At 48.5% G+C, this 86414-nt stretch carries 76 protein-coding genes and 5 riboswitches (1 of these 81 only partly in view); of the genes, 57 read left to right on the forward strand and 19 right to left on the reverse strand.

Annotated elements, in window-relative coordinates:
• The 5 genes from F3H20_RS07905 to F3H20_RS07925 form a co-directional block, all read left to right on the forward strand.
• Positions 1-708, forward strand: the 3' portion of a protein-coding gene (locus tag F3H20_RS07905) for an MFS transporter (RefSeq protein WP_223191679.1). It extends 531 nt beyond the left edge of the window; only the last 708 of its 1239 coding nucleotides appear in the window; its start codon lies off the left edge, out of view; the stop codon is at positions 706-708.
• A gap of 967 nt (positions 709-1675) precedes the next feature.
• Positions 1676-2071, forward strand: coding sequence for a pyridoxamine 5'-phosphate oxidase family protein (locus F3H20_RS07910; protein ID WP_149734400.1), 396 nt, complete (start codon positions 1676-1678; stop codon positions 2069-2071).
• A gap of 314 nt (positions 2072-2385) precedes the next feature.
• The gene (gene hsp18, locus F3H20_RS07915) at positions 2386-2829 is read left to right on the forward strand and encodes a heat shock protein Hsp18 (protein ID WP_149734401.1); all 444 of its coding nucleotides are present in this window, start codon (positions 2386-2388) and stop codon (positions 2827-2829) included.
• A 182-nt stretch (positions 2830-3011) separates the two neighbouring features.
• Complete coding sequence (locus F3H20_RS07920; RefSeq protein WP_262501604.1) at positions 3012-5234, forward strand: glycosyltransferase; 2223 nt, start codon at positions 3012-3014, stop codon at positions 5232-5234.
• A gap of 60 nt (positions 5235-5294) precedes the next feature.
• Positions 5295-7334 (forward strand): glycosyltransferase, encoded by a 2040-nt coding sequence (locus tag F3H20_RS07925; RefSeq protein WP_188128238.1) that lies wholly within the window; start codon positions 5295-5297, stop codon positions 7332-7334.
• A 50-nt stretch (positions 7335-7384) separates the two neighbouring features.
• Here F3H20_RS07925 and F3H20_RS07930 read toward each other — a convergent pair whose 3' ends face one another.
• Both F3H20_RS07930 and F3H20_RS07935 read right to left on the reverse strand, forming a co-directional pair.
• Positions 7385-7921: a CatB-related O-acetyltransferase gene (locus F3H20_RS07930; protein WP_223191680.1), complete on the reverse strand. Its 537-nt coding sequence runs from the start codon at positions 7919-7921 to the stop codon at positions 7385-7387.
• A 188-nt stretch (positions 7922-8109) separates the two neighbouring features.
• Complete coding sequence (locus tag F3H20_RS07935) at positions 8110-9102, reverse strand: YeiH family protein (RefSeq protein ID WP_149734403.1); 993 nt, start codon at positions 9100-9102, stop codon at positions 8110-8112.
• Between the two features lie 107 nt (positions 9103-9209).
• On the opposite strand from F3H20_RS07935, the gene F3H20_RS07940 reads away from it, so the two are divergent.
• The 3 genes from F3H20_RS07940 (at position 9210) to F3H20_RS07950 (ending at position 12227) form a co-directional block, all read left to right on the forward strand.
• On the forward strand, positions 9210-10082 hold the full coding sequence (locus tag F3H20_RS07940; protein WP_149734404.1) for a LysR family transcriptional regulator: 873 nt from the start codon (positions 9210-9212) through the stop codon (positions 10080-10082).
• Positions 10083-10425: 343 nt separating this feature from the next.
• Positions 10426-11448: a GDP-mannose 4,6-dehydratase gene (gene gmd / locus F3H20_RS07945; RefSeq protein WP_149734405.1), complete on the forward strand. Its 1023-nt coding sequence runs from the start codon at positions 10426-10428 to the stop codon at positions 11446-11448.
• Positions 11449-11459: 11 nt separating this feature from the next.
• On the forward strand, positions 11460-12227 hold the full coding sequence (locus tag F3H20_RS07950) for a glycosyltransferase family 2 protein (RefSeq protein ID WP_149734406.1): 768 nt from the start codon (positions 11460-11462) through the stop codon (positions 12225-12227).
• 51 nt (positions 12228-12278) lie between these two features.
• Here F3H20_RS07950 and F3H20_RS07955 read toward each other — a convergent pair whose 3' ends face one another.
• Positions 12279-13511: an EAL and HDOD domain-containing protein gene (locus F3H20_RS07955; RefSeq protein ID WP_223191681.1), complete on the reverse strand. Its 1233-nt coding sequence runs from the start codon at positions 13509-13511 to the stop codon at positions 12279-12281.
• A gap of 198 nt (positions 13512-13709) precedes the next feature.
• Complete coding sequence (locus F3H20_RS07960; protein WP_149734407.1) at positions 13710-14621, reverse strand: GGDEF domain-containing protein; 912 nt, start codon at positions 14619-14621, stop codon at positions 13710-13712.
• A gap of 346 nt (positions 14622-14967) precedes the next feature.
• Between F3H20_RS07960 and F3H20_RS07965 the strand changes: the two genes are divergently transcribed.
• Together F3H20_RS07965 and F3H20_RS07970 are read left to right on the forward strand one after the other, a co-directional pair.
• Complete coding sequence (locus F3H20_RS07965) at positions 14968-15606, forward strand: hypothetical protein (RefSeq protein ID WP_149734408.1); 639 nt, start codon at positions 14968-14970, stop codon at positions 15604-15606.
• A gap of 105 nt (positions 15607-15711) precedes the next feature.
• Positions 15712-16902, forward strand: a complete 1191-nt coding sequence (locus tag F3H20_RS07970; RefSeq protein WP_149734409.1) for an MFS transporter — start codon at positions 15712-15714, stop codon at positions 16900-16902.
• A 120-nt stretch (positions 16903-17022) separates the two neighbouring features.
• Here the strand turns inward: F3H20_RS07970 and bioB (F3H20_RS07975) are convergent, their stop codons facing one another.
• Positions 17023-18015, reverse strand: a complete 993-nt coding sequence (gene bioB / locus F3H20_RS07975; protein ID WP_149734410.1) for a biotin synthase BioB — start codon at positions 18013-18015, stop codon at positions 17023-17025.
• The gene (bioB, locus tag F3H20_RS07980; RefSeq protein WP_149734411.1) at positions 18015-19013 is read right to left on the reverse strand and encodes a biotin synthase BioB; all 999 of its coding nucleotides are present in this window, start codon (positions 19011-19013) and stop codon (positions 18015-18017) included. The genes bioB (F3H20_RS07975) and bioB (F3H20_RS07980) overlap by 1 nt, the downstream gene beginning before the upstream one ends.
• A 180-nt stretch (positions 19014-19193) precedes the next feature.
• On the opposite strand from bioB (F3H20_RS07980), the gene elbB reads away from it, so the two are divergent.
• The gene (gene elbB / locus F3H20_RS07985; protein ID WP_149734412.1) at positions 19194-19853 is read left to right on the forward strand and encodes an isoprenoid biosynthesis glyoxalase ElbB; all 660 of its coding nucleotides are present in this window, start codon (positions 19194-19196) and stop codon (positions 19851-19853) included.
• 92 nt (positions 19854-19945) lie between these two features.
• Here the strand turns inward: elbB and F3H20_RS07990 are convergent, their stop codons facing one another.
• A complete protein-coding gene (locus F3H20_RS07990) occupies positions 19946-20515 on the reverse strand; it encodes a biotin transporter BioY (RefSeq protein ID WP_149734413.1) in 570 nt (189 codons plus the stop codon).
• Between the two features lie 464 nt (positions 20516-20979).
• Between F3H20_RS07990 and nspC the strand changes: the two genes are divergently transcribed.
• The 5 genes from nspC (at position 20980) to F3H20_RS08015 (ending at position 27755) form a co-directional block, all read left to right on the forward strand.
• The gene (gene nspC / locus F3H20_RS07995) at positions 20980-22086 is read left to right on the forward strand and encodes a carboxynorspermidine decarboxylase (RefSeq protein ID WP_223191682.1); all 1107 of its coding nucleotides are present in this window, start codon (positions 20980-20982) and stop codon (positions 22084-22086) included.
• A gap of 31 nt (positions 22087-22117) precedes the next feature.
• Entirely contained in the window at positions 22118-23377 is a 1260-nt protein-coding gene (locus F3H20_RS08000; RefSeq protein WP_149734414.1) for a saccharopine dehydrogenase family protein, read from the forward strand.
• Between the two features lie 183 nt (positions 23378-23560).
• Positions 23561-23926, forward strand: a complete 366-nt coding sequence (locus F3H20_RS08005) for an ArsR/SmtB family transcription factor (protein WP_223191683.1) — start codon at positions 23561-23563, stop codon at positions 23924-23926.
• Positions 23927-23937: 11 nt separating this feature from the next.
• Positions 23938-26439, forward strand: a complete 2502-nt coding sequence (locus F3H20_RS08010; protein WP_223191684.1) for a heavy metal translocating P-type ATPase — start codon at positions 23938-23940, stop codon at positions 26437-26439.
• Between the two features lie 92 nt (positions 26440-26531).
• The gene (locus F3H20_RS08015; protein ID WP_149734416.1) at positions 26532-27755 is read left to right on the forward strand and encodes a multidrug effflux MFS transporter; all 1224 of its coding nucleotides are present in this window, start codon (positions 26532-26534) and stop codon (positions 27753-27755) included.
• Positions 27756-27834: 79 nt separating this feature from the next.
• Here the strand turns inward: F3H20_RS08015 and F3H20_RS08020 are convergent, their stop codons facing one another.
• Complete coding sequence (locus F3H20_RS08020) at positions 27835-28893, reverse strand: HD-GYP domain-containing protein (protein ID WP_188128239.1); 1059 nt, start codon at positions 28891-28893, stop codon at positions 27835-27837.
• Between the two features lie 255 nt (positions 28894-29148).
• Here F3H20_RS08020 and dcuS point away from each other — a divergent pair, with 255 nt between their 5' ends.
• The 4 genes from dcuS to F3H20_RS08040 all read left to right on the forward strand — a co-directional run bounded on the left by dcuS (position 29149) and on the right by F3H20_RS08040 (position 35071).
• Positions 29149-30747 carry a DcuS/MalK family sensor histidine kinase gene (gene dcuS / locus F3H20_RS08025; protein ID WP_149734418.1) on the forward strand — a complete coding sequence of 533 codons (1599 nt, stop codon included), beginning with the start codon at positions 29149-29151 and terminating at the stop codon, positions 30745-30747.
• On the forward strand, positions 30741-31433 hold the full coding sequence (locus F3H20_RS08030) for a response regulator (RefSeq protein ID WP_149734419.1): 693 nt from the start codon (positions 30741-30743) through the stop codon (positions 31431-31433). The genes dcuS and F3H20_RS08030 overlap by 7 nt, the downstream gene beginning before the upstream one ends.
• A gap of 133 nt (positions 31434-31566) precedes the next feature.
• A complete protein-coding gene (locus F3H20_RS08035; RefSeq protein ID WP_149734468.1) occupies positions 31567-32913 on the forward strand; it encodes an anaerobic C4-dicarboxylate transporter in 1347 nt (448 codons plus the stop codon).
• A gap of 121 nt (positions 32914-33034) precedes the next feature.
• Positions 33035-33125: riboswitch (cyclic di-GMP riboswitch) on the forward strand.
• Positions 33126-33379: 254 nt separating this feature from the next.
• Entirely contained in the window at positions 33380-35071 is a 1692-nt protein-coding gene (locus F3H20_RS08040) for a methyl-accepting chemotaxis protein (RefSeq protein ID WP_149734420.1), read from the forward strand.
• Between the two features lie 74 nt (positions 35072-35145).
• On the opposite strand, the gene F3H20_RS08045 is transcribed toward F3H20_RS08040, so the two are convergent.
• From F3H20_RS08045 to F3H20_RS19865, 3 genes are all read right to left on the reverse strand, one after another.
• Positions 35146-35475, reverse strand: a complete 330-nt coding sequence (locus F3H20_RS08045; RefSeq protein ID WP_091746419.1) for a GrlR family regulatory protein — start codon at positions 35473-35475, stop codon at positions 35146-35148.
• 212 nt (positions 35476-35687) lie between these two features.
• The gene (locus F3H20_RS19860) at positions 35688-35828 is read right to left on the reverse strand and encodes a hypothetical protein (protein ID WP_188128241.1); all 141 of its coding nucleotides are present in this window, start codon (positions 35826-35828) and stop codon (positions 35688-35690) included.
• Between the two features lie 304 nt (positions 35829-36132).
• Positions 36133-36309 (reverse strand): hypothetical protein, encoded by a 177-nt coding sequence (locus F3H20_RS19865; protein ID WP_188128242.1) that lies wholly within the window; start codon positions 36307-36309, stop codon positions 36133-36135.
• Positions 36310-36503: 194 nt separating this feature from the next.
• Between F3H20_RS19865 and F3H20_RS08050 the strand changes: the two genes are divergently transcribed.
• Positions 36504-36686: a hypothetical protein gene (locus F3H20_RS08050; RefSeq protein WP_149734421.1), complete on the forward strand. Its 183-nt coding sequence runs from the start codon at positions 36504-36506 to the stop codon at positions 36684-36686.
• A gap of 73 nt (positions 36687-36759) precedes the next feature.
• On the opposite strand, the gene F3H20_RS19870 is transcribed toward F3H20_RS08050, so the two are convergent.
• A complete protein-coding gene (locus F3H20_RS19870) occupies positions 36760-36918 on the reverse strand; it encodes a hypothetical protein (RefSeq protein ID WP_188128243.1) in 159 nt (52 codons plus the stop codon).
• Positions 36919-37169: 251 nt separating this feature from the next.
• Between F3H20_RS19870 and F3H20_RS08055 the strand changes: the two genes are divergently transcribed.
• Positions 37170-38555: an aminotransferase class V-fold PLP-dependent enzyme gene (locus F3H20_RS08055; RefSeq protein ID WP_149734422.1), complete on the forward strand. Its 1386-nt coding sequence runs from the start codon at positions 37170-37172 to the stop codon at positions 38553-38555.
• Positions 38556-38672: 117 nt separating this feature from the next.
• On the opposite strand, the gene F3H20_RS08060 is transcribed toward F3H20_RS08055, so the two are convergent.
• The 3 genes from F3H20_RS08060 to F3H20_RS08070 all read right to left on the reverse strand — a co-directional run bounded on the left by F3H20_RS08060 (position 38673) and on the right by F3H20_RS08070 (position 41734).
• Positions 38673-39458 (reverse strand): hypothetical protein, encoded by a 786-nt coding sequence (locus F3H20_RS08060; RefSeq protein WP_149734423.1) that lies wholly within the window; start codon positions 39456-39458, stop codon positions 38673-38675.
• A gap of 90 nt (positions 39459-39548) precedes the next feature.
• Complete coding sequence (locus F3H20_RS08065; protein ID WP_149734424.1) at positions 39549-41072, reverse strand: HAMP domain-containing sensor histidine kinase; 1524 nt, start codon at positions 41070-41072, stop codon at positions 39549-39551.
• Positions 41069-41734: a response regulator transcription factor gene (locus F3H20_RS08070; RefSeq protein WP_149734425.1), complete on the reverse strand. Its 666-nt coding sequence runs from the start codon at positions 41732-41734 to the stop codon at positions 41069-41071. The genes F3H20_RS08065 and F3H20_RS08070 overlap by 4 nt, the downstream gene beginning before the upstream one ends.
• Before the next feature lie 436 nt (positions 41735-42170).
• On the opposite strand from F3H20_RS08070, the gene F3H20_RS19875 reads away from it, so the two are divergent.
• The 5 genes from F3H20_RS19875 to F3H20_RS08090 all read left to right on the forward strand — a co-directional run bounded on the left by F3H20_RS19875 (position 42171) and on the right by F3H20_RS08090 (position 43789).
• The gene (locus F3H20_RS19875) at positions 42171-42308 is read left to right on the forward strand and encodes a hypothetical protein (RefSeq protein ID WP_188128244.1); all 138 of its coding nucleotides are present in this window, start codon (positions 42171-42173) and stop codon (positions 42306-42308) included.
• Between the two features lie 56 nt (positions 42309-42364).
• On the forward strand, positions 42365-42697 hold the full coding sequence (locus F3H20_RS08075; protein ID WP_149734426.1) for a L,D-transpeptidase: 333 nt from the start codon (positions 42365-42367) through the stop codon (positions 42695-42697).
• A 65-nt stretch (positions 42698-42762) separates the two neighbouring features.
• Positions 42763-43002 (forward strand): hypothetical protein, encoded by a 240-nt coding sequence (locus F3H20_RS08080; protein WP_149734427.1) that lies wholly within the window; start codon positions 42763-42765, stop codon positions 43000-43002.
• On the forward strand, positions 42999-43469 hold the full coding sequence (locus tag F3H20_RS08085; protein WP_188128245.1) for a PD-(D/E)XK nuclease family protein: 471 nt from the start codon (positions 42999-43001) through the stop codon (positions 43467-43469). The genes F3H20_RS08080 and F3H20_RS08085 overlap by 4 nt, the downstream gene beginning before the upstream one ends.
• 113 nt (positions 43470-43582) lie before the next feature.
• Positions 43583-43789 carry a hypothetical protein gene (locus tag F3H20_RS08090; protein WP_149734429.1) on the forward strand — a complete coding sequence of 69 codons (207 nt, stop codon included), beginning with the start codon at positions 43583-43585 and terminating at the stop codon, positions 43787-43789.
• 77 nt (positions 43790-43866) lie between these two features.
• Here the strand turns inward: F3H20_RS08090 and F3H20_RS08095 are convergent, their stop codons facing one another.
• Positions 43867-45252, reverse strand: coding sequence for a hemolysin family protein (locus F3H20_RS08095; protein WP_149734430.1), 1386 nt, complete (start codon positions 45250-45252; stop codon positions 43867-43869).
• A gap of 95 nt (positions 45253-45347) precedes the next feature.
• Between F3H20_RS08095 and F3H20_RS08100 the strand changes: the two genes are divergently transcribed.
• From F3H20_RS08100 to F3H20_RS08120, 6 genes are all read left to right on the forward strand, one after another.
• Complete coding sequence (locus F3H20_RS08100) at positions 45348-45545, forward strand: YwbE family protein (RefSeq protein WP_149734431.1); 198 nt, start codon at positions 45348-45350, stop codon at positions 45543-45545.
• 80 nt (positions 45546-45625) lie between these two features.
• Positions 45626-46447 carry an HAD family hydrolase gene (locus F3H20_RS08105; RefSeq protein WP_149734432.1) on the forward strand — a complete coding sequence of 274 codons (822 nt, stop codon included), beginning with the start codon at positions 45626-45628 and terminating at the stop codon, positions 46445-46447.
• A gap of 238 nt (positions 46448-46685) precedes the next feature.
• Positions 46686-46985: an anaerobic ribonucleoside-triphosphate reductase gene (nrdD, locus tag F3H20_RS08110; RefSeq protein ID WP_149734433.1), complete on the forward strand. Its 300-nt coding sequence runs from the start codon at positions 46686-46688 to the stop codon at positions 46983-46985.
• Positions 46986-47008: 23 nt separating this feature from the next.
• Positions 47009-47182: a hypothetical protein gene (locus F3H20_RS19880; protein ID WP_188128246.1), complete on the forward strand. Its 174-nt coding sequence runs from the start codon at positions 47009-47011 to the stop codon at positions 47180-47182.
• Between the two features lie 126 nt (positions 47183-47308).
• A riboswitch (cyclic di-GMP riboswitch) is annotated at positions 47309-47395 on the forward strand.
• 105 nt (positions 47396-47500) lie between these two features.
• Positions 47501-49729 (forward strand): bifunctional diguanylate cyclase/phosphodiesterase, encoded by a 2229-nt coding sequence (locus F3H20_RS08115; RefSeq protein ID WP_149734434.1) that lies wholly within the window; start codon positions 47501-47503, stop codon positions 49727-49729.
• Positions 49730-49803: 74 nt separating this feature from the next.
• Positions 49804-50064 carry a hypothetical protein gene (locus tag F3H20_RS08120; RefSeq protein ID WP_149734435.1) on the forward strand — a complete coding sequence of 87 codons (261 nt, stop codon included), beginning with the start codon at positions 49804-49806 and terminating at the stop codon, positions 50062-50064.
• A 114-nt stretch (positions 50065-50178) separates the two neighbouring features.
• On the opposite strand, the gene htpG is transcribed toward F3H20_RS08120, so the two are convergent.
• Positions 50179-52131 (reverse strand): molecular chaperone HtpG, encoded by a 1953-nt coding sequence (gene htpG, locus F3H20_RS08125; protein WP_149734436.1) that lies wholly within the window; start codon positions 52129-52131, stop codon positions 50179-50181.
• 590 nt (positions 52132-52721) lie between these two features.
• On the opposite strand from htpG, the gene F3H20_RS08130 reads away from it, so the two are divergent.
• From F3H20_RS08130 to pgaD, 10 genes are all read left to right on the forward strand, one after another.
• A complete protein-coding gene (locus F3H20_RS08130; RefSeq protein WP_188128247.1) occupies positions 52722-53204 on the forward strand; it encodes a PTS sugar transporter subunit IIA in 483 nt (160 codons plus the stop codon).
• Positions 53205-53416: 212 nt separating this feature from the next.
• On the forward strand, positions 53417-54247 hold the full coding sequence (locus F3H20_RS08135) for a PRD domain-containing protein (RefSeq protein WP_149734438.1): 831 nt from the start codon (positions 53417-53419) through the stop codon (positions 54245-54247).
• Between the two features lie 179 nt (positions 54248-54426).
• The gene (locus F3H20_RS08140) at positions 54427-55824 is read left to right on the forward strand and encodes a sucrose-specific PTS transporter subunit IIBC (RefSeq protein ID WP_149734439.1); all 1398 of its coding nucleotides are present in this window, start codon (positions 54427-54429) and stop codon (positions 55822-55824) included.
• Between the two features lie 89 nt (positions 55825-55913).
• Complete coding sequence (locus tag F3H20_RS08145) at positions 55914-57284, forward strand: PTS transporter subunit EIIC (RefSeq protein WP_149734469.1); 1371 nt, start codon at positions 55914-55916, stop codon at positions 57282-57284.
• Positions 57285-57286: 2 nt separating this feature from the next.
• Positions 57287-58294 carry a glycoside hydrolase family 68 protein gene (locus F3H20_RS08150; protein WP_149734440.1) on the forward strand — a complete coding sequence of 336 codons (1008 nt, stop codon included), beginning with the start codon at positions 57287-57289 and terminating at the stop codon, positions 58292-58294.
• A gap of 175 nt (positions 58295-58469) precedes the next feature.
• Positions 58470-58916 (forward strand): QueT transporter family protein, encoded by a 447-nt coding sequence (locus tag F3H20_RS08155; RefSeq protein WP_149734441.1) that lies wholly within the window; start codon positions 58470-58472, stop codon positions 58914-58916.
• A 100-nt stretch (positions 58917-59016) separates the two neighbouring features.
• Positions 59017-59102: riboswitch (cyclic di-GMP riboswitch) on the forward strand.
• A gap of 176 nt (positions 59103-59278) precedes the next feature.
• Positions 59279-59363: riboswitch (cyclic di-GMP riboswitch) on the forward strand.
• A gap of 132 nt (positions 59364-59495) precedes the next feature.
• Complete coding sequence (locus F3H20_RS08160; RefSeq protein WP_149734442.1) at positions 59496-61799, forward strand: tetratricopeptide repeat protein; 2304 nt, start codon at positions 59496-59498, stop codon at positions 61797-61799.
• 21 nt (positions 61800-61820) lie between these two features.
• A complete protein-coding gene (gene pgaB, locus F3H20_RS08165) occupies positions 61821-63677 on the forward strand; it encodes a poly-beta-1,6-N-acetyl-D-glucosamine N-deacetylase PgaB (RefSeq protein ID WP_188128248.1) in 1857 nt (618 codons plus the stop codon).
• Positions 63678-63797: 120 nt separating this feature from the next.
• Positions 63798-65048 (forward strand): poly-beta-1,6-N-acetyl-D-glucosamine synthase, encoded by a 1251-nt coding sequence (gene pgaC, locus F3H20_RS08170; protein WP_149734444.1) that lies wholly within the window; start codon positions 63798-63800, stop codon positions 65046-65048.
• A 30-nt stretch (positions 65049-65078) separates the two neighbouring features.
• Positions 65079-65783 carry a poly-beta-1,6-N-acetyl-D-glucosamine biosynthesis protein PgaD gene (pgaD, locus tag F3H20_RS08175; protein WP_149734445.1) on the forward strand — a complete coding sequence of 235 codons (705 nt, stop codon included), beginning with the start codon at positions 65079-65081 and terminating at the stop codon, positions 65781-65783.
• A 23-nt stretch (positions 65784-65806) separates the two neighbouring features.
• On the opposite strand, the gene F3H20_RS08180 is transcribed toward pgaD, so the two are convergent.
• Positions 65807-66682, reverse strand: coding sequence for an SDR family oxidoreductase (locus F3H20_RS08180; protein ID WP_149734446.1), 876 nt, complete (start codon positions 66680-66682; stop codon positions 65807-65809).
• A gap of 280 nt (positions 66683-66962) precedes the next feature.
• Between F3H20_RS08180 and lpdD the strand changes: the two genes are divergently transcribed.
• Positions 66963-67331: a prenylated flavin chaperone LpdD gene (lpdD, locus tag F3H20_RS08185; protein ID WP_149734447.1), complete on the forward strand. Its 369-nt coding sequence runs from the start codon at positions 66963-66965 to the stop codon at positions 67329-67331.
• Positions 67332-67554: 223 nt separating this feature from the next.
• On the opposite strand, the gene F3H20_RS08190 is transcribed toward lpdD, so the two are convergent.
• The gene (locus tag F3H20_RS08190; protein ID WP_149734448.1) at positions 67555-69000 is read right to left on the reverse strand and encodes an aminotransferase-like domain-containing protein; all 1446 of its coding nucleotides are present in this window, start codon (positions 68998-69000) and stop codon (positions 67555-67557) included.
• 141 nt (positions 69001-69141) lie between these two features.
• Between F3H20_RS08190 and F3H20_RS08195 the strand changes: the two genes are divergently transcribed.
• From F3H20_RS08195 to F3H20_RS08255, 13 genes are all read left to right on the forward strand, one after another.
• On the forward strand, positions 69142-69780 hold the full coding sequence (locus F3H20_RS08195) for a LysE/ArgO family amino acid transporter (RefSeq protein WP_149734449.1): 639 nt from the start codon (positions 69142-69144) through the stop codon (positions 69778-69780).
• Positions 69781-70137: 357 nt separating this feature from the next.
• Positions 70138-70407 (forward strand): metal-sensitive transcriptional regulator, encoded by a 270-nt coding sequence (locus F3H20_RS08200; RefSeq protein WP_149734450.1) that lies wholly within the window; start codon positions 70138-70140, stop codon positions 70405-70407.
• Between the two features lie 51 nt (positions 70408-70458).
• A complete protein-coding gene (locus tag F3H20_RS08205) occupies positions 70459-72909 on the forward strand; it encodes a heavy metal translocating P-type ATPase (protein WP_316842911.1) in 2451 nt (816 codons plus the stop codon).
• 227 nt (positions 72910-73136) lie between these two features.
• Positions 73137-73223, forward strand: a riboswitch (cyclic di-GMP riboswitch).
• 260 nt (positions 73224-73483) lie between these two features.
• Positions 73484-74500 carry an endo alpha-1,4 polygalactosaminidase gene (locus F3H20_RS08210; RefSeq protein ID WP_149734451.1) on the forward strand — a complete coding sequence of 339 codons (1017 nt, stop codon included), beginning with the start codon at positions 73484-73486 and terminating at the stop codon, positions 74498-74500.
• Positions 74501-74574: 74 nt separating this feature from the next.
• Positions 74575-76761 carry an NAD-dependent epimerase/dehydratase family protein gene (locus F3H20_RS08215; protein ID WP_149734452.1) on the forward strand — a complete coding sequence of 729 codons (2187 nt, stop codon included), beginning with the start codon at positions 74575-74577 and terminating at the stop codon, positions 76759-76761.
• Positions 76751-77641, forward strand: coding sequence for a hypothetical protein (locus F3H20_RS08220; protein WP_223191685.1), 891 nt, complete (start codon positions 76751-76753; stop codon positions 77639-77641). Before F3H20_RS08215 ends, F3H20_RS08220 begins: the two co-directional genes overlap by 11 nt.
• Positions 77631-79457, forward strand: coding sequence for a DUF2194 domain-containing protein (locus F3H20_RS08225; RefSeq protein ID WP_149734454.1), 1827 nt, complete (start codon positions 77631-77633; stop codon positions 79455-79457). The genes F3H20_RS08220 and F3H20_RS08225 overlap by 11 nt, the downstream gene beginning before the upstream one ends.
• Positions 79454-80896, forward strand: a complete 1443-nt coding sequence (pelF, locus tag F3H20_RS08230; protein WP_149734455.1) for a GT4 family glycosyltransferase PelF — start codon at positions 79454-79456, stop codon at positions 80894-80896. Before F3H20_RS08225 ends, pelF begins: the two co-directional genes overlap by 4 nt.
• A complete protein-coding gene (gene pelG / locus F3H20_RS08235) occupies positions 80872-82326 on the forward strand; it encodes an exopolysaccharide Pel transporter PelG (protein ID WP_188128249.1) in 1455 nt (484 codons plus the stop codon). The genes pelF and pelG overlap by 25 nt, the downstream gene beginning before the upstream one ends.
• A gap of 10 nt (positions 82327-82336) precedes the next feature.
• Positions 82337-84220: a coiled-coil domain-containing protein gene (locus F3H20_RS08240; RefSeq protein ID WP_149734457.1), complete on the forward strand. Its 1884-nt coding sequence runs from the start codon at positions 82337-82339 to the stop codon at positions 84218-84220.
• A gap of 132 nt (positions 84221-84352) precedes the next feature.
• Positions 84353-85399, forward strand: a complete 1047-nt coding sequence (locus F3H20_RS08245; protein ID WP_223191686.1) for a glycosyltransferase family 9 protein — start codon at positions 84353-84355, stop codon at positions 85397-85399.
• A 374-nt stretch (positions 85400-85773) separates the two neighbouring features.
• A complete protein-coding gene (locus tag F3H20_RS08250) occupies positions 85774-86016 on the forward strand; it encodes a hypothetical protein (RefSeq protein ID WP_149734458.1) in 243 nt (80 codons plus the stop codon).
• Positions 86017-86158: 142 nt separating this feature from the next.
• Positions 86159-86414: transposase (locus F3H20_RS08255; protein WP_149734459.1), on the forward strand; the 256-nt coding region annotated here is incomplete at its 3' end.

Below are 86414 nucleotides of genomic sequence, written 5' to 3' on the forward strand. Positions count from 1 at the left end.
CTGGTAATTGCCAGCTCCCATGATTTTTCCCGGCTGTTTACCTATTCGCTGATAATTGCCGGCCTGGCCTGTACAGCCGTGATGTTTGTCGATGAATTGAAACCCGAAGGGACGCAGGTGCAAAAGGTAAGCCTAAAACAAGTGGCAAAACAGCCGGCTGTGCTGGTGGCCTCGTTTACCTTTCTCACTGCTTCCACCGTGTATGGCACGGTCATCACTTTCTTGCCTGTCTATGCGCCACAACAGGGTATTGCGAACTTTGGCATTTTTTTTACCACCTACGCCTGCTTTACGCTGGTCAGCCGGGTAGTGGCCGGCAAGCTGTCCGACCGCTACGGGCGGAAGGCCGTCATTCTGCCTTTCTTGGTACTCTTGGCTTTGGCTACCGGTCTTTTGCCCTTTTTAAGCAGCGAACGGCTGCTTATCGTTATCGGCGGTTGTTTCGGCCTGGGCTTCGGCGCTTTCATGCCCGCCTTGAACGCCTTTGTGGTAGACCGGACTTTGCCGCATGAGCGGGCCAGCGCCCTTGCCTTTTTTACGGCTTTTATGGACATCGGCATTACTACCGGGGCAGTCGGGTTAGGCATTGTCGGCGAACATTGGGGCTACGGCACGATGTACGGACTGGGTAGCCTGCTGGTCTGTCTGGGCATGCTGCTGTTTGCTTTAGGATCGGAGAAAACGCGTTTGCCAGACGCCGGTGAATGAAAAACTTAGTGGTCTGTCTACTTTGAAGTCATAATTATTTTACGGTCCTTTGGCCGCAATGCTTTGTTGTCGTCAGCTTACATATATTTGATATGTGCGCTTCCTTCGCCTCGCCTTGCGAAAAAATTCCCGCAAATTCTTTTATGCTTTCAAAGTAGACAGACCACTAACGGGGCAGCGGTGTATTTTACGTATTGGGATGGTTTGGCTTGTCCATGTATTTGTCGTAGTCCTGCAGATTTTTGTTTTGTTTCTGGTTTTGTGCGTTCTTTTGCTGTTTTTGCTTATTGTCCTGCTGTGCCATGTGATCACCTCCTGCTTTTGGGGAATCACTGATTTATTCACACCGCGCATCCTAGTGGTCCACTAACTCTGAAAATACAATTCCTTTACGGTCCTTTTTCCGTAAGGCATCGTTGTCGTCGACTTACCTATGTTCGATAGGTGCGTCTCCTCCGCCTTGCCTTACGAAAAAATTCCCGCAAATTAATTTGCACTTTCAAAGTTGGCGAACCACTAACGGATCTTTTTCCGCCTGGCTACGTCAGCAAAACCTTGAAATAGGGGCCGCTATTCCTGCGGTTTTACTTCCTTGCCAGCCGAAAAAATCTCTCGCCAGGCTGGCAGGCTCATTAAATCAGCGGTTCCCTTAGTATTTGCGTCGTCCCCAAGGGCTATGCAGCAGGTGGCGGATTTGGCCGGTATTTAGCGCTCCCAAGAGCTTTTGAGGCGGAAAAGTTTTTATGACTGACAGACAGCAAGTTTCGTTTTGGCCATAATAATCGCCGCCTGTTCCGTCCGGGCAGGCAGGTTGGTTGGCACATAGTTAAAAGAGGTGGTGCCCATACTAAGCTGGATATATGAAATTTCCTGCCGGCAGCCAGCCGATCCAGGGAATAAAGGAGAAGAAGACCAATCCAAATAGGCAAGACGGTTAAGATACTATGAAAAAGAGAGGGTGTAAGGCATGGATGAGGTTTTAGCGTTTTTATTGGACAATCGTGTGTTTTATCTGGCCACGGTGGAGGGAAATGTTCCGAAGGTGCGTCCCTTCGGTTTTGCCATGGTATTTGAGGGAAAGCTCTATTTTGGCACCAATAATCAAAAGCCCGTATACCGGCAGCTAAAGGACAATCCCCTGTTTGAAATCAGCACAACTTCGCAGAGCGGCGAGTGGCTGCGACTCAGTGGCAAGGCCGTATTCGACACCACACTCCAAACCAAGCAGGCAGCTTTGGAAGCTATGCCCACACTAAAGAAAATGTATAGCGTGGATGATACGGTTTTTGAACTTTTTTACGTTGCCGAAGGCGAAGCGACTTTCCGGGATATGAAGGGATCATCCAGAACGGTTGCATTATAACAACAAGCGGTTGTCACAGTCTGTTGACTGTGACAACCGCTTGTTTTGTATTATGGTTACCAGGCTTTATAGGTAAGGTCGACATTTGCTGCAATGGTTGCCGTGCTAGCGGAAAGCAGCCGATAAAAAAATAAGCTATTAAGAGAAAATCATTTGAATTTTGTGTGTTGCCCACCTATTTCCATATAATGACGCAGCTTAAGGCATTATAGAAAATAATTTGACCTTTTGACTTTTTAATCTTTTTCATCCTTTTGTTATAATAAAGACAAGCCGATAAACGGTTTCTTAAATAGCGGAAGGAGTGAGTAAATATGTTCAATCTGGTTCCTTTCAACCGAAAGAATGAGGTGGCGCCAAGGGAGGATTTTTTTAATCATCTATTTGATCAATTCTTCCGGGAAGATTTCTTTGCTCCTTTTATGGCGGCAGGCAACAGTTTTCGGGTAGATCTTCGGGAAAATCGGGATGCCTATCTTATCAGTGCCGACTTACCGGGAATGAGAAAAGAAGATATTACCATTCAATTTGCCAATGATTACCTGACTATTTCCGCCAAACGGCAGGAAGAAGTGACGAATCAGGAAGAAAATTACTTACGCCGTGAACGGCACCAGGGAGAGTACAGCCGGAGTTTTTATATTAAAAATGTCCGGGATGAGGCCATTGATGCCGAATTTAAAGACGGTGTGCTGACCGTAACGCTGCCGAAACGTGAGCCGGAAGCGAACAACAATAGAACCATTACCATTCGTTGAGGAACAGGTGGTTGAAGAAAAGACCCGGCAGCCAGTGCTAATAAAAAGTACTGGCTGTCGGGTCTTTTTTTTGCAGTCATATTATTAAGCCGGCAGTTACTAAAACCAATATCCGGCATATGATACAGCATGGTGCTATAACAAAATGCCCGAAAATGGGCGGCAGGGAAAGAGGAATGCCTATGATCAGCATGATTATCGTAACTTTTAATAAACTGGATTATACCAAGCTTTGCATTGACAGTATCAGGCAGCACACTGCGGCAAATTCTTATGAGCTGATTGTCGTTGACAATGGCTCTACCGATGGTACGGTGGACTGGTTACGGGAGCAGCCGGATCTGCGTGTTATTTGCAACCAGGACAACGCGGGATTTCCGGCGGCTTGTAATCAAGGCATCAGGGCGGCGGAAGGTAATCATATTTTACTGCTCAATAATGACACGATTGTCACACCAGGCTGGTTAAGCAATTTATCAGCCTGTTTGTTTAGCGCCGCCGATATTGGCGCTGTAAGTGCTGTGACCAATTCGTGCTCCAATTTTCAAAATGTTCCCTGCGAATACAGTTGCATGGAAGAATTAATTGCCTTCGCCAGGCAGATGAATCATGCCGACCCCTCATTATGGGAAGAACGGGAGCGCCTGGTCGGCTATTGCCTGCTTGTCAAAGCGGAGGTTGTGGCGGCGGTCGGTCTGTTGGATGAAATATTTTCACCGGGAAATTTTGAGGACGACGATTATAGTGTGCGTATCCGGCAGGCAGGCTACCGGATGATTTTGTGCCGAGATGTCTTTATTCACCATTTCGGCAGTGTTTCGTTTAAAGAGCCGTCGATAAAGTTTACTACGCTGCTGCAAACCAACAAACAGAAATTTATCGAAAAGTGGGGCTACGATCCCCACAGCCGGCCTTCTTCCCAGGCGGTAGAGGACCCGGTTTTAAAAGGATGGTTTGCTTATCAACATGATGTAAATCATTTCCGGCAGGTGATCCAGGCGGCGTACCGGAAGTTTTCCTGCCTGGTCAGCCAGGCGGAATTTTCCCTGCTGACCGGCAATTATGAAAAAGCGCTGACCCTGGTTATGCAAGCCGCCGATTACGCCCATCACTGCCATCCGGGACTGTTTGCTTCCCACAGGCTGGAAGCTGTTTTGCGGAAAATTGCCGGTAACAGCGAACTGCGGCCGGCCACTCCTTTGGCGTTGCTGCAGCACCGGACCTCCGGCAAACGCCAGGTGCTGCATGTTTTGAGCCAGGGTTATGCCGCGGTGGGACATACGAAGGTGCTGGAACGCTGGATGACGGCGGATGCCGGTTCGGTCCATTCGGTATTGGTCACTTTAAACAGTGATACCAATCCTCCCGTCCTGGCTGCAGCGGCGCAGCGTTCCGGCGGCTGGTACGTGGCTTTGGACAAGATGAATGCATCCCTGTGTCAGAGAGCACTTTTGCTGCGGGACCTGGCTGCTATGTGGGCCGACCTGGTTGTCCTGCATATTCATCCCCATGATCCGCTGCCCGCCGTTGCGTTCGGTGCAGCAGGCAAGGTACCGGTAATTTTTGTGAATCATGCCGATCAGGGTTTTACAATTGGCATGAGTACAGCCGATCTGGTTGCCGAACATTGGACTTCCGGGCAGTTGATCAGTCAGAACAGGAGAATTTTTCCCCGTTCCTGTATGCTGCCGCTCCCCTTGGGAGAATTGCCGGAACCCGGCGATAAGCAGGCGGCCAAAAGGGGGTTGGGGATTACTGACAGTCAGTTGGTTTGCCTGACGGTAACCCAGCCTTATCGCGTGACTGCTTGCGGTGAATATGACTTTATAAAACTATTGAGGAAAATTCATGGCCGGCAACCGGAAACTGTTATGCTGGTCATCGGTATAGCTGAATCGGAAGAATGGAAACGGCTGCGGGAAGAAAGCAATCAGTGCATCCGCTGTGCCGGTATTCCGGCCGATGCAGCCCTTTATTATAATGCCGCCGACATTTATTTGGATTCCATACCGCTAGGTGCCCCGGAGGAAGCGCTGGCGGCCGGCGCCAGGGGAATCCCGGTTATCGGGCTGGCCAACTGCATTGCGGAGCAGTTTGACGGTATTCTGGCAGCGGATGGTATTAAAACACATGTCAATACGGAGGAAGAACTTTTGGCCGGTTTGGACACTTTGCTTACTGACGAGGAATACCGTTTCACGGTAAGCCGTAGTTTGCAAAATTCTGTGCGGAACCATTGCTGCCATGGCTGGAACGATCATCTGGAAACATTGTATTCGCTGCTTCCCGCTAAGCATACTCCGGTCGAGCTTGCTCCAACTGAAACGGTAACTACGGAAAAGCAGGATATTATTTGGTCCTATTTTCAGCACCGGTCCGGTTTGGTTCATTCCCGCTTTAGCTAATTGGGCAAAACGGAAAGCGGTACAGGCGGGTAGAAGAAGATGAAAACAAGAGAGGTATGTATGAAAACAAGTATTATTATTTGGGCTTGCAACCAACTGCAATATCTAACGCAAACTATCGCGAGTATTCGAACTTATACCGAACAGGAAAGCTATGAACTTATTGTTGTGGATGATCATTCGACGGACGGAACCACGGGATGGCTTAGCCAGCAGACGGATATAAAAATAATAACCAATGAACCAGACAAGGGTTATGCTGAGGGGTGCAACCAGGCAATTGCCAAGGCCGCAGGGGAAACCATCGTTCTGCTGGAGAGTGATGTAATCGTAACGCATCACTGGCTGGATAACCTTACCGCTTGCCTGTACAGTGAGCCAGGTATAGGTGCGGTAGCTCCTGTTACCAATTATGGAGGATATGCGCAGGCCGTACCGGTCAGCTATCAGAGCATCGATGAAATGCACAGCTATACTCAAAAATATAATCTGTCTAATTCAAGCTGTTGGGAAGAGCGAATTAAGCTTGCAGGGTATTGCCTGGCGGTCAGAAAGACCGTTATCGATTCGGTGGGACTGCTTGACGGAACGTTTAGTTCAGGCTATCTGCTGGACGATGATTATAGCTTCCGGATCAGAGCAGGAGGCTATAAGCTCATGCTGTGCCGGGATACCTTTGTACACCATGCGGGCGCGCCGCCGGCAGAGCCGGTTGATTACCGTGATATGCTTAACAAGTTTGCCGCTAAGTGGGGCTTTAATCCGGTATACTCGACTATCATCAGACAGGATATCGTTAATTTGATTGAAAATCCTAAAACACAGGCTATTGTCGTTTTGGAGATTGGCTGCGCCTGCGGCGCTACACTGATGAAGATTAAAGACGGCTACCATAAAGCAAGATTATATGGGATTGAACTCAATGAAAAAGCCGCATTAAGTGCTAAGTTATTTGCCGAGGTAATAGCTGCAGATATTGAAAATACAATATTGCCGTATCCTAAGGAATATTTTGATTATATAATTTTGGCTGACGTGCTGGAGCATTTGGAAAATCCCTGGCGGGCATTGGAAAACATTAAGGCTTATATTAAGCCAGGTGGCCAAATACTGGCAAGTATTCCTAATATTATGCATTTCAGCGTACTGCGCAATCTGTTGCAGGGCTTTTGGAGTTATGAAGAGGCCGGTATTTTAGATAAAACGCATCTGCGCTTTTTCACAATATATGAGATTGAGAAAATGTTTCAGAGTACCGGCTACAAAATGAACGCCTGTCACCCTAATTTTATACATGAAACGGCAGAGGACCGGCAATTTATCCTGGCATTAACCAGTGTTGCCGGCAATAACCGGCTCATGGATCAATGCCGGGCATATCAGTATATTGTGAGAGCTTGTAAGCCTGTTGACACTTTACCGGCAGGTCGCCCGGCAGAGGATTTAAGGAGAAATAAGCTTTGCTTTATTACCTGCGAGAATGATGATCCGATTTGCCTTTCTCACATCAGGGACTTGGAAATACCTGACGGTTATGAGATTGAGATCTTGTCCGTTAAGGGCAGTGTTTCCAGAGCTAACGCCTATAATCAAGCTATTGGTGAATCTGATGCAAAATATAAAATTTATCTACATGAAAATGTAGTTATCATTAATAAAAATTTTATTCGGGATATTTTACAGGTTTTTGAAGATTCCGTAGTCGGTCTGATCGGTGTGGCCGGGAGCACGCAAGTTCCTGCCAATGGAATCTGGTGGGAAGCAAATTGTACTTATGGCAAAGTATTCGACAGTCATAGAGGATATATGGAGCTGGTTGCTTTTCAAAATGTAGAGAATGAATATCAGGAAGTTCAGTGTATCGATGGCTTGATTATGATTACGCAATATGACCTGCCCTGGCGGGAAGACCTTTTTAATGGCTGGCATTTTTATGATTGTTCGCAGAGCATGGAGTTTATCAAAGCAGGCTATAAAGTGGTTGTTCCCCGCCAGCAGCAGCCGTGGTGTATCCATGACTGCGGTATAATCGGTTTGACCAATGGGTACCACGATTATCGCCGGGTCTTTGTTGATACTTATCTGAAGACAGACGTTTAGAGCGGTTCGCAATATAAATGCAGGTTAAGACAGTGATACGAAAGGAAATGTCAGCCGTAGGTTTGTATAAAATCAGCTATGTTTCCTGACAATAATAAGGGCCAGGCTTCCTCGATTTTTTCAAGGGGCCAGTGCCACCAGGCTATTCGCAAGAGATCTTTGACTGCTTCTTCTTTAAACCGTAGTCTGTAAAATTTAGCGGGGTTACCCGCGACAATCGAATAGGGTGCGACGTGTTTTGTCACAACGCTATGGGCGCCAATGACAGCTCCGTCGCCAATAGTAACGCCCGAAAGAATGAGGACCTTTCGTCCAATCCAGACATCGTTGCCGATGACGACATCGCCTTTTGATTTTGGATGGCCGGTAAATCCCTGGGCTTTTTCACAAAGAACATTAAATGGATAGGTAGTGATCCAGTCGTAACGGTGTTCGCCGCCTAACATAATTTCCACTCCGTCGGCAATAGCGCAAAATTTACCTATTTTTAATCTGGCTCCTTCGCCCCAGGAAAAAATATCGGGAGTTCCGTACGTCCAGTCGCCAATGTCATAATTCTGGTAATATTGGTTTTGGTTTAAAAACATAATTGCGTTTTCTCTCCTTTCTATTAAGGATGACTTATTTTCCGTTTTTATTACTTGTGCCGTGATTGGCCAAATAAATATTAGAGATGAATATGTGAGAATAGGCATGTCTTATGACAGTATTCAGGCATACGAAAAGACGGGTTAATAAAAAGCTAACCCGTCTTTTCGTATGCCTTCATGGGGTATTACCAAATTTGCAGGTAGTACTGTACGGCCAATGAAACAGAGGCTACGGCGAACCAGCAGGCTAATCCCAGTAAAACCGGCCGTATGCCGTTAGTTATAAGTTGGGGCAGGCTGGTTTTCAAACCGATGCCGACCATAGCGACAATAATGAGAAATTTTCCGGTTTGGGCTAGTAAAAGGCAAATTGCTGGAGGCAGTATTCCCCATGTATTGATGAACGAAGCGAAAACAAAGCCAATAATGAACCAGGGGAAGGTTTTAATGAAATTAAAAGTGCTGTCAGTTTTTTGCCTTTTTGCGGTAATCAGGGAGAGAACAAGCGTGGTGGGAATAATCATTAAAGTGCGGGTTAATTTTACAATGGTGGAGTAGTTGCCGGCAGCCTGACTATAGGAATAACCTGCGGCTACCACGGAGGATGTATCGTTAATGGCCGTGCCTGCCCACATACCAAACCCTGTATCGTTCAGCAGCAGGGCATGCCCTAAAAAGGGGAAGAGGAAGACGGCTGCAATGTTAAATAAGAATATAGTGGATATGGAATAGGCAATGTCCTTTTCACTGGCTCTAATGGCCGGTGCGGCCGCAGCAATGGCCGATCCGCCACATATAGCTGTGCCGACGCCAATCAAAATGCTGGATGTACCGGATACATTTAAATATTTGCCGGCGAGCCAGGCGGTAAGAAAAGCCGCACCAAGAGTAAATACAATGACATATAAGGACTGGCTGCCGGTAACAAGAATATGTTGCAGGTTCATTTCAAAGCCGAGCAAGATAATAGAGTATTGCAATACATTTTTGGCAACAAAATTAATGCCTGCATGATTGCTGACAGGTTTTTTCCAGTAAGCCCAAAGCATTCCCAGTAAGATACCCCATACTGGACCGCCGATCACCGGAAAATATCTACCCAGAAGCCAGGCCGGTACGGCAAAAGCAAGCGCCATACCCAGCCCGGTTATCCCTGGGGTGTTTGCAAATTGTTTCATGGTAAATACCTCCTTGTTACATGAGCATAACACTGGACTGGAAATAAGTAAAATACTATAATTATTTATATATCATAGGTTTTTACCTATAATTAAGGAGGGGGATCATGACATTAAGACATTTAACTATTTTTTTAGCTGTTTATGATGAAAAAAATATGACGGCCGCCGCGGAGAAACTGCATATTGCTCAGCCGTCGATCAGTCAGGCTGTTGCCGAACTGGAGTCTCATTATAATGTAAAGTTGTTTGAACGGTTGGGGCGTAAACTGTATATTACCCAAGCCGGGCAGAAGCTGGCAGGCTATGCCCGGCATATCCTGCATTTACACCGGGAAGCCGAAATTGCCATGAATGAAATAACCGACAAAGGATTGCTGCGGATCGGCGCCAGTGTAACGGTCGGCACTTGCTTGCTGCATCGTTTAATCAGACAGTTTATGGCGATAAATACCAATACCAGGATTTATCCGGTGGTAAACAATACAAAAATCATTGAGGACATGCTGCTGCTGGATCAATTAGACCTTGGTTTGGTGGAGGGGAACGTGCATTCACCGCTTTTAACGGTTACTCCGTTTATGAAGGATGAGCTTGTTTTGATTACGGCGCCAACCCATCCATTGGCGGAAAAGAAAAAAGTAAATATTGCAGAACTAAATGGGTTTGAATTTTTGGTCAGAGAAGAAGGCAGCGGAACCCGTGAGCTGTTTGAATCGGTTATGGCCAGCCAGGGAATAGGCTGGACTGCAGCCGGAGTTTATAATAATGCAGAAGCCATTAAAGAGGCTGTGGCGGAAGGAATCGCAGTTACCGTCATATCCAGAATGTCCGTGCAAAACGAAGCGAAGAGGAAGGATCTTGCTATTATCGAAGTGCAAGGAGCGAGTTTCCAGAGACAGTTTAGTGTGGTGTACCATAAGAATAAATTTATCTCTCCTCCGTTAGAGCGCTTCCTGCAAACCTGCTTTTCCCTGTAGGCGGTACGGCGGAACCTCCGGTATTTTATCTGCATACAATATTTCATACGGATATTCCGAAGTCGGACACTTATCCTAAGGGATCACTGACTAAATTACGACAGGTGTCACCAGCTTTGTCAGAGAATCTGAAAAGAACCTCAATTTTTGCTGTTTCTCTTCTTTGTCATGTGAAGAGTATTTCTTCATGTCAATGTACCTGCTAAGCAGTGGCTCCTGGGTAAGCACTGATTAATTCACGCTGCGTGTTCAGGCCGATCTTTTTCTGCCAGGCCGGCGGTTCATTTAATCAGCGGGGTACCTGGAAAATGGATAAGAAGTCATGCCGTATGGAGGTGTTTAGGTGAAATCGGCAGTCATTACTGGGATTACAGGGCAAGACGGAGCGTATCTGGCTAAGCTGCTGCTGGATAAGGGGTACAAGGTATATGGACTGATAGCGCGCCGGGCGACGGCAACGACCTGGCGGCTCGGATGGTTGGGAATTGAGTCGGAGGTGGAAATGATCAGCGGTGATCTAACCGATGTATCATCCCTGATCCGGCTTATCCGCATGGCAAAACCGGTGGAAGTGTATAATTTAGGGGCCCAAAGTTTTGTCGGAGCCTCCTGGCAACAACCCATATTGACGGCGCAAACAACCGGACTGGGGGTGTTGAATGTTCTGGAAGCCATCCGCCAGACCGATCCGTCCATACGCTTTTATCAGGCGTCGAGCAGCGAAATGTTCGGTCAGATTAAGGAGCCGGTGCAGTGCGAGACTACTCCCTTTTATCCGCGCAGTCCCTATGGGGTCGCCAAACTGTTTGGACACTGGATGACGGTGAATTACCGGGAAAGTTTCGGCCTGTTTGGCTGCAGCGGTATTCTGTTCAATCACGAGTCTCCCCTAAGAGGGCTGGAGTTTGTGACCAGAAAGGTAAGCGACGCCGTGGCAAGAATTAAGCTGGGAATGCAAAAGGAACTGCGGCTGGGCAATATTGATGCCAAGCGGGACTGGGGCTTTGCCGGAGATTATGTGAAAGCTATGTGGCTGATGCTGCAGCAGGAGCAGCCTGATGATTATGTGGTAGCCACCGGCTGTACGACCACTGTCCGGGAGATGTGCCGCATTGCTTTTTCTTATGTAGGGCTGAATTATGAGGACTACGTGGTGATTGATCCCCTGTTTTACCGTCCGGCGGAGGTTGAAGTGCTGCTGGGCAATCCGGGCAAGGCTGAACGCATTCTGGGCTGGAAGGCGGCGGTGGATGTCCGGCGGTTGATTGAGATGATGGTCGAGGCTGATCTCAAGCGGGTGACGGCGGAAAAACAACTCAAGGCGGAAACTAACGCCTATCAGCCGGAACCGCTTTATAAAGCGTAAGGAGTGAAGCTATGGAAGCTCAAGAGTTTGTTACGGTTGCCATTTTAGCCAAGGATAAAGCGCATGTACTGCCGCTATATCTTGAACTGATTGAGAAGCAAACCTATCCTGCCTCCCAGATAAAGCTCTATATCCGGACTAATAACAATAATGATAATACTGCGCAGTTGCTGCACCAATGGGTCGAAAAAGTAAAGGACAGGTATTCGGAAATTTACTTTGATGCCAGCGATGTGGCGGAACCGGTGCAAGAGTACAGCCCTCATGACTGGAATGCCTTGAAGTTGAAGGTACTGATCGATCTGCGCCAGCAATCGGTCGAATGGGCCAAGGCGCGGGGAACGCATTATTTTGTAGTCGATTGTGATAATTTTATTTCACCGGATACACTGGAGGAACTGTTGGCTACCGGGTTGCCGGTAGTAGGACCGCTGCTGCGCAATGGCGATGATCCGTTAAGCCTGTACGCCAATTATCACTTCGTTACGGATGACAACGGGTATTACCGGCATTCGCCTTTATATCATGAAATCCTGAATCAGACAATAAAAGGACTCATTCAGGTGGAAGTCATTCACTGCACCTATCTTGTCCGCCGCGAGGTATTACCTGTCGTGAATTATAACGACGGGAGCGGCCGGTATGACTACGTCATTTTCAGCGATACGCTGCGCAAGGCCAATGTACCGCAGTATATCGACAACCGCCGTGTTTACGGTCTGCTTACCTTTAGTGATACCGCCGAGGAATTTAAGGCTAAACAAATAAAAATCGTTTAATATAAAAATAAAAATCACCGCAGCCTGCTGTTGCGGTGATTTTTTTATTGATCAATTGGTATTAATAAATTCGTGGGCCCAGATCAGCGCTTTCTGGTAGGATTGTGATACCTGATATTCCTGAATAGACATGGCCCGGGTGAACCGGGAAATTGTTTCCCACTCGCCCCGCTCATAGGCCTGCATAAGCTTATAGATTAACCCAAGCCGGTTGGGTTTGATGCTGAGCAGGGCATCCTTGATTTCCTCGTCCAATGCTATTTCTTTCAATATTTCCGGCAGGGGGCGGTCCAGCAGGGCATCCAGGTGGGAAAGCATGCCCATCAGAAAGGCATTGGAGGTCTGCTGTTTGGACAGGTTGATGCCGGCAAGATTTTCAGCAAACCGGGCTCTGACCAGGGAATTGAGGATTAATTCGCCGGGCTTATGATTGCCCATTCCCTTAAGTGCCATAAGCGAGGCCCATTTGCTAAGTTCTTTCTGTCCCAGCAGCGTTAGTGCCTGGCGCAGTGATTGGATTTTATTGCTTAAGCCAAAAAAAGCTGAATTGATGAATTTAAGAAGGTTGTAGGAAAGCGATACATCCCGTTTTATAATAGCCTCCAGTTGGGCGAACTCTAAATAGGGCTGGTTGATTTCCCGCAGAATGCTAAGATAGTTGATCTTATAGCTGGGAATGTCTTTGCTGGACAGTACAACGGGCTTGCAGAAAAAGTATCCCTGAAAATAAGAGTAGCCCATCTGGAGAGCAGCCTGAAAATCGGCGTGGGTTTCGACTTTTTCCGCCAGAAATTTGATGGGATAGTTCCTGCATCGGTCCAGCAAAGCTTTTCTTTCTTCCGGAGGTGTGAGCCGGAAATCTACTTTTATAATGTCGGCCAGCTCAACAAAAGGTATAAACTTCGGCTTGAACACGAAATCGTCCAGCACCAGGCAGTAGCCGTCCTGCTTGAGTTTTCGACAGGCAGCAATCACCGCTTGGTCGGGTTCGATGTTTTCCAGGATTTCAACCGCAATCAGTTCTTTCGGCAGCATGGAGGGAATTTCATTTTTTAAAGAGTTAGCTGTAAAGTTAATAAAGGCCTTCTTACCGTTGGTCAGGTTCTCCATGCCGATTAGCAAAAAGCTGTTGACCACAACACTGTTGGTGGCCTGATCGCCGTCAGTGCCGTCGTAGGCATTGGCTACCTTGCTGCGAAACAGCAGCTCGTATCCAAAGACGTTCTGATTGCAGTCAAAAATAGGCTGCCGGGCTACATGTACTTCTGTTTCCTGGGCCATCATAAAAAAGACTCCTTTCCTATTAGTCTGGTACCGCTCTAGTATCTTTATAGCCTTAATCCAATGAATCTTGATGGTCTATTTTCCGTATCTCTCCGCTGCTGTCGGGCAGCATACTACGGTATAACGCCTTACCGCGCTTTGCGCTAAGACACAGAGCCTCAACATCATCCTGTGTTATAAGGTTTCCACAGTTCAAAGTCAGATTGGCCGGGTGGCTACCGTACAATTGCGTCCCGCCTGCTTGGCCTGGTATAAGCGCTTGTCGACCTGGTCGACAAGTTGATGAAAATCCGTTTCCTGGCCGGTGAACATGTAGACTCCGAAGCTGGCTGTGATGCACAGTTCTCCGGCCGAAGTTGGAATGGAGGTCTGTTCAATGGTTTTACGAAGGGTTTCCGTAATATGATAAGCCTGCGCTTCCGAACAATCACTTAAAGCCAATAAGAATTCTTCGCCGCCATAACGAGCGACCCAGTTTTCCTGTTTATGCCGCACATGCTCGTGCAACTTCTGGGCGAAAAACTTCAATACTTCGTCGCCGACGGCGTGCCCATATCTGTCGTTTACCTGTTTAAAATAGTCAATATCGGTCATGATCAGGGAAAAAGGCTGCTTATTCTGCCTCACCCGGGCAATTTCCAGCGGCAACTGCTTGTCGATGTAACGCCGGTTGTACATGGTGGTCAGGGCGTCGCGAAATACCAGATGGTAAAGATTATTCACAAAGTGATAGGTGAGGGAGTTGGTTTCTTTGGGGGCGGTCAACGCCTGCTCCAGTGCCTTGTCTTCTATACAGGCAATGAGCTCTAAGGTCTGAAGCTGTCCTGATATTTCCAGCGGGATAGCGGTGATGAGAAAGAATTTTCCATCCACGGCTTCAATCCGGACAAGAATTTGCCGGCAGCGGGCGGCCTCCAGACACATGCAATTCTGGCAGAACGACTCGGCAGTTCCGCAGCGGGAAAAAATGGCATGATGAGGAGAATTCCCGGGGGACTGGCAGGAAATAAGCGGTTGATGGGGTGCTGTCGGTGAAGGGGAGATAATTCTTGCTATATCGTAATATTTGGCTAATACCTTCAAATCGGTGGGAAGAAAGTCGCGAATCAATGGGATTGCCTCCTAGCAATAAGCCGGCGGACTTACGGCACGGAACCGAGGTCGGTTACCGAAGGCCGTTTGATGTAAGGGTGGTTGTTCCGGCACATCTGTGGTACTATATAATAAGGACAATTGTCCAATATTGTTGAAAAATGTTTATAAAGCGCACAAAAAATCTATTATATTCATTATGACAGCTTATCGGGCCGCTTACAATCTCTCCTATGTACAATCATTTAAGGAAAAAAGGGGAAAATACTATCCCCTGGAGATAGTAAAGAGTAGATAAAGGGGCATGACTTATGTCCTTTTTTGACAGGACGGCCTTTTGTCGATAAGAGAGGGGGCAGAAATAATGCAGATCAAACATCCGGACTGGTTGCAGATTCACCGGCAGCAGGGCGGTGTTCTGTATGGATATAATCAGGGCTGGTACAGGACTTCTTTTCAACGAACCAGAGGCTGCGGGCCGACGGCGGCGGCGATGCTGCTGGTATACCTAAACCGGCGTCAGCCCGGTTCGCTGCCTTATGAAGCCGGTAACCTAACCGAAATTGCCGATATACTGGAAGAGGTTTGGTCGTTTATTACTCCTGACCGGCTGCTGGGCCTTAACAGCACCGGTAAGTTTTGTGAAGGCGCCGGCAGATTGCTCAGCCATTATGGGCTGCCCTGGCGCTGCCAACGGCTGGGTATTAGCGCTTTGCACAAGAGAAGACCTTCGTTACAGGAAATCGTGCTATTTTTGGAGACAGCCCTGGCTGCCGATTATCCAGTTGCTTTTTTGAATTTGCACAAAGGAAAGGTGATGGAACTGGAAAGCTGGCATTGGCTGGTGATTACCGGTTTGCGCTATGAGGCCGAGCAAGACCGGTATAAGATCACTTGCTACGACAACGGACGCTGTTTGACAGTCGATCTGGGACTATGGCTGCAGACTACCCGCTTTGGCGGCGGTTTTGTCTATATTGAGCTGCCGGAAAATCATGAATAGAAAGGAAGCTTGCAAAAGGTCTGGGGCGTGTTCTCAAACTAACCGATAGTTTGAGAACACGCCCTAGACCGGACTCCCGGTGTTTGCAAACGTATAAGGTGTAATATGAATAATCAGGTATTATGGACGTTGGAATTTTTAGGCATGAGTGCCAGCAGTTTTTTTCAGTATATGACACACTATGCCCTGATTGCCGCTTTGCCAGTGGTGGTCATTGGCCAGTTGGGCGGCAATGAATGGCAGGCCGGTTTGGCGATGACCTTTTTTCAAATCGGCGCCGTGCTGTTCCGGCCCCTGGCAGGTAAATGGATTGATCAGTTTGATAAAAAAAGGATGCTGTTTGCCGTGCTGGCGGTGTTCTTCGCGGTGAGCGTAATGTATTTGGGTGTAACCGGGCTCGGTTTATCTTTCTTATTGTTAATTCGCTTTCTTCATGGCGGCGTGTTTGCCGTAGGCAGTACGGCGGTGGCGGCAACGGCCGCGCTGATTGTGCCGGAACAGCGAAAAGGGGAAGGCATCGGTTATTTTGCCATGTTTTCCACGCTGGCCATGGTGGTGGGGCCTTTTTTTAGTTTGACGCTGATTTCCCACTATACGCCGGAGGTTCTTTTTGCCAGTGTTGTTGTACTAGCCGCCCTCGCTTTTTGGACGGCCAATCGGAATACGTTGGATGGATTGGCCGGCAAGGGAAAAAAGCCGGGCGGCCGTTCGCTGCGCTGGCATGATTTTATCGAGGCCCGTGCTTTGCCGGTTGCTTTCATCGGCGGATTGCTGTTTTTTGCCTATGCCGGTGTGTTGGTATTTGTGCCGATTTATGCCCGTTTGCTTGAACTGACGCAATATACCAGCCTGTTTTTTGCGGTATACGCGCTATCCATCGTAATCACCCGCCCGCTGGTAGGCCGAGTGTTTGACCGGGCCGGCATGCATATGGTGGTATATCCGGGAATTATGCTGTTTGTGCTTGGCCTGGTCTGCCTGAGTCGGGTACAGGGAGCTGCCGGTTTTTTAATCGCCGCCGCAATCATTGGTGTGGGTTTCGGTGCCCTGAGTCCGACTTTTCAGGCACTGTCCGTTCAGGTTTCGCCCAGCCGGCGGGCCGGTGTGGCTACATCCACTTATTTTTTGGCGTTGGATGTCAGCGTGGGAATGGGATCTTTTTTTCTTAGTTTTCTGGCTGCCGGCGTCGGTTACCGCAGCATGTATTTATTTACCGCCTTGGTTGTCGGCCTGGCTGCCGTTGCCTACTATAATCTGCGACGGCGGCTTGTCAGCCGCGGCGGTTCTGCTGCTTAAGGTTGTGCTTGCCTGTTGCGGACCATAACAGGTCTGCCGTAAGGCAGAAGCTTTTGACATAGACATAAAAAACGCGCCGGTATGCTTGGCTGCTGCCAAGCATACCGGCGCGTTTTGCCGTTAGAGGGACAATCCAATCGGTGATAGCCCTAGCTGGGTAATGGTCTGTAAATCGGTGTCGGCGCCGCGGCCGCTGGTGGTCAGGTAATTGCCCAGCAGCATGCCGTTGATTCCCGATAAAAAACCTAAAGGTACAAGCTCACCCAAATTGCGTTCCCGGCCGCCGGCGTACCGGATAATTTTGTCCGGCAGGATAAAACGGAAAATCGCAAAGGTCTGTAAAATTTCCAGCGGATGCAGACGGGCGACATTTTCTACCGGTGTTCCTTTAATCGGATTCAAGACATTGATCGGGACCGAATCCACGTTAAGTTCCTTGAGGGCAAAGGCCAATTCAATCCGCTGCCGCCAGGATTCGCCTAAGCCGATAATGCCGCCGGAGCAGACTTCCAGACCGGCCGCTTTGACTTTTTTGATGGTGGCTACCCGGTCATTATAGCTATGGGTGGAACAAATTTGGCTAAAAAAGCTTTTGCTGCTTTCCAGGTTGTGGTGATAACGGGTAATGCCTGCCTGTTTTAAGGCAGCTACGTGTTCATCGGACAGGATGCCGAGCGAACAGCAGCGTTGTAAGGTGGTTTCGCGGCCGATGCGTTGAATGGCCTGGGTGATATTGGGGAAATCGGCATCGTTTTTCATGCCGCAGCCGGAGGTAACAATACAAAAACGGTAGGCGCCGTGAGCTTCCGCCTGTTTGGCCGCCGTTACCAGGGCTTGTTCGCTAAGCAGGGGATAGCTTTCTATTTGTGTGCGATGATGGGCCGACTGGGCGCAAAAACTGCAATTCTCCGAGCAGTTGCCGGAACGGGCGTTGACGATTTCGCAGGTGTCGATGGTTGAGCCGGTAAAGTAAACGCGTATTTTATTGGCCAAACTTAGCAAAACGGGAATATCATCCTCCGCCAGCTCGGTTAAGGCCAGGGCGTCGTCAAAAGAAAGGGCGGAGCCGCTTAATACTGTCTGAGCCAGATCAAATAAGTCTTGAAGTTTCATTATAAAATCTCCTTTGTATAATCGGCCGGAAGCAGGCCGGCATCGTGAATCATAGTAAAGTCATCGGCCGCCTGGCGGCCTTTAAACGTTAAGTAATTGCCGATAATCAGTCCGTTGGCCCCGGCCAGCATGAGCAGGCCCTGCATATCGCGCAGGTTGATTTCCCGCCCGCCGGCGGGGCGGATGATGCGGTCCGGCAGGAGAAAACGAAACATGGCAAAGGCTTTTATGATAGCAAGGGCCGGCAGGGGAGCTGTTTTTTCCAGAGCGGTTCCTTTTATCGGATTTAAAATATTGATGGGAACCGAAGCGACCTGAAGCTCCCGCAGGGTGAGTGCCAGGCTGATCCGATCCTCCCAGCTTTCGCCAAGGCCGATGATGCCGCCGGTACAAAGCTCCAGCCCGGCGTTCCTGGCGGCCTGAACGGTTGCCAGCCGGTCCTGGTAAGAATGGGTGGTGCAAATTTCGGAATAAAATTGCCGGCTGGTTTCGAGGTTGTGGGCGTAGCGTCTGACGCCGGCAGCGGCCAGTCGCCGGGCCTGGGGGCCGGAAATGGTGCCCAGGTTGGCACAGACAGCCAGACCGGTGACGGTGGTGATGCCCCGGATTATTTCCAGAATCCGTTCAAAATCGGGATCGCCCTCCATTCCTCTGCCACTGGTGACCAGACTGATGCGGGTAGCTCCGCTGCGCTGGGCTTCCTGCGCTTTTTTCAGCAGTTCATCGAAAGATAGCAGAGGATAGACCGGAGCGTCAGTTTGATGATAAGCTGATTGGGCGCAGAACTTACAGTCTTCTGAACAAGTGCCGGATCGGGCATTGATGATGCCGCACATGTCGACAGCCGGTCCTTTATAGTGTTCACGGATTTTGTTGGCGTAGGCTGCCAGCAGCAAGATATCCGAGCCCTCGGCGTCGGTTAACTGCAGGGCTTCGCTACCGGTTAAAGTAGCGCCGTCAAGTACTTTTTCGGCCAAGTCTTTAATTAAATCGAGCATAAGGAACTCCTTTACTGGCAAAATGCTAACTTTGTTGTATAGTCGGTTTACGATTCGGATATACATTGACTAAGTAGGGTAAAAGAAAAGCCTTGCGGAAGAATTTGCCGGTGGCAGGAACCGACCGGCTTAACGAGAAATATTTATATAATTTATCATTTGCGGTGAAGGGGTGTTGGCATGAAAAAAGTAGGCGTGGTTTTAGCGGGATGTGGCGTGTTTGACGGTTCCGAAATTCATGAGGCAGTATTGACCTTGCTGTTTCTCAGTGAGGTGCAGGCTGAAGCGCAGGTCTTTGCTCCCGATAAGAAGCAGCTTCAGGTCATTAATCATGCTACGCAGCAGGAGACGACGGAAAGCCGGAATGTGCTGGTCGAGTCCGCCCGCATCGCTCGCGGCAATGCTATGCCGCTTGAAAAACTGGACATGGCGGTGCTTGACGCCGTGATTTTTCCCGGTGGGTTCGGTGCGGCAAAAAATCTGTGTAGCTTTGCAATTGACGGTCCGGACAGCGTAATTGATCCGGCAGTGGCCCGGGTGATTCGCGAAGCCCACCGGCAGGAAAAACCGATTGGCGCCATGTGCATCGCGCCGGTGCTGGTGGCGCTGGCCTTTAAGGAAACTACGGTGCGGCCCCGCTTATCGGTCGGCTCCGACCAAGAGGTTCATTCCGTCCTGAAAGCCTGGCGGGCAAATACAGTCTGCGCCGGGGTGACTGATGTCGTAGTGGATGAAAAGAATAAAATCGTGACAACGCCTGCGTATATGCTTGGGCAAAATATCGCCGAAGTGGCCGCAGGCATAGAAAAGCTGGTCCAAGAAGTGTTAAGGCTGGCTTAAGACCAACAATGATAGCGAAGGTGAAAAATTGGACTTGGAACTTTAAAAGAATTCCGGGTCCAACTTGTGCCAGCCCCCTGCGTTTTTTAAAATCAGGCCGAATTTTTGATGAAACCGATACGGCGCAAAATGGCAAGAACTTTTACCCCCGTGGCGGCAATCAGGACCGATAAAATCATATCGGGTATAATATAGGGGGTAAAGCCTACGGCCAATGCCTTGCTCAAGGCCATACTTTTGCCCAGATATAGGTTGACGATTAAATACAAATAGGGAACTCCTATCAGATAAATCAAAAACAAGCCAAGCAGTACGGCGCCGAGTAATTTGGCAAAAGTGACGGCAGCGCCGAAGCGTTCCATACATTTGCCGATGACATAGGCACAAAGGGCAAAGCCCAGTAAATAACCAAAGGTGGGCTGTAATATGTAGGCGGGCCCGCCGCCGTTAACAAACACCGGAATGCCGATCAGTCCGAGCAAAATGTACAAGGCCTGTGAATACAGCCCCTGTCGGGAGCCTAGCAGGATACCGGCATAGGCACAGAATAAAAACTGTAAGGTGTAGGGAACGATAGGCGTCGGAATTTTAATAAAGGCGCCTACAGCCGTCAAAGCGGCAAAGATGGCGATTAACAGCATGTCGCGCAGGGAAAGCTTCATAGAGATACCTCCAGGGTTATAGTGTTTTGGGGCAAACGGAAAAATAAATACCATTGTTAACTTATTATTTATTATTGGTTAACAATGGTATCATACACTGAAACAGGTTAAAAGTAAAGGCTGTAGAATAACCGGAGGCTTCCGGGTTATGGTTAAAAATAACAAGAGATAAATATATCGCATATTATTTTAAGGATAAACGACTTTTTAGCTTATTTTTCGATTATTTTCAAAGAATATCGACAGATGAGCAAGTTTTTGATATGATTAGATTCATGAATTGATACCATAGCCAGTCCAATCTGTTGAAAAGTGACCGGATGGGTTCCGTAACACGTGTTGTCGCTAAGCGGCATACTTCGGTATGTTCCGTTTCGCCGCCCTTTTTACGAAACCTGTTCTTTTCATGTGCTTGCTGCTGGCAATTGGTCAGGTTTTATTATCTTTTTAATAGCAGGAGTTTGATGATGAAGATAGCCACGCCTTATTATTTAATTGATGAAAATAAATTGCTGCGCAATATGGAAATTATTCGTCAGGTACGTCAGCTTTCCGGTGCCAAATCGGTATTGGCCCTTAAATGCTTTTCCACCTGGTCGGTCTTTGAATTAATGCGCCGGTATATGGATGGAACGACATCCAGCTCGTTGTTCGAAGCCCGGCTGGGTTATGAGAAGTTCGGCAAGGAGACGCATGCTTACTGTGTCGGTTATTCGGCGGAAGATATCCGGGCGGTAACGGCGTTTGCCGACAAGGTGATTTTTAATTCCGCTTCGCAGCTGGAGCGATACTATGAACTGGTAAAGACAAAAAAAGTCGGCCTGCGGGTCAATCCGGGTATCAGCCATTCTCATTTTGATCTGGCCGACCCGGCCCGGCGCCATTCTCGGCTGGGTGTAACTGATAAGGCGGTGCTGGCGGCGCAGTTGCCGCGGCTTAGCGGCTTCATGTTTCATTATAACTGTGAAAATGATGACTATCCTGCCTTTGTCCGCCAGCTTGACTATATCGGTGAACAGTACGGGGATATGCTAAAGGAACTGGAGTGGATAAGCCTGGGTGGCGGCATCTACTTTACCAAGGAAGGTTATCCGGTGGAGGCATTTAGCCGGACGCTGGCCGACTTCGCCAGGACCTACGGGGTGCAGATTTATCTGGAACCGGGAGAAAGCGCCATAACCGGTGCCGCCGAGCTGGTGACCCGTGTCGTCGATATTGTACAGAACGAGGTCGATATTGCCATTGTCGATGCCTCGGTGGAAGGGCATATGCTGGATTTATTAATCTACCGTCTGGCGGCCAAAATAGAGGCGGAACAAGCCACAGGGCACTCTTATATGGTAGCCGGCTGTTCCTGCCTGGCCGGTGATGTCTTTGGCACCTTTCGCTTTGCTGACAGACTGGAGGTTGGCAGTGAAATCCGTTTTGCCGATGCTGCCGGCTATACCATGGTGAAGAAAAACTGGTTCAACGGTCTCGCCATGCCGGCCATTGCCGTAAAGCGGCTGGACGGTACACTGGAGGTTGTCCGAACCTTTGATTATGCAGATTTCCTAACTAGTTTATCATAAATATCTTTTTTTAAAATTTAGGAGGAGAGAAATGAGAAAAAATGTTTTAATTGTAGGTGCTGGGGGAGTAGCGCATGTCGTAGCCCACAAATGCGCTATGAACAACGATGTATTGGGGGATATCTGCATTGCATCGCGTACCCAGCAAAAATGTGAGGCTATCATTGAAAGCGTATTGCGTAAGAATCATCTGAAAGATCCTGCCCGAAAATTATACGCGAGGCAAGTGGATGCCCTAAATGTTCCCGAGTTAGTCAACCTGATTAAAGAAACCAAATCTGAAATGGTCATCAATGTGGGGCAGTCGTACATTAATATGTCCGTTTTGGAAGCTTGTATAGAGACAGGTGCGGTATACATGGATACTGCCATCCATGAAGAGCCCGACAAGGTTTGTGAAAATCCGCCCTGGTATGCCAACTATGAATGGAAACGCAGGGAGCGCTGTGCCGCTCAGGGAGTTACCGCTATTTTGGGTATCGGTTTTGATCCCGGGGTGGTAAACGCCTGGTGTGCGCTGGCCCGCGATGAATATTTCGATACCATTGACACTATCGACATTCTGGATGTTAACGCCGGCAGTCACGGCAAATATTTTGCCACTAACTTCGATCCGGAGATCAACTTTAGAGAATTCAAAAAGGTGTGGACCTGGGTGGATCGCCAATGGGTGCAACAGAAGGTTCATTCCATCCGGGTCGATTATGATTTCCCCGTGGTGGGGAGCTGCCCGGTTTATCTGACCGGACATGATGAACTGCATTCGCTTTCCAAAAATATAGATGCCAATTCCATCCGTTTCTGGATGGGTTTTGGCGATCACTATCTGAATGTGTTCTCTGTGCTGACAAATATCGGTCTTACCTCGGAGAAACCGATCAAAGTGGCCGAAGGTGTGGAAATTGCCCCGTTGAAAGTGTTGAAGGCCTTGCTGCCCGATCCCTCCTCCCTGGCACCTGGCTATACCGGCAAGACCTGCATCGGTAACTTTATCCGCGGCACAAAAGATGGTAAACCGCGCGAAATTTTTATTTACAATACCTGTGATCATGCGGAATGCTATAAAGAACTGGAGTCCCAGGCCATCAGCTATACGGCGGGAGTTCCGGCCGCGGCTGCGGCGATTCTGGTTGCCCGCGGTGACTGGGATGTGAAGACAATGGTCAATGTGGAGGAACTGCCCCCCAGACCGCTATTGGACCTGCTGGATAGCATGGGCTTGCCGACCGAGGTCAGCGAAACCCCGGTGACCTTTACGGCACCTGTCATTGAGCATGTAGCTTCAGTATAAATGAATGTATAAAAGTCCCCTATGTTTACGGAAAGCGTAAACATAGGGGACTTTTATTTCCTTTACGGCTATGTGTTTATAAAATTTTCCTTATCTTTTTTCGCAACGGGCAGTATACTTTTGCTGTTGTCTGTAATATAATACGATATATGAACATGTATTCATATATCGGAGGTGTTGGCGATGACGTCTGATTGTACAATGGATACCTGCGAGGAATTGTGCGAACATCCCCAGGTAGTATGTCTGGCCAGAAAGGACGCTTTGCCGGAAACGGAAGCGCAGCAGGTGGCCGAAACTTTTAAATTATTAGGGGATGCCACGAGGATAAAGATGCTGCATGCCTTAGCAAAACGGGAGCTATGCGTGTGTGATCTGGCCGCCGTGGTGGAGATGGGCCAATCGGCTGTTTCGCATCAACTGCGGCTATTGCGCAGTGCCCGTTTAGTCAAATATCGTAAGGAAGGAAAGATGGCCTGGTATTCGCTTGACGATACACACATTGAGTCATTACTGGCTCAATGTGTGGAACATACCAGACATCGCTAAGGAGGCGAACAATGAGCCATTCACATAGTAAAAGTCATGATATTTCCTGCCAGCGGGGCTGCTGTGACGGGACGGTGGCACCAGTCGCCGCCATTTGCAGCTGCTCTGCTGAAAGCGTGGCTGTGGAACCGGATACGGTGGACTGCCATCGGGCGGACTGTGGTCCGGCGGTGCCGGCAAACCAGGCTATTGCCCGATTCGAGCTGGAAGGGCTGGATTGTGGTGATTGTGCCGCTAAGCTGGAAAAAGCCTTAAACCGGCTGCCGGGTATCAGCCGGGCCAGCGTGTCTTTCGCAACGGCTAAGCTTCAAGTGACGTATGATCCGGAGCTGACGGGTACGGCCGCTATTCTCGCCGCCGTGCGGGGCTTTGGTTATACGGGGCGTCTACTCGCCGGGCCAGGACCGGTAACAGACAGAAAAAGCATGGTGTTTGTTATTTCCGGCATGGATTGTGCCGATTGCGCCAAGGGACTGGAAAAGCGGATTAGTAAACTGACCGGCGTATACGCGGCACAGGTGAACTTTGCCACCGGCAAGCTACTGGTGGAGCACAGTCTGCCGGTGGAAGCCATTTATCAGGCGGTGGAGCAGGCCGGTTATAAGGCAAGGCTTGAACTGAAAGGAACGGAGACCTCGACGGGAACGGCTTGGTGGAAGCATGCCAGAACCGGAGCCACCGCTCTGGCCGGTATCCTGTTGGTTGTGGCAACTCTGGCAAATTGGCTGGGCTGCGGTGAAGCTGTTGTTTCTTTTCTTTATGTTGCCGCTGCCATTGCCGGTGGTTATCATACGGCAAGAAGCGGCCTATACGGAATCCGGTCACTGACCTTCGATATGAATTTTCTTATGACGGTTGCCGTTTTTGGGGCTTTTGCCATTGGTGAAGGAAGCGAAGGGGCTACGGTAGCATTCCTATTTTCCTTTGGCAATACGCTGCAAGCGTATACCGTAGATAAAACCCGGCAATCCATCCGGGCTTTGATGGAATTGGCACCGCCGGAAGCTCTGGTGCTGCGGAACGGACAGGAACTGCGGCTGCCGGTAGAAGAGATTGTGGTCGGTGATATCCTTTTGGTAAAGCCCGGTGAGCGGATTGCTATGGACGGCATCGTGGCGGAAGGAATATCAGCCGTTAACCAGGCGGCCATCACCGGTGAAGCCATTCCGGTGGAAAAGCAGGCGGGCGATACCATCTATGCCGGCACGCTGAATGAAAATGGCGCCCTGTCTGTCCGGGTAACCAGAGCAGCCGGCGATTCTACTTTGGCCAGAATTATGAAACTGGTGGAAGAAGCGCAGGCGCAAAAAGCGCCTTCCCAACAGTTTGTCGATGTATTTTCTAAATATTATACTCCAGCCGTTCTGCTGGGGGCACTGGGGGTTATGTTGATCCCCTGGCTGGCGTTCGGACTATCTTTTACCGAATGGTTTTATAAAGGTCTTGTGTTGTTGGTGATCTCCTGCCCCTGTGCGCTGGTTATTTCCACGCCGGTTTCCATTGTGGCGGCTATCGGCAACGCGTCCGCCAACGGAGTTTTGATTAAAGGCGGTGCCTATCTGGAGGAACTGGGTTCCATTGAGGCTATTGCTTTCGATAAGACCGGCACGCTGACGACAGGTCAGCCGGTGGTAACCGGTTTGCTGCCAGTGCAGCCGGTAACGGAACAGGAACTTTTACGGATTGCCGCTTCCATTGAAAAGTTTTCGGAGCATCCGCTGGCAGCGGCAATTTTACAGAAGGCCGCGGGACTTCCCCTGCTGCCGGCGAAAGGCTTTACGGCGCTGGTTGGACGGGGGGCACAAGCCGAGCTGGCGGGAAATACCGTATATATCGGTAATCGGCGGCTGATGGAAGAACTCGGGCTTTCCACGGCGGTTTGCGAGCCGGCTGTCACAGCCTGGCTGCAACAGGGAAAAACAGTCATGTTTGTCGGTAACCGTCGGGAATTACTCGGCGTCATCGCCGTAGCCGATACGGTCCGGGACAATGCCGGCGAAGCGATCGCGGCACTGCGCCGGGCCGGCATAAAGCACACGGCTATGCTTACCGGCGATCAGACCGCCGTGGCTGCCTGGATTGCCGGCAGTTTGCAGCTTGATTCCTATTACAGCGAGCTGCTGCCGGAAGATAAGGTGGCGATCGTTAAAAAAATGGCGGCAGACTATGGCCGGGTTGTTATGGTGGGAGACGGGGTGAATGACGCTCCGGCCCTGGCGGCGGCCAACATCGGGATTGCCATGGGCGTAGCCGGCTCGGATACTGCGCTGGAAACAGCCGATGTGGCCCTGATGTCCGACGATCTGGGCAAGTTATCTTATGTAATGCGTCTTAGCCGCAAGTCAGTAGCCATTATCAAGCAGAATATCGGCTTTTCCGTCCTGATAAAGGTGCTGTTCATCTGGCTGACATTGGCCGGTCACGGCAATCTGTGGATGGCTGTGTTTGCCGATACGGGTTCTTCTATCCTGGTAACACTAAACGGCATGCGCCTTATGCGCCGGCTGGCATAAGCGGTTTGTTGCGTTGGACAGTTGCATTAAAACGGCATTTGCCATAAAATAGAGGGTATATTTTTAATTGCACCAAATAGCGAGGAGACCTTATGAACGATTCACAGAATATAGCGGCAGAGAGGCCAGCCGAAATAAGGCAGGCTGTCCTCTGGACCGCCTGCCTGCTCGGCTGGCTGTCCGCCTTCGGGCCGTTATCCATTGATATGTATCTGCCGGCTATGCCTCATCTGGCCAATGACCTGCAGGCCAGCACTTCCCTGGCCCAGCTTAGTTTGACCGCCTGTCTGCTGGGGATTGCGCTGGGACAGATCTTTATCGGGCCCCTTAGCGACACCTACGGACGGCGGGGGCCCTTATTGGCCGGGTTAGCCATTTACGCTGCCGCCTCGTTTTTATGTGTCCTGGCGCCGACGATGGAACTGTTTGTTGCCATGCGGTTTGTTCAGGGGCTGGCTGGTTCCGCCGGGGTGGTTATTTCCAGGGCAACGGTCAGGGATCTTTACTCCGGACCGGCGATGACCCGTTTTTTTGCCCTGCTGATGCTTATTAACGGCTTTGCTCCCATTTTTGCACCGGTCTTGGGTGGTCAGATTCTGGCGTTTACTTCCTGGCGGGGAATTTTTATCGTCCTGGCCGGCATTGGCCTTGCTATGCTGGCCAGCGTTTTTTTCGGGTTACGTGAGACGCTGCCGCTTAAGCGGCGTTCCCGGGGTGGTATCGCCAATAGTTTGAGGACATACCGCAGCTTGCTGGGCAACCGGACCTTTATGGGGTATGCGCTGGCCCAGGGCTTTGTTTCGGCGGCGATGTTTGCCTATATTTCCGGCTCTCCCTTTGTATTGCAGGATATTTACGGTGTTTCGCCGCAAATGTTCAGCGTTTATTTTGGCATAAACGGCTTAGGCATTATCCTGGCCGGGCAGATAACCGGCCGTTTGGCCGGGCGCATCAGCGAAACCCGGCTGCTGATTGCCGGTCTGGGGATTTCCTTTGTGGGAGGAGCGGCGCTGCTCCTGATGATTTTGCTGCAAGGTTCGTTATATATGATTCTGGTTCCATTATTTTTGGTCATTGCCAGTGTGGGGATTGTCGGGACAAGTTGTTTTGCCTTGGCCATGCAGGATCAGGCCAAGGCAGCCGGCAGCGCCTCGGCCTTGATCGGGCTATTCTCCTTCGTGTTCGGCGGCGTTATGGCGCCCTTGGTCGGTATCGCCGGCAGCCGGACGGCTGTGCCGATGGGTGTGATCATTGCTCTGGCGGAGACGGCCGCTGTATTAAGTTATGTCTGGCTGGTAAAGCATAAAAAAGATTAATCACGGACAAAGAAATACAGGCAAAAGGCGCGCCGGGCGGTTAACGCGGCGCGCCTTTTGCCTGTAGCGGCAGTATCAATTATCTTATGATATGGCTGATGCGTACATCGCCGCCATCATTTAAATCCAGCACGGTACCGTCCTCTAACTGGACTATCGAGCGGGAGGGCCAGCGCTTGTTTGTGCAGACGACACGCCCCTTGCTGCCATTGGTCAGCATAACCGGATCGCCGGTTAGAAAATTGGTCATGTGGCTGGTGAAGGTGAGGCAGGCTTTGGGATCCAGGCGGTATACCTCGTGCTGCAGCTTCTCAATGCTGCAGTAAGGGCTCAACATGCCTGGATCACGATTGATAGTCAACGCTTCATCGTAGAGATCGGCAATGGCAATAATTTTAGCGTAGGGATGAATGTCGGCACCGGACAATCCCTTCGGATAGCCGCTGCCATCCTCCCTTTCATGGTGATCGGTCACACCCAGGCGGACGCTTTCGGCAATACCGGAAACCTTGCTAAGCAGTTCATAGCCTAACGTAACATGCTGCTTATAGGTTTCATAATGGTCGGTCGAGAGCTTATGAGGCCTGTTGACCAGCTTGGGCGGCAGGAGGGATTTGCCGACATCATGCAGCAGGCCGGCCAGTGAAATGGCATGAATGCTTTCCGGCGGGTACTTAAGCCACAGTGCAATCAGGCCGGCAATGACACTGACGTTGACGCTATGGCGAAACGTATAGTCATCGCAGGGGGGTAAATTATATAACTGATCAATAACATTACCGGCGGTGGTCAGGTTATGGGCTAAATCATCGGCTGTTTTCTGAAATGTGGCAAGCGGGAGCATACGGGTTTGGCGGATTGTGTCGAAGGCCTGCTCGACCACATCGACCGATTGGTTATAGGTGTTTAAAAATTTTTGGAGAGCCGGATCGGCAATGACCTGTTCCGTGACTTCGCTCCAAATGGATACGCTTTGGATGTTCCAGGTTTCCAGTTTTTTTATAATAGGTTGTGTAACTACTGTGCCCTGATTAATCAGAACATTACCGTACTCCGAATAGACATCCTTGGCCAATTCGGTGCCGGACACTAAAAAGGCTACCGGTTGCTCGACAATTTTTCTTGATGTTTCTGTCATATGCTTGCACCTCAACCTCATTATTTCCATGTGGCATTGGTAAAATTTTCGCTGCGCCGGAAATAAACCCTTCTTTTTTGCCAAAATTTCCGCCATGTACAGCCGGTGAATCGAGGAATAAAAAAACAGGTACAGTCAATTGACCGGGAGCTGTGCTTACCAGAACGGCAGCAGCCTGGCAGGGCAGGGAAATCAGGCTTGGTGTGGAATTATTAATAACCTTATGAAAAACAAGGCAGACAGGAGCTGGGATGATTGAAAAAACTGCCAAGACTGCAAACAAGGATTATTTTGCTGGTATGCAGCCTGGTCACCGCCTGTTTGCTGGTTACCGGTTTCTTGATATCCAGGGTAATGAAAGCCGACATTCATAGTCAGACTGGAAATCAGGCGCTTGGTGTGGCCCGGCAGGTTGCGTTTGATCCCCTGGTTGCTCAGGCACTCAAGCTGGGGCGGGATGATGGGCGGGTGCAGGCTTTTGCCAGCCGCTGTATGGCCGCTGCCAAGGTGGACTTTATTGTCGTTTTTGACATGGCAGGCATCAGATGGTCTCATCGCGACCCGGAGAAGGTAGGCCAGCATGTGGTTGGCGGCGATGAAGCGGCTGTTCTGGCCGGCAGTGAATACACCTCTGTCGCCGAGGGCACGCTGGGTTCCTCGGTCAGGGCGTTTACTCCCGTGTACGATGAGAAGGGCAAACAGGTGGGAGCCGTACTGGTCGGGATATTGATGACTCAGGTCGATAAGTTGCAGCGCCAGATAGACCTGATTATCGTGATGATTACTCTCCTGGGACTGACGTTCGGGATAGGGGGGGCCCTGCTGCTGGCAAGCAATGTAAAAAAGACGTTGTTTGGTCTGGAACCGGAAGAGATTGCCAAGCTACTGGAAGAGCGCAGCGCCATGCTGCAATCGGTGCGGGAAGGCATTGTGGCGGTGGACAGAGGCGGGCATATTTCATTGATTAATGATGTGGGCCGTCACATGCTGGGCGTGCCGGTGGCGGAGAAAATGCTGCTGGGTAAACTGGTGTCCGAAGTGGTCCCCAATAGCCGCCTGGTAGAGGTTATGCAGTCCGGTAAACTGGAATTCGATCAAGAACAGAATATCTTCGGCACATCCGTATTGACCAGCCGGGTGCCCCTGGTTGTAAATGGGAAAACGGTAGGCGCCATTGCCACTTTCCGGGATAAGACGGAGGTAAAGCGGTTGGCCGAGGAGCTGACGGGAGTACGGATGTATGTAGAGGCTTTGCGTTCCCAGGCCCATGAGTTTATGAATCGTCTTCACGTGATTTTGGGGTTGGTCCGCCTGGAGTGCTACGACCAATTGGCAGCCTACATCAATCAAATTGCTTTCGATCATCAGACGGAAGTTGATTTTGTCAGCCGCCGGATCAAAGATCCTGTGATAGCCGGTTTTATTTTGAGTAAGCTGAGTCTGGCCCGGGAAAAAAGCATACCGATGCAGTTGACGGAGAACAGTTGTTTACCGGGACCGAAGCAGACGGACATGTCCCATGAACTGGTCACCATCATTGGCAATTTGGTGGAAAATGCCTTTGATGCTCTGGCCCAAGCAGCGCTACGGGAGGTTACCCTTCATATTTTTTACGAGGCCGAAAAATTGACCATCAGCGTCAGTGATACAGGGCCGGGAATTTCCGGTGAACTGGCGGCAACGTTGTTTGAATGCGGGGTATCCACCAAGGCTGTGAACCGGGGAATTGGCCTCTCTTTGGTTAAACGCAGTGTCGAGCGATTGAGCGGAACGGTAACATATACATCCAATACGGCACAAGGCACGGTATTTACGGTGACTGTTCCCTATGAAAGTAAGGTGATACTATGTTAGCTGTGCTTATTGTGGAAGATGATCCCATGGTAGCGGAATTAAACCGGCGTTATTTGGAACAACTGGAGGGTTACCGGCTGGCCGGCATTGCCAGCAACGGCGAAGCGGCCTTGCGGTTATTGCGCCAGACGGCAGTCGATGTTGTCCTGCTGGATGTTTTCATGCCCGGCATGAACGGTCTGGAGCTATTGCGGGCGATCAGGCAAGCGCAGCATGGGGTTGATGTCATCCTGGTCACAGCGGCTCATGATGTGGCCACAGTAGAGCAGGCCTTGCGCCAGGGGGTGGTGGATTATTTAATCAAGCCCTTTGAGTTTACCCGCTTTCAGACGGCTTTGCTCAATTATAGCCGGCGCCGCAAATCAATCAGCGAACAGCAGAGTTTTTGCCAGCAGGATTTGGACAAGCAGTTTTTTACTCCTCAGCGTTCCGGTGAGGCGGCTGCTCTTCCCAAGGGGCTTGACCGGAATACAATCAGGACTATCTGGGAACAAATAGTAAGGATCAAGCGGGAGTTTAGTGCCGATGAAATTGCCGGAATAGTAGGGCTGTCCCAGGTATCGATGCGTAAATATCTGAAGTATCTGCAGGGCTTGGAACTAATCAGCGCCGAGGTCAGCTATGGCGCTGTCGGCAGGCCGCTGTACAAGTACCGCTGCATCAATAAACAGGCGAATATGTTTTGAGCAAAAGAGTAAGTTTCCGACAGGAGACTTACTTTTTTTAATTAAAAAACTCTTAAATAAATTTCCAATGATGTACGCCGGCAAAGAAGTTTATTACAATAAATAAAATATTGCAAGAAAGGGGATATGAATGATGATTGGTTTACAGCTATTAGTGATCCTGCTCTGTCTGCTGGTGGGCACCCGGTATGGTGGGATGGGATTAGGGCTGATCAGTGGTTTCGGACTTTTTATACTTACTTTCTTTTTTGGTGTGCAGCCGGGTACGCCGCCTGTCGAGGTGATGCTGACTATCCTGGCCGTTATCGGCTGTGCGTCGGTACTGCAGACGGCAGGCGGTCTGAATGTTATGATGCGGTTTGCCGAAAGATTGTTGCGCCGCCATCCCGACTACATTACGATTTTGGCGCCGCTGACGACTTGGACACTTACTTTCTTATGCGGTACCGGCCATGTGGTATACACGATGTTTCCAATAATTTACGACATTGCGATTAAGAAAAATATCCGCCCCGAACGGCCTATGGCCGTTGCTTCGGTGGCATCCCAGATGGGAATTGGCGCCTCGCCGGTATCGGTTTCGGTCGTTTCGTTGGTGTCTATTCTGGCGCAGGCTCATGGTGTCGGACAGGCTATCGGTATTATCCAGTTATTGTCGGTGTCTATTCCGGCGACTTTCTTCGGGGTTTTGGCGGCCGCTTTGTGGAGTATGCGGCGAGGCCGGGATTTGGATAAGGACCCGGAGTTTCAGGCTAAGCTGCAGGATCCCGAGCAAAAAGCGTATATTTATGGCAGTTCGGATACCATGCTGGACAAAGTGTTTCCCAGGCAGGCCTATTGGGCTACCTGGATTTTCTTTGCGGCCATTGTTCTGGTTGTCCTGCTAGGTGCTTTTCCTGGTCTGCGCCCATCCTTTGCCGGTGCCAACGGCAAGCTAAGTCCCTTGTCGATGAATTTGGCCATTCAGATGATGATGCTGATTGCCGGTGCCGTGATTATGATCGTCTGCAAGGTGGATTCCCGGGAGGTGTCCAACGGCAATGTCTTCAAGGCAGGCATGGTGGCCATCATTTCGGTATTCGGTGTAGCATGGATGAGCGACAGCTTCTTCCAGGTTCATTTCAAGCTGCTGCAGCAGTCGCTGGCCGGTGTCGTAGCCAGTCAGCCCTGGATGTATGCCGTTGTTCTGTTCTTAGTTTCCAAACTGGTAAACAGTCAGGGAGCAGCGATTGTGGCGATTGCGCCGATCGGTCTTAACCTGGGTGTGGACCCCCGGTTGATTGTGGCCTTTTTCCCGGCGGCGTACGGCTATTTCGTGCTGCCTACCTATCCGAGTGATTTGGCCTGTATTGGTTTTGACCGTTCAGGTACGACGAAAATAGGCAAGTTCATTATTAATCACAGTTTTATTCTGCCTGGTATTATCGGTGTGATAACAGGCTGTATCGTAGGCTATACACTGGTAAGCATATTATTTTAAATGCAGGAAAAAAAGGTCTGTTGTCAGGCCTTTTTTTGTATACCGTAATAATGATTTCTAGTTGACAAATTATTACTTTTACTGGATACTAAGAGAGTGTCAATTGTGCAAAGCAGTAAAAATGAATATTGGGCAAACCTGCCGAAAGGCAGGGACGCAAAGCTACGGGTCTAACGACAATGAATTTTGCCTATGATCGCCATGCCGCCAAGTAACCGAGGGGTTAGTTGTTTTGTAGGACAGGGCTATCCCTGTCTTTTTTGCATGGTCAAAAGAAGCTAACCCGTCTGATCGTTAGACCGGCAAGTAGTTTGCCAGACTTGCGCGGCATTGCGGACAGGGCATGAGTCCCTGGGGCGTCTGGCAAGAATGATGGAAGGAGGCGGTTAGGACTGAGCGACAAGGTAAGGGTTCCCGACTTTTGGTGTAGAGGAAGTAAAAACGGGTAGAGGAGATTCAGTGAACAGTGAAATTAACGATAGGTAAAAAGATTTTTGGGGCTTTTCTTGTTATTATTAGCGGCATGGTTCTCTTGAGCGGTTATACTTACTATAAAATTGGCCAGATTAATGAAGAGTACCAGTCTACTACAACGATAAACATTGAAAAACTGATTCTGGCGGAGGAACTGTCCGCTAATATTGTAGATGAAGCCGCGACGGTCCGTAAATTTAATCTTACCGGCGATCCGGCGGCACGGGAAGAGTTTGCTGCTATCCGAAAGGAATCAAACGACAGAATTGACCGGATGGAGCATATTTTTGTAACGGAAAGTGCGAAGAAAAGCATAGTCGAGATTAAGGCGGCCAAGGCGGAATACGAACAATTGGCCACCCAGGCCATGCAGGCAGGTCTGGCCAATGATCAGCAAGCTCTGAAAACCATCATCCAACAAGGGACTGTTCCCTATGCAAAGGTAACCAAGCAAACGGATGAACTGGTTGATATGATTAAGGAGTATGTTAAAACAGAACAGGCGAAAATTGCCGACAAAGCAACAACCAATCAGCGGGTTCTTTTCATTATCAACGGCCTGATTATTGTGCTGGCTGTTGCCATTAGTATTAAACTTAATAGCTCCATCTCTACGGCGGTAGGCCAATTGGTCCGGGCAGTTACGGAGATTGCCGGCGGGAAAATTACCCGAGACAGTATTCGCGTACAGTCAAATGATGAAATCGCTGATTTGGCTGCTGCGGTAAATACGATGAAAAGCAATATGCGGACAATGATTCAGCAGGTTATGGATTCGGCCGAACTATTGGCTGCTTCTTCGGCGCAGTTAAAGGATAATTCCGGCCAAATGGCGCAGGCCGGCAGCCAGGTGGCGGACTCGATCAACGCCATTGCCTCCGGGGCCGAGCAGCAATTGGCTTCCATCGATGCGACGGCGGCGGTAATTACGCAGATGTCGGCCGGAATTCAACAGGCTGCGGCCAATGCGGCGGAAATTAATGAACGGTCGGGCGAAGCGGCGGAAACGGCAATCCTTGGCAGTGAATCGGTGAAGGGTGCTATACTGCACATGAATAAAATAGAAGAAAACGTTTCCCATTCGGCTGAAGTGGTTACGCAATTGGGCATGAGGTCGAAAGAAATTGGGCAAATTATCGACACGATTTCGCAAATTGCCAGCCAGACTAATCTGTTGGCGCTGAATGCGGCGATCGAAGCGGCACGGGCCGGGGAACAGGGACGGGGGTTTGCCGTAGTTGCCGAGGAAGTGCGTAAGCTGGCTGAACAGTCACAGGATGCGGCCAAACAGATTGCCGAGTTGATTGGCATGATTCAGACCGATACCGACAGGGCAGTTGCCGTCATGAACGAAGGACCGGAACTGGTCAGTCAGGGGGCGGATGTTGTGCATATGGCCGGACTGGCTTTTCAGGACATCAACGATCTGGTTCAAACCGTTCATGAACAGATGCAGCAAGTGTCGGACACGCTACAGCAAATTTCCACAGGCAGCCAGCAAATTGTCTTATCGGTAGAACGTATTGACCAGCATAGTAAACTGGCAGTAGGCAAGACACAGGCGGCTTCGGCAGCTACAGAAGAACAGTCGGCGTCGTCGCAGGAAATTGCAGCGGCCAGTGAGGAATTGTCCAGCACGGCAGAGGAGCTAAAGCGTATTGTCGACCGGTTTCAATTAAGTTAAATAGCGGCTCTGCAAGCTTATCGGCCAAGGAAAGGAAAACCCCAGGCGAGTTGATTCCCGCCTGGGGTTTTATGCTATTCTAGATCTAAGATCTTTGTTAACTCCATCGTTATTTTAAGCAAGGGGTTTTCCACCATATAGCCGGATAAAGTCATTTGATCTTCCTTCCTGTGGCCGGTTAGTGACAGAGTGTAGGAATGAATGGCACCGAAGAAAGAAGGGCCTGTACCATGCTTGTTGACACAGACAGAACCGGTGATGGCATCATTTTCGAAAGAGAGTTTGCCAACATGATAAAATGAAGCATCGCCGCCAATAAGCTGATCGCCATCAAGTACGGCGGTACCGGCGCCAAAGGACAGGTTTTTAGTACGAAATTGAAAGGACCAAATACTTTTCGACATATGATTACCCCCTCTTAATCGTTATATCATATAATTTTGCCATATAGTTACAAAATCCTGCCAAATAGGACGGCATTTTTGATAATTGATCATAAAAATAACGCGGCAGATTTCTGTCGCGTTGGTAGGGCAGGTCTTTCCGTATATCGACTGACGAGACGGACTTTTGATGTCCGGCAATTTTTTCTTTCAGGCTTAGTGGAGCCGTAGTTCTATTCTGCCGGAGTATCGTTGGTATCCGGCAGTTCGGTTGCTGCCGGTTGTTCCTCCGGCATGTTTTCTTTTTTAATGTTATGCATAACCAGTTCGGCATCGGAGATACTTGAGAATACACCGTTTAGCAGCTTTTTCATTGACATACCTCCCTTAATTTTGCGTAAACTTCACCACAATATATAGTATATGCGGTAGATATGCAAATATGCCCGGAAAAAATTTCTGTTGCCTGTTGGCAGAAGTTAAAGATGACCAAATAAATAAGGTGGCATAGCCACCTCGGTTACTCCTTATTAGAGTTCTTTTCCGCCTTGCTCTCGCTTTTGGATGCTGCGACATTTTGTGCCTTGTTCCGGGCATTTTGGCGGCTTTTAAACTGATCGAACGTTTTTCCTCCCATAAGAATCACCTCCTGTCTTGAACTCTGCGAAACATGCCTGCTTAATGGGGCGGTACATCATGCATAAGCGGGTCGGCTTCAATTTCCTTTAATTCCAGATTATTTTGGTAAGTAAGGGCCAGCGTGCTGGCGGCATCAAAATATGCATCCTCATAATTGCTGGCTCTTACTGTTTTGCCGGTGTCCAGGCCGTCAAGAAAAATACGGTAGCGTACCATAGCCGGTTTCCTCCACAGTTGTTTATCGGTACTAGTTTATCCTTTGGCCGGCGCTGTTATACCGGTTGTTAGAAAGCTAAGCCTGCCGTAATGGGCGTGCCATAGTCTGATATATAAGCTGTTCTAGTTTACGTAACAATAGGGGGATTGCGGCATACTATATAATAAATCGAAAAATAGGGGGGGCCGTTGCCATGAGAGCCTATGCCTATGGTACGGGACGCCTGATCTATCCGCTGTGTCCTTACTGCCACCGGCCGTATCGTACCGGAATCTGGTACGGCAAGCGTCCACCGAATCCTTTTGTCTTTTTTCCTGAACTGGTGGTTGAAACCTCGTATGCGACGTTGTTTCCGGAACTCGTATTTTATCCCTAGTGATGTAGATAAAGAAAACAGGCAACAGCACCATAGATGTGCTGTTGCCTGTTTTCTTTGTATGTAACAATATTCAATGGTCGTGAATCGGGACCAAGGCAATCCAAAGATCAGGTTTTTTCTTCCATCTCATTAGCCGGTTGTACCTTTGGGTGGCTTGCAGCAGGCAGCCAACGCGCTTGGTCATGCAAATTTTCCCGTAACGGATATAGATTCCCCAGGCTTTACTCATAATACATACCCCTTTCCGGTTTTACGTAATAAGCAGTAGTAGGATGATAGCAGGGAAGCTCTGCCGGAAAAATGGGCAACGGTATTGAATAAAGTCGGAGCAGTGAATCTGCCGGTAGCCGAATTATAACATGAAAGTTTACATAAAGATAGCGGTGCTTTTTTCCAGCGGGAAAACGCCAGCCGGCTGTGGCCGATACCAACCTAGCGGAATATGGTGTAGGGGGAGAATAATATGGATTGAGGGATTGTATGGAAAGAAAGGAATTTAATGATTATGTGAGACAGCTCGTTGTCGGTGTAAATGAAAGGGTACCGTTGCTGAACGGAAGCAATAGTACGGCCATCAATTTTGACAATGCAGCTACCACGCCGCCCTTTCACTGTGTCTTAAGAAAAATTGAAGAGCTTTGTCCCTGGTATTCTTCTGTGCACCGCGGTACCGGCTATAAGTCGGTGCTCACCTCTGACTGGTACGAAGCGGCGAGGGAAGAAATCAAAGCGTTCGTTCACGCAGACGAGGAAAAGGACATTCTTATATATACGAAGAGTACGACCGAGGCGATTAATGTTCTGGCTCATACCCTGTCCCAGCAAGAAGGGCAGGCTGTTGTTCTTTCCTCGGAAATGGAGCATCTGGCCAATGATCTGCCGTGGCGGGATGTCTTTACCACCGACTATGTGGCCGTTGACCGGAGTGGCCGCCTGGTCCTGGCAAATCTGGAGAAAAAGCTGCGGCAATACGACGGCAGCGTAAAGCTGGTTGCCGTCACGGGAGCGTCAAATGTGACAGGCTTTATGAATCCCATACATCAAATTGCTGCCATTTGTCATCAATACGGAGCACAGCTTTTAGTTGACGGAGCGCAGCTTGTGCCGCACTGTCCGCTGGATATGAAGCCTCATTCATCGCGGGAGCATATTGATTTTTTGGTTTTTTCGGCCCACAAAATGTACGCCCCTTTTGGCGTGGGCATCCTGATCGGTCCCCGTAAAGCCTTTCACGATGTCAGCCCCCTGTGCAAAGGGGGTGGGGCGGTCAGACTGGTAGGCCGTCAGTTTGTCGACTGGGATGATTCACCCTATAAGGAGGAGGCAGGGACCCCGAATGTGCTCGGGGTGATGGCTTTGGTGGCAGCCATTCGTTTGATGACACAGCTTGACATAGGAGAAATCCATGCTTATGAAAGAGAACTGACCGAGTATATTATGACCGGCCTGTCGGCGATTCCCGGTATTCGCCTGTTTGGCCGGACACGGAACGGTGAGGATCGGGTAAGCCTTTTTTCCTTTCAAGTGGATGGGCTGGACCATCGGGCGTTTGCCAAAATGCTTTCCTATGAGGCGGGGATTGCCGTGCGCAGCGGGCTGTTTTGTGCCCATCCTTATGTCGAGAAATTACTGGGAGTTACGGAAAAGGAACTGAACTATTATCATAAGCACCAGGAAGCGAGGGTGCCGGGACTGGTTCGGGTCAGTCTGGGCGTGTATAATACCTGCCGGGAGGCTGATGTATTTCTGGAGGCGGTCGATCATATCCTCAAGCATAAAGACCATTACAAACAAAAATATGAAGCGCTGGATAGTCAGGCCGGTTCGGGGAATGTGCCGTTCTGGGTAAAACGGCATGTGCCGTAATAGGGAGGAATATCGCCGGCCATCATATAGACAGGTGAAAAAAGGCCGTTCCGGGGTTGCCGGGGCGGCCTTTTCAACTATTTAGAGAGAAGAGTATGCTTGTGTTTGGCTCAGGTGCTATTGATTCGGGCTGGGGTTATCGCCAGGCTGGCAGGGCGGTTGGCCAGGCAGCGGCCCATGGGGCGGACGGAGAGTGTCAGCCACTTTTTTTGCCTGCTCATCGCTTAGTCCGGCGGCTTTTTTCAGGTCTTTCACCATGTCGGGCCGGCCTGCTGCCTTTTGCTCAAAATAAGCGTGGCGTTCTTCAGGGGTCATGTCTTTGGTTTTTTCGAATTCGGCTTTTCTTTCCTCAGCCTTGGCGGCGAAGAAGCGCTGGAGCTTATCCGATTGTTTCTGGGTAATGGTACCGTCCTGGACAAGCAGCGCTACTTTATTTTTCAGGCCGGGAACGCCTTTTTCCGGACCGGCGGGTCGGGGCGGCCGCATGGCATCGGCCACTGCTTTGGCCTGGTCATCGCTCAAACCGGCCGCGGTCTTGATATCGCCGATAAAGTCGGGACGGGTGCCCTTCTTTTGCTGGAAATAGGTGCGCCGGTCAGCTTCCGACATGGCCTTTACCTTTTCAAATTCCGCCCGGCGTTCATCATCCTTTGCCTGGAAGAAAGACGCCAGCTTATCGGCCTGGTCCTGGGTGATGGTTCCTGCGCTTACTAACTGGGTAAGCGTATCAGTCATCTGCTGTCGCATATCCTTAAAGTCAGGCGGCGGGCATTCCCGGCGGGCTCCAAAATCCGGCGGCGGTGCGGCGGTATCGGGGGCGGCCAGGGCCAGTCCTCCCAGAGAAAGCAGGATAGTTCCGGTGAGAAAACCACCGATGGTCTTTTTCATTAATGATATTTTCATAAGGCATTCTCCTTTGCTGTATAACGTTGTCTTGCTTGATTCTTATTATGCAGGAGAATTGTTACAGCTTTGTTACGAACTTGTGTATAATTAGCATGATCTTGCTTTTGTCACATCAAACCAGAAGCTAACTCCCTGCTCCTGATTGGCAACTCCGTAGGCGTTACCGTGCAGTTCCTGAATGGCACGGACGATGGACAGACCCAAGCCGTAGCCGCCGTGTTCGCGGGACCGGGATTTATCCACCTTGTAGAAGCTTAGCCAGATTTTATCAAGGCTTTCGGACGGAATGGGCCGGCCGGTATTGAAGAGCCAAATGCGGATATGGCTGCCCGTATCTTCGGCTTTGATCTGGAGGCGGCGGTCCCCTTCGGTATGATCCAGGGCGTTGTTGACCAGATTGAATAGAATTTGCTCAATACGGAGCGGGTCGCCGAAAACCTGCAGTTGTTCCGGAACGTCCGTAATGAGTGTAATCTGCTTTTCCGCCAGCAGCGATTGGTATTTCAGCGCAATATCGCTCAGCAAGGCAGAAAGATCAAAATTACTTCGGTTTAGTTTAAAAAAGCCTGATTCAATTTGCGACAGGTTAAGCAGGTCTTTGACCAGCCGGTCCATTTTTTCTGCTTCGTCAATAATGACGGAGCAATAAAAATTGCGGTCTTCTTCGTTGCCGGCGATATTTTCTTTTAAACCTTCGGCATAGCCCAGTAACAGCGAAAGCGGCGTTTTTAACTCGTGAGATACACTGGACACAAAGTCCTGACGCATTTTATCCAGTTTGCGTTCTTTCTCGACATCGGCCATCAATTGCTGGTTTTTTTGATGCAGATCGGCAATGGCCGTCCCCAGTTGGGCGGACAAGTGATTGATACTGTTGCCCAGTTCGCCGATTTCATCGGTGCGGTTGATGGTGCAGGTCTTGGAAAAATCAAGCTGGCTCATGTTTTGGGCGATTTGCTTAAGTTCCAGTATGGGCGAAGTGAATTTTCTGGCGAAGAAGTAGGCCCAGAGGGAACCCAGCAAAATGGAGAGCAGGCCGGTCCAGGCAATGAACTGGGCTGCGATGCCGGCACTTTCCCATACCGGGGCCAGCGGCTGGCGAAGCAGGAGTAGATCACCGTTGCGTAGCTGGTATTCCAGCACTACCGAATCAAGATTCAGTTCCGGACTGTGCTGGATTTCCAATTTGGTGCGGCTGTCGATAATCTCCTTGGCTTTAACGACAGGTACTGGCGGCCGGCGGGGATTGTTATCCCTGGGAAGCGGCGGAACTTTTTCGTTGCCGGGCCTCAGAGGCGGCGGAAAGGGCTCCTGGAATTTCGCATTAATAATGCGGCCGAAAGAGCTGTATTTAACCGAATTATCCTGAGCGATAATGACGATGCCGGCGCCAAGCGTGTTGCCGATCCGTTCGAGTTCCAGAGAGATGTCTTCCGGATTTCCGGCATAGAGTTCGTCGATTTGCCGGCAGTTTTCAATCAGCACCGCTTTCTTTTGCCAATAATAAAATTCCTCCAGCCCCATGGAAGTGAGACCCCAGGAAAACAGGGTAAAGAAGAGCAGAAGCGCGGTGAGGCTGAGAAACAGTCTATTACGAAGTGAGAGTTTCATTTGGCCGCCTCGAATCGATATCCATAACCACGAATGGTTTGAATAAAGGTATGTTTGTCCTGTAATTTGGCCCGGAGGCGGTTGATATGGGTGTCGACTGTTCGCAAATCGCCAAAATATTCATAGTCCCAGACATGATCGAGAATTTGCTGGCGGCTCAGTGCCTTTCCCTTATTTTCGGCCAGGTAGATTAGCAGATCATATTCCTTCGGACTTAAATCGAGGAATTGATTGGCAATGAGGACCTGCCGGGCTGTCGGGTCAATGGTCAGACCATCATAGGAAAATTGTTTGTCCCGGTCCAGTCGCCGAAAGAGGGAATTGACCCGGGCGGTCAGGATTTTGGGACTGAAAGGCTTGGTTATGTACTCGTCGGCACCGATCTCAAAGGCGAATAACTGGTCGATTTCCTCGCCGCGGGCGGTAAGCATGATGACCGGTATATTTGATTTTTTGCGGATCTCCCGACAGACAGTCCAGCCGTCCTGTTCGGGCATCATGACGTCCAGAATGACTAAATCAACCGCCGCTCGATCGAGCACATCCAGCGCGATTCTGCCATTCTCAGCCTCCAGGATGGCATAGCCTTCGCGGGAAAGAAAATCGGCCACCAGTTTTCTCAGGCGCGATTCGTCGTCAACAATTAATACGGTTTTATTCACGGAAGAAATCTCCTTATACAGGTATTAGGTGTATCTGCTTATACAATAAGATAGTTTTAAAGCGCAAGTCAATAACCTATTTTGAAGCTAGCCCGGCAAAGACAAAGAAAAAACAGCCACAGGTGTGGCTGTACAGGGTGAAGCTTCTTTTGTTAGCAGGTAGGACTGCAGTCGTTATTATCAAAGCAGCAGAAAAGCAGCAGGATGATAATGATAATAATCCAGCACCCATTGCCGCGGCCGCCGCCAAATCCGAAACCCATGAAAATTCACTCCTTTTACTGTAAGTATCTGTTGCTCTATATCCTATGATGGAGAGTGACCGGTTGCTATTCTCCAGCATTGTTTTTTTGCTGTGCCCGTTTCCATAACAATAAACAGTTTATGGCAGGAAAATGTTGAATTTTGTCTAAATATATCGAATAGGAGGAGTGCTATGCAATCGTTAATTGGTTTAAGCCTAAGGGGACAGCAAATGAAATACCGGAGTAAAGGGCGGCTGGACCGCCGGCTGGTGGCGCTGATTGTCACAGTCGTGGCGGCAGGCCTGCTGGTCAGGCAATATTTCATGTAATAGGCGCAGGGTAGCCATTTCTACTTTCTTTACATAAAATGAAGAGAGGTGAGGAGATGGCCTATTCCATTATGATCAGCCGCGCTAACCGGCAGTTGACGCTTTATCAAAACGGTAAAATCGTTCAGGTTTATCCGGTTGGCGTAGGGAAATTTTCCACGCCGACGCCAGTTGGACGGTTTCAGATTGTGAGTAAGGTGCCCAATCCGGGCGGTCCCTTTGGGGTAATGTGGATGGGTCTGAGTCAGCCACATTACGGGATTCACGGGACTAATAATCCGGCTTCCATCGGACAGCACGTATCCCATGGCTGTGTACGCATGCAAAACAGCCACGTGCTTGCCCTGGCCCGGCTGGTGTCTATCGGAACACCGGTGAGTATCCAATAATTAAGGAAGCTTTAATGGCAGGACTTAGCTATTGTCCTGTCTAATTTTTTTATATAGGTGATTACATGCGTGAACGACAGATGGTCAGTGCAACAGAACTGGCTAAAATGGGAAAATGTGAACAACAGTTGGTTTATGATGCGCAATATGGTGAGGATAAGACACTGACCGACGAATACATTCGCCGGGGAAACCAGAGTCATGAGCAATTTGCCTGTCGTCTTACGGGCGTAAGGCAAGGCTGGTTCAGGCGCTTGCTGAACTGGCTGCTGCGCCTGTTGTACGGCCGCGGGGAACGGCCGTGAGCGGTGTCTTTTGGCTGCTGCTGGGTGGTGTTGTTTATCTCTGGTACCGGCGGCGTCAGAGCAGGCTGACAGTGTACCGGCTTGAACCGTATCTGAAAATCCTGGAGCCTATTCCGCTGTGCGGCGCGCCCGATGTCGTCTGGCGGCGGCAAGGCAGCTCAACTTTGATTGTCGGCGATTATAAGAGCCGGACCAATCACCGGATTTACGAATCCGATATCATCCAATTGTCAGTCTACCGGTTTTTATTGCTGCATACCCAGGAAAAGGCTGTTGCCGATTACGGGTATATTCACTTTAGCGATGGCAGCCGCCGGCAGGTCAAACTGCTGCGGGAAAAGCAGCTCGGTAAGTTGTATGAACGGTACAGGAGGATTCTTGCCGGCAAGATCGAACCGGCGAAGGTCTGCCGGACCGAGTATTGCCGCCATTGCTCCCACCGGGCGATTTGTAACAGAAAGAATTAGGATTTACAGACAACTGGCAAGGGAAGTTTTTGCCGGAGGCAATTTTTGTCACAATCTTGCCATATATCAGGGCTATACTTAGGCCAGTAAGAACAGTTGGGAGGTAGAACAGAATGCACGGTCACATTCCTTTTTTCGGTATGGCTTTTGGCGGATTTCATTTGATTTTTGCCATCGTCTTTTTGTATTTGTTTTATAATATATCAAAATCCCTGCAGCGTATTGCCGCCGGGATGGAAAAGAAAGAGATCAAGCTGCAGCTGCTGGCAAACGATGAACTGGAACAGGCAAAAGACAAGAGCGAAGAAGTTAAGCCGTAACCGCCATTGGCCGTCAAGGCAACAAAAAAGAACCGGAGTATACCGGTTCTTTTTTGGCTTAAAGTGCTGACCACGCTCTATTCGTCAGGCAGTTTGGTGACAATGATCTTGTCGATTCGCATGCGGTCCATATCGACGATTTCAAAGGAAAGTCCTGACCATTCGAAGGTCTCGCCTGTTTTGGGCATGCTGCCCAGGTAGGAGGTGATAAAGCCGCCGAGTGTCTGATAATGATCCTTGTCCTCACCCGGCATCTCCTGGATATGAAACAGCTCTTTAAATTCTTCAATCGATAAAAGTCCGTCCAGCAGCCAGGACCGGTCATCCCGCTGCACAATTTCCGGATCATCCTCTTCTTCCTGCGGCAATTCACCGACTAAATGCTCCAGTATATCGTACAGGGTAACCAGGCCGATCATGCCGCCGAATTCATCCATAATAAAAGCAATATGCGTGCCGGATTGCTGAAACTGTTCCAGTAGTTTAAAAGCCCGCAAGCTACGGGGAACGAACAGCGGCTCCTCCGTGTGCTCCGCAATGGGCAGGGGAGACTGACCGCGGGACAGAAATAAATCTTTGATATAGACGACTCCCACCAGTTCGTCCAGACTGCCTCTGGCAACCGGCAGGCGCGAGTGATGGCTGCTAACCAGGACTTGCCAGATTTCTTCCTCCCCGTCTTCCAAATCAATCCAGTCGATTTGCGTGCGGGGAGTCATCAGGGCCGAAACCCGCATATCGCCCAGGCGGAAAACCCGGTCCACAATGTTTCTTTCCGCTTCTTCAAAGGTTCCGACAGCGGTCCCTTCGGCAAGCATGATTTTTATTTCCTCTTCGGTTACGCCGGCATCCTGTGGTTCCCGGATATTAAGCAGGTTTAGGACAAATTCGGTAGACAGGCTCAGCAACTTGACCAAAGGGGAAAATAGTTTGGAAAAAAAACGCATAGGAATGGCAATAGAGACGGCAACCGCCTCCGGTGCATTCAGCGCAATCCGTTTGGGGACTAATTCGCCAATAATCAAAGAGGTATAGGTAATCAGTGTGACGACAATAAACATGCTGACGGCGTAACTATGGGGACCGAGCACCGGCAACGGCGCAAGATAGCCGGCCAGTACCTGAGCGAAGGCGGCGCCGCCATATGCCCCGGTGACCACGCCGATGACGCTGATGCCTACCTGTACGGTAGACAGCAACTGGGTCGGTTCATTCGCCAGTTCCCAGGCGGTTCTGGCGGCCGAGCTTCCTTCCTGGGCCTGTTTTTCCAGGCGTGTCTTGCGGGAGGAAACAATGGCAATTTCGGTCATGGCAAACAGGCCATTGGCAATGATTAAGATCAGTATAATTAAAAGTTCCCAACCGATAGACGGGTCTGTTTCCAATGAAAAACCAACTCCTTTTAATATTACATTATAACAATAGTTTCTGATTTTTAAAAGTCCGGGCGGACTGCCGGTCATTTGATAAAATTCTCCTTACAGTATATAATAGCTTATTCATAGGTAGCGTGACACAGGTATATCGTCAGAAAAGGGCTTGCCAGAGGAGGCAGAGTATGAACGGTACAGAACGAAAGAATATCCGGCGGGGCTGCAAGGTGCGGATCGTACAGAAGCAGCATCAGCGGACCGGTGAGTTGACCGAAGGGATAGTAAGTGATATTTTGACCAATAGCCAGGTGCATCCCCGGGGAATTAAAGTCAGGCTGGAAACAGGGCATATTGGGAGAGTTCAGGAGGTCTTGTCCACCTAATCACCGGACAGAAAAAGAAGGATAATATCCCTTTATGAATAACTTAGTAAGTAAAGCAGTTTAAAGAACGGGGGAGTTTGATGAGGATACGATGGTGTGTTTGCGATGTGGACGGTACGCTGATGAATTCGGCGAATCATTTGACGGAAGAAACTATGCTGGCCGTACGCCAAATGCAGGAGGCCGGGGTCGAACTTATTTTATCTACCGGCCGAAGCCCGCTGTTTATTAAAGAACTGGTGGCTAAACTCAACCTGAGCGGACCGGTAATTTGCTGCAACGGTGGTCTCATCCGGCATGTGGGAACGGGGCAAACCTTGTTCAGCAAGGAAATCCGCCGGCAAACCGTGCTGGCCTTGGCGGCTGATTTTTTGGACAGCGGCGTCGACGCCCTTATGTATTCGGACGAGCATATTTATTATAACCGCGGCAGCAAACGGGCCCAGCTATATTTCCGGTTCAACCAGGAAAAAGAGCCGGAGTTCCGGGTGCCGCTGATTGAAATTACACGGGCAGAGGAATTGCCCGACCGGATTATAAAATTTTTTGTCTGGGATGTCGATGCAGCCTTGGCGGGGCGGATTACGACCGTTCACAATAAGCCGGGAGATTTGTATGTTGTACAATCGATGAAAGGCTCCCTGGACGTTATGGCCAGTGGTGTGTCCAAGGGAGAAGCGCTGCGGTTTTTGGCGCAGCAGGGACGGCTTCAGTTGGCACAGACCGCCGTGTTTGGTGATAACTATAATGATGTCAGTATGTTCGAACTGGCCGGACTGCCAATTGCGATGGCCAACGGGGAGTCTGCCGCCAAGCAGGCCGCTAAATTCGTTGCCCGCTCCAATGATGAGAACGGTGTGGCGCATGCTATCCGGCGCTATATTTTGGAACAGCCTGTTTGATAATGGAAATAGGATAGTATAGACGGCCGGCATTGCCGGCTGTGTTTATTTTGGTTGCTTCAACCCAGCAAGCCGGAACTTTTTTGGAATATAACCGGCATGACGGCCAAGGTAAACTGTTTTTTGCGATATATTGTAATTGACGAAAAAATAAATACTATATCTTGTGCTTTTTGCAGGATAATGACTGTTTAAGGCGAAACAGTCATTAAAAGTGATCTATTTGGAGAGGATTGTTATGCTAATCAAAAATGTAGTGGTGGAAAACCCTGAGCATCTGCCGGAAAAAGAAGTACAGGCCTATGTGTATGAGGAAATGGCTATTTGGCAAAAGACAGGCAAGACCTTGGGCCGCGTTGTTCTTTGCCTGGAAGGAAATGACGTGGTTATTCAGTCTTTTGAACAATCCCCGATTAAAAGAACGCGCCGGATTACCGGCTATCTCAGTACGGTGGATAAGTTCAATGATGCGAAACAGCGGGAATTGGCTGATCGCTTGCCTCATAATCAGGAACGGGAAGCAGTACTTTTGGTGTAGGAAAATACAAGGAGGGATAATCCATGTCTCAGTTGAAAGCCATCTGCCCCCATTGTGACAGTGAACTGGTCAAACAGGCTGTGACGGTGGACTTGGTTGTGTTTAAATGCGTACAGTGCAACCGCGAATTCGGTCCATTGCCGGCGGCCTGCACGCAGGCCGAGCTGGACCGGGTGTTGAATGAGTCCGACCGGTGAAAAAACGCCTGGCAAGGCGTTTTTTTTATGGCTGGAAACAGGCTTGCTAAAATTGGAGAATAACTAACAAAGCAGATAGTTATTGACGAGTTTGGTAAAAATATGTAATATGTTATAGGGATCTAAAAAAATATTGGGTAAACTTATCGAAAGGTAAGGACACAAAGCCATGGGTCTAAGGATGTATGCATCTATGATTGCCAGGTTGCCTGTTTTCTATCAAAACGGTTTAGTAGGCCAGGCGACCCCTGGCCTTTTATGTTTTTGTGAGGATTAGGTCGCATAATTCTGAGGTGGTGGCAATACGGAGGAGCGAAAGTGAACAAAGGCAAGCTGGTTTTTTTCTTACAACAAATGGGGCAGGCCAGAGGAAGATGGGTTTTCTTGTTTATGGCGGCTTATGTCGTTTTGTTTTTTACTTGGAGTGTTGGCTGGGCTGAAGCAGGAAGCCTGCGCCTGGCGGGTTGCGGTGCTTTGGTTTTCACCTGTGTGGCGGTTGCAAGCGGGCTTTTATTTCAAACCTATCGGAAGGTCAGGGAAGATTCCCTGTTTTGGCTGTTGTTGTTCCTGGGAATTAGCAGTTCAGCCGGTGGCATTCTTTTGGAAGGGTATTACCGGCTTGCATTACAGATTGATTTTCCCTTTTTGAGCTGGGATAATTTATTTTATGTGGCAAGTTCCTTTTTGACGTTGGCAGCTTATGTCTCTCTGCTCTGGCAGCGCCGGGGAGCCTGCTTTTGCTTTAAGGCACTGTTTGATATTACGCTGCTCCTGGTTGTTGTTTTTGCGGTAAGCTGGGACTATATCCGGATGTATTTTGTTTTTTCCAATGAACAGGCATTGACCAATATGCTTTTTCTGGCATATCCTGTTATGGATTTAGGCTTGCTGTTCGGAACAGCCAGATTTTATTTTCAGTTTAAACGGTTTAACCGACCTATGCTGCATTGTTTTTTGGGGAGTATCATTTTTTTCTTTATTGCCGATACGGCTTTTTTATACGGCTCTTTGCTGGAGGCTAATTCCGCCGGCACCTGGTATCACATGCTCTGGGGGTTGGCCAATCTGCTGATTGCCTTGGCAGCGTCATTCCGGCAGGGCGAGTATGCGATTGGACAGGAAGGCAGCTTGGAATATAACCCTGGCACCGTGTGGCTTTGCCTTTCCTATGGCGTTGTGGCCGGACTGTTCCTGCTGCTGCTGGTAAAGCTGGAGGAGCTTGTCAGCGTGGCTGTCGGGTTGTTCATTTGCCTGTTGCTGATCAGTGTCCGTCAGGTGTTTTCCTTTTTGGAAAATAAGCGGCTGCTTCAGTCCTTGCAGCAGAAGAACGCCGAATTGTTGACTATGGCATATACCGATCATCTGACCGCCATGCCTAACCGGTTCCGGTTTCTGGAAGATATTAAGGTAAAGCAGAAACCTTGTGTGGCGATTATCAATATTGAAAATTTCCGGGCCATTAATGAATTTTACGGCTGCCAGGCAGGCGATAAGGTATTGCGCGATGTAGCGTCCTGCATCCTGCAGGAAGCGGGCCGCTGCAGTTATGAGGTATACCGGCTGTCGGGTGATGAGTATGCCCTGTTGGCTGACGGCGTGGAGCCAAACCTGTTTAAAAGAAATATCCTGGACATGTATGACTGTATTGAACAAACCAAATTTTCAATCCATGGACAACTGCATCCTGTTTTTGTCAGCATTGGCCTGTCCTTCACTGCCGAAAGTCCGCTGGAAAAGGCGCAAATGGCCCTTCGCTATGCCCGCCAGCGTCACCTTAAGGTCCAGGTATATGGTGACGACCTGCCGGTAAAAGACAGTTATCACCATAATTTATACTGGGTGCAAGAGGTGCAGGAAGCCATTGAAGAGGACCGCATTTTGCTCTATTATCAGCCGATTCTGGAGCTTTGCACCGGCCGGGTTACCAAGTATGAGGCCTTAGTGCGCATGCTGTCCCGGCAGGGCGAGATTATTTCACCCGGCTGTTTTCTGCCGGTGATTAAAAAAACTAAAATATATCCCCGGCTAACGGAGGTTATTTTGGAAAAATGTTTTGCCTATTTTCAGGATAAGGACGTTGAGTTTTCGATTAATTTGAGCGCAGCCGATATCGCGGACAGCAAGGTAACGCAACGGATACTTCGGTTATTGGCCGGTTCAGGACTGGCCGGCCGGGTCACTTTCGAATTTGTCGAATCGGAGGAATTTGAAAACCCCGAAGAACTGCTGCGGTTTATCACTGAAGTAAAGCGATATCACGCTAAGATTGCCATCGATGATTTTGGCAGCGGCTATTCCAATTTTGCTCATATTTTTACGATGGGCGCCGATTATATCAAGGTTGACGGTTCACTGGTAAAGGAAATTGCGGATAATCCGTCGGTGCTGGCCGTGGTGGAAAGCATTGTTTATCTTGCCCGCAAACTGAACATCAAAGTCATTGCGGAATTTGTCTGCTGCGAAACCATCTACCATACGGTGAAAGATATGGGACTGGATGAAGTACAGGGTTATTTTATCGGTGAACCGAAACCGCATTTACTGTAATATAGAGGAGCAAGCCCTCAACGTAGCGAAACATACCGGATATGAGGATAAAAAAAGCTGCGGGAGTTTATAGTATGCGGGAAACGGTAAAGAAATTATTGATTACCACAGAGTTGCCTTTTGATCAATTGGAGATACTTATGCGCATCCACCTTGCCAACCGGGCAAGCTTTTCTATTACTTGGGTAAAGCGGGTTCAGGCAACTAATTTCAGCTATTACTGCTATGTGGTGGTGGAAGACGCCCGACGGGAAGATGATATTTGTGCGGCCTTGGAACTTGTTTGTGTGGAAGTGTTGCGGGCAACGAAATGTGTCTGGCAGCCTATCACCTAAAAACATCCGTTTGAAGCTGAGAAGACGGCATGGCTCCAATGTACCTGTGCGAACGTTAATGCTATAAAGCAAAAAACTCCCTGTCACAGGGAGTTTTTTGCTTTATAGGGCTGATTATTTTTCACTATAAGCCATTAATTTGGCCACTTTATTGGCAAACCCGATGGGGTCGTCCGGCAGGATTCCTTCGATGAGCAGCGCCTGGGTATAGAGCAGGTCGCAGTAGTCGGTGAAGGCTTCGGCTGAGGGATCGGCATCATATACTTTTTTCAAAGCGGCAAATACTTCGTGATGGGGGTTCAACTCCAGAATCCGGCTGGCCTTGAAAGGGGCCTTGTTCATTTCGGCCAAAATTTGTTCCATCGACAGGCTGATGCCGTTATTGTCACTGACCAGGCAAACGGCGCTTGATTTTAGACGGCTGCTGATCTTGACATCGGTAATTTTTCCGGACAGTTTTTCTTTAACCGCCTGCAGCAGCGGCTCATGTTCTTTGGAAAGGCTTTCCGCATCCTGCTTGGCTTCCGGTGATTCTAAATCATCCAGTTGCAGGTCGCCGCGGCTGATTGACTGGAATTTTTTCTCCTTAAATTCCTGCAGGGCGTCAATGGTGAATTCATCAACCCGGTCGAACAGGAAGAGCACTTCGACGCCTTTTTCCTTCAGCAATTCCATTTGCGGCAGCCGTTCTACCGAGGAGCGGTCTTTGCCGGTGGCATAGTAGATGACCTTCTGTTTTTCCGGCATCCGTCCCACATACTCGTCAAGCGAGGTGAGCCCGTCGGTGGAATGGGATGAAGGGAAGAGCAAGAGGCCTTTTAGCTTATCCCGGCTTTGATAGTCGGAATAGACGCCGATTTTCAAGGCCTGGCCAAATTCTTTCCAGAAAGACTCGTACTTGGGGCGATCCTTGGACAGCAGATTCTCCAGTGTTTTCAGTACGCTTTTTTCCAGGTTCTTGCCGATCAGTTTTAGTTGTTTGCTATGCTGCAGCAATTCCCGTGAAATATTGAGTGAGAAATCGGGCGAATCGACCAGGCCGCGGACAAAACGCAGGTAGTCCGGCAGCAGGTCCTGGCACTTTTCCATAATGAAAATATGCTTGGAATACAGCCGGATACCGCTGGTGGCATCCCGGTCATAGAGATCGAAGGGGGCCCGGGCCGGCAGGTAGAGCAGACTGGTATATTCCACCGTGCCTTCCGCTTTGGAATGAATGATTTCCAGCGGGTTTTCCCAGTCATGGAACATATCCTTATAGAAGGAGTCGTATTCTTCCCGGGTGATTTCGTTTTTATTTTTGGCCCAGAGCGGTGTCATCGAGTTTAAGATGCGGACTTCCACCGTCTGTATGGGATCGGAACCTTCGATGGGTTTGCCGTCGGCATCCTTTGGCTGTTCCTCTTTGGTAAAGTTCATTTTGATCGGATAACGGATATAGTCGGAGTATTTTTTGACCAGCGATTGCAGGGTGTATGTATGCAAGAAGTTTTCTTCGCCGGTACGGAATTCTTCCTTTAAGGTGAGAATAATAGTGGTGCCCCGTTGTTCTTTATCGCATTCTTCAATGGTATAAGTGCCGTCACCGGTGGATTCCCAGCGGATTCCCCTGGCCTCTCCGGGAGCGCGGGTTAAGAGGGTTACTTTTTCCGCGACCATAAAGGCGGAATAAAAACCAACGCCGAACTGGCCGATCAGTTCCTGATCGGGTGACGTTTCTTTTTCTTTGAGCTTGGCAAGAAAGGCTTTCGTGCCGGACTTGGCAATAGTGCCGATATTTTCAACGACTTCTTCATAGGTCATTCCCATGCCGTTATCGGAGATTGTCAGGGTGTGAGTGGTTTCATCAGGCACTAAGAAAATTTCAAAGTCCGAATTGCCTTCCAGCAATGCCGAATTGGTCAAAGACTCAAAGCGTACTTTGTCGATCGCGTCCGATGCGTTGGAAATGAGTTCGCGCAAGAAAATTTCCCGGTTGGTGTAAATAGAGTGAACCATTAAATCCAACAGTTGCTTGGTTTCGGCTTGAAACTCCCGCGTTTGTTTAGGTTTTGTTTCTTGGGTCATGATGCGAGTCTCCTTTTCGTCAGTCTTAACATGCTGTTAGCACTCAATCTGCTTGAGTGCTAACTTTGTTTATATCATAACCGGATTGCCGATGTAAATCAATTGTTTTTACGGGGTTTTTTACTTTTTTATGGGAATTTTATTGCCTGGTAATTAAAATAGCTGCTTAAATTGTGCTGTTGCTGGTTTTTTTGATACTTTGCGTTACTTAAAGCGAAGATACGCCAATGAGAATTTTATTGCCTTCAAGGAGTGCGGAAAAAAGCGCAAGCGTAGCCAGGGATTTGGTGACGGACTAACGCCAGTCAGGAATATAAGACCGGAAGCGGATAAGCGGGAGAAGGATATTTTTCTTTAGTATTGACAGTAGTAAAAATTACTTGTATATTATGGATATAAAAGTCAATATTGAGGATTGTGACTGGTTAAGCAGGCAAGACCTAGACTGGATGGATACACCAAGGTGTATTTATCTTGCTAGGTCTTTTATTTTTATCCTTTGCCTGTCGGCGGATACGCCATAGGCTGATGCGGAAATTTCGCAGTCACTAGTTATTTGATTTATAGTATACTGTAAGGAGGAATACGTCGTGTTCAAGGGCTTGTTTAAGAAGGCGCCGGTAGTGGTAAGACTGACCGCTCCGGTTAGCGGGGCTATTGTACCGCTTGGTCAACTACCCGATCCGGCTTTTCAGTTTCTGGGGAAAGGGGTGGCTATTCAACCGACGGAAGGCAGGATTACAGCGCCGGCCGCTGGTACTATATCAGCCATATTTCCTACAAAACATGCCGTCGGGTTAACTACGCCGGAAGGACTGGACATATTAATTCATATCGGTATCAACACGGTGGAACTGAACGGCGAAGGGTTTACCTGCCTGGTCCAGGCGGGGGACCGGGTGTCGGTCGGTCAGGTGTTGGTCGAATTCTCGCTTGAGTTGGTGCAGGACAGGGCCACCAGTGCCGTCACCCCGGTTATCATAACCAATCCGGAGCTGTGCAAGGCATTGACACTGTGTACGGAACCGGAAGCAAAAAGCGGCAGTACAGTGCTGCTGGAAGCGGAAATTTGACTTAGGGTTTGTTGGCAAAAATACTCGATACGCCCCTGACGGTGCTTAGGGTGCCATACTTCGTTACCATGTTTTAACATAAGGGCCGCTATTCCTGCAGCATGGTGCCTTGTTTGGCGCAAAAATCACTCGCGCCATGGGTCATTCCGTTTTTTTACAAACGTGCCCTGCGGCACCGGCACGTTAAAATCGTCTGGAGAGGCAGAAGGCAGATGAGAATTAAGAAAGTATTAAATAATAATACCTTAATTATAGACGATGACGGCGTGGAGAAAGTAGTCATGGGACTGGGAATCGGATTTCAGAAGAAAGCCAATGACCTGGTTGATCGCAGTAAAATAGAAAAAATATTTACCATGACGAACAATCAGGAGTATAAAAAATTCAAGGAAATATTGGAGACGCTGCCGGCAGAACATATTCATCTGGCGGAACAAATCATTAGTCACGCAGAGCAAACACTGCACACAGAATTAAATGAGCACATTCATGTGGCACTGACTGATCATATCTCCTTTGCTATTGAGCGAATTACGGCGGGCATGAGTATACACAACGAACTGCTGGAGCAGATCAAGGCTGTGTATCCGGAAGAATATGCCATCGGTACCTGGGCACAGCGGTTAATCAGTCAAACCATGCAACTGACCATTCCAGAGGACGAAGCCGGATTTATTGCGCTTCATGTCAGGACAGCCCGTATGGGTTGTGACGAGTTGACCGTGCCTGTCGATGTGTCTTATGCCATCCGGGATATGGTGGATATCATTGTCAGCGACTTTGATCTTACGCTGGCGGAAGAAAGTCTCCCTTATCAGCGGCTGGTCACTCATTTGCGTTTTGCTTTTCAGCGCTTGTTGAATAAGCAGCCCTTTCACGGAATGGATGATGATATTTATCAGGTGATTAAAGAAAAGTGCGGCCCCAGCTTCCAATGTGCTTTGCGGCTGCGAGCCTATGTGGAGGCGCAGTATGGGTTGACCTTCCCCGATGCGGAATGTGCTTACATTGCGCTGCATATTCATAAAGTGGCTGATTTTTAACTGAATATTTGAGGATTGTGACTGGTAAGGCAGGCAAGACCTAAGCCAGAGACCCACTGTAATTCGTGGCTCTCTGTTCTTAGGTCTTTTCTTTTTAGCAACAGACAGGAGGTGAACGGGCAGCACTGGCATTTGAGTACGAACCGTTTAGAAAAATTATAAGTATGGAGGGATTGACGATGGACGTAAAAAAAGTAGCCGAACAAATTCTCCGGGAAGTAGGCGGTAAAGAAAATATTGAAAGCGCCGCTCATTGTGCAACGCGACTGCGGCTGGTGATTAAGGATCAGAGTAAGGTGCAGGTTAGTAACATTGAAAATATTCCGGAAGTGAAGGGCAGTTTCCAAAATGCCGGGCAATTCCAGATTATTCTGGGGACAGGTGTGGTAACCCGTGTCTATGCAGCGCTGCTTGCTATCGCCGATGTCGGTCAATCGTCTACCGGTGAAGCGGCCCAGGCCGCCATGAAAAAGCTGAATCCGTGGCAAAGATTGGCAAGAGTGCTGTCCAATGTGCTGGTGCCGATTATTCCGGCCATTGTCGCCAGTGGTTTTTTGATGGGACTGCTGGGGATGCTCAGCACATTCCAATGGATTAATCCCGAATCAGGAATCATCCATATCCTCAATATGTTTTCCAACACGGCCTTCATTTTTCTTCCTGTGCTCATTGCTTTCAGCGCGGCCAGGGAATTTGGCGCTAATCCTTTTCTGGCGGCAGTTTTAGGCGGTCTGCTGATTCATCCTGATTTGCAAAATGCCTGGACCGTTGGCGGCGGCATTAAAGGCACTATTGATGTATTCGGTCTGGCTATTGCGGCAGTAGGCTATCAGGGAACCGTGCTGCCTGTGCTAATTGCCGTATGGTTTATGGCGTTTGTCGAAAAAAATATCCGAAAAGCAGTGCCTAACGCCCTGGATATTCTGTTGACGCCATTTTTGACACTGGCCATTAGCGGGTTTGTCGCTCTGGTTGCCATCGGTCCGTTTGGACGGATGCTGGGCAGCGGCATTTCCTTTGGGTTGACAGGCTTATACAGCCAGGCCGGTCCGCTTGCCGGCCTGCTATTCGGCGGCGTATATTCGGCGATTGTTATTACCGGCATTCATCACAGTTTTCATGCCATTGAAATGGAACTAATAAAGAACGTGGGCTTGAATTATTTGCTGCCGATCTGGTCGATGGCTAATGTAGCTCAAGGCGGAGCTGCCTTAGCCGTGTATTTTAAGACTACCGATGAGAAAATCAAGGCTATTGCGATTCCGGCGGCGACTTCCTGTTTACTTGGCATTACGGAAGCTGCGATTTTCGGAGTCAACATCAGGCTGGGCAAGCCGTTTGCTGCCGCTGCTGTTGGCGGGGCCCTGGGCGGCGCATATGTGGTGGCTATGAAGGTGGGGATGACGGCTGTGGGCCTTACCGGCATACCGGGTATTTCGATAGTTCAACCGGCAGCGATGATTCATTATGTCATCGGTATGTGCATTGCCTTTGGCGGCGCTTTTGCTGCCAGTTGGCTGGCAGGAGCGAAGGAGTCGGAACGGGTGCAGTCCATGTTTGGCAAGGCCCGGGCTTAGGTTGTCCTACGACGGCAGGACAAAGCAGCAGGCGAGAATAATACTATACATCAGGCATTGAATGATCTGTACGGAGGGAGGAAGCTACTATGAATAAAACCGGATTGGCCGGTGAAATTCTGAGCCGGATAGGCGGTGCAGGCAATGTGATCGATATAGAATATTGCGCAACAAGGCTGCGCCTCACCCTGCGGGACGACGGCAAGGCCGAGCTGGCCAGCCTGAGAGGATTGGATAAAGTGGTGGCAGCGGTTTTCCGTTCCGGACAGCTTCAGATCATTCTGGGTACAGGCGTTGTGCTGGACGTGTATCATGAAATGCAGCACCAGTTGTCATTGGGAAATCAGGCAGACCAGGCTGCCGATATTCGACCGGTTGGCCTGCCTGGGTACATGAAGCGGCTTGCCAATGTGTTTTTGCCGTTAATTCCCGTATTGGTAGGCAGCGGCATGCTGATGGGAATTAACTCCCTGCTGCAACGGCTTGGTGTAGTCAGTGTAGATAATCAGGTTTCGCAATTATTACAGCTTTTTGCCAGTTCGGTCTTTGTATTTTTACCTGTGCTGGTTGGTGTGACCGCGGCGCGGGAGTTTGGCGGGACACCGCTCTTGGGCGGTGCGGCGGCAGGGTTGTTAATGCACTCGTCGCTTGAACAACTGCATTCTTTAGCAGTCGGTGGGATTTCACCGTCGCTGCAGCGCGGCGCCGGCGGCGTGATAGCGGCTCTTTTGGTGGTTTGGTTTATGAGTCTTGTGGAAGGAATCCTCCGCCGCAAGGTCCCCCAGGCATTGGCGTTGATATTGACGCCAATGCTGACACTGGTTGTCACCGGTTTTGCCACGATTTTCATTTTACAGCCCTTGGGGGCGGCGATATCGGACAGTGTGATCAGCGTGGTTCTGTTTGCCATACATCAGGGCGGTTTTTTTACAGGTATGATGCTGGGGGCGGTATATTCCACCATTGTTACCACGGGAATGCACCAGGGACTTAATCCGCTTTATCTGGATATGCTGTCCAAGACAGGGGTTAATATGCTGCTGCCCATATTTGCCATGGCAGACACGGCACAGGCCGGCGCTGCCTTGGCTGTGTATTTTAAAACCGCTGACCGCCAGCTAAAACGGGTGATTGTCAACGCTCTTCCCGTATGCCTGTTAGGTATTACCGAACCTATCATGTTTGCCGTAAATCTTCCGTTAGTAAGGCCGTTTGCGGCTGCCGCTATTGGCGGCGCCTTAGGGGGCGGCTTCATTGCCATGATGCAGGTGAAGGCCATTAGTCTGGGCTTGTCGGCCCTGTCGCTACTGGCGATCATTCAGGAGGGTGATGTACTTTTATATGCTGCCGGCTTTATGATCGCTTTTGTCAGTGCGTTTAGTGCCGCCTGGATTTTAGGGATTCCCGATGGCCAAGCTGATCGGGAAAGAAAATTTTTGTCAGGGAAAGAGGATTCGTGAAGATGAATAAAACATATGCCCCTTGCGGGTATTTCTTATGGGATTTTTGGCTTTTTGCCGAAGCCGGCAAGTATCATCTGTACCATTTGCAGGCTCCCCTAAAACAGGATGCCCATTCGCGGCATAGCGCGGCCAGCGTCGGTTATGCCGTATCGGAAAACCTGAGGGATTGGCAGCCCCGGGGAACCGTGCTGGAGGCCAGTGAAAATCCGGCTGATTGGGACAGCGTGTCCATTTGGACCGGGTGCACAATAAAAAAAGACGGCCGTTACTATATGTTTTACACCTCCCGCTGCCGTCAGGAAGTATTGGAAAACGGGTATATGGGTCATACGCAGCGCATCGGGGTGGCTTGGTCAGAGGATTTGAAGCTGTGGCATAAGTATGAGTATAATCCGGTCTTGTCGGTCGGCGGCAGCGAGTATTATGAAAATCAGGCGGAGGCCTACAATCGCCACGAAGGCTGCCGGGACCCCTTTGTTATTTTAGACGAAACGGGCGGCACCTACTATATGTTTTTTACGGCAAGGGACAAGCGGGGTGAACCGCGCAGCCGTGGCTGCATCGGCCGGGCCAGGTCAAAGGATTTACTGAATTGGGAGCTGCTCCCGCCGGCCGCTTCCCCTCATACTTTTGTCGATATGGAGGTCCCCACGCTGCACCGGCACCAGGGTAAATGGTATTTATTGTTTGCCGTGAAAAAAGATTGGTACAGTCCGGCCCATCAGCAGGCTATTTTACCTGCAAAGCCGCAGACCGGTGAACTCTACCTCGTTGCCGACCGTCTGGACGGTCAGTTTGAGCCAATGGCTACGGACAATGTGATTAGTGGGACGGCGGATGGACTTTATACGGGACGGATTGTAAAAGACACGAAGGAACAAGATGTGTTCTTAGCCTGGGGCGTTGGTCCCGATGAAGGCTTTGCCGCGACCGAGGCTTCATACCGTCTGTCGCTTCCCAGACGGGTTCTATACGATGAACAAGGCAAAATGATGTTGGAAAAGTAGTCGGGTAGTTGGGGTGCTGCCGCTATGGATAACAAGGAGATTTCGCTGGTACTGCCGGCAAATTTTCCTTGTTTTTTAGTTCGGCAGACAGGATGCGGGACTGTGACAGAAGGACTATAGCCGAATTGGTCGAATAGGAGAGTGAAATATTTTATTTGTATGAGAAAGGATTAGTATGAATCAGAAAAAATTAATGAAGGCGGCGGTGATTGCCGCCATTTATGTAGTACTTTCGGTGGTATTTCAGCCTATTTCCTATGGTGTCATCCAATTCCGGATTGCCGAGGCGCTTACCGTGCTACCTATTTTGTATGGGGAAGCGGTGTGGGGGCTGTTTGTCGGCTGCCTGCTGGCTAATATGATTGGCGGCGCCGGAGTCATGGATGTGGTCTTTGGCAGTCTGGCCACACTGGCAGCAGCCTGGCTGACACGGCGCTTTAAAGAAAGCAAGGCCGCCTATATCTTCCCGGTGATCATTAATGCCGTCGTGGTCGGTGCTTATTTGGCTTATCTGTTTGACATGCCTTATTGGTCGGTGTTTGGCTCTGTCTTTATCGGTGAGGCCGTGGTCATTGGAACACTGGGGGTAATTTTGATTAAAGCCGCCCAAAGGATTCAGTAATTTGCCGTTGATGAATCGAGCTAGTTAGACTATAGTTGAATAAATGAAAAATATTTGCTATATTTGTGCAGTAAATGGATAGCATCGGCTGGCAAGAGCTAGCGGAATTGGGCAAACTTGTCAAAAATACAGGGAACCAAAGCCAGGGGTCTAAAACATTTTTGTTATGAAAGCCGGGTTGCAAAGTACGAAAGCTTTGTAATCCGGCTTTTTTTGTCTGTTGCAGTAAATGTTTGTCAATGGAAGAATAAAAATCCTGTTGACATAAATCGGAACACTTGTTAGAATGACTAATGTATTTATCTTGAATAAATGGGCTTTCATAGGAATTTAACCTGTTTAATACATATTGATAATGGTATATATATAGCGGGCAAACTTGTCGAAAGGCGGGGACGCAAAGCTCAGGGTCTAAAACATTTTTGTTATGACAGCCGGGTTGCAAAGTGTCAAGAACTTTGTAATTCGGTTGTTTTTTGTTTTTGAAGGTGCATTTTGCCGGTGCCAGGTGGGCGGGATGGGAAACACGCACTTCGATCGTGAAAGCGAAAGATAAAAGCTATTGTTAGGGGAGTGTACATGAGGATCAAGCAAGTATTGGCATTACTTACTTTAGTGTTTTTTTTGGGAAGTGCGGTGTGTTATACATCTGTTATGGCAAAAGAGGAACCGCTACCGGACACGCTTGGGCAATCAACTGAAATGTCCTACCAGAACCGGGATGCGGCACGGGAATATGCGGTTACTTTAGCAAGGGGCGGAGAGTATCGGCCGGCTTTGGCGATACTGGAAAATTTAATGGTTGACCATGAGACGGAAGCGGATATTGTATTCGATTATACCGTCGTTGCAGTTTGGGCCGGAGAATATACAAAAGCGGTTCAGTTGTATGAGGAACGAATAAAGTCGTTCCCGGCCGTACCTGATTATGTGAGAATCAACGTGGCTCAGGCGTATTTCAAGACCGGCCATTTTAACGACGCCTGGCAGCTATATCATCAATCGGCTATGACAGGAAATAGGAAGGCTCGGTTGTGGGAAGCGGAAAGTCTGGTACATACGGGGAGTTTTGATGAAGCGGAGCGTATTTATTCGATCCTGCTGGAAGAACAACCTGACAACTTAGCTGCTTACAGTGGCAAGGCTAATATATTACTGGCACGCGGTGATGCAGACGGGGCGGCTAAGTTAATAGAAACTGCCCTAGCTTCTGTCGATGGATGGAATGACCCGGCATTAAAAGCTTCTCTGCTAACGTTGCGTGGCGAGATGGCGGCTCAATTTATTAGACATGATGCGTACCGGCAGGCTATTGTACTGTTACGGCCTACAATCCGTGATAAAAGTGCGACGGTTCAGATGCAATGTGACTACGTGCTGGCATTGTTTTTGTACGGTGATTATACAACTGCAGTTAAAGAAGGGACGCAGCTATGGCCCAATTACCGGGAGATTCCTGCCTATGGACGGCGCGCGCTGGCGGACTCTTATTTGCGGCTCTATCTGCCCCAACAGGCCATAGGTATTTATTGCAGCATTTTAGAGCAGGGGGAAAGCTTACCCAGCGATAGGCACAGCCTGGCTTATGCGTACATGCTGACAGGCTCTAAGGAAAAACAGGCGATGGTATTGTATCGGGAACTTATCAATATGGCTGCAGAACAGGCTATGGTCATTACCGGGGATGCCGATTCATTTTTTGCAATGGGACGGTACGAGGCGGGGAAAAAGCTGTACCAGGCCATAATCCATACCTATCCCGATTATGCGGCGTTTCGCCAGCAGTTTGCTGCGGTACTTTATCGCCAGGGGCTGATCAGAGAAGCTTACGAACAATATCTGTCGTTGGCTGCTTTGCCGGGGACACAACCTGCCGCCAATAGCGGGATTGTTAATACGGCTGTGCCGGGAGGCGATTATTATTCTGCCAGGCAGGCCGTGACAGGTTTGGACAGGTATAGTGCGAATCCAATGACGGCTCAGGCGCTGAGGACCTTTGAAGAACGCTGGCAGGGCAGCCTGGCTGTTAACGCTACCGGCAGCAGAGATTATAAAGGAAATAAGGATCATCGCCTACAATTGACCGGCGAACAGCGGGTGACAGACCGGGTGGACATATTGGCAGGAATCGGCAGTACATGGATTTCTGACGGCCAGGGAGAAACCGTATTAAGAACAAACTCTGTTGGCGGACGATACACCGACATGAAACATATGGTACAGTTGTGGCTGGATCAGGGTCGTACTCACGGCAGGCTGGATGGGTATCACCTGACCACGAGTCGCTATTTTGGTGAACAAAGCAGAGTTGATTTTAGTATAAACCGCACACCGGTAATGGATGCAGAGGCACTGCCCAGTCATATGATGGCGACAGAGTATCAACTGGCGTATAACCGGCAAATTGGACTTAAAGACAATCTGTCTGTCATGATGGCAGCCGCAAATTATTCGGACCGCAACCGGCGGCACGATATAAACCTGGACTGGGACCATGTGATGGTTGATACCGGAGCAAAACAACTGTCTTGGTTTGGTTATGCCGACAGAACAGGCTTTAAAAAACAGATGATTGATGGGGTGGAGCCGGTTTACGAAAGTCCCCGTTGCCGGGAAGCCTATGGTCTTGGCCTTCGTCAGCGCTGGAATTTTACCAAGCATTATTGGGAAACTTCCTTTGAGATAGGAGTAGGGCGTGATCGGCCGGAGCCGATGGATACCAGTACTTCGCTTCGGACCGAGTATGGTTATCATATTTCCCGTAATCAGGCACTTACTGTTAGTGTAGAATATGGATTGCGTACCGGTTATTCAACCGGTACAGGCGGAAAACCGCAGTTTTCTGACCGCCAATACAATGTGAGCTACCAGCTTTCCTGGTAGGCAGGGGGAGTTATGGCTATTATGAACAAAAAAATTACTGGTGTCCTTGTTTTTTGCATGCTAATTCTGTTGATTTGCCCTCCTTCCCTGGCTAATGCCAAGGCGGTTCTTGTATTGTGTTATCATAATGTAACCGACCAACCGGGGCAGGATATATATGCTGTAACACCGGCAAATTTAAAAAGTCATTTGACGTATTTAAAAGAACAGGGGTATACGCCGATCTCACTTAAAGAATATATTGCCGCCAGCCAAACCGGTGCCGCATTACCGGATAAACCGGTGCTGCTCACGTTTGATGACGGGTATCAGTCGGTGTATACCAAGGTGTTTCCATTACTGAAAGAATATCGTTATCCCGGAATGATAGCCATTGTTACTTCCTGGCTGGATTATGCGCCGGCTGAACTCGGACCGCTGGTAACCTGGCAGCAAATAAGGGAAATGGAGGGTTCCGGCTTAATCGACGTAGCCTCTCACTCCCATGACATGCATCGTTTTACTGTGATTACCCCTCAGGGTGATCGTGGCCCGTTATTAAGCAGGCTGCAATATAAAAACGGCCGGTATGAGACGGTTGACGAGCAGCGTGAGCGGGTAAGGCGGGATTTACATGAATCCCAGGCTGCTTTTAACAAGGAATTGGGTCATACGGTGCAAGCCGTGGTCTGGCCTTATGGCGCCTATACGCCATCTGCCGTCACAGATGCACTGCAAGAGGGCTTTGAAGCCTGTTTTGCCTTAAATGATGGAGTAAACCCTCCGGGAAAGCAGGCCCTGCAGGCAGCTAACCGCCTGATTATAACAGGTAATCCGTCGAAAGAGCATTTTGCCAGTTTACTCAAGGTCAATAGTGAAAATACCAAGATCCCGGTTAAAGCAATACAACTGGACCTGGATATGATTTACGACCCCGGCAGCGCAGTTCAAACAGAAGCAAATCTGAATCTGGCAATAGAACGGATTCGCAGCTCAGGAGCAAATACCATTTATTTGCAGTCGTTTAGTGATGAGGACGGATCGGGTAATATCAAGAGTGTCTATTTTTATACGAAAGAGGCACCGGTCAAGGCTGACTTATTTTCTCACGTAATTGGCCGGTTGCGGGAAGAGGGAAGGTTCAGTATTTATGCGTGGTTTCCCACTTTGGCGGCTCAATGGCTGCTGGAGGAATCGCCGCAAGATGCCGTTGCAGCCTATGATGAAAAAAACAAGGGCTGGTATCGGCGGGCGACTCCTTTTAGCTCCCGGGTGAGCGACCGGCTAAGTTCCCTGGTTGCCGATTTGGCAGCTTATAATGATATCGATGGCATTTTGTTTCAGGATGATGTATATTTAAATGATTTTGAGGATTTTTCACCTGCTGCGGGCTGGGCATTCAAAGAACAGACTGACTTTGAACTGACGCCGCAATTGCTCAAGGAAAGACCGGAGCTAAATGAGCGCTGGATTCGTTTGAAAACGGATACACTAACCGGACTGACTGTGAGGCTTTGGGAAACAGCCGGAAGTTACCGTCCTAACCTTGGCAGTGCCCGCAATATATATCCCATTGTGATCACCAATCCGGCAGCCGAAGAATGGCTGGGCCAGAATTACGAACAATATCTTAGGACATATACCTATACGGTAATTATGGCCTATCCTTATTTGGAAAAGGCTTATCAAAATCCGAACGGCTGGCTGGAAAATCTGGCGTCGGCTGCTTTAAGTAACCGGGAAAATGCCCAAAAGACAGTGTTTAAGCTGCAGACCTATGACTGGAATAAAAAACACTGGTTGAGCGAAGCTGAAATACGCAAACAGGCTGAAGTTCTTAGGAAAAAGGGTGTAATTCATATAGCATATTATCCGGAAAACGTATATTCCGAACAATAAATTAGCCATCTTCGCTGGTACTTCTGCCACAACCATGGTTGCTATGAACAGATAAGAATGCAGTTCTTTCCTCAAATGGTTTTATGTGTTGCGGCAGGATAAAAATTCGTGAGGTGAAACATGCTGGATTCCTATAGTTTGCTGGAATTTTTAGAGGATTATGTTTTTTACTACCCGTTGGCTATGAGTATTATCTGGATGATTGGGGCGTCTTACTTCTATATGCGGCGGGAGCAAGGCCGGAAAAAACTGCCGGAGTTGGAAGCATATCCGTTGGTTTCCGTACTGGTGCCCGCACGCAATGAAGAGAAGGCGATCGCCAGTACCTTAAAAGCGATCCTTGCCTCTTCGTATCCCCAGCTGGAAGTTATAGCTATTGATGATGCCAGCACGGACAGTACCGCCATGATTTTACAGCAGATAGAGTCGGAAGAGGCCAACGTTCGGGTGTTGCTGCTGGATAAAAATATGGGTAAGCCCTACGCGCTGCGCTGTGGCGCACTGGCCAGCAAAGGTGATATTTTGCTCTGCATTGATGCGGATGCTTATCTTGATCCCTATGCGCTGCACTGGATTGTAGCGCATTTCATCAATGGTCCCCGCGTTGGAGCTGTAACCGGCAATCCCCGGGTCCGCAACAGGACCTCCCTGTTAGCCAAAATACAGGTTGGCGAGTATTCGTCCATCATCGGCATGATCAAGCGGACGCAGCGAATTTTGGGCAAAGTGCTGACGGTATCCGGTGTCATTGCCGCATTTCGCAAGCAGGCTGTTTTTGATGTGGGACTATGGGATACCGATATGATTACGGACGACATAAATATTACCTGGAAGTTGGAAAAGCGTTTCTGGGACATTCGCTATGAACCCAATGCGTTATGCTGGATTCTGGTACCGGAATCTTTTCGAGGTTTATGGAAACAGCGTGTTAGGTGGGCTCAGGGTGGTGTGGAGGTTATCCGCCGTCACCGTGATATATGGAAGAGCTGGAAGCAGAGACGGCTATGGCCGGTTTATCTCGAATATGTACTGTCGGTTATTTGGTCGTATACTTATGTTATTTTCGGCTGCATTTGGCTGATTAATCTGGTATATCCGACCGGTTGGCCGGAAGTGCATATCTTGCCGGAATGGAAGGGTTCCCTGCTGGCCCTTGTGTGCCTGGTCCAATTTCTTGTCGGGTTAAGTCTTGATAAAAAATATGAGCGCCATATTCCCGGCTATTTATTTTGGGTTATCTGGTATCCCTTTGCCTATTGGCTGTTGATGGCTTTGGCTACCGTGTATGCAACGCCCCGGGCGCTTTTTCGGAAAATGGGAAAGCCCGCTGTATGGACAAGTCCCGACAGAGGATTATTTACCAAATTATAAATTCCTGCAAATGGTGAGGAGCGGATGTAATTGCAAAGAAACGAACGGTGGTTTCAGTTTCTTGCCGGTAAGACAGTTGCTGTTGCTGCCGGTTGTCTGATTGTGGTGGCGGCCGTATATTTGGGTTATCGGTCTTCCTACATCAGGTTTCCCGAGTCATTATCAATAAACAATATACTGGTGTTTACCTTTTTGTTTGTACTGGCCGCACTAATCGCGGGACTGCTGTTCCGCAATATAGTGCAAATGGTTTTCGTGTCCCTGTTGTTAAAGAACGAGGTATTGTCAGCCGGTCCTGATTTGGTGATTAACCAGTCTGCTTTGCAAAAACCAGTTGTTCGCGGCCTGGAAATTCTGGTATCGATTTCGGTATGGGGACTTTTTCTATATTTTTTTCACTCCTTTTTTACGGCAGTTAGCTGGATTTTGGGAGGAAGGCTATTATATGGTGATTCGTTATCTCCTTCAATGATTGAGGGGACTGAAACCATACTGTTGATTTCCTTTCTATTTGCTTTAGCTATGTTTCTGGTCATGTTCAGTTGGGCCCAATGGAATTATTGGCGGTTTGGACGGCTGGAACGCCGCAAACCCCGCCCGCCTGTGCCATGTTCGGTGATTGCCGCTCAATACGGCATTCCGGAAAGAATAGTGCATAAGGCTACCACTGTGAAGGTAGCAAGAATACTGACACAGGAGGTTGGTCTGGACCTGGAGGTAATTAAAGAAATGTAACGCTTACTCAGAGAAATACCATATCAGCCGTTGACAATCTTGCCACCGTTGCAGTGGAGGATCTGGCCGGACATGTAGGCGGAATCGGCAGAAGCTAAAAAGACATAGCAGGGAGCTGCCTCAAAGGGCTGACCGGCATGCTGCATGGGTGTGTCTTGACCGAACTGGGCGATATCCTCGTCAGAAAAGGAAGCGGGAATTAACGGGGTCCAAATAGGGCCAGGCGCTACTCCGTTAACACGGATGCCCTGCTTGATAAGTGCCAGCGACAGGGAGCGGGTAAAGGCCACGATAGCGCCTTTAGTGGCTGAATAATCGATAAGCTTTTCGTTGCCGGCATAGGCGGTGACCGAGGCCGTGTTGATTATGGCAGCACCTGCTTTCAGGTAAGCCAGGGCGGCCTTTGTCAAATAGAAGCAGGAAAAAATATTCGTCCGGAAGGTTTTCTCCAATTGGGCGGCGGTGATGTTTGTCAGGGTGGTCTGCACATGCTGCTCACCGGCGTTGTTCACCAGGATATCCAATTGGCCCAGTTTTTTTACTGTCTGATCAACGGCTTGCCGGCAGAAGGCCTCGTCACCGATATCGCCGGACAATAACAGGCAGCGCCGCCCGGTTTTTTCGACGTACTCTTTTGTCTCTTTCGCATCGGCGTCTTCATTTAGGTAAACGATAGCCACATCAGCCCCCTCTTTGGCGAAAGCGATAGCTACGGCGCGGCCAATGCCGCTGTCGCCGCCACTGAGGAGGGCGACTTTTCCTGTCAGTTTACCGCCGGGCCGGTAATTGGCATCGTCAAAAACGGGACGGGGTTTCATTTGCGATTCGATGCCGGGCTGCTGCGCCTGATGCTGGGGCGGAAAAGCCGGCTGGCTGCTTGTATTTTTCTGTTGACTCATAATAGCCTCCTTTGAAAAAGTTGTATGGAAGGAACCTCTGGCTGATTTACACTGTGCGTACTAATGGAGCTTTTTCTACCTGCTTGTGTCAGCAAAACCTTGAATGCCTACTGGCTAGGTCAGGTGAAAAATTATTGTCATACCGACAGGCAGTTAAAGCAGCGGTTCGTTAGAAGTTTTTCCCGTCTGTCGTTTTGTCATGCGCTCTTGGCGATAGACAACAATCATTGGTATAATGTGGATGGGTGGAATTGATTTTTTCGAGGGGAGCGGCTGTTGAATGAGAAGCATACACTTATCACAGGGAAGTGGGCGGACTAAAGTCAATTTGGTATGTGACCGGATGGGAGATAGTCTGGTGGTGCGAATCTTTAATGAAAATGAACACATTGGCGCTGTGGCGGTCGGCGAGTATGACCATGTCCGGGAACGGGCTTCGGGGTCACTGATTAACCGGCTGGGACATAAAGATGATGTGATTGCTTTGCCGGTGGCCCATAAAATTGCCCGCAAAACGAAAAAACCGGTTTGTGTCATTGCCGGCGTTCATTTGGATGATATTACCCCGGAAGAGATTACCGTGCTTACCGACTACTATGAGGCTATGGTGGATAAGCTGCTGGCCCGCCTAGAAGCGGGGCTGGCCTAGTACCAGTACCTTGTCAGCCTAAATCCAGTGAATACTGGCGGCCTATTTTCTGCCCGCTTTGTTGCCGTCAGTCAGCATACTAACGGCATGTTTCGTTCCTTCGCCTCGCGCTGCGAAAAATAGTCTCGTCATTCTTTTACTGCTTTAACACCGACAAGGTATTGGTGAAGAAAACAGCCTGCTTTATTTCATTCTGAAATAAGGCAGGCTGTTTTCTTCTTTTTTACAGTCGATAAGTTTTTATCAGTTCGGCCAAACGATACAGACCGGTAGCCAGATCGTCCAGTCGGGCATAGGCATAAGAAATTCGCAGGTTTTGGCTGGCTTGTTTGTCATATAGATTGCCGGGATTGAGCAGCAGGCCGTTGTCCAGGGCGGTATAAAAGAGCCGGTTCAGCGAAACAGGTTTTTTGAGCGTTAGCCACACATAGAAGCCTCCTTGCGGCACGGTCCAGGTGGCAATGCCGGCAAAGTACTGTTCCAGGATTTGGAGGCAGACGGTACGGCGGGCAAGCAGTTTGCCACGCAGACTGTCCACATGGCGGTAAAAGGCGCCGGAAGCCAACAGGCGATGCACAGCCCATTGCGAGAGGGAACTGGAACCGTAATCAATCTGATTTTTGATATCGGCCAGACGGCTGATAACAGGTTCCGGCCCGGTAATCCAGCCAAGGCGCAGCCCCGGACTCAGCGCTTTGGAAAAGCTGCCGATATAGAGGACCAGGCCCTGTTTATCCAGCGCCTTTACCGGCAGCGGCGGCGGGCTGTCGAACCATAGCTCGCGGTATACGTCATCTTCAATGATTGGCAGCCGTTTGGCGGCGCAAAGAGCATACAGCTCCGCGCGACGTTTTTCCGTCATGGTTGTGCCGGTAGGGTTCTGAAAACAGGGAATGGTGTACAGGCAGCGGGACGCGGTGGCCGGGACGGCTTGCAGCGCCTCAAGCGAAATCCCCTCGTTGTCCATGGGAAGGCCACGCAGCGCGATGCCGGACGACTGGAAAAGATTGAGGGAAAAAAGATAGGAAGGGCGTTCCAGGTAGAGCGTGGAGCTGCGGTTGAGCAAGCCCAGGGAAATGAGCTGTAACGCCTGCAGCCCGCCGGATACGATTAACAGCGAGGCCGGTGTGGCGGCAATCTGCAGCCGTGCTAAGTAGCGGCAAAGCTCTTCCCGCAGCGGGTACAGGCCAAGCGGTTCTTCATAGCCAAGACTGGTAATATGTTCACCAATGCTGCGAAGCGTGTCCTGCATCAGTTCCTTGGGGTAAAACTCGGGTGACAGTTCGCCGGTACCCAGCCGGATGACCCGATCATCAAATTCATAGGTATTGATTTTCTGAATGGTGGACAGGTTGGGCTGCTGCAGTCCCCTATGGGTATAGGGGGTCCACAGGGCGGCCGAGGAGGCAAGGACAGACCAGGAATTATTGGCAACCCGCGTACCGCTGCCGACGGAGGCCTCCAGCAGGCCGTCGGCGATTAGCTCGTTGAGCGCCGTATTGATGGTGCTGCGGTTGACCTTAAGAATGTCCGACATACTGCGCTGCGAGGGGATTTTGGTGCCTGGCGGCCATTCGCCGTTGGCGATCTTGTCTTTGATTTTTTCGATGATTTGTTTGTATAGCGTACTTGCCTGAGTTCTGTCAAGCTGCCAGTCGATGGTGTCCATACAAAGCCTCCCCGTCGGATATCTGTCATGCTATGAACTTATTGTAACAAAGTGGTTGGGTATTTTCCAGCAGGATTGGCTGGTTACAAAGAGATATTCAGTTATTACAATGAAGAAAAAGCACACATGGAGGATGGATAAATGGTTGGGTATTCTATACAGGGGTTTTTGATGGGCATCGCCTATTTGGCGCCCATAGGCATGCAAAATTTATATGTGATTAATACGGCGTTGCGTAAAACCAGGTTAAAGGCCTACCAGGTGGCGCTACTGGTTACGCTGTTCGATATATCGTTGTCTATCTCCGCCTTTTGGGGGACCGGAAAAGTACTGGAGTCCATTCCGTTCTTAAAATGGGGCTTTTATCTGTTCGGCAGTCTGATCATTCTGGCCATCGGTATCGGTCTGCTGCGGACACAACCGGAAAGTTCAGCGGATATCCAACTGGATGAATCTTTTTATAAGACGGTGTTTTTTACCTTCAGCGTGACCTGGCTGAATCCGCAGGCTTTGCTGGACAGCACCTTTATTTTGGGCGGATATCGCGCTTCGCTTGACGCCATGGCCAGTCTCTTCTTTATGTCCGGCGTCATTAGCGGGTCTTTTGTCTGGTTTTTCGGTCTGGTCACGCTGGTGGCCCGTTTTCGCCATCAATTAACGGCGGCCAGGCTGCGACTGATCAATGTAGTCTGCGGTGTTACCATTATTCTGTTTGGCATCAATCTGGGTTATAAGTTTCTCCAGGACGTGTTGGCCGGTTATCCTGTTTTATGGCATTAATATTGGCCCGATCAATACCTCTTATGAAGGCATTCATTGAAAAGAGTTTGCAGAAAATAGGAATAGCTCAGGGGTTTGACGGCAGTTTTTCCAATGAATCGGATTTTCCTGTGCGGATCAGTGTTAAGCAGGCGTCAGAATTGCGAGAGGCTGTCGGGCGGTTTAAAATCTAAATACGTAACAATAAACCCGCTTAGGCGGGTTTTACTTTTAGAGGTTGTTTGAGGTAAGGAACTATCTGTATAAAATGACCGGGCTATTGTGAAAATAAGGAAAGCTTCCTGACGGATTATTGACTTTGGCAGAAAACAAATTATAATATATACTATACAGGGGTATAGTAATGGAGGGTGAGCTGTGTTAAACGAACAGGAGCAGAAGAATATTAAGGCAAGACTGAGACGGATTGCCGGTCAGATAAACGGAATTGAAAAGATGGTGGAAGAACGGCGGTATTGTGTCGATACGCTGCAGCAGATTATGGCGGCCAGGTCGGCGCTTAATCAAGTGGCACTCATTATGTTGGAAAGCCACACTAAAAGCTGTGTAGTAACCGCGATTCAGGAAAATCGCACGGAAGAGTCGGTTAAAGAATTGATGGATGTATTGTCCAAGTTTGCGAAATAACGGGTTCTGTTTCTACTAAGAACCTGGAAAAGTTAAGAGGGTGAAACCGGTATGAATAAAATGCAAAGTGAAAGTTTGGTAACGTCTTCCTTTAAAATTGGCGGCATGTCCTGCGCCGCTTGCTCCAGCCGGGTAGAGCGAGGCTTGGCCGGTCTGCCGGGGGTGGTCAAGGCGGCGGTCAATCTGGCAACCGAAAAAGCTTCGGTTACCTACGAGCCTAAAGAAGTCAGTCTGCAGGAGCTGGCCAGGAAGGTGGAGGACTTAGGATATCAGACGTTTAAGGAAAAATATGAGTTTAATATAACCGGCATGCACTGCGCCGCTTGTTCAGCCAGAATAGAGCGGGCTGTCAGCAAACTGCCCGGCGTTTATCAGGCAGTGGTTAATCTGGCGGTGGAGAAAGCCGTTATTGAAGTGAATCCGGATGAGATCACCAGTGCCATGCTCGTCGCTAAAATTGAAAGCCTGGGCTTTGGTGCGCAACCGATTGCCGATAATGCCGGCGGCGAGGCCGGTACCGACCGTGAAAAGGCCGCCCGCCAACAAGATATAAAGCGGCAGCAGTTTAGGCTTGTCCTTTCGGCCATATTCTCGCTGCCCCTGATACTGGCTATGGTGTTACATCTGATGGGAAGTGACGGACAGGTGACGGCGCTGTTGATGAACCCGTATCTGCAGTGGTTTTTGGCCACACCTGTCCAGTTTATCGCCGGTGGGCAGTTTTACCGGGGAGCTTACCTGGCTTTAAAAAACGGTGGTGCCAATATGGATGTGTTGGTCGTGTTGGGAACGTCGGCTGCCTATTTTTACAGCATTGCCAATATGCTGTATTCGCCGCATAATTTGTATTTCGAAACTTCGGCCATACTGATTACGCTGATTATTCTGGGTAAGCTGCTGGAAGCCAGGGCCAAAGGGCGCACTTCGGAGGCCATCAAAGCGCTCATGGGACTGCAAGCCAAAACAGCCCGGGTGGTGCGGAACGGCAAAGAAGAGGAGATCCCTATTGACCTTGTACAGGTCGGTGATGTCTTAGCCGTCCGGCCGGGAGAGAAAATTCCCGTTGACGGCGTGGTGGTGGAAGGCACATCAACGGTTGATGAATCCATGCTGACCGGGGAAAGTTTGCCAGTTGAGAAAACGGTCGGCGATGCAGTGACCGGTGCGACTCTGAACCGGGTGGGGGCCTTTAAGTTTAAGGCCGCCCGGATTGGCAAAGATACGGCTTTGGCTCAGATTGTGCGCATTGTGGAAGAGGCCCAGGGGTCAAAGGCGCCGATTCAGCGGTTTGCCGACGTGGTTTCCGGTTATTTTGTACCGGTAGTAGTGGGGCTTGCCGTGCTTACCTTTCTCGTTTGGTATGTGATCGTCGATGCCGGTAATTTTTCACGGGCCTTAGTCAATTTTACCGCGGTACTGGTTATTGCCTGCCCCTGCGCTTTAGGGTTGGCAACGCCGACCTCGATTATGGTAGGGACCGGCAAAGGGGCTGAAAACGGCATACTGATCAAGGGTGCCGAGCATTTGGAACATGCCCACCGGATTACCACGCTGGTTTTGGATAAAACGGGGACGATTACCAAGGGTGAGCCGGAAGTAACCGATTTTACTAATTTGTCCGGTATGGCTGAGGCTGAACTATTGTCGCTGGCTGGGGGCGCGGAAAAAAACTCCGAGCATCCCCTGGCGCAGGCTATTGTCAGCTATAGCCAAAAACAGGCTGCATTGCTGAGTGAACCTGCAACGTTCACGGCGATTCCCGGTCATGGGGTTGAGGCTGTGGTCGCCGGCAAACGCATTCTGCTGGGGACCCGGAAGCTGCTGCAAGAGCAGAATATTGACTTTGCCGGGCATATTCCGGCCATCGAAGCGATGGAGCAGCAGGGAAAGACTGTCATGCTGATGGCGGTCGAGGAAGAACTGGCCGGGTTGTTTGCCGTTGCCGATACGGTGAAACCGCGGTCGGTGGAGGCCATAGCCCAACTGCAGGCGCTGGGGATCGAGGTTTGGATGCTTACCGGCGACAACGAACGGACAGCCAGAGCCATTGCGGGGAGCGTGGGAATCACCCATGTTTTGGCGGAAGTTCTGCCTGAAGATAAAGCGCGAAAAGTAAAGGAACTGAAAGGTCAGGGGAAGATTGTTGCCATGGCCGGTGACGGTATTAACGACGCCCCGGCTTTAGCAACCGCCGATGTGGGGTTTGCTGTTGGAACAGGAACCGATGTGGCCATTGAGGCCGCCGATGTTACCTTAATGAACAGTGAACTGACCGGTATTGTGGCTGCTATACGGTTAAGCAAAGCGACGATGAAAAACATCAAGCAAAATCTGTTCTGGGCCCTTGTCTATAACTCCTTGGGCATCCCGCTGGCTGCCGCCGGCTATCTGTCGCCGGTCATCGCCGGAGCGGCGATGGCCTTCAGTTCGGTTTCGGTTGTGACCAATGCGCTGCGTTTGAGAAATTTTGAACCCTATCATAAGGCTGAGCTTATAAAATAAAACAGAGACTATTCTTTAAATGATAAAACTTATTTAAAGAATAGTCTTTTCTTATATTTGCAGGGCTGCATTACTTATTTTTGAACAGTTTTTTATATAGCGTAATAAATTCTAGATATAAAGCGTTTTTTGGGCAAAATAGGTGAGTTATGAATAATTTTCAAGGTATTTCTTGACAATTTAAATTTTTTTATTATAATGAAGCTTATGTTGTTAGAGGAAAATAATACAAGATATGGCAAACTTGATGAAAATCAAGGTCGCAAAGCTATGGGTCTAAGTACAGTTTTGTATATGACTGCCAAGTTGCTGATGTAACTTGGCAGTCATTTTTTTGTGTTTTTTAAAAGGGATGAATTTGACTGGTTGAAAAAAATAATAAACTATACTTTCGTATAGTGTCAAATTTGTAAACCTTTACTATAGTTACAAATGCTTTTGCGCAGTTATCATAACAATTTTCCATAAATCTTATTGCAATGACAGACATAATAGTTAGTTTTCATTTTATCTATTATCTATCTTGGATTTCTATAAAACTATTTGAAAACATAACCTAGGGGGGAGAAATGGATTGGGCAAGGGAAGTACCTTAATTTACAGCCTGCTAATAGTTATGGGCGGCATTTTTTTCTTTTGTACGGTAAGAAATGAAGTGGTGGCAGCAGATATTCAATATAAAAAAGAAATGGTCTTATTGATTGAAGAAATCAGCAACTATGCGAAAAAGAAAAATCCTTATTTTCAGGTAATCGGCAATGGCGGACTGGATTTATACCGTCAGGAAAATCTTGATGATGCGTTGATCAAAAGATTACTTAATCATCTTGATGGAGTTTTAGTGGAGGGGCGGGCTTATACCTGGGGAAAAACGGAGGATGATCAGGCGATGCATACTATGCCGACAACTCCTGACGCTAAAGATTTTATTGACTCCTCGTTAAGTTTGCCTGTAGCCAATCATCTACCGGTTTTTATCGTGGACTATTGCCAGGATCATAACCAGATTGATGATGCATATCGGGAGAATCGTGCGAAAGGGTATATTTCTTTTATCGGAAGCCCTGATCTTAATACCATTCCTTCTTATCCACGGGATTTGCCGTGGGAATTTAACAAAAAAATTAGTCGTCTTGATCAGGTGCACAGCTTTCTAATTTTGTTGAATCCCGGAAATTTCAAAAGCAAGGAAGAGTATCTGCGTAAGCTGCGCAATACGAATTGCGACTTGCTGATTATCGACCGTTATTTTGATAATCAACCGTTGTCCAGTGCCGACGTGGCTTCGCTTCGTGTAAGGAAAAACGGCACTTCCCGGCTGGTATTTGCTTATCTAAGCATTGGTGAAGCGGAAAACTATCGGCCTTATTGGCAGGCGTCCTGGTCAACATCCCCTCCCGCCTGGATTGCGGAAGAAAATCCTGATTGGCAGGGGAATTTTAAGGTGAAATATTGGACTAAAGAGTGGAAAAAGGTTTTATTCGGTTCTCCTCGGACTTTACTTGATGAGATTGTAAAAGATGGCTTTAGTGGTGTTTTTTTAGATGTCATTGATGCATACGACTATTTCGAGAACAAGCAAGTCATGTAATTTTTGTATATTTTCTCAGCGTGGTAGTGCAAACAATTGCAGTTTGTTTATTATCAAATATTGGAGGAACAGCAATGAACATACTAATCACTGGCGGTTGTGGTTTTATCGGATCACATGTTGCCGAACGTTTTTTTAAAGAAGGCCACAAAATTTGTATTATTGATAATCTTTCTACCGGGACGAAAGCCAATCTCAGTGTTGACTATGATTTTTATCAGCTTAATGTAACGGATAAAAACTGCGAGGAGGTTTTCCGCACGAATAACATCGATTGTGTTATTCATCTTGCGGCGCAAGTCGACGTTGCCGTTTCCAATGCGGATGCTTATCTGGATAGTGAATCCAATATACTTGGCTTAATCAACATGCTGGACCTGGCTCGCAAATACAAAGTAAGGAAATTTTTATTTGCTTCATCGGCAGCCGTATATGGGAATACTGAGGATTTGCCTATTATTGAAAATACAGAGCTCCAGCCTGTATCTGTTTATGGAATGAATAAACAGGTAGGGGAATATTACTGCCGGCAGTGGTCTGAACTGTATGGACTGAAAACAGTCATATTACGGTTTGCCAATGTCTATGGCCCGCGTCAAGGTCTTGCCGGCGAAGCCGGAGTCGTATCTATTTTTATGCAGCGCATGCTGGAAGAAAAAGAAGTGGTCGTTTATGGCGATGGCACACAGACTCGTGATTATATTTTTGTGGAAGATGTGGCCGATGCCGTTTTCCGGGCCGCCACTAGTAAAGTAACCTCGCAAATCATGAACGTAGCAACAAATACGGAAACCAGCTTGGCAGATGTAATCGCTGCGTTGGGAGACATGCATGCTATTAAAGGCGTGCGCTTTGCCGAACGGCGAACCGGTGAGGTGGCTCATTCAAGACTGGATAATTTTCTTGTCAGACAGGAGTTGGGCTGGCAGCAGAAATACTCTTTGCGTGAGGGGCTTGCAAAAACTTACACGTGGTATCAAGCTCATTGGACGGAGCAAGCCACTGCGGCCGCCATTGACATGCCAAGCAACAGTTTTTCCCGGTGGCGGCCCCATATAGAGAATTCAGGCATGTTTATTCTGATGCTCCTATTTAGTTGGAACAGCCTATATGGAGGAACGATTGATTACCGCCTTGGCCTTGATTACAACTATATTTACATTGGGCTTATGGGCATTTTATATGGCAAAAAGCAATCTTTGCCGGCCGTAGCTTTTTCAGCGGTTCTTTTTATTGGCACGGCACTGGCACGGGGCGGGGATTTTGTATCCATCATGTATCAAGCTCAATACTTGACTCACCTGGCCGCTTATTTGTGCATTGGAGTTGCCACAGGTTACGTACGGGATAATTCGGAACGAATAGCAGCGGATAAGCAGATGGAGCTGGATGCAATAAATAGCCAGTATAACTTTATGCGGACTCTTTATTTAGAGTGTAACCAACGCAAGGATGAACTTCATTCGCAGATTATTAACGCTAACGATAGTATTGGCAAAATATATAATATTGTTCGTGCCTTGAATAGCCTGAAAATGGAAGATATTTCCAATGAGGCTATCGGGATTGTAGGGAAAATTATGCAAACCGATGGGGTAGCTCTTTATACGGTAAACAGGGGCAAAACTTATTGGCGTTTAAAAGTGCAATCTTCCGGCTACGGAGATGATCAAGCCAAGTCGATAAAAATTGCCGATTCCGAGTATGCCCGCTATATCATGGATAAGAAGAGAATGTTTATAAATAATGAATTGCGACCTGACAGCCCGCTCATGGCAGCACCTGTTATTTATGAAGGCAGGGTTATTGCCATAGTTGCTTTGAAGAATCTGCCGTTTGAGAATTTGACCTTATATCATGAAAATCTTTTTCAAATTGTTGTTATGCTGGTGACAGATGCTTTTACTAAAGCCTACTTGTACGATAAAGAATTGGAAGATCAAAAATACATTGCTCAAACCGAAATTCTTACTCCGGAAAAATTTGAAGATGTGTTGGAGGCAGTGGAAAGCAGGAGACAACTATATGGACAGGAACATTTGCTGCTGAAGGTCATTGAGCCGTATGGGACCTATGAGGAGGTTTATCAAAGGCTTGCCGGAAAAGTTAGAGATGAGGATTATGTCGGGCTTCGCCAAGACGGTGCTTTATATTTATTGATGCTGAATATACCTGTGGCAATGGCTGCTGAAGTACAGCAAAGACTGTCCGAAGCTGGAATCCAGACTAGCATGATTATGGGTGGATGCGATGATGAATGAGTGGTTATTGATTCATTTTACGACCTTTTTTGTATATTACCTGATTTTTTCCCGGCAGAAACGGGAGAGAGCCTTTTGTGAGGCCATGTTGGTACTGCTCATTCCCCTTTTTGGGCTGTTGTTATTGCTGATTGTGAAAACTTTCGAGAAGCGATATCTTTCCTGCGAAGATCCTTCCTACGTATACCGCAGTTTTGAACATGAACAGGCGTTTTTTATGGAACATGAGCAGCAAAGCGAAGCTGTGCTTGCCATGCAGGATGTATTGCTTCTAACAGATACGGGTACTAAACGAAAGTTATTAGGTGCTGCTATACGAAAGGATATTTTGCGGAACAATGAAGTTTTATTAACGGCGCTGCGTGACGAGGATACTGAAATATCGCACTATGCCGTTTCGCTGGTAAGCCGCCGAATCAGAGCCTTGGAAGAAGTTTTTTATCGTTTACAGAAAAGGCTGGCAGAGGTACCGACAGATGTACCGGCCTTGCGGGAGTATATTGATGCAATCGATGTTTATGTAAAAAGCAGCAGCATGGATGCGACGAGCCGGATTTCCCTGCAGCAGGAACAGGTTGTTTTGCTGGAGCGTCTGCTGCATTTAGACAGATCGGAAGAAAAGTATTTCTTAATGAAGATTGAAGGCGAAATAGAATTAAGAAATTATAAAAAGGCCGAAGTGTTTTGTCAGATATTTATAGAGTGTTTTCCGAATAGTGAACAACCATATCTGTCCGATATAAAATTGGCCTATCATTTGGCTGATGCTCGAAAAATTCAGCGGTCTATCCGACAACTGAAAAACTCCGCCATAGTCTTTTCGCAAAGAGCGTTAGCGGTTATCCGGTTTTGGGACAGGAGTGAGCAGCATGCGTCATAACAGGGGCAATATTCTTATTTTATTCATTCTTTTGTGTTTAGGACTATTTTTCCAGAACCAGCGGAGTGAAGGCTTCTTGAAAATGTTTAAAAACACAAACTTTTCAGTTGAAGCTAAGGCAGTGCGTAGTCTGCCTGATGCTGCCAAAAGCTGGCCTGATGAGCAGTTCCTGCTTGTTTATGATGGAAAAAATGGTGACAGCCTTCGTCTGGCCTTTAATATTGAGAAAACATTACAACAGATTAAGAAGGACGTCAAAATTATTCCGGTGGAAGCAATAGCCCAGGAAAAGTTGAATTACACGGGGATTATTTTGGCCTTTAGTGATTTGGATAAACTTAAGAATTTCGAGCCATTGCACCGGTATGTTGCTGATGGTGGAAATGTCTATTTTATGATTACGCCAAACGGGAATATGTTTACGGAAATACAAAGAGAGCTGGGAATCAAAAGCAGCGGTGATATGGTAACTACACCGGGTATTAAAGTGCTTTCCAATATTTTAATTAAAGGTAAAGGTTTTGTCTCCGAAAAGAGCAGTATTGAAAATAGTTCTTATCCTGTTGAACTTGATGAACAATCTCGGCTTCACCTTACCTCCTATGAAGGTGTTCCCTTACTTTGGGAACGCAACAATGGCAAAGGTTCTTATGTTGTCTATAATGGAACTTCTTTACAGGTAAAAGACAGTCGGGGTGTCATAACGGGTATGTTGGGAATTGGCTTAAAGACATTTGCTTATCCGGTGATTGGTATCAAGCTGATGTATCTTGATGATTTTCCGGCTCCCGTGCCGGAAGGGACCAGTGACGCTATTTATCCTGACTATCATTTGACTACTCCAGAATTTTACCGGCAAATATGGTGGCCGGATATGCTCAAATTAGCAGCACGGTATAATGTAAAGTATACCGGAGTCGTTATAGAAACCTACGGAAATAAAGTCGATCCTCCTTTTGCTCCGGAAGCAAATAACGGTGCCAATCGGAACCACCTTATTTTGTATGGCCGAGAGCTGCTAAAGAGCGGCGGTGAGCTGGGGGTGCACGGCTATAACCATCAACCGTTGGTTCCGCCGGGCTTTGTCAGGCATACAGATTATCAGCCCTGGACAAGTGTGGATGCTATGACCCAAAGTATAGGCGAATTGAAACGGTATATTGGGGACGTATACCCGGATTATAAACTGAGAGTATATGTCCCGCCTTCCAATATACTGAGTCCTGAAGGCAGGAAAACATTGGTGCAGGCTTTACCGGACCTGCATGTGATTTCTTCCGTATATGTCGGCCATTATGAAACGGATAACAGTTATGCTCAGGAGTATGACAAAGGACCGGACGGCGTATTGAATATGCCCCGGATCAGTTCAAATTATTTCCGGGATAAGGATGATGATTGGAGTATTATCAACGGAATCAGTTTCTTGGGAGTGTTTTGCCACTTTGTCCATCCCGATAATATTTTCTATCCCGAAAACAAAGGTCGCCATTGGGAGGAATTTTATAAAGGTCTTGAATCTTTGTTTAAGGATATTGCGGAAAAATATAATTGGCTTCGGGCTTGCACCGCTTCGCAGGGGGCGGAATATTTTGAGGATTTCTTGCGGATGAATTACCGGCTAAAGCTGGATGACAATCAATTGCAGATAGCTTGCGGCGGCTTTCGTGGCGACAGCTATTTCGTTTTGCGGACTCCGAGGAAAATTATCAAGGCAACAGGCTGTGATGCTCAATCTATTGATGAAAATGTATATTTGCTAAAAATCCATTCTTCCCAAGTGAGTCTTCTTTTTGGAAGTGAGGTGCGTGAATGAGAATCTGTATCATTGCCGAAGGTAGTTATCCGTACATTACCGGCGGCGTTTCGTCCTGGATTCAGATGCTGATAACAGGAATGCCGGAGCATGAATTTATCATCTACTCTATCGGTGCGGAAGAGAAAAATAAAGGGAAGTTTAAATATAGTCTGCCCGACAATATTGTAGAGGTCAAAGAAGTTTTCCTTGACAGTATTTTAAACCAGCAGTATTCGGGCACTACGGTGTTTCCACTGTCGTCCCGGCAAAAGGACATGCTCTTTTCGTTAATATGTGGTGAAGGCGAAATCAAGATTGATGAATTAGTGGAAATTTTCCGCTCATCAAAGACAAGGGCGGCTCTTAGTATTTTTATGAGCTTTAACTTTTTTGACATCATAACGGCCGTTTATAAGGAACGGTATAGCCACTTACCGTTCACAGATTTCTTCTGGACCGTGAGATCTATGCTATTACCGCTATTTTTCTTATTACAACAGGATTTTCCCCGTGCGGATGTTTACCATAGTGTAGCAACAGGCTATGCCGGCGTCGTGGGAAGCCTGGCGGCAAAAATGAGCAAAAAGCCCTTTATCCTGACCGAGCATGGCATTTATTCCCGTGAACGGGAAGAAGAAATTATTCAGAGCAATTGGGTAGAGCCGCACTTTAAGGACTTATGGATCAATTATTTTTATAGCCTTGCCAGGCTGACTTATTTTGAAGCAACGCGGGTGTTCTCCCTGTTTGCCAAGAATGCGGAGATTGAGGTCGCTTTGGGATGCGATGCCGGTAAAATTGAGATTATTACCAATGGTGTTGATGTGGAGCTGTACGAGGGAATTAGCGCTGAACCGGCGGAAGAAGATACGGTTGTCATTGGCGCTGTGGTGCGGGTTGTGCCAATCAAAGATATTATTACCATGCTGCGCGGTTTTTCCCTGGTCATTCAGGCATTGCCTTCGGCACAATTTTTAATTCTTGGACCGACTGATGAAAATGAAGAGTATTATGAAGAATGCCTGAATATGGTGGAGCGGCTGAAGTTGGAAGGTTGTGTCCAGTTCACCGGGACAGTGAATGTAAACGAGTATCTGGGGAAGCTGGATATTATGGTGCTAAGCAGTGTTAGTGAAGGGCAGCCGTTGGCTGTGCTGGAGGGGATGGCTTGTTATAAGCCTTTTGTAACGACCGATGTGGGAAGCTGCCGCGAATTATTGTATGGTAACAATGACTCTCTGGGGCCGGCGGGCATTATTGTTCCTTTGATGGACTTTGAAGCGATGGCCCAGGCCATTATCAGGCTTGCCCGTGATAAAGAGCTGCGGAGAAGTATGGGAGAAAATGCTTATCAAAGAATTGCTCAGTATTACACCAAGGATGGCATGATTATGAGCTATCGCCAGGTGTATGCAGAATTGGGGGGAGTCATGTGGCGGGAATCGGTTTTGAGTTAAAAAAGCTGTTTCACAAAAAAAGTGCTGTAGGTTATTTACGGGCCTGTTCCTATACGGCGATTGTAACAATTGGTCCTTTTATTCTTATGTTGCTTATGATCCTTTTTATTCAGGCGATGCTGCACTCGATGAATAATTCATACCAGGTAGAACAGTTGTTTCTGGCTTCGGTCATTTATCCGTTGATTTTTTCTCAAATTGCATCAAGCGGGTTCGCCATGCTGATTACCCGGTTTGCGGCCGATAAGATTTACCGGAAAGAGTATGAAAGTGTCGTACCTTCTTTGTATGGTATTATCACAATGGTATTGTTGGTCGCATCCATACCGGCTATTTGGTTTTTGTGGGACGCTCCGCTCAATATCATGTTGAAGCTTGCCACTTATATTCTTTACATGGAATTAAACATAATCTGGATACAAGGGGTTTATTTAAGCGCGTTAAAAGATTACCGGAAAATTATTCAGTCCTACTCGGTAGGTGTGACCGTTACCGTTGTACTTGCTTACTTGGTAACAAAAGTGTTGATTCCGGACATAGTGACAGGGCTGTTAGTGACTATTGATATTGGTATGTTTTTGGTGATGACCATGCTGTTATTAAATATTATAAGATTCTTCACAGAGGTTAATAACTGCCATTTTTCCTTTTTGCAGTATTTTGAAAAATACCGGTCCCTGTTTTTTATTAATATTTGTTACTATCTTGGTTTGTATTGTCCTATTTTCTTTATTTGGCGCAGTCCCTTAGGCTTAAAGGTAGCCGATACTTATTTGTTGGCTCCTGCCTATGATGTGGCTACCTTTTACGCATTTTTATCATTGGTGCCGATAGCTATTGTATTTGTTATTTCTACAGAACTTAATTTCTACGATAAATACGCGATCTATTTTAAGCTTATTACCGGGAAAGGCAATTATCGTGAAATTGAGGACGCCAAACAAGCTATGCTTCAGGTGCTATGGTCTGAAATCCGTAATCTCATGGAAATACAGTTGGTAGTAACCTTTATCTTCCTGGCGTTGGGGAATTACTTACTGCCTTGGCTCGGACTTACTTATGACTCGGTACATATTTACAACGTGCTTTTAATTGGAGCGTATCTTACCGGTATGACCCAGTACTTTTTAATTATTATGCTGTACTTTGAAGATAGGCGGGGCGCATTGAGTATTGCGAGCTTTTTCCTTGCTGCTAATATCGTGTTTAATTATATTTCGGTATGCTTAGGCGAAAATACCTATGGCTTTGGGCTGTTCTTAGCCGCCTTTTTGACGCTGTCTTTGGCAATGATGCGATTGATTTATTATACAAACCGAATTGATTACTTCGTTTTTTGTACCCAGCCGGTTTTAAATAAAATAGAAGAGGGTATGATATCCCGCTGGCTTAGTAGATGGTATCCGGTGCAACAAGACAAATACAAATAGGAGGGATTTTATGCAGAAATACTATATGATCATAGCTGCCTTTATCCTATGCGTTTTTGGACAGCCTTTGGTTGAAGCGGGAGTACCTACTGCCATTGATGTTGCTGATGAAGCAAAGAATACGGGGGCGAATCTAAACGCGGCAGCCCATTCAGCCGAAGCGGCAATGCAAGCTGCGTTTGAACGGGTGGCGGCAAAGGAGGCAGTCAAACAAGCTCTGGAGGCACTTCAGGAAGTCCTTGCCACGGCAGAGAAGGCTCAGCAGGAGGTTGGCAGAGCACAAGCTAATGTGAAGGAAAAAGATGCATATGTAGGAGAAGCCGCGAAACAGGTTGCCGAGGCCGAAGGAAAAGAGCGTGCGGCTATAAACCGTTTGACGCTGGCCTTGGCGGCCCAGACCGCAGCTCAGGAACGGGCAGCAGGTTATTGGCGGATTGCGGAGCAGACGGCTAATTCGGTAGCGCAAAGTGCGAATGAAACTGACGAGCCTATGTCCTTTGCCGATATCAATGAGGGGAATATTGATGAAATAGCCGGCAGGGCCGATCAACGGGCGAGAAGGGATAATGCCAAGCTTGAGCTTGTTGCCGCCGCCAGGGATCGTGCGGAAACCTTTCAGCAGGAGGTTGACGCGGCTGGTGAAAATACGGAGATTGCCCAAGCCGGCAAGGATGCGGCTACTGATGAGAAAGAGCAAGCGCTGGATAGGCTGACCGATGCCAAAATAGCTTTAGAGGACGCGGAAGCAGTATTAAAAGATGCTCAGCGAAATCTGGAGGATGCGAAAGCAGTAGTTCGCGATGCAAAGGCCGAATTGGATAGTCGGCAATCCTACGTAACATTATTAAATAAGGAAGACGCAAAGATCCCTATTGCCCGTTCGGTCCTTGCCGCAAGTACCTATTATTCATGGAAAGACAACAGAGGAGATCAGGGGCATCAGTTTGTTTCACCGTATTCTTTTTTTTATCAGCATGGCAATTGGGAGACTTCCTTTAATACGGCGTATGTTATCTCACAGCACGCCGCCCCGCAGTTGACGGGTTCAGGACGAGTGTCCGGCTGGTCCGACAGTGACGTAGCCATAGCGCATACGAATGGTCATGGCAAATACTCTGTGCGCTACAGTCTGGATGTCAATATGCCTACGGGAAAAGCAGCCCTGTCCGGTGAAAAACCGATTATGAATGATGATTTGGTTAAGTACGGAACATTTGGCTCGGGGTGGAACTATACGCCGGGTGTTGCTGTCAGTCGTAAGGTAAGTGACAAAGATACATGGACTTTAGCGACAACCTATTCTTTTCAGGGAGATTATACTCTGCTTAATGATGTACCTAACAACCGACTAAGTCCGGGCAATATATGGACAAAAACTTTTCAATGGCAGCATCTTGCTCCCAACTGGCGTTTGCTGGGGGAGCTATCTCACGTTGATTATACCGATACGCAGGTAGGTGGCGCTGATTATGTACGGGACGGGGATCAGTTGGATACAAAGCTCACCTATGTCAAAGATTTGTCGCATGGCCAGAGCCTGCTGCTATATTATTGGAATTCCCATCAACAGCCGGATCAGTCGCTCGCACAACAGGCGGGAGGAAGCAGCAGGCGCGGTCAATATTCAGGTCTCATGTGGAGTAAGCCTGTACAAGTAGGACATACCATGAGATACAGCTTTGACTTTATGAATAAATCGGGAGAAGCGTATGATATTCTTACTGATTCCATTTTTCATAATGGGAAAAAGTATACCGGTGGAATAGGTTATGATGTGAATATTTCTGAAAAACAAACATTATCATTTGATGTGCAGAAAATTTTTATGAAAAATGACCCGAATGTTAATTATCATGGATATAATATTATGGTCAAGTACTCTCGCAACTATTAGCTGTAAAATGACAATCAGTTGCTTGTTTTCAACCAACCGCATGATATGATATAGTAAAGGGAACTACTAACCAATAAGTGGGTAACTTGCCGAGTTGCCCATTTTTATTTCAGATTCAAGGCGGTACACATTGTGACAATAAGAAGCATATTGATTGTAAGACTTAGCGCTATTGGCGATGTCATTCATTGTACGCCGGTAGCCAGAACGCTGCGGCGGGCTTATCCCGAATGCCGGATCACCTGGCTGGTGGGAGCAGTGGCCGCCGATCTGCTGACCTATAATCCCCACATAGATGAAGTGTTGGTCTGGTCGAGGGAACGTTTTGAGAAACATCTCCGTAAGCTTGAGTTACGAGAAGCCGCACGGATGTGGCGTGAACTGAAAAACATGTTGTCAGAACGGTATTTTGACGTCGTTTTGGATATTCACGGGTTATTTCTTACCGGCATGATCACCAAGCAAGTACGGGCTGGCCGGAAAATCGGCATGCGGGGGGCTAAAGAGTTAAATTCGCTGTTTATGACCGAAACCGCCCCGCCCTTGGGCAGGCACGTTACGGATAAATACCTGGGCGTACTTCGGGCAATTGGCATCACCGAGGTGGACCGGCGCATGCAACTAACGCTTGGTCCGAAGCATGGCGAGTTTGCCGCAGCTTATCTGCGGCAGGCGGGCGTTTTACCGGAGGAACGGCTTGTGGTTGTTATTCCAGGGACCACCTGGCCCTCCAAAAATTGGCCGGTGGAATTCTTTATCAGGACTATTCAGCGGCTTGCCCCTAAGCACCGGATTATACTGGGCGGCGGCAAAGCGGAAGTGCCGCTGGGAAGCGAGATTGAAAAGGCGTGTCCTTCGGTAGTCAATGCCATTGGACAAACCGGACTTTTGGATTTAGCCGGGTTGATTCAGAAAGCCGCTGTGGTGATTACCGGAGATACAGGTCCCTTACATATGGCGGCGGCGATGGATATTCCTACCGTAGCAATCTTCGGCCCTACCGATCCGGCGTTCTTTGCGCCGCTTGGCGAAAAACATATTGCTCTGACCAGCCGGTTAACCTGTTCCTTTTGCCATAAAACCAGGTGTCCTGACGGGAATAATATGTGTATGTATGGTGTTGCGCCGGATGAGGTGCTGCAAGCCGTGAGTAAGGTAGAAGTACCCTGCCAACCTTGAAAATGAAATTACTGATGGTCAAACTTTCTTCACCATCTTTCAGTTTCAAGATTGCACCAGCACTCTGTAACCTCTAATTCTATAGTGTTTTTTACGAGATTTTTTCCGTCCCGCTTTGTTGCCGGTGGCTTACATTCCCGATAATGCGCTTCCTCTGCCTCGCAGGATGAAAAATCTCTCGCAATTCATCTTATAGGCTTAGGTTTAGAGACCGTTAGATTTAAAATTCTGAATAGAATGAGATGCAATATTTGTCGAAACATAGATATTTTTGGAATATTTAAAAAATATTTTCTCCCTTGGCAGGAGTCAAAGACGTTTTGCTGAATTATATATATATTAGATATAGAAAAAGCAAAGAGGAGATGATACCTATGCAGGTTGAGGTCAAATCTAGGGAAGAAAAAGCTATCAACAAAACAATCTTTGAAATGTTATGCGTGGAAAACGATGTAAAACTCCTTTGCAAGCGTTGTGAAGGTGAAATGGTACTGGCACAGATGACACCTAACAATGATGAAATGCGTTGGTATAGATGCGCGAGTTGTGGTACGTTACGGCTGATTGGCAAAGAGTTTGAAACCAATGAGAGCAATAAGAAAGTCATTATGATATAAGCGGACCTTTGGCCGGAAACGCAGACTGTCAACATATTTGTTGACAGTCAGCTTGTTGAAAAAGTATATAGTATGAAAATGGTTTTTGAGGGTCCATGTAGAATTAATTCTGCATGGACCTAATTTTGTTAGGAGGTAGAGTATGCTTAAAGAACGAGCACCTCAGCAGATGAAATTCGAATTAGTTTGTATTGATCAATTAGTTCCTGAAGATCACCTACTTAGAAAGATAGATAAATACATAGATTTTTCGTTTATATACGAGAAGACCACCCCCTACTATTGTCAAGATAATGGACGACCACCCGTAGATCCGATTGTCCTTTTCAAAATGATCTTTATTGGCTATCTTTATGGCATCCGTTCCGAGCGACAGCTCGAAAAAGAAATACAGACCA

It is taken from the genome of Propionispora hippei DSM 15287 (assembly GCF_900141835.1).
Taxonomy (GTDB): Bacteria; Bacillota; Negativicutes; order Propionisporales; family Propionisporaceae; genus Propionispora; species Propionispora hippei.

What these genes read in the sequence shown, in the direction of transcription:
- F3H20_RS19880 (WP_188128246.1), top strand. Translation starts at nt 47,009, where the DNA reads ATGTCTCAGTTGAAAGCCATCTGCCCCCATTGTGACAGTGAACTGGTC.
- F3H20_RS08160 (WP_149734442.1), top strand. Translation starts at nt 59,496, where the DNA reads ATGAGGATCAAGCAAGTATTGGCATTACTTACTTTAGTGTTTTTTTTG.
- F3H20_RS08000 (WP_149734414.1), top strand. Translation starts at nt 22,118, where the DNA reads ATGAGAAAAAATGTTTTAATTGTAGGTGCTGGGGGAGTAGCGCATGTC.
- bioB (WP_149734411.1), bottom strand. Translation starts at nt 19,013, where the DNA reads ATGCTCGATTTAATTAAAGACTTGGCCGAAAAAGTACTTGACGGCGCT.
- F3H20_RS07920 (WP_262501604.1), top strand. Translation starts at nt 3,012, where the DNA reads ATGATCAGCATGATTATCGTAACTTTTAATAAACTGGATTATACCAAG.
- F3H20_RS08020 (WP_188128239.1), bottom strand. Translation starts at nt 28,893, where the DNA reads ATGACAGAAACATCAAGAAAAATTGTCGAGCAACCGGTAGCCTTTTTA.
- F3H20_RS08005 (WP_223191683.1), top strand. Translation starts at nt 23,561, where the DNA reads ATGACGTCTGATTGTACAATGGATACCTGCGAGGAATTGTGCGAACAT.
- F3H20_RS08030 (WP_149734419.1), top strand. Translation starts at nt 30,741, where the DNA reads ATGTTAGCTGTGCTTATTGTGGAAGATGATCCCATGGTAGCGGAATTA.
- F3H20_RS08140 (WP_149734439.1), top strand. Translation starts at nt 54,427, where the DNA reads ATGGACGTAAAAAAAGTAGCCGAACAAATTCTCCGGGAAGTAGGCGGT.
- F3H20_RS07990 (WP_149734413.1), bottom strand. Translation starts at nt 20,515, where the DNA reads ATGAAGCTTTCCCTGCGCGACATGCTGTTAATCGCCATCTTTGCCGCT.
- F3H20_RS08045 (WP_091746419.1), bottom strand. Translation starts at nt 35,475, where the DNA reads ATGTCGAAAAGTATTTGGTCCTTTCAATTTCGTACTAAAAACCTGTCC.
- F3H20_RS07965 (WP_149734408.1), top strand. Translation starts at nt 14,968, where the DNA reads ATGCAGATCAAACATCCGGACTGGTTGCAGATTCACCGGCAGCAGGGC.
- F3H20_RS08055 (WP_149734422.1), top strand. Translation starts at nt 37,170, where the DNA reads ATGGAAAGAAAGGAATTTAATGATTATGTGAGACAGCTCGTTGTCGGT.
- F3H20_RS19865 (WP_188128242.1), bottom strand. Translation starts at nt 36,309, where the DNA reads ATGGTACGCTACCGTATTTTTCTTGACGGCCTGGACACCGGCAAAACA.
- F3H20_RS07970 (WP_149734409.1), top strand. Translation starts at nt 15,712, where the DNA reads ATGAATAATCAGGTATTATGGACGTTGGAATTTTTAGGCATGAGTGCC.
- F3H20_RS08075 (WP_149734426.1), top strand. Translation starts at nt 42,365, where the DNA reads ATGGCCTATTCCATTATGATCAGCCGCGCTAACCGGCAGTTGACGCTT.
- nrdD (WP_149734433.1), top strand. Translation starts at nt 46,686, where the DNA reads ATGCTAATCAAAAATGTAGTGGTGGAAAACCCTGAGCATCTGCCGGAA.
- bioB (WP_149734410.1), bottom strand. Translation starts at nt 18,015, where the DNA reads ATGAAACTTCAAGACTTATTTGATCTGGCTCAGACAGTATTAAGCGGC.
- F3H20_RS08240 (WP_149734457.1), top strand. Translation starts at nt 82,337, where the DNA reads ATGCAGAAATACTATATGATCATAGCTGCCTTTATCCTATGCGTTTTT.
- F3H20_RS08035 (WP_149734468.1), top strand. Translation starts at nt 31,567, where the DNA reads ATGATTGGTTTACAGCTATTAGTGATCCTGCTCTGTCTGCTGGTGGGC.
- F3H20_RS07950 (WP_149734406.1), top strand. Translation starts at nt 11,460, where the DNA reads ATGGAAGCTCAAGAGTTTGTTACGGTTGCCATTTTAGCCAAGGATAAA.
- F3H20_RS08080 (WP_149734427.1), top strand. Translation starts at nt 42,763, where the DNA reads ATGCGTGAACGACAGATGGTCAGTGCAACAGAACTGGCTAAAATGGGA.
- F3H20_RS19875 (WP_188128244.1), top strand. Translation starts at nt 42,171, where the DNA reads ATGCAATCGTTAATTGGTTTAAGCCTAAGGGGACAGCAAATGAAATAC.
- F3H20_RS07910 (WP_149734400.1), top strand. Translation starts at nt 1,676, where the DNA reads ATGGATGAGGTTTTAGCGTTTTTATTGGACAATCGTGTGTTTTATCTG.
- F3H20_RS08145 (WP_149734469.1), top strand. Translation starts at nt 55,914, where the DNA reads ATGAATAAAACCGGATTGGCCGGTGAAATTCTGAGCCGGATAGGCGGT.
- F3H20_RS08120 (WP_149734435.1), top strand. Translation starts at nt 49,804, where the DNA reads ATGCGGGAAACGGTAAAGAAATTATTGATTACCACAGAGTTGCCTTTT.
- F3H20_RS08050 (WP_149734421.1), top strand. Translation starts at nt 36,504, where the DNA reads ATGAGAGCCTATGCCTATGGTACGGGACGCCTGATCTATCCGCTGTGT.
- F3H20_RS08065 (WP_149734424.1), bottom strand. Translation starts at nt 41,072, where the DNA reads ATGAAACTCTCACTTCGTAATAGACTGTTTCTCAGCCTCACCGCGCTT.
- F3H20_RS08150 (WP_149734440.1), top strand. Translation starts at nt 57,287, where the DNA reads ATGAATAAAACATATGCCCCTTGCGGGTATTTCTTATGGGATTTTTGG.
- F3H20_RS08195 (WP_149734449.1), top strand. Translation starts at nt 69,142, where the DNA reads ATGGTTGGGTATTCTATACAGGGGTTTTTGATGGGCATCGCCTATTTG.
- F3H20_RS19860 (WP_188128241.1), bottom strand. Translation starts at nt 35,828, where the DNA reads ATGAAAAAGCTGCTAAACGGTGTATTCTCAAGTATCTCCGATGCCGAA.
- F3H20_RS08135 (WP_149734438.1), top strand. Translation starts at nt 53,417, where the DNA reads ATGAGAATTAAGAAAGTATTAAATAATAATACCTTAATTATAGACGAT.
- F3H20_RS08090 (WP_149734429.1), top strand. Translation starts at nt 43,583, where the DNA reads ATGCACGGTCACATTCCTTTTTTCGGTATGGCTTTTGGCGGATTTCAT.
- F3H20_RS08105 (WP_149734432.1), top strand. Translation starts at nt 45,626, where the DNA reads ATGAGGATACGATGGTGTGTTTGCGATGTGGACGGTACGCTGATGAAT.
- F3H20_RS07955 (WP_223191681.1), bottom strand. Translation starts at nt 13,511, where the DNA reads ATGATGGCCCAGGAAACAGAAGTACATGTAGCCCGGCAGCCTATTTTT.
- lpdD (WP_149734447.1), top strand. Translation starts at nt 66,963, where the DNA reads ATGAGAAGCATACACTTATCACAGGGAAGTGGGCGGACTAAAGTCAAT.
- hsp18 (WP_149734401.1), top strand. Translation starts at nt 2,386, where the DNA reads ATGTTCAATCTGGTTCCTTTCAACCGAAAGAATGAGGTGGCGCCAAGG.
- F3H20_RS08095 (WP_149734430.1), bottom strand. Translation starts at nt 45,252, where the DNA reads ATGACCGGCAGTCCGCCCGGACTTTTAAAAATCAGAAACTATTGTTAT.
- pgaC (WP_149734444.1), top strand. Translation starts at nt 63,798, where the DNA reads ATGCTGGATTCCTATAGTTTGCTGGAATTTTTAGAGGATTATGTTTTT.
- F3H20_RS08015 (WP_149734416.1), top strand. Translation starts at nt 26,532, where the DNA reads ATGAACGATTCACAGAATATAGCGGCAGAGAGGCCAGCCGAAATAAGG.
- F3H20_RS08100 (WP_149734431.1), top strand. Translation starts at nt 45,348, where the DNA reads ATGAACGGTACAGAACGAAAGAATATCCGGCGGGGCTGCAAGGTGCGG.
- elbB (WP_149734412.1), top strand. Translation starts at nt 19,194, where the DNA reads ATGAAAAAAGTAGGCGTGGTTTTAGCGGGATGTGGCGTGTTTGACGGT.
- F3H20_RS08225 (WP_149734454.1), top strand. Translation starts at nt 77,631, where the DNA reads ATGCGTCATAACAGGGGCAATATTCTTATTTTATTCATTCTTTTGTGT.
- F3H20_RS08250 (WP_149734458.1), top strand. Translation starts at nt 85,774, where the DNA reads ATGCAGGTTGAGGTCAAATCTAGGGAAGAAAAAGCTATCAACAAAACA.
- F3H20_RS08180 (WP_149734446.1), bottom strand. Translation starts at nt 66,682, where the DNA reads ATGAGTCAACAGAAAAATACAAGCAGCCAGCCGGCTTTTCCGCCCCAG.
- pgaB (WP_188128248.1), top strand. Translation starts at nt 61,821, where the DNA reads ATGAACAAAAAAATTACTGGTGTCCTTGTTTTTTGCATGCTAATTCTG.
- F3H20_RS08060 (WP_149734423.1), bottom strand. Translation starts at nt 39,458, where the DNA reads ATGAAAATATCATTAATGAAAAAGACCATCGGTGGTTTTCTCACCGGA.
- F3H20_RS19870 (WP_188128243.1), bottom strand. Translation starts at nt 36,918, where the DNA reads ATGAGTAAAGCCTGGGGAATCTATATCCGTTACGGGAAAATTTGCATG.
- htpG (WP_149734436.1), bottom strand. Translation starts at nt 52,131, where the DNA reads ATGACCCAAGAAACAAAACCTAAACAAACGCGGGAGTTTCAAGCCGAA.
- F3H20_RS07930 (WP_223191680.1), bottom strand. Translation starts at nt 7,921, where the DNA reads ATGTTTTTAAACCAAAACCAATATTACCAGAATTATGACATTGGCGAC.
- F3H20_RS08010 (WP_223191684.1), top strand. Translation starts at nt 23,938, where the DNA reads ATGAGCCATTCACATAGTAAAAGTCATGATATTTCCTGCCAGCGGGGC.
- F3H20_RS07935 (WP_149734403.1), bottom strand. Translation starts at nt 9,102, where the DNA reads ATGAAACAATTTGCAAACACCCCAGGGATAACCGGGCTGGGTATGGCG.
- F3H20_RS07925 (WP_188128238.1), top strand. Translation starts at nt 5,295, where the DNA reads ATGAAAACAAGTATTATTATTTGGGCTTGCAACCAACTGCAATATCTA.
- F3H20_RS07940 (WP_149734404.1), top strand. Translation starts at nt 9,210, where the DNA reads ATGACATTAAGACATTTAACTATTTTTTTAGCTGTTTATGATGAAAAA.
- F3H20_RS08220 (WP_223191685.1), top strand. Translation starts at nt 76,751, where the DNA reads ATGATGAATGAGTGGTTATTGATTCATTTTACGACCTTTTTTGTATAT.
- F3H20_RS08190 (WP_149734448.1), bottom strand. Translation starts at nt 69,000, where the DNA reads ATGGACACCATCGACTGGCAGCTTGACAGAACTCAGGCAAGTACGCTA.
- F3H20_RS08205 (WP_316842911.1), top strand. Translation starts at nt 70,459, where the DNA reads ATGAATAAAATGCAAAGTGAAAGTTTGGTAACGTCTTCCTTTAAAATT.
- F3H20_RS08215 (WP_149734452.1), top strand. Translation starts at nt 74,575, where the DNA reads ATGAACATACTAATCACTGGCGGTTGTGGTTTTATCGGATCACATGTT.
- F3H20_RS08155 (WP_149734441.1), top strand. Translation starts at nt 58,470, where the DNA reads ATGAATCAGAAAAAATTAATGAAGGCGGCGGTGATTGCCGCCATTTAT.
- pelF (WP_149734455.1), top strand. Translation starts at nt 79,454, where the DNA reads ATGAGAATCTGTATCATTGCCGAAGGTAGTTATCCGTACATTACCGGC.
- nspC (WP_223191682.1), top strand. Translation starts at nt 20,980, where the DNA reads ATGATGAAGATAGCCACGCCTTATTATTTAATTGATGAAAATAAATTG.